Source organism: Dyella agri (assembly GCF_044904705.1).
GTDB lineage: Bacteria > Pseudomonadota > Gammaproteobacteria > Xanthomonadales > Rhodanobacteraceae > Rhodanobacter_A > Rhodanobacter_A agri.
This window is the reverse complement of sequence record NZ_JADIKL010000001.1, coordinates 395,221-507,949: the sequence shown is the minus strand read 5'-3', so window position 1 is coordinate 507,949 and position 112,729 is coordinate 395,221. Positions and strand designations below refer to the sequence as shown.

Here is a 112,729-nt window from a genome sequence, read left to right as displayed (position 1 = left end):
GGCCTTCAGCGCTTCGTTGAACCAGCGCGGACGCTTGCCGCGGCCGGACCAGGTCTGCTCGGCATTCGCCGGATTGCGGTACTTCGGAGCCACGGTGCCGCCGCTGCGGCGCTTGCCGCCGCGGGCGCCGCCGAAAATGTCGTCGAAGCTGTAACCCTCGGCCTTGATCAGCGCATGGACCTTTTCACGCAGCTTGGAAACCTTTTCCTTGCGCAATTCGGTCTGGCGCGACTGCGCCTTGTTGATCAGGTCGTTGAGTTGGTTGTGGTTGAGATTCTTGATATCGATGGCCATCGAAAGCTCCCGTTACGATGAGAATTTTGGTGAACCGGTTGAATGCATGGCGGCTGGCATTACCGGTGCGGCGGCCATTCTTGCGCAAATAATCCATATTTGCAAAGCAGATGGTTTCACAAAAAACCAATGTCGCGGGTGCCGGACATTCTATTTCGCCATTACGCGGGATAATCGAATTCGGCATGGCGTTCGCGGCATGAAAACAAACGGCCGCGCATGGCGGCCGTTTGTTGTGTTCATGACGGGTGGTTTTCAGTCGAGCAAACCGAACAGTTCGTCACGGGTCACCGCGCGGCTTTCCGCTTCGTGGCGGGCGCGGTATTCCAGCGTGCCGGCGGCGAGGCCGCGCTCGCTGACCACTACGCGATGCGGAATGCCGATCAGTTCCATGTCGGCGAACATGGCGCCGGGGCGCAGGCCGCGATCGTCCAGCACGGTTTCGATGCCGCGCGCCGAAAGCTCCTGATACAGCGACTCGGCGGCGGCGGCGATCTCGGGATTGCCCTTCGGGTTGATCACGCACACTGCCATGCGCCATGGCGCCATCGCCTCCGGCCACACAATGCCGGCCTCGTCGTGGCACTGCTCGATCGCCGCCGCCACGATGCGGCTGATGCCGATGCCGTAGCAGCCCATCAGCATGACCTTGGCCTTGCCCTGGTCGTCCAGCACGGTGGCGCCCAGTGCCTCCGCGTACTTGGCGCCAAGCTGGAATACGTGGCCCACCTCGATGCCGCGGGCCAGGCGCAAGGTGCCCTTGCCGTCGGGCGAGGGGTCGCCTTCGACCACCTGGCGGATGTCCTCGACGCGGGTGATGCGGGCGTCGCGTTCCCAGTTGGCGCCGGTGTAATGCGTGCCGTCGGCGTTGCCGCCACAGACGAAGTCGGCCAGCACGGCCGCACTGCGGTCCACGATCACCCGGATCGAACCGGGCAGGCCGGCTGGACCGATGAAGCCGGGGCGGGCGCCGATAGCGGCGAGGATTTCCTCTTCGCCGGCGAGCTCGAATTCATCGGGCAGTTCCGCCAGCTTGCCAGCCTTCACTTCGTTGAGTTCGTGGTCGCCGCGCAGGCACAGTGCCACCAGGCCGTCTTTGCCGCGTACCAGCAGGATTTTCACGCATTGCGAGGGCGCGACCTTGAGGAAGGCGCTGACTTCGGCGATGGTTTTCTGGCTGGGTGTGTCCACTCGCGTCAATTCGGCGGAGGGAGCGTGGCGCAACGTGGTCGGCGCCAGCGCTTCGGCCTTTTCGACGTTGGCGGCGTAATCGGAGCCGTCGGAAAACACGATGGCGTCTTCGCCCGAATCGGCCAATACCTGGAATTCGTGGCTTGCATTGCCGCCGATCGCGCCCGTATCGGCCTGCACCGCGCGGAATTTCAAACCAAGCCGGGTGAAGATGCGCGCATAGGCGTCATACATCGCCTGATAGGTTTCGGCGAGCGAATCCTGGTTGAGATGGAAGGAATAAGCATCCTTCATCAGGAATTCGCGCGCGCGCATCACGCCGAAACGGGGGCGGATCTCGTCGCGGAACTTGGTCTGGATCTGGTAGAAATTGACCGGCAGCTGCTTGTAACTGTTGAGCTCGTTGCGCGCGTAATCGGTGATCACTTCCTCGGCGGTGGGCGCGTAGCAGAATTCCTGTTCCTTGCGATCCTTGATCTTCAGCAGCTGCGGGCCGAATTTCGCCCAGCGGGCGGTCTCCTCCCACAGCTCTTTAGGCTGGATCGTGGGCATCAGCATTTCGATGGCGCCGGCGCGGTTCATTTCCTCGCGCACCACGTTTTCCACCTTGCGCAGCACGCGCAGACCCAGCGGCGACCAGGTGTAAAGGCCGGAAGCGAGCTTGCGGATCATGCCGGTGCGCAGCATCAGCTGGTGGCTGGCGATCTCGGCGTCGGCAGGTACTTCCTTGACGGTGGCCAGATGGAATTGGCTGAGGCGCATGCAGGCGGTTTCCGGCGTTGAAAGAGCCAGATTATAGCGGTGCGCCGTGCTGCGCTGCGGAACCCGCGATCGCGGGTCCGCAGCCTGGTGGTGGCTTATTGCCCGGCGCAGTACTGCCGATACTGCGCGTTGGCGGTTTCGATCTGTTGCTTGCGCTGGTCGTCGCTGAGCACGGCGGGTTTGCCGGCTTGCTGCATCACCACCGGGCCGCTGGCCTGCAGGGTGGCGAGGTTGGACTTCAGCGTGGCGCACAGCCTGGCGCGATTGGCCGGGGTGTCGGTCATCGGGGCCGGGGCAGCGCTGTTGGCCGGCGCGGAGGTATTGCTGGTAGCCGGCTGCGGTGCCGGCGTATCGGAGGATTCCACGCCGCCGGCCAGCTTCACCGTCTGGTAGCGGGTGCCTTCGGTGGGCGCGGATTGCGAGTAGTGCACCGTGCCCTTGGCGTCCGTCCATTTGTAGATTTGCTGGGCGGCGGCCAGCGGGGCGATCAGCAGCAGCGCCACGGCGATCAGCGAACGAGGCATGGAGTTCTCCAGACAAGCGCGGAAGATGTCCGGGCGAATCCCCCCCCCCCGGATGGTGCACTAGTAGACCGCCGGGGCCGTCCGGACTCAAGCGGGCGATGATCGAGAGCCTGATCGATGTCACAACATGGCCTGCGTCAGGCGCCCGCGTGCCGTCGATTTTCCCTGGTCCGGGTGCAAACCGTTCCCGGGGCGGGGCATGCGGCGACATCCAACAGGCTCTAAACTGCGCGCATCCTGTCACGGATTGATCCATGAGCGACTCCCTGCCCGTACGCCCGCCCCGGCACCGCGGCATCTACCTGCTGCCGAACCTGTTTACCACCGGGGCGATGTTCGCCGGCTTCTACGCGATCATCGCCAGCATCGGCGGCCGTTTCGGGGATGCGGCGGTGGCGGTGTTCATCGCCGCGCTACTGGACGGCATGGACGGCCGGGTGGCGCGCCTCACCGGCACGCAGAGCGAATTCGGCGTGCAGTACGACTCGTTGTCGGACCTGGTGAGCTTCGGCCTGGCGCCGGCGCTGGTGATGTATACGTGGTCGCTCTCCACGCTGCGCGACTTCGGCCCGCTGTGGGGCAAGCTGGGCTGGGCCGCGGCCTTCATCTACGCCGCCTGCGCCGCGCTGCGGCTGGCGCGCTTCAACACCCAGGTGGGGGTGGCCGACAAGCGCTACTTCCAGGGACTGGCCAGCCCGGCCGCGGCCGCGGTGTGCATGTCCTTCGTGTGGAGCATGGAAAAGTGGTCGGTTCCGGGGACCGACCTGTGCTTCGTCACGCCGTGGATCGCGGTGATCCCCGGCCTGCTGATGGTCAGCCGTTTCCGCTATTTCAGCTTCAAATCGCTGCCGCTGGGCGACCGCCAGCGCGTGCCCTTCGTGTGGGTCGTGGTGGCGCTGCTGCTGCTGCTGGTGCTCTCCCTCGATCCGCCGCGCGTGCTGCTGGCCGGTTTCACGATCTACCTGCTTTCCGGCCCGGCACTCACCTTGTGGGGGCTGGCCGGCCATCGCCGCCGGCCGCGGCGAGGAGAGCGGGCGTGAGCGCGCCGGCCGTCGCATCGGTGACTGCCGCGCACCGCGCGCGGGTGCTGCATGCGTTGGGCCTTACGCCGTGGCAGTGTCGGCAGGTGGCAACGGACAGCGTAGAGCTGCCGGTGGATGAACAACCCTCGCCAACGGCCACGCATGCCGATTGCGTGGTGCTGCTGCCGGTGGCCTGCGGCGCTCGCGAGCTGGACCTGCTGGGACGCGCCCTGACCAGCGGCGGCGCGCCGCTGGCACGTGCCGCACGCGTGCAGGTGCAAGCCGGCCAGGAGGAAATCGCGGTGCCGCAGGCGCGCGCCTACCTGGCCTGCGGCGAGGCGCAAGCGCATGCCCTGGGGCGCAGCCTGCCGATGCAGGTCACGGCGCAGGCGCAGATCGTGCTGGTGGACGAACCGGCTCGCCTGCTGGGCGACGCCGCCGCCAAGCGGCGGCTTTGGATCGCGCTGCGTACCTTGCGCCGCAGCCTGGCCGCGGCAGGGCGCTGAACTCATGGTCGCGGTCGCCCGTCCGGCCAGCCACATGCGCCTGATGCGCCTGGACGACCTCGACGACGTCGCGGCGGTGGAGCAGGATTCCTACGACTTTCCGTGGACGCGGGGCATCTTCGCCGACTGCCTGAAGGCGGGGCATCCGTGCTGGGTGCTGTGCATCGACGAGGAACTGGCCGGCTACGGCATCCTCTCGGTGGGCGCGGGCGAGGCGCACGTGCTCAACATCTGCATCGCCTCCGGATACCGCGGCCGCGGGCTGGGCAGGCACCTGCTGGGTCGCCTGCTGGACGTGTCGCGTTGGAGCGGCGCGCAGCGCGTGTTCCTGGAAGTGCGGCCCTCGAACCCGCTGGCGAAGGCCTTGTACGAGTCGATAGGTTTCCGCGAGATCGGCCGGCGCCCGCGCTATTACCCGGCGAAAGACGGGCGCGAGGACGCGATCGTGATGGGGCTCGATATGGCCGAAGGCCATATCGAGAAATAGGTAAAGGGGGGGGGCTTCTGCTGCAAGATTGGCCCCTCACCCCAGGCCTCTCCCCGATGGGGAGAGAGCGCGAAGCCGGTCAATCCTTCAGCTTTTCAGCCTGCTCGCGCATCGCCGTGAGCTGGGTATTCCACTCCACGATGCGCTGCCGTTCCTGCGCCACCACTTCGGCCGGCGCATTGGCGACGAAGTTCGCGTTGCCCAGCTTGCCTTCGCACTTCCTGATCTCGCCCTCGACACGGGCGATCTCCTTGGCAAGCCGCGCCTGCTCGGCGCCGAGGTCGATCAACCCGGCCAGCGGGATCAGTACGCGCAGCGAGCCCACCACGGCGGCCGCAGCGGCGGGCTCCGCGGCGCCCGGTTCGATCCATTGCGGCGCTTCGGTTCGCGCGAGGAAGGCGATCTGTGCGGCGAACTTCGCGGTGCGCGCGCGATCCGTGGCCTCGCCGCCGGCGAGCAGCAGGGGGATGGTCTTGCCCGGCGCGATGTTCATCTCCGAGCGGATCCTGCGGATGCCCGAGAGCACGGCCTTGAACCATTCGATCTCGGCAGTAGCCGCGTCGTCGGAGGCGAAGTCCGCCGCCTGCGGGTAGGGGCGTGCATACACGCTGGCATCGGCAAGGCCGAGGCGCGGCGCCACCTCTTGGTAGATCTCTTCGGTGATGAACGGGATCACCGGATGCAGCGCGCGCAGCACGGCTTCCAGCACCACCAGCAAGGTGTGGCGCGTGGACGCGGCAGCCTGCGCATCGTCGCCGTTCAGTGCCGGCTTGGAGAGTTCGAGGAACCAATCGCAGTACTCGTTCCACACGAACTCGTACAGCGCCTGCGCCAGGTGATCGAAGCGATACGAGACGAAGTGCTGTTCGACTTCGGTCAGCGTCTGCTTGAGGCGGGTGAGGATCCAGCGCTCGGCCTCGGTCGCCGGCGCACCGGCCGCCGCGGGAACCTGGCCCTCGGGCAGGTTCATCAGCACGAAGCGCGCCGCATTCCACAGCTTGTTGCAGAACGCCTTGTAGCCTTCGGCGCGCTTCAGGTCGAAGTTGATCGTGCGGCTATAGCTGGCCAGCGCGGCGAAGGTGAAGCGCAGCGCGTCGGTGCCGATGGCCTTGATGCCTTCGGGGTATTCCTTGCGGATGCGCTTTTCCACCTTCTCGCGCACTTGCGGAATCAGCAGGGACTTGGTGGATTTCGCCACCAGCGGTTCCAGCTCGATGCCGTCGATCAGGTCCAGCGGGTCCAGGGTGTTGCCCTTGGACTTGGACATCTTCTGGCCTTCGGCGTCGCGCACGATGGCGTTGATGTACACCTCGCGGAACGGCACCTGGCCGGTGAAGTACTTGGTCGCCATCACCATGCGGGCGACCCAGAAGAAGATGATGTCGAAGCCGGTGACCAGCACCGCGCTGGGCAGGAAGATCTTGTCGGCCTGCCAGTTGGCGACGACTTCGCCGCGCTCGTTCTTCACCGGGCCATCCAGCGGCCAGCCCAGGGTGGAGAACGGCCACAGCGCGGAGGAGAACCAGGTGTCGAGCACATCCTCGTCCTGCTTCAGAGCGCCGACCGGCGCGACGGCGGCATGCGCGCGCGCGTCCGCTTCGTCCTCGCCCACGAAGATGTTGCCCGCCTCGTCGTACCACGCCGGAATGCGATGCCCCCACCAGAGCTGGCGGCTGATGCACCAGTCCTGGATGTTGTCCAGCCACTGCGTGTAGGTGGTGGTCCAGTTCTCCGGCACGAACGTGATGTCGCCCGAACGCACGGCATCGAGCGCCGGTTCGGTGATCGCCTTGCGGCCACCTGGGCGGCCATCTTGCTGCACGTTCGAGGTGAGGTCGACGAACCACTGGTCGGTGAGCATCGGCTCGATCACCGCGTCCGAACGCTGGCTCACCGGCACCTGCAGCTTGTGTGCCTTGGTTTCGACCAGCAGGCCGGCGGCTTCGAGGTCGGCCAGTACGCGCTTGCGCGCGTCGTAGCGGTCCAGGCCGCGGTAAGCCTCCGGCGCGTTGTCGTTGACCTTGGCGTCCAGCGTGAAAATGGTGATCGGCGCCAGTTTGTGACGCTGGCCGATGGCGTAGTCGTTGAAGTCGTGCGCCGGGGTGATCTTCACGCAGCCGGTGCCGAACTCGCGGTCGACGTAGTCGTCGGCGATCACCGGGATCTCGCGGCCGGCCAGCGGCAGCTTCAGCGTCTTGCCTATCAGGTGGGCGTAGCGTTCGTCCTCCGGGTGCACCGCCACGGCGACGTCGCCGAGCATGGTCTCCGGACGGGTAGTGGCGACCACCAGCGATTCATCGCTGCCCGCGACCGGGTAGCGGATCGACCACATGTGGCCGTCGCGCTCGACGTTGTTCACTTCCAGGTCGGAGACGGCGGTGCCCAGCACCGGGTCCCAGTTCACCAGCCGGTTGCCGCGGTAGATCAGGCCGGCGCGGTACCACTCCACAAACACTTTGCGCACCGCGGCGGACAGGCCTTCGTCCATGGTGAAGCGTTCGCGCGACCAATCCGCGGCGGCGCCGATGCGGCGCATCTGGTTCGTGATGGTGGAGCCGGATTCCTCCTTCCACTGCCACACGCGCTCCACGAACGGCTCACGTCCCAGGTCGTGGCGCGTCTTGCCTTCGGCGGCGAGCTGGTTCTCCACGATCTTCTGGGTGGCGATGCCTGCATGGTCGGTACCCACCTGCCACAGCACGTTCATGCCGCGCATGCGCTGGTAGCGCACCAGCATGTCCATCACGGTCTGCTGGAAGGCGTGGCCCATGTGCAAGGTGCCGGTGACATTCGGCGGCGGCAGCAGGATGCAGTAGGGCTCACCCTGGCCCGACGGCTTGAACGCGCCGCTGGCTTCCCAGCGTGCGTACCACGTCGACTCGATCTGGGCGGGTTCGAAACTCTTTTCCATGGGGACTCGCGATGGCGCGCACCGGCCGGGTGCGGGATCTGGCGTCAAAGCCTTGAATTGTACGGGGGCGGGGCCGGCGGACAAAGCGCTGGGGCCGCCCGCGGCGTACCGCCGGGCCGGCCGCGGGTCTCACTGTTCGACGAGTTCGCCGCCCCAGCTGGCAGGGTCCGCATCGGCCACCGTCTGCGTGAACGTCCATAGATGGCCGCCGATATCCATGGCCGAATACTGGCGCTCGCCGTAGGGCCAACTGGCCGGCTCGCGGACGATGCGCGCCCCGGCGGCCACGGCCTGCGCATGGTGGGCGTCGGCATCGTCCACTCGCACCATCACGGATTGCCGCGGCGGCTGTTCGCCGCTTTCCGGGCCGGCGTCGCTGACCACCATCGCCCCGTCGCCGTAGACGAGCTGGATGCGGTGGTCGCCGATGCGCAGCCTGGGGCGGAACCCGAACGCCCGGCACAGCCAGTCGGCCGCCTCACGCACGTCGGCGTAGCCGAGCACGGGAATGACGGTGGCGTTCGGGATGGATCGATTGGTGCGCATGAACGGGGCTCCACGCAGCCGGCGGATCGGGTGCTCTCACCCTTGCCGGATCATCCCAGCTTGCGTGCGATGACGTAAGTGGCGATGGCGCAGGCGCTGGCGACGTTCATCGAAGAGTTTTCGCCGCACATCGGGATGTGCACGGTGGCGTCCGAGACATCCAGCAGCGGTTGGCAGACGCCGGCGCTCTCGTTGCCCAGGACCAGGCAGATGCGGTCGCCGGGCACGACGGGGAGTTCGGCGAGGTCGATGCTGGTCGAGCTGATTTCAAGGCTGACGATGCGGTAGCCGGCCTGCTTCAGCGCCGCCACGATCGGCAGCGGATCGTCGGCATGGACGGAGGGCACGCGCTGCTCGGTAGTGCGCGCGGCCTTGCGGGCTTTCGGATGCGCCGGGGTGCAGGAACGCCCGGTGAGGAAGAGCTTCTCCACACCGAGCGCGTCGGCGATACGGAACAGGCTGCCCACGTTCGCGGGCCGCTGGACGTTGTGCGCCAGCAGGCAGAGCGCGCGCTTCGCACCGGTGGGCCGGTACGCGCGGTGGTCGAGCTGCGTGTTTTGCATGCGTCGATCCGCGCGCAGCGATCAGGCGCGATGGCGGTTGATGGTGTCGCGCAATGCCTGCGCGGCCGCTCGTGCGGCCTGGGCAAAGTCCTCGCCGCTGCCGGCATAGAGGATGGCGCGCGAGGAGCTGATCATCAGGCCGGCGCCATCGGCGGCGAGGCCATGCTGCAGCACAGCTTCCACGTCGCCGCCCTGGGCGCCGATGCCGGGCACCAGCAGAGGCATATTGCCCACCACGTCGCGCACTTGGCCCAGCTCTTCGGGCCAAGTGGCGCCGGTGACCAGGGCGCAGTTGCCGTTGGCGTTCCAGTCGCGGGCGATGGTTTCGGCCACGCGTAGGTAGAGGGGGACGCCGCCGCAGTCCAGTGCCTGGAAGTCCGCGCCGCCGGGGTTGGAGGTGCGGCAGAGCAGGATCACGCCTTTGTCGGCACGCTCGAGGAAGGGCTGCGCCGAGTCGCGGCCGAGGTAGGGGTTCAGCGTTACCGCATCGGCGCGGTAGCGCTCGAAGGCCTCGCTGGCGTAGTGCTGCGCGGTACTGCCGATGTCGCCGCGCTTGGCGTCGAGGATCACCGGCACGCCGGGATGCCGGTCGTGGATATGCGCGATCAGGCGTTCGAGTGCATCTTCGGCGCGCAGCGCGGCGAAGTGGGCGATCTGGGGCTTGAAGGTGCAGACGAGGTCGGCGGTGGCGTCGACGATGTCGCGGCAGAACTCGAACACCGCGTCAGGGCGGCCCTTCAGGTGTGCCGGGAATTTCGCAGGTTCGGGATCGAGGCCGACGCAGACCAGCGATTGGTTGCGGTTCCATGCGTCTTGCAGGGATTGCATGAAGTGCATCGTAGGCTCCGTTCCAGGTTTCCCTTCTCCCGCTGGGAGAAGGTGCCCCGCAGGGGCGGATGAGGGTGCGGGCGGAGCGGGGCGATGAAGCTTTTCGGCTGAGTTGGTGGTGTGCTCCGGCCGGACCCTCACCCCAACCCCTCTCCCAGCGGGAGAGGGGCTTGAAGCATGCTTACGCCAGCTTCTTGTACTTCACGCGATGCGGCTTCGCGGCCTCGTCGCCGAGGCGGCGCTTCTTGTCGGCTTCGTACTCGTTGTAGTTGCCGGGGAAGAACTCCACGTGCGAGTCGCCTTCGAACGCGATGATGTGCGTGGCGATGCGGTCGAGGAACCAGCGGTCATGCGAGATCACGATCGCGCTGCCGGGGAATTCCAGCAGGGCGTCTTCCAGCGCGCGCAGGGTTTCCACGTCGAGGTCGTTGGACGGTTCGTCGAGCAGCAGCACGTTGCCGCCCTGCAGCAGGGTCTTGGCCATGTGCAGGCGGCCGCGTTCGCCGCCGGACAGGCTGCCGACGATCTTCTGCTGGTCGGTGCCCTTGAAGTTGAAGCGGCCGATGTAGGCGCGCGACTGGATCTCGAAGTTGCCGATGGTGAGGATGTCCGAACCGCCGGATACCTCCTGCCACACGTTGTTCTTCGGGTCGAGTGCGTCGCGCGACTGGTCGACGTAGGCCAGCTTGGTGGTGTGGCCCAGCTTCACCTCGCCCGAATCCGGCGTTTCCTTGCCCATGATCATCTTCATCAGGGTGGACTTGCCGGCGCCGTTGGGGCCGATCACGCCGATGATCGCGCCCGGCGGCACCTTGAACGACAGGTCCTCGATCAGCACGCGGTCGCCGAACGACTTGGTGACGTTCTTGAACTCGATCACTTCCTGGCCCAGGCGCTCGCCCGGCGGGATGAAGATCTCGTTGGTCTCGTTGCGACGCTGGTAGTCGACCGAGTTCAGCTCCTCGAAGCGGGCCAGGCGCGCCTTGCCCTTGGACTGGCGGCCCTTGGCGGCCGAACGCACCCACTCCAGTTCCTTCTCGATCGCCTTCTGGCGCGACTTCTCCTGGTTGGCTTCCTGCTTCAGGCGAGCGTCCTTCTGCTCCAGCCACTCGGTGTAGTTGCCCTTCCACGGGATGCCGCGGCCGCGGTCGAGTTCGAGAATCCACTCGGCGGCGTTGTCGAGGAAGTAGCGGTCATGGGTGACCGCCACCACGGTGCCGGGGTAGTCGTGCAGGAACTGCTCCAGCCAGTCGACGGACTCGGCGTCGAGATGGTTGGTCGGTTCGTCCAGCAGCAGCATGTCCGGCTTGGACAGCAGCAGGCGGCACAGCGCCACGCGGCGCTTCTCGCCGCCGGACAGCGGACCGACTTTGGCGTCCCACGCCGGCAGGCGCAACGCGTCGGCGGCCACTTCGAGCTGGCGCTCCAGTGCGTGGGCGTCGTTCGCGGCCAGGATGCCTTCCAGCTGTTCCTGCTCCTTGGCCAACGCGTCGAAATCGGCGCCTTCCTCGGCATAGGCGGCGTAGACCTCTTCCAGCCGCTTCTGTGCGTCGAGGATCACCGACACGCCTTCCTCGACCACTTCGCGCACGGTCTTTTCCGGGTTCAGGTCCGGCTCCTGCGCCAGGTAGCCGACCTTGGTGCCGGGCTGCGCACGCGCCTCGCCCTGGAAGTCGGTATCCACGCCGGCCATGATCTTCAGCACGGTGGACTTGCCCGCGCCATTGACGCCGAGCAGGCCGATCTTCGCGCCGGGGAAGAACGACAGCGAGATGTCCTTGATGATCTGGCGCTTCGGGGGAACGATCTTGCTCACCCCGTTCATGGTGTAGATGTATTGCATGCGCGCTCCTGAAGGCGATCCACAAGCCGCGACAGCGGCCCGGCACAGGTAAGGGAAACAAAGACCGCCAATTATCGCCGATAGGGCCTTTCCCCGCCATGGCGGGGCCCGCAAGCGCCAGATACCGCGCCCAGGCTGTGCGGTCTTGGAGGCAGGCGGGGCAGGGTATGGGCGGATCGATGGCGGGGCACGCGGCCGCGATCATGCGGCTGGACCGGCGGCTTGGGCGCTGGGCACGAACCCGTGGCCACGTGGCGGCGGGCGTGTACGAGTTCCTCTGCTTCGGGTTCAAGCAGGCCTCGGCCTGCCTGTTCGGCGGCCTGATGGTGGCGCTGCTGCTGGTCAGCTGGCGCTGGTATCCGCGGCACGCCTGGCTGGCACGCTACGACTTCCTGACCCTGGCGGCGCTGGCGATCCAGGGCATCCTGCTGGCTGCGAAGCTGGAGAGCCGCGAGGAAGCAAGGGTGATCCTGTTGTTCCACGCCGTGGGTACGGCGATGGAGCTGTTCAAGACGGCGGTGGGCTCATGGAGCTACCCGGAGCCGTCCCTGCTGCGTCTGGGCGGCGTGCCCTTGTTCACCGGCTTCATGTACGCGGCGATCGGAAGCTACATCGCCCGCGCCTGGCGCCTGTTCGACTTCCGCTTCACCCGGCACCCACCGTTCGGCGCCACGGTGGCGCTGGCGGCGGCGATCTACCTCAATTTCTTTGCCCACCACTACCTGCCGGACGCGCGGTCGCTGCTGTTCGCGGCGCTGGCATGGCTGTTCGGGCCGTGCTGGGTCCATTTCCGCATCCGCCGTGTGTACCGGCGCATGCCGCTGTTGCTGGGCTTCGTGCTGGTCGCGCTGTTCATCTGGCTGGCGGAGAACGCTGGCACCTTGAGCCAGGCATGGCTCTATCCCTCGCAGCGGCTGGGCTGGCACCTGGTGCCGTTCGGCAAGCTGGGCGCATGGCTGTTGCTGATGATCATCAGCTACGTGATGGTGTCGGCCCTGCACCGTCGCCTCGCGGTGGGCAGTGGCTGCAACCTCCCGGCAGCGTTACACTTTCGGGATTCATCCCCGCACACCCACTCGCAGAGGCCCGAATGTTCCCGAAGGACTGCACGATCGCCGGTTACGACCCCGAGCTGGCCCAGGCCATCGCCGACGAAGGCCGGCGCCAGGAAGACCACGTCGAGCTGATCGCGTCCGAGAACTATGCCAGCCCGCGGGTGATGGAGGCGCAGGGCTCCAAGCTCACCAACAAGTACGCCGAAGGCTATCCGGGCAAGCGTTATTACGGCGGCTGCGAATACGTGGACGTGGCCGAGAAGCTGGCGATCGACCGTGTGAAGCAGCTGTTCGGCGCCGACTACGCCAACGTGCAGCCGCACTCCGGCTCGCAGGCCAACCAGGCGGTGTACTTCGCGTTGCTGCAGCCGGGCGACACCATCCTCGGCATGTCGCTGGCGCATGGCGGCCACCTCACCCACGGCGCCAAGGTCAACCTGTCGGGCAAGATCCTCAACGCCGTGCAGTACGGCGTGGACGCCAACGGCATCGTCGACATGGACGAGGTCGAGCGCCTTGCGGTCGAGCACAAGCCGAAGATGATCGTGGCCGGTTTCAGCGCTTATTCGCAGGTGATGGATTGGGCGCGCTTCCGCGCCATCGCCGACAAGGTCGGTGCCTGGCTGTTCGTGGACATGGCGCACGTGGCCGGCCTGGTCGCCGCCGGCGTGTACCCCAGCCCGCTGCCGCATGCCCACGTGGTCACCTCCACCACCCACAAGACCTTGCGCGGCCCGCGCGGCGGCATCATCGTCGCCAGCAAGCAAGGCATGGGCGAGGCGGCCGAAGAGATCGAGAAGAAGCTGCAGTCCATCGTCTTCCCCGGCATCCAGGGCGGCCCGCTGATGCACGTGATCGCCGCCAAGGCGGTGGCCTTCAAGGAAGCGCTGGAGCCGGCCTTCAAGGCCTACCAGGCGCAGGTGGTGAAGAACGCCCAGGCGATGGCCAAGACCATCATCGCGCGCGGCTACAAGATCGTTTCCGGCGGCACCGAAAACCACCTGATGCTGATCGACATGATCGGCAAGGGCGTCACCGGCAAGGACGCGGAAGCCGCGCTGGGCAAAGCCCACATCACGGTCAACAAGAACGCCGTGCCGAACGATCCGCAGAAGCCCTTCGTCACCTCCGGCCTGCGCGTGGGCACGCCCGCCGTCACCACCCGCGGCTACCAGGAAAGCGACTGCGTGGACCTGGCCAACTGGATCTGCGATGTGCTCGATGCGCCGAACGACGAGGCGGTGATTGCCGCCGTGCGCGGCAAGGTCGAGGCGCAGTGCAAGAAGTTCCCGGTGTACGGCTGACCCGCTGAGGCATGCACTGCCCCTTCTGCCAGCACGAAGACACCCGCGTGATCGACTCGCGGCTCACCGAGGACGGCGCCACCGTGCGCCGTCGCCGCGAGTGTCCCGCCTGCGGCGAACGCTTCAACACTTTCGAGACGGCGGAGCTGAAGCTGCCGGCGATCGTGAAGAGCGGCGAGCGGCGCGAGGCTTTCGACGAGCGCAAGCTCAGGGTGAGTTTCGAGCGCGCACTGCAGAAGCGCCCGGTGGCCAGCGATGCGGTGGATGCGGCGGTACGCGAAATCATCAATGATCTGCGTCGCAGCGGCGAACGCGAAATGCCGTCGCGCCAGGTGGGCGAGCTGGTGATGCGCGAGCTGAAGAAGCTGGACCAGGTGGCCTATGTGCGCTTCGCCTCGGTCTACCGCAAGTTCGAGGACGTGCAGGCCTTCCTCGAGGAAATCGCGCGCCTGGAGCATGACTTGCCGGAGCTGGAGAAACTGCAGCTTTCGTTGCTCGCCGGCGAGGGCGTGGAGTCGCGCCGCGGCCGCAAGGGCTGAGCTCCTTGCTCCCTCTCTCCTCCGGGGAGAGGGTTGGAGTGAGGGGCCACTCTTGCCCCGGCATGTGTCCTGAGCGCGCACCGATGCGACACTGTCGCCGGTTCGGCACCTCATCCCAGTCCTCTCCACGGAGGGGAGAGGAAGACCAGCATGAGCTTCACCGTCACCGACCACCAACACATGGCGCACGCCTTGCGCCTCGCCGAGCGCGGCCTGTACACCACCCATCCGAACCCGCGCGTGGGTTGCGTGATCGCGCATGGTGACGAGGTCGTCGGCAGCGGCTGGCACCAGCGCGCGGGCGAGCCGCACGCCGAGGTGTTCGCGCTGCGCGAGGCCGGCGGAAGCGCCCGCGGCGCCACCGCCTATGTGACGCTGGAGCCTTGCGCCCATCACGGCCGCACGCCGCCGTGTGCCGATGCCTTGGTCGCCGCCGGCGTGGCACGGGTGGTGATCGCCGCGGAAGACCCGTTTCCGCAAGTGGCCGGACGCGGCATCGAAAAGCTGCGTGCCGCCGGCATCGCCGTGGATACCGGCCTGCTGCGCGACCAGGCGCGCGAACTGAACATCGGTTTCTTCAGCCGCATCGAGCGCGGCCGCCCATTCGTGCGCGTGAAGCTGGCGATGAGCCTGGACGGTCGCACTGCGCTGGCGAACGGCGAATCGAAGTGGATTACCAGCGAGCCCGCCCGCGCCGACGTGCAGCGCTGGCGCGCTCGCAGCAGCGCCATCCTTACCGGCAGCGGTACCGTGCTGGCCGACAACCCGCGCCTCACCGTGCGGCTACCGCAGGATGAAGCTTTTGCACCGCCGTTGCGGGTGGTGTTGGACCGCTGCCTGCGCACACCTGCGGGCAGCCACGTGCTGGACGGCTCCGCGCCCACCTTGTTGCTGCATGGTGCGGAGGCGATCGCGGACGGCGAATACTTCGACCATGTCGAACATGTGGCAGTGGCTGAGCGCGACGGCGCGCTCGACCTTCCTGCCGTGCTGGCGCTGCTGGCCAAACGCGATGTCAACGAACTGCATGTCGAAGCGGGTGCCCGGTTGGGTGGCGCCCTGCTGGCCGGTGGCTGGGCGGACGAACTGCTGCTGTACGTCGCGCCGGTGCTGCTCGGCGATCAGGCCCGCCCGCTGCTGGCGCTGCCGCCGCTGGCGTCCATGGCCGAGCGCTGGAAGCTCGCCGTGATTGAGCAGCGCCAGGTTGGCGCGGACTGGCGGCTGCGCTTGCGGCCGCAGCCGGCATAAGTGCCGGTTCGCGATCTCCGGCGTTGTTACCAGACTGAATGGCGCCCAACCTCGCGAACGGTGGAGACAACGCTGAAACATCCGTGGCGTTGGATGGCTGACGACTCCCCCGATCCGGTCGCCCACCGATGCTCTTGACCTGTGCCGATACCGTCCCGCGTGCCGCCCCGCCGTCGTTGGCGACCGGGTATCGGCCTGCGCTGGGTGGCGACCACTGGTCGGTGCGCGACTGGGTGTGGTTGGGGCTGTTGTCGCTGTTGGCGCTGGCTGCGCGCTGTATCCGTCTGGGCCATCAATCGTTCTGGCTGGACGAAGTGTTCACCTACCAGCGCATCCATCTGGACACCACGGCGCTGATCGCCGACAGCTTCGCCAACCGGCACATGCCCAATTATTTCCTGCTGCTGCGCTCGCTGGTGCCGGCGCAGCCGGACTTCGCCGCGCTGCGCCTGCCGTCGGCGCTGTTCGGCGTGCTTTCGGTGGGCGTGGTGTACGCGATCGGGCGGCGCGTGGGCGGGCGTTTCGCGGGTTGCGCGGCCGCGTTGCTTATGGCGCTGGCGCCGACCCAGGTGCAATACGGCCAGGAGGCGCGTTCCTATGCGCTGTTGCTGCTGTTGATCGCAGCCGCGCTGTGGGGCCTGGTGGGGCTGGCGCAGCGGCCGGCACGCGCCGCCCTGGGATGGCGCCATCCGGACGGCTTGTGGCCGGACTGGGCGGCTTGGCTCGTCGGGACCATTGGTGCGCTGGATCTGCTGGGCGACGCGCTGCCGTGGCTGCTGGTTTCCAATGTGGCGCTGTTCTGCATCTGGCGTCGCCTGCGCGCAACGCATCCGCCAGCCCTGGTGCGCGAATTCCAGCGTGGCTGGCTGCGCGCACAACTGCTGGTGCTGGTGTGTAGCCTGCCGTTCTACGTGGCGATATGCGTGGCCAGCAACGGACGCATGCTCGATGCCTTCAACTGGGTGCCGGGACTGAGCTGGCACGGGCTGTGGGTGGTGGCCGGCAGTACCTACCTGATGCGTCCTGCCGCCGTGGTGCAGTACAGCCTGATGCCGGCCGGGGTGGCCGTGCTGTCGCCTTGCGTGGCCGTGCTGTGCGGACTGGGGCTGTTCCGCCTGCGCGGGCGCCTGGACGGCCGCGTGCTGGTTCTGGGGTTCGCTGTGCTACCGCTGTTGTTGCTGGCGGTATCGGTGGTCAAGCCGATGCTGGTGCCGCGTTACCTGCTGTGGAGTGCGGTGCCGTTCTTCGTGCTGGCCGGCGCGGGTGCCGCCGCCTTGCCGCGTCGGTGGCGGCCGGCCGTGGCGGTGGTGTTGCCGTTGTTGTGCCTGTACAACCTGTGGCCGGTCTATCGCATCGAGACCAAGCCGCGCTGGGATCACACCGCCGCCATGCTGGCGACAGATACACGCCCCGGCGACACGATTTACACCGCCGATCCGAACGCACCGGCGATGCTGGAAACGCTGCGGCCGCGGGGGCTGCCGCCGCTGGGCAGCAAGGTCGTGCTGACCGACCGGCTCGACCTGGCGGTGGCGCGCTGGAAGCAGGGCAGCCGCGTATGGGCGGTGAACGGCCGCTCGGCCCTGGGGCAGCGCGAAAGCCTTGCGGGCTTCGAGGCGAAGCTGGCAGCGTTTGGCCACCCGCAGCAAACGATGATGCTGGGTCGCGAGATCGCCGTACTGGAATTTGCGCCGCCCTGAGCAGGCTCTGAGCGGCGCATCGTGCACTATCGGGAACGCTGCGTCGTGCCACCAGCCGCTGGCGCGGCGGCCATTGGTGCTAGACTCCTGCCGCCGGCCGTCGAGGCCGGCATCACATTCAACGTCTTCAGGGCGGGGCGGAATTCCCCACCGGCGGTAGGCCCCCAGGGGCGAGCCCGCGAGCGCTCGCGACGATCGTCGCGGGGTCAGCAGATCCGGTCGAATGCCGGGGCCGACGGTTACAGTCCGGATAAAAGAAGACGGTTTGGCGCGCTGCTCCGGCATCGCGCCGGCCTCATGCCTTGAGGCGTTCTCGCTTTTGCTGCGGAGAACGTTTCATGATCGTCATTCCGTCGTTCCGTCGTTCCACCTCCTTTCCGGAGGTGCGCTGACATGTTCACCGGCATCATCCAGTCCGTGGGCCGCATCGTGCGGCTCGAACCACGCGGCGGCGACCTGCGCCTGCACGTCGATACCGCCGATCTCGATCTTGCTGATGTGCAACTAGGCGACTCGATCGCCGTGTCCGGTGTGTGCCTCACGGCCGTAGCCCTGGAGGCGCGCGGATTCGCCGCCGACGTTTCCAACGAGACGCTTTCGCTCACCACGCTGGGCAAACTCAAGGCGGGCGATCCGGTGAACCTGGAGAAGGCCTTGCGCCTCGCCGACCGCTTGGGCGGGCATCTGGTCTCGGGCCATGTCGACGGCTTGGGCAAAGTGGTTTCGATAACGCCGGACGCGCGTTCGCAGCGCTGGACCTTCGAGGTGCCGTCGAACCTTGCGCGCTACATCGCCGCCAAGGGTTCGGTCTGCATCGACGGCACCAGCCTCACCGTCAACGAAGTGGCCGGCAACCGCTTCGGCGTAAACCTGATCCCGCACACCGTCGAGCGCACCACCTTCCACGCGAAGCGTGCGGGTGACGCGGTGAACATCGAGGTGGACGTGATCGCACGCTACGTGGAACGGCTGATCGGCAGCGGCGAGGCGCCGAAGCTGGACGAAGCGTTCCTCAAGCAGCACGGCTTCGCTTGAACACCTGAAGCCCCTCCCGCTGGGAGGGGACGGGCGTAGCGCAGTGTTTCGCTTCGCCCAAGCCCTCATCCGCCCCTTCGGGGCACCTTCTCCTGACGGGAGAAGGGAACCAATACACGGATACTCCCATGGCATTCAACACCATCCCCGAAATCCTCGACGACATCCGCGCCGGTCGCATGGTCGTGATCCTCGACGACGAGGATCGCGAGAACGAAGGCGACATCGTGATGGCCGCGCAGATGGTGCGGCCCGAAGACGTCAATTTCATGGTGCGCGAGGCGCGCGGCCTGCTGTGCCTCACGCTTACCGAGCAGCGCACGCGGCAGCTGGGCCTACGCCCGATGGTCAGCGACAACACCTCTCAGTACCACACCAACTTCACCGTCTCGATCGAGGCGGCCGAGGGCGTCACCACCGGCATCTCGGCACACGACCGCGCGCGCACCATCCAGGTGGCGGTGAAGAGCGATGCCAAACCGCTGGATCTCTCCCAACCGGGCCACATCTTCCCGCTTACCGCGCAGCCTGGGGGCGTGCTGACCCGCGCCGGCCATACCGAGGCTGGTTGTGACCTCGCCGCGTTGGCCGGGCTGGAGCCGGCGGCGGTGCTGATCGAGATCCTGCATGAGGACGGCTCGATGGCGCGCCGCCCGGAGCTGGAAGTGTTCGCGCAGAAGCACGGCCTGAAGATCGGCAGCATCGCGGACCTGATCCGCTACCGGCTGGAAACCGAGAAGACCGTCCAGCGCGTGCATGAGGAGGAAGTCGAGACCGAGTTCGGTGCGTTCCGGCTGGTGGCCTACCGCGATGCGATCCGCCGCGGCCTGCACTACGCCCTGGTGCGCGGCACGGTGGACGACGGCGCGCCGGTGCTCAGTCGCGTGCACGTGCGCAACACCTTGTCCGACGTGCTGCACCTGAAACGCGACGACCTCGGCCTTACTGTCACCAGTGCCCTGCGCCGCATCGCCGACGAAGGTCGCGGCGTGTTGCTGGTGCTCTCCGGCGAGGACACGCCCGAAGCGCTGCTGGCCCGGCTCAAGAGGCAGCCCGCGACGCTGGCGCCCGAAGACGCACAGCAACAAGAATGGCGCCAGCTCGGCCTCGGCGCGCAGATGCTGGCCGACCTCGGCGTGCACAAGCTGCGCGTGCTGGGTACACCGCGCAAGCTGGTGGGGCTGGCCGGTTTCGGCCTGGAAGTGGTGGCGCACGTGTAGGAGCGCGCCTCATGCGCGAAAGCTCTGGCTTCGATCAACCGCCAGAGCTTTCGCGCACAGGGTGCGGTTCTGCTGAATCGCCCGTATGTGCCATGCGCAGGCCATGTCTCGGACGCCCCATACCCGCATAATCCGGGCATCCAAGCAGCCCGACGACTTCCATGCCCGCCACCCGCGTCCGCCTGATCGCCCCTTCCGGTTACCCGCACGACCGCGTCGCCATGGCGCGCGGCGTGGCGCGTCTGCATGAAAGCGGTTGCGAGCTGGATGGCCTCGAGGTGCTGGATCGCACCGAGCTGCGCTATGCCGGCAGCGACAGCGAGCGTGCCGCCGATCTCAATGCGCTCGCCACGCTGGACGCGCTGCCCGATGTCGCGCTGGCGATCCGCGGCGGCTATGGCGCCACGCGCCTGCTCGAACATCTGCATTACGACGCGCTGCGCGAGCGGCTGGCCGGCACGGACACGGTGCTGGTGGGGCACAGCGACTTCACCGCGATCCAGATGGCGCTGCATGCGAAAAGCGGCCTGGTCACGTTCGGCGGCCCCATGCTCGGGCCCGATTTCGGGGCGGAGAACCCGAGCGCGCTGACGGTGCCGCATTTCTGGCGCACGGTGCGCGCGCCGCAGGGCTGCGCTGATTGGAGCAGCAGCGGCGAGCATGCGCTGGATCTCGAAGGTCCGTTGTGGGGCGGCAATCTCGCGATGTTGTGCAGCCTGCTTGGCACGCCGTATTTCCCGCGCATCGACGGCGGCATCCTGTTCGTGGAGGACGTGGGCGAACCGCCGTTCCGCATCGAGCGGCTGCTGTACCAGCTGCACCTGTCCGGTGTGCTGGGGCGGCAGCGTGCCTTGATCCTCGGCGACTTCACCGATTGCCGGCACAGCGTCTACGACAACGGTTACGGACTGGCTGAGGGCTTCGCGCAGATCCGCCGCGTGGCCGGTATCCCGGTGCTGGACGGCCTGCCATTCGGCCACGTGCCGGACAAGTTCACGCTGCCGTTCGGCGTGCCGGCGCGATTGCGTGTAGAGGGGGGCAGCGCGCGGCTGGATTTCTCGGCTTACCCCCACTTGCCGGGATAACCCGGCCAGCCGGCGGCTAACGGCTGGCAGCCAGCGCCAGATAACGCTGGTGCAGCGTCGCCACCGCGGCATCCAGTGCTGCTTCGTCGCCGCTGTTGTCGATCACGTCGTGGGCCAGCGCCAGCCGCTCCTCGCGCCGCGCCTGTTGCGCCAGCATGCGCCGGGCCAGCGCTTCGTCGATGCCGTCGCGGGCGACCAATCGGGCCAGCTGCTGCTCCACCGGGGCGTCGACCAGCAGCACGCGGTCGACCCAGCGATAGTGACCGATGTTCTCGGCAAGCAGCGGGATCGCCAGCAGGCAGTAGGGCGTGGTGTCGGCCAGCGCGCGTTCGTGCAGCCAGTGGCGCACGCGGGGGTGGATGATGCCTTCCAGCGCCTGCCGTGCGGCCGGATCGGCGAACACACGACGGCGCATCGCCGGACGGTCCAGCCGGCCTTCCGCATCCAGCGCCTCGATGCCGAAGGCGGCAACCACCGCGGCCAGGCCCTCGCTGCCCGGGGCGACCACTTCGCGCGCGGCCACGTCGGCGTCGTGCACGGGCACGCCCAGCGCGGCGAAGCGGCGCGTCACCGCGCTCTTGCCGGCGGCGATGCCGCCGGTAAGGGCGACGACGAGACTGCGCATGTTCATCAGGCCAGGCCGAAGGCGTGCCGATAGGCTTGCCACAAGCTGTCGCCGAATGCGAACCACGTCCAGCCGGCCATGGCGATGAACGGGCCGAATGGCATCGGCACGTCGCTATGGTGGCGTTTCATCGCAATCAGGCAACCGCCCACGATGGCTCCGACGAGGGAGGAGAGCAGGATGATCGGCAGCAGCGCCAGCGGCCCCATCCAGGCACCCAGCGCGGCCAGCAGCTTGAAGTCGCCATGGCCCATGCCCTCCTTGCCGGTGAGCAGCTTGAACACCCAGTACACGCTCCACAGGCTGAGGTAGCCGATCGCTGCGCCGAGGATGGCCGTGGGCGCGGCGACAAACAGGGGCTTCAGTGACAGCACCAGGCCCAGCCACAGCAGCGGGAGGGTGAGTTGGTCGGGAAGCAGCTGGGTACGGAAGTCGATGCCGGAAAGCGCGATCAGTACCCAGGTGAGCGCAAGGCCGGCCAGCGCGGGCCAGGTCGGGCCGAGCTTCCAGACCACGATGGCGGAAAGCACGCCGCTCAGCAGCTCGACCAGCGGATATTGGGCCGAGATCTTCACCTTGCAGTAGCGGCAGCGCCCCCGCAGCAACAACCAGCCGAACAGCGGGATGTTGTCCGCCGGCGACAACGGATGCTTGCAGTGGGGGCAGTGGGAAGGCTCGCGCACGATGCCAGGGGGCAGTGTCTCGCCATCGGCTTCCAGTTCCAGCACGTCGCGTGCTTCGCGCCGCCATTCGGCGGCCATGCGTTCCGGCAGGCGCAGGATCACCACGTTGAGGAAGCTGCCCACCAGCAGGCCGAGCACGGCGGCGAGGGCGACCCAGGCGGTCAGCGGCAAATCGGGCATGTGTGTCGGTCGGCAGCTGCGAGGCGCCCAAGCTTACGTGGTGGGCACCGCCGCGTCAGCCGACGGTGCCGGCGAGCTTGAAGATCGGCAGATACAGCGAGATCACCATGCCGCCCACGACCACGCCGAGGATCACCATGATCATCGGTTCGAGCAGGGTGGACAGGGTGTCGACCGCGTTCTCGACCTCCTCCTCATAGAACTCGGCGACCTTGAACAGCATGCTGTCCAGTGACCCGGATTCCTCGCCGATCGCGGTCATCTGCACCACCATGTTAGGGAACAGGTTGGTTTGGCGCATCGCCAGCTGCAGCTGGTGGCCTACTGAAACGTCGTCGCGAATCTGCTTAACGGCGTCGCCATAGACCACGCTGCCAGTGGCGCCGGATACCGAGTCCAACGCCTCCACCAGAGGTACACCGGCATGGAAGGTCACGCCAAGGGTACGGGCGAAGCGGGCGATGGCCGATTCGCGCATGATTTTGCCGAACACGGGCAGCTTCAATGTCACGCGGTCGAGGAAATGAGCGAACTTCACCGAGCGGCGCTTGCCGGCCACTAGGCTCACGATGCTGCCGACGATGATAAGGATCACCAGCCACCACCAAGTCTTCATGAATTCCGAGGCGCTGATCACGAACTGGGTAGGGGCGGGCAGGGCGGCGCCGGCGTCGTGGAAGGTCTGCGCAAATACCGGTACCACGAACAGCAGCATGACCATGCTGACCAGGAAAGCTACCGCCACCACCATGATCGGGTAGAACAGCGCCTTCTTGATCTTCTTTTTCAGTGCCTCGGTGCGTTCCTTATAGGTGGCTACGGTATCCAGTACCGTGTCCAGCACGCCGGAGGATTCGCCCGCGCGCACAAGATTGCGGTACAGCTCGTCAAACTGCACCGGGTAGCGACCCAGTGCCTCGTGCAGCGCCTGGCCACCCTCGAGGCCCTGCTTCACGTCCAGCAACATGTTCTTGAAGCGGATGTTCTTCTGGCCGTCGGCGATGATGTCGAACGACTGCACCATCGGCACGCCCGAGGTCATCATGGTGGCGATCTGACGGCTGAACACCGCCACGTCGCGTGGCTTGACCGTGCTACCGGCGGAGCCGAACAGCGGCTTGGCGCGCTCGCGCACCGTTTGCGGGTTCATGCCCTGGCGGCGCAGTTCGGCTTTCACCAGCGAAGCGTTCTTCGCCGGCATGTCGCCCTTCATGCGCTTGCCGCGCTTGTCCAGCGCCACCCACTCGTACACGGTGAGTTTGCTGACTTCAGTGCGTTCGGCGCCGAGCGAGCGCGCGTCCTTCTTTGCCGTTGCGGAAACCGTGGCCATGCGCTGTCCCCCTATGGTGCGTTCCGGCGGACCCTTCGGGCCGCGGAACCATTCTTGTAGCGTAGCTTAGGCCATTCCGGGGCCGTCAAACCGTGGTGACGGCCGCAGCTTCACTGCCGGGTCCGTCGCGCGGCGGGACCGATCCAATCAGTCCTTGGTCACCCGGTCGATCTCGGTAAGGCTGGTGAGGCCTTGCTTCACCTTGAGCAGGGCCGAAGCGCGCAGGTCGTTGATGCCGGCGGCCTTGGCCACCTCGGCGATCTGTAGCGCGTTACCGCCCTGCAGAATGATCCTCTGGATGTCCTCCAGCATCGGCATCACCTGGTAGATACCGACGCGGCCCTTGTAGCCCTCGTTGCACTCGTCGCAGCCCACCGCCTCGTAGAGTGTGAGTCCTGCATCGATGTCTTGCTGGGTGAAACCGGCGGCTAGCAGGAGCTGGGGTGGAAGGTTCTGCGGCTTCCTGCAGCTGTGCAGGCGGCGGGCCAGGCGCTGGGCGATGATCAGGGTGACCGAGGAGGTGATGTTGTAGGGCGCGATGCCCATGTTCATCAGGCGCGCCACGGTCTGTGCGGCGTCGTTGGTGTGCAGGGTGGACAGCACCATGTGGCCGGTCTGGGCAGCCTTGATCGCGATCTCGGCGGTTTCCAGGTCGCGGATCTCGCCCACCATGATCACGTCCGGATCCTGGCGCAGGAAGGAGCGCAGGGCACTGGCGAAGGTCATGCCGCGCTTCGCGTTCTGCTGTACCTGGTTGATGCCCTCGACGCGGATTTCGACCGGATCCTCCACGGTGGAAATGTTGCGCTCGGCCGTGTTCAGCATGTTGAGGCCGGTGTACAGCGACACCGTTTTGCCCGAACCGGTGGGGCCGGTGACCAGCACCATGCCGTACGGCTTGTGGATGGCATCCACGTAGAGCTTCTGCTGCTCCGGTTCGTAGCCCAGCTTCTCGATACCGATCTTTGCGGCTGAGCCGTCGAGGATACGCAGCACGATCTTTTCGCCGAACAACGTAGGCAGGGTGCTGACGCGGAAATCGATCGCGCGGCTCTTGCTGAGGTTCAACTTGATGCGCCCGTCCTGAGGCACGCGCTTCTCGGCGATGTCCAGCTGTGCCATCACCTTCAGGCGTGAAGCAATGCGGTTGGCCAGCTTCAGCGGCGGGCTGGCCACCGCGCGTAGCATGCCGTCCATGCGCAGGCGCACGCGAAAATGGCTCTCGAACGGTTCGAAGTGGATGTCCGAGGCGCCGCGCTTGATCGCGTCGACCAGGACCTTGTTGACGAACTTCACCACCGGGGCATCGTCGTTGGCGGTAGCGTCGATGCCGCCCGGCGCCTCGTCGATGTCGCCGCCCTCGGTGTCCAGGCCTTCCAGGTCGTCGCCGCCCATGTCGGGCATCACGTCGTGCATGCTGCTGAGCGCGGTGTCGATCACGCGATTCAGCTGACTGCGTTCGACCAGGATCGGTTCCACCATGCAGTTGGAGTGGAACTTGATCTCCTCCAGCGCATCCAGCTGCATGGGATCGGCGATGCCCACGAACAGACGCTTGCCACGCCGGAACAACGGCAGGGCGCGATGCTTGGTCAGCAAGGCCTCGCTGATCAGGTTGACCGGAAGCTGCGCGGGGCTCAGCGCAGTCACGTCCAGCACCGGCATGCCAAACTCCAGCGAGGACAGGCGCAGCAGGCGCAGTCCGTCCACCAGGTTCTGGTCCAGCAGCCACGAGGTCAGGGTGACGCGTTGCTGGCTGCTCTCCTGTACGGCGCGGCGCGCATCGGCCTCTGGCAACAGCCCTTCGGATACCAGCCGGCGTGCAAGTCCGGTCAGCCCAACGAGCGGTGTTTGCATTGCAGATGACATGAAATGGCGGTCCCCGAGCCTTTCTGGCGCCGAATCTACCCCAGTCTGCCCCGCAGGTCACCCATGCGGCGGGATCGGAACCGCAGTCCTGACGCCTGCTTCACGTTATGATTCGCTGCGATCCAGGGGAGCCGACCGTTGAGCCGCCTTAGCATCATCCTGCCAGCCAAGAACGAAGCCCCCGCCCTCGCCGACTTGCTGCCGCGCCTGCGCGCCGCCCACCCCGAGGCGGAGATCATCGTGGTGGACGACGGTTCGACCGACGACACACGCCAGGTTTGCGCCAAAACGGGTGTGACCTGCCTCAGTTCGCCTTACTCGATGGGCAATGGCGCGGCGATCAAACGCGGTGCCCGCGCCGCGACCGGCGACCTGCTGGTATTCATGGACGGCGATGGCCAGCACGATCCGGCCGATGTGGCGCGCCTGTTGGCCAAGCTGGACGAGGGCTACGACATGGTGGTCGGCGCCCGTGACTGGGAGAGCCAGGCCGGCGTGGGTCGTGGCCTGGCCAATACGCTGTACAACTGGTTGGCTACCCACATGACGGGCCATGCGGTGGCCGATCTCACCTCCGGGTTCCGTGCCGCGCGCGCGGACAAGTTCCGTGAGTTCCTCTATCTGCTGCCCAATGGGTTCAGCTACCCCACTACTAGCACCATGGCTTTCTTCCGCAGCGCCTTTCCGGTGGCGTACCTGCCGATCAAGGCCGCCGGTCGGGTGGGTAAAAGCCATATCAAGCCGGTGCGCGACGGTTTCCGGTTCCTGCTGATCATCTTCAAGATCGCGACCCTGTATGCGCCACTGAAACTGTTCGCACCCACCGCCGTCGCGTTCTTCGCGCTTGGCTGGGCGTATTGGGCCTATACCTTTTTCGAATTCCATCGCCTCAGCCTGGTCAGCGTGGCGCTGTGGAGCGCTTCCGTGATCATTTTCCTGATCGGCCTGATTTCGGAGCAGATCACGTCGTTGACCTATCGGCGCGATGCCTAGGCCGATCTGCGTGATGCGGTCATGAAAAAAATGCGCGTGCTCGCATTGACGACGTCGTATCCGCTGTATCCGGGCAGTTCTGCTGGCGTATTCGTCCAAAATCTGTACCGGCGCCTGTCGGTTGAATGCGCGATCGATGTGATCTGCCCCGGCGATTCGAAGCGCATGGAGGCGACATTCGACGACGACGCGGCGGCAGGCATTCGCGTGCATGCGGTGCGTTACGCGCCCAGGGCGTGGCGCGCCCTGGCCCAGGGGGCTGGCGGAGTCGTTACGGGCCTGCGGCGCGCGCCATGGCAGATAGCGCTGCTGCCCGGGTTGCTGCTCGGCTTGTTCTGGCGTTGCCTGTCGCGCGCGGGCGACGCGGACGTGATCCATGCCAACTGGGCCATCTGCGGAGCCATGGCGGGCATTGCCGGACGTTTGCGGAGGAGGCCGGTGATCACGACCTTGCGGGGCAGCGACGTGGCGCGCGCGACACGCTCGTGGCTGGATCGGGCGACTCTCGGCCTGGCGGTGCGCAACAGCCGTGTCGTGATCTGCGTTTCGGAGGCGATGGCCGAGCGGCTGCGCGCGCTATTCCCGCATCGCGCGGCCGACATCCATGCCTGCCTCAATGGCGCCGATGAGGCATTCTTCCAGATCGACAGGAAGGCATCCGACGGTACGGGCTTGCGAGTGCTGGCGGTGGGCAATCTGATCCATCTGAAAGGCTTCGATGTGCTGATCGAAGCTGTCGCCCGTGCACGCCATCGCGAACACATGCATGTATCTATCGTTGGCAGTGGGCCCGAACGGGAACCGCTGCTTGCCTTGGCGGCTTCCCGAGGCGTGTCTTCCTGTTTCACGTTTGTCGGGGCCGTGCCGGCAACCGACATGCCGAAATACGTTTCCGAAGCGGATGTGTTCGTCCTTTCCAGCCGATCGGAGGGGCGGCCCAATGTCGTCGTGGAAGCGCTGGCCGGCGGCTTGCCGGTGATTTCCACCGATCTGGAGGGCGTGCAGGGCATGGTCGGAAACGGCGATACCGGCTGGCTGGTCGCAGTCGACGATCCGGATGCACTGGCTGTTGCGCTGGATCAGGCAGCGGCCGATCGCGTAGAGCTTCGCCGCCGGGGCGACCGGGCGCGGGCATTTGCGCGTACCCGGATCGGAATGTGGACGGATACGGCGCGCTGCTACGAAGCGCTGTTCCAGACGGTATTGACGCCAGGCGGGAGGCCGCGTTCCTCATGTGCGGAATAGCCTTTCTTCGCGCTCCGGCGCTTTCGCCTGGAGAACGCCGCGAACGCATGGATGCGGCCTTGCAGCGGCTCAAGCTTCGCGGTCCCGACGAATCCGGTTGCTTTGCCGGCAGCGATTTCGTTGCGGGACACACGCGGCTCGCGATCATCGATCTCAAGGGCGGTCACCAGCCGATACGCGACCCCAGCGGGCGCTGGGTCCTGGTATTCAACGGCGAGATCTACAACTACCGGGAATTGCGCGCGCGGCTGGCGGGGCGATGGGATTTCCGGGATGACAGCGACACCGAAGTGCTGCTGGCCGGGCTGGTCACGGAAGGGGCCGGGTTTGTCGAACGTCTGGATGGCATGTGGGCGTTCGTGCTGCACGATGTCGCTTCCGGCGCTTTGCTGCTTTCAAGGGATCGCTTCGGCAAGAAGCCGCTGTATTACCGCCGCGAGCATGGACTGTTCGCCTGCGCCTCCGAATTGCCAGCACTGGCAGCGCTGGTCCCGGATGCGGCTCCCACGGAAGATGCCGCGGGCATCGCCGACTATTTCCGGTACGGCTACGCGCTGCCCGGTACGACTTGCCTGGCAGGTGTCAGGGAAGTGATGCCGGCACACACGCTGCGGCTGGGCGCAGACGGCTCCATGGCCCAGGAACGCTATTGGGCGCCATCGGTCGAGCCTTGGACCGGCAGCTTCGGCGAGGCTGCCGAGCAGGTTCGCGAGCTGCTGACGCAAGCCGTGCGCAGGCGTCAGCTGGCGTCCGACGTCGAAGTCGGAGCCTTTCTTTCCGGCGGCGTCGATTCGACGACCGTATGCGCGCTTGCGCAGGCATCGGGATTCGGCAGGTTGCGCACGTTTACGGCAGGGTTTGCCGAGCCGACCTTCGATGAGCGTGCGCCGGCGGCGCGGGCGGCAGCCGAGTTGGGCACGTTGCACACGGCCGAAGAGATCAGCCCGGATATCGCGGCGACGCTCGCAACAGAGCTTCCGCGCCGCATGGGGCAGCCGTTCGGCGACTCCTCTCTGGTTCCCAGCGCGCTGGTCGCCTCGGTGGCGGCCCAGCAGGTCAAGGTGGTGCTGACGGGCGATGGCAGCGACGAAATCTTCGGAGGCTACGCCAGGTACGCGGGACGCCTGCTACGCCAACGGTATCGTCGGCTGCCGGCGCCGCTGCGTTCGATCATCGAGCGCAGTGTACTGGCGACGCCCGAACCCTACGCGCACCACAGCGGCAGCCTCCTGAAGCGTGCGCACCTTTTCGTGCGGCTGGCGCGGGAAGACCGGGATGCCTACATCGGGCCGCCAGCCATCCGCAAAGAAACGCTCGCGCAACTGGTGCCCGGGCTTGGCGCGGGTAATTCGATGCCCGATCTGCCGTGGCCCGAGGACCCGGACGAGTTGAGGCACATGCTGATGATGGATTGCCTGGTCTATCTGCCCCAGGACATCCTGCAGAAAGTCGACCGCGCGACGATGATGTTCTCGCTCGAGGCCCGTAGTCCCTTTCTGGACAAGGCGCTGTTCGAGTTTGTGATTCGCCTGCCTCGGCAATGGCACTTTTCGGGACTGCGCGGAAAGCGCCTGCTGCGAGCGGCCATGGAAGGTCGTGTGCCGGATTTCATCTGGGACCGCCGCAAGCAGGGGTTCGCTTCGCCGGTCGGCCACTGGCTGCGCAACTGGTTGGGGGATGAGCTGCTGGCTCTGGTGGATGCAAACGACACCGGTGTCGTGGATGCTGCAGGGCTGCGTGCGTTGTTGAGTGAGCACCGCGCAGGGCGCGCCGATCATTCCCAGCCGCTTTGGTTGTCCTATTCCTATCTGCGCTGGCGCGCAGATGCCGCCGGATGACTGCGTGACTGCTCGCGCCGACCGCATATTGCTCGTCCTGCCGAGCCTCGAGCGGGGTGGCGGTGAGCGTGTGCTGTTGCAACTGGCCGGATTGTTTCAGGCTGCAGGGCGGGAAGTGCATGTGGTTGCACTGCTGGGAGGCGGCCCGCTAAGTGCGGCAGTTCCGGGCACCGTGGTGCTGCATGAGTTGATCGCTGCCGGCGAGGCGGCCAAAGGCCTTGCGCTGGCATGGAAAGCGCTCCCCAGGTTGGTATCGCTCATCCGCACGGTCAAGCCGCAGGCTGTGTTGAGCACGATGACGGGCACGAATCTGTTAGCGGTATTGGCATGCATGCGAGCGCGCATCTGTACACGTCTCGTCTTGCGCGAAGCGTCCAGCCTCGCCAACACGAAGAGTGTCCTGAAACGACAGGCGATGCGCTGGCTCTATGGACGCGCCGACGAACTGGTCGCGGTGTCGGCGGGCGTCGCGCAGGATTTGCGTGGCCTGGGTCTGGCGGGTGATCGCATCCATGTCGTACACAATCCGGTAGACCAGGAGCGGTTGCGCCATCTCGCCCACACCGGTCCCGAGTTGGAGGAAATGGCAGGCACTCCTTATGTAATCGCGCTCGGGCGATTGACCGAAGCCAAGGATTACCCCCTCCTGTTGCGCGCGTACGCGGCCAGCAAATTGCTTCACAGCCATCGCCTTGCCATCGTGGGGGAGGGCGAGCAACGCAACAGGCTGGAAAGTCTGGTTCGCGAACTCGGTCTTGCCGATCGCGTGTCACTTCCGGGGGCGTTGGACAATCCGTTTCGGGCGCTGGCAGATGCCGCCATGCTGGTGCTTTCGTCGCGTTGGGAAGGTTATCCGAACGTGCTGCTTGAAGCCCTGGCGTTGGGTGTGCCGGTGGTAGCGACAGACTGCGAGCATGGCCCACGCGAAATTCTCGACGGTGGCCGTTACGGCCGTCTGGTGCCTGTTGGCGATGCCGTGGCGTTGTCTCACGTGATGGACGCGACGGTGGAGCGGCCATCATCCGGGTTCGAAGCAGTCGTTGCCGCCCACCATCCTGGAGCTGTGGCGCCGAACTACTTGGCTTTGCTGGATGGCGTGAGCGTCAGCGGTCGCGACTAGCGCCGATCCCCGGCGCGGAGCTGCTCGGTTTGACAGTTGCGCGACGAGATACGCGGGTGATCTGCGAAGTGAGTCATGGGCGGCACTTCACGCGCGCACAGTCATGCGCGCGCTGTCGTGCTGGTCGACGTGTGCGTTATGACTCTCGCGGGAACGCCCACCGCAACGGTATTGCTCGGCACATCCCTGAGGACAACGGCGTTTGCGCCGATCCGTACGTTGTCTCCTATCGATATTCCGCCAAGCAGCTTTGCGCCTGTGCCGATGACGCAGTTATCGCCTACTTTGGGCTGTGCATTGCCTGACGGATCCTCGGTGTCCTTGTTTCCGAAAGTGACGGAGTTGAATACTTTGCAGTGCTCGCCGATAACCACTTCCGAGCCAATCACGATGTCTTGGCCGTGCATGACGTGGAAATACCGTCCGATTTTTGCCTTGCAGGAAATGTCACTCGCGTATACGACGCGGATGAGGTACTCGGTGATGGCGCCAATGACGTTGCCTGGTGCGCCGAGCCTGGATCGGCTCCAGCAGCCGAATCGGATCAGGACTGTCATGTGGAATGTGTGGGTGCACAGCGCAGCCCTGAAGGCGCGGAATCCGCTGGCGCGGTTTGTTATGGCCGACAGGTCGGAACGGATATAGTCAAACATTGCGCACCCGCAACGCGTGCATGAAACGAAGTCCGCGAAGGAAGCGTGGCAGGCCTGCAAAGCTGAACGTCTGGACGGATGTCATGAGGAACATCAGCCATGTCGGCCTGGCTTGGCGGAGGTCAGCCACAAGGTATGTCAACGCGGCTGCATTTGTGCGTGCACGGAGCTTGGGGTATTTGCGGGAAAACAGCAGAAAGCATTCGCGCAGAATATCCCTCGTGTTCCGGCCCTGCGAGGAAATTCCGATGCCTGTCCGATATACGCCGTAATATCCGCCGGTGGCGAATCGCGCGTATCCGTCTCGTATTTGTTCGACATTGGCGTAGTAGTCGACGACTGGAAATGACGGAATCGCATAGTCGCGAACCGACTTCCTGTACATCTTCGAGCTGTTCAGGCCCACGGAAATAAACTGCAGAATATCTCCGCGGTCGAGCCGCAGACGTGAAAGTTTGTCGTCAGGGAGGTGCGGCGGGCCGTTATGGAGCTTTTCGTCATTCGTCGAAATCTGCATGCGGTGCCAGACAATGTTGCATCCCGGATCGGCATCCAGGATTTGCGCCTGGCACTGCAGCTTGCCGGGCAGGCAATAGTCGTCGCCATCCACGTGCGCGATGTACTCGCCTGCCGCGCGGTCGTGAGTTTCTTTGTAATTTTCGCCTGCACCCAGGTTCTTTTCATGGAACAACGGCTTCACGATCCCTGCGTATCGTTCGGCAAATTCCGACACGATGGCGCGAGTGCCGTCGGTTGAGCAATCGTCGCCCACGATCACTTCGAAGTCGAAATCGGTGTCCTGGTCGACAATGCTTTGCAGGCACTGGCGTATATATTTTTCCTGGTTGTAGGTAACGACACAGACGGAAACCTTCGGCGTGCCGGACGGCTGGTTCTGGTGTTTAGGCGACATCACGTTTTGCCCGGCGCAGTGTGTCGAGTCGATGGAAGAAGGCCAGGCGGTCGGCAGGCCAGTAGGTCAGTGCCATGAATACGACGCCGGCTATAGCGAGTTCTATGGCTAGCCATGTGCGGTTCGGGCTCCATGCAACCAACCATGCGGCGACTGCAGCAACCAGCAGTGCAGGCGCGGAAGGGCGCGCAACGTCCCGCCATGTCCAGTCCCAATGCAAGCCGGGTGCGAAGCGGCGGTGCACCAGGGGCGTCCACAGCAGAAAGTAGATGATGTTGGAAGCCAGCCAGGCCCAGCCGGTGCCGATCATCCCGTAGTGGATGGCGGACCAGACAATGGACGGGATCAGCAGCACGGCGAAAAAGATATTGCCGACGAGATGAAGGCGCAGGTTGCTCTTGGCGTACTGCAGGTAGTAAGGGAATGCGCCTACGGTGAGGATGCCGTAGCCAAGGGCGTACAGGCGGAGCACGGATGCCACCTTGTCCACCAGCACGGTGTCGCCCGTCCATGCCCACAACACCTGGCGCGGAAAGAATGTCAGCACCAATGTGGCCGGAATCGCGGTGACGACGATCAGCTGCGTCGCCTGGCGGTAGATGGCGATCAGTTGCGTGTGATCGCCCCGGGCTTCCAGGTTCGTCATGCGCGGCATGATGGCGTTGCTGACGGGGCCGGAAACAATCATCAGTCCGCTGGCCACGAGGATGGCGGCGGTGAAGTAGCCATAGTCCGCCAACGGCAGCAGCTTGGAGAGCACGAGTTGATCGGACTGGGTGACGAACACCCACACAGTGGAGGTGAAGGCGATGGTGAGCGCGAAGCCGAGTACCGGCTTTAGCGGAGTCCAATCCCATGTCAGCTTTTGACTGTGTGTCACCTGGGGCAGCAAGCGGCCAGTCATCCACATCAACCCGACGGTTTCGAACACCGCCGTGCCCAACTGGAAGCCGAAGAACACCGTGGGCGCTGCACTCACATAGACCAGCACCGGCACTACAGCCACAAAGCGCAATGTCGCCACCAGCGATGTGAAGACGCTGAGCCACACCTGGCGTTCCGCCCCGGTCACCGCGCCGCGATACAGGCCCCCCATCCATCGCAGCGCGACGATGATGGCGATCATCTGCAGGCACAGGGCGACTTCACTGAGCGGCAGGGACCGGACTTTCAGCCAATGCCCACCTACCCAATGCGCGGAGAGGAACAACAGCCCGCCGCCAAACAGTGCCACGGCGAAGAAAATACCTTCCAGCGTGCGCACCAGCCGCCGATAGTCCAGTGCACTCAGGCCGCCGCCGTGAAAGCGTGCGGTCTGGTGCGCCATGGTCGGCGTGAGCCCCATATCCAGCACGTTGAACCAGCGCTGCAACATCGCGTAGAAGCCGACCAGGCCGTATGCCTCGGCGCCCATGTACTTGAGATACAGCGGTACGAGCACCACGCCCACGACGGCAATGTAGCCTTGGCTGAGGTAGTTCGCGGCGAGGTTATGCTTGAGTGACAAGGCGCGGTACCGCGGTTTGGCCAGCGTGCGCCGAGTTGCCCGCCAGGGTTACGCCCGGAGGGGCGTCCCCGGTGGCGACTGCGCCGGCGCTCATCCATCCCGAATGGATTGTCATGTGGCACCAGACGTATCGATCAAGAGCGCGACGATTCTTTGAACATCCGCGTCGGTCAAAGTCGGATATATCGGTAGACAAAGCACCTTGTCAGCTGCCGCCGCCGCAACCGGGAGATTGCTGCGTCCCGCCGAGGGCAGGCCACGATACATGGGGAAATCCGCGATCAACGGATAGAAGTAGCGGCGGGTAAAAATGCCGTGGGCTTTCAGTTTCTGGTAAAGCGCGTCGCGGCTCAGCGGGTAGTCCGGCTCGACCAGGATGGGGAAGTAGGCGTAATTGGCGACATGCTGACCGGCTTGCGGCAGGCAGTGGATACCTTTTACGCCATGGAGCGCCTCGCGGTAGTGGGCGTCGATGGCTGCGCGGCGATGCAGGATTTCCGGCATGTGCTTGAGCTGCAGCAGGCCGAAAGCCGCGTTCACTTCGCTCATCTTGGCGTTGATGCCTGGTGCGACCACGGTGGTTTCGTCCACGAAACCGAAGTTCTTGAGGTGGTCGATGTGCTGCTTGGTCTTGGCATCGTGGCAAACGATGGCGCCGCCCTCGAAGGTGTTGAATACCTTGGTGGCGTGGAAGCTGAGCACGGAAAGATCGCCGTGGCGAAGCACGCTGCCGCCATCGTCCTGCACGCCGAAGGCATGTGCGGCGTCATAGATCACGCGCAGGTTGTAATTGTCGGCGATCTTCTGGATCGCCTTCACATTGCAGGGATTGCCATAGCAATGCACCGGCATGATGGCCGTGGTGTTCGGCGTGATGGCGGCCTCGATCTTCTCCGGATCCAGATTGAGCGTGCTGGGTTCTACATCGACGAAGACAGGTTTGTTGCCGCGCCACAGCAACGAGTGAGCGGTGGCAACAAACGAATACGGCGTAGTAATTACCTCGCCGGAGACGCGCAGGGCCTGCAGGGCGGTGATAAGTGCCAATGTGCCGTTGGCGAACAGCGCTACGTGCTTGACGCCGAGATACTCGGACAGCGCCTCTTCCAGCTGTTGATGGAATGGTCCGCCGTTGGTGAGCGTGTGGCTTTGCCAGATACGCTCAAGATACGGGACGAATTCCTCCAGCGGGGGCAAGAAGGGCTGGGTGACGTAGATGGGATTGTCGGGCAAAAAGGTGCCTCCGCTGGATGCTTCAGATCGTTCTTGGCTGGCTTTGGCTATGGTAGTGATGTTTCCCGAGGCGGCAAACGCCCCCAGGTGGGAGAGGCGGATGCTTTTACAGCAACCAAGGCGCTGCGTTTCGGTTCGATACCACGCTGCCGGCAACACCTTGGCGCGGCCATTGCAGCCTCCCCCTGCCTGATGAACCCATAATTTGCTGCTCAGGGAAGTGCCTCATCTTTATGTCTGCCCTGCGCTCGATGGATTTTACAGCTTCACTTGGCTGGGTCGGTGGAGCGGGTCAGTACGCATGGCCAGTGGTACCACTGTGGCCTGGCGCTTCGGACATGCCCGGTAATGAGCGTAGTTCAGAAAGGTTCCGGTCCAATCGGCCACCGACATTCAAGCGATAGAGTGGCGGAAGCTCTTCGCGTGCCTTGTCGATGCTGCCGGCTGCCACCAACATGCGCACCAGGGTAATGCGATAGGCGGGCTCATTCGGGGCGTCTTTCACGGCGCCTTGGATCATGTGGAGGCCCAGGGCGTGGTTGCCCAGCACGTTCCATGCATAGTCGCTGTAGGTGGATTGCAACCGGGCACTGGGCCCGGGGTGGTCCAGCGCGGCCTCGAACGCCTGCACCATGCGATCGGTGGGCAGCGGGCAGGCGCCATCCCGGGCGCATTGCGCCAGTGCAGCCAATGAGCTTTCGTCCTGCACGCCGGGCTTCCGTGCCTTGAGCTTGGCGATCATGCTGTCCCACCACTGCGGCTTGAGCGGCCGGTCCATGCGCGAGTTCATGAAGATCAGCGCCTGCTGCGGCAGGATCGAGGATTCGGGGAAGCTCGCGGCCTTCTCCAGAGGCGCATAGGCCAGCTGCGTGTACGGCGAGGCTGGGTCGTAGTGCGAGTAGATGATGTAGGTGCGGCCAAGTTCGTATTGGGCGCGTGGCGAATCCGGCGCTCGCGCAGCCAGTTGCTGGGCCAGCCGCAGCGGGTCGCCCCAGGCATAGGCGGTAGCAGCGGTCAGTCCGATCCACCACAGCAGCAGGCAGGCAAGCAGCGTGCGCCGGGGCTGCAGCCAGTGGTATCGATGCGCAGAGGGTTGCACGGCCCAGGGTGGGATGGCTGCCAGCCAGGGAATCACGACCAGCAGCACGCCGAAACTGGCGAAGTAGTTGCGGTGCTCGTAGACCAGCTCCAGCGCGATGATGGTGCCAGTCATCAAATGGCAGCCAAGGTACAGGGCAATCCCCAGCGCCACCAGCGGCTGTCGGCGGCGCAGCCAGAACACCAGCGCGATCAGCGCGGCGATGCCGAGCAGGCCAGCCAGCGTTGTCCATGGCGACAGTATGCCGGTCGAGATGCGGAACTGGTCGTGGTAGAAGGACAGTGCGTGCGGCGTAGGCAGCAGCGTCCACACGATGTAATCGCAGATGATGCGCGCCTCGCTGAGCAGGCGCGTGCCCAGGGTGAAATCGCGCGTGGCCCAGCTGGCGGAACTCAGCACGTTGGGCAGCAGCCAGATCAATCCTATCAGCAGCGGCAATGCCAGTACCACCACGAACAAACCGGCAATCCGCCAGTCCTGCTTCGTGCCTAGGCGGGTTCCATGCGTGATGGATGCCTCGGTCGATGCGTCATCGTGCGCAGGGTGCTCTTCTGCGAGGAGTGATGCACGGCTGAAGCGGAACAGTATCCATTCGATCAGGAATGCATACAGCGGCAGCATCGCCGCCGTTTCCTTGGTCAGCAGGCCGACGATGGTGACCAAGATGAGGTTGGCGATACAGAGCACGAAGCCGCACCACCCACCTCCTTCGCGGGAACGCAGCATGTGCCGCCGTCCCGCCACATATCCGACGAGTCCCAGCAGCACGAACAGGTTGGCCATGCTCTCCTCGCGCTGCACCACGTACAGCACGGCGGTCAGGTTGATCGGCAGCAACATCCATCCTGCCGCGATCAGTGTGGCGACGATATCCGCCTGCCATCTCTCTCCATCTTTCGCCTGCGTCGAAGAGGATGAGGGCGTTGCCGCCAACAGCAACATCCTTGCGAGCAGGAATACCAGCACGCCGTTCAACAGGTGCACGACAAGGTTGAACAGTTTCCAGCCCCAGGGATTCAGTCCGCCTGCCAGGTAGTTCGCAGCAAAGCTCAGGGAGGCGAGCGGCCGCTTGAATTCGCTGGCTGGCGAGGACAGCGCGGCGCGCACCAGCGCCGGCACGCTGACTTCGTGCGGTTGCACGCCGGGGTTGTTGACGATGTTGGGGTAGTCGTCGAACAGCCAGTCGCCGAAGAGACCAGGCCAGTAGACGATCGTGGTTACGAGCAAGGCTATGACCAGCAGCCATGGGCCTGCCCGACGACAGAGGCGGAGTGACATCATTCGGCGCAGCCCATCGATCCTCGCAATCGGTGCAGGGTAGCAAGTGTCTAACGCGCTGCCGATGGGATGTGCGACTTCATCTCCTCGATCTGGCGGTCATAGAGGCCGGCCTTGTTGAGCTGTTCGGCCAGCGCAAGATGTCGGGTGGCCTCGTTCGGCTGCCCCACTGCCAGCGCTATCTTGGCCAGATTGAGCTGGAAATACGGGTTCCGTGGATCTTCCGCCGCCGCGGCCGCCGTAAGGCTGATGGCTGCCTGCTGGTCATGCGCCACATTGAACAGGTACGCGCCGTAGTTGTTGAGAATCATCGCGCGAACGGAATAGATGAAATGGGGGTTTGCCAACGCGGCCTGCACCAGCCTCGACATGTCAGATGGGGACAACGAGAGTTCTTGCTGGCTGGCATTGATCAGCATGTCCAGGAACGGGTTGGCCTGCACATAGTTCGGCGTCTGTCTCAGGCGATCCGCCAGGTCGGCGATGACGGATTCGGGAACCTCACCACGGCTGGCCAGGAGCAAGACGAGGCTGGCGGCAGGGTAGACCTGGTGCTTGTCGAGCGCCGCGGAGCGGGCGAAATATGGCAGGGCCAGTTGCTCGGCCTCTGCCCGGGTGCCCTTCATGGCACCATCGATGACGATTGCACGCCCTGCCTCGTACTGTGCGCGCGAAGAAGCTGGATGATGCCGCACTTCGACCAGCGCCTGGCTCAAGGCACTCCCGCCCCAGCTGGCCGCGCGGACTGCCGTCAAGCCGGCCATGCCTAGCAGCAGTGCCGCGCAACCCATGCCCAGTGTGCGCGCCGGCCACTGCCTCGGGACCCACGATGCTAGCAGGCATACGACGCCCAACAGCAAGCCAGCCATCGGCAGGTAGTTGCGATGCTCGAAGACAAGTTCGAGTGGCAGGATCGTCGATTCCATCGACTGGCCGATCAGGAACCAGGCCACGGCGAAGGCCAGGCCGGGGCTGCTCCTGCGCCATTTCCAGGCCACTGCGATCAAGGCGATCAGGAACACGATCGACAACAAGGTCGTCCACGGCGAGAACAAGCCAGTGGATGTCGCTATATCGTCGTGGAACAAACCCATCCATGCCGGAATGGGCACGAAAATCCAGAGCAGATAATCGCAAAGGATGCGGGCTTCGCTCAGGAGCCGCTGATACAGCGTGAAATCTCGAACGGCGTAGCTGTTTGGCAGCCAGTGTGGATGCTGTGCCAAGTAGGCCAGGAACAGTGCGATCGGCAACGCTACGCTCAGGCAGAAGAATGCTTTCAACCCCGTACTTTGATCGTGCCGCGGCGTGGCAAACCGGTAACACGTGGCTTCAATCACCAGGGCGTATGCAACGACCAGGACACCGTTTTCCTTGCTGAAGACGGCCAACAGGCCGAAACCGATCAGTCCGCCGAGAGCAAAACCCAGACCACGCCCATCGCGGAGCATGCGTTCGCGACCCGATGTGTAGGAGAACAGGCCGGCAAGGGTGAACAGTGCCGACAGCTCATTCATGCGCTGCACGACGTAGAGCACGCCACTCACGTTCAGTGGATGCAGCAGCCACAGGCCGGCGGCCAGCAGCGCGATGTTCCTGGCGGTGATGCCCGGGTGGCGCGAGCTGCTGCCCAGCAGGTGCACCGCCAGGCGACGGCCGATCGCGTAGACCAGCGCGACGTTCAACAGATGGATCAGCAGATTGACCAGCTTGAAAGCCAGTGGACTCATGCCGAACCAGGCCACATTCAGTCCAAACGACAGCATGCTGAGCGGGCGACGCAGCGCGGTGGTGTCCGATGACAAGGCGATTGCCAGCCAGTCTGACGAGGTGTGCCCGATCGCCAGCAGCGCCGAATTGTTGACGATGTTCGGGTAATCGTCGAACTGGAAGCCGCCAGTGAGGCCGGCGAGATAGGCCAGTACGCACAACAGCGCGAGTGCCGGCAGCATCCAGGCCGTCCGAGCGGGCAAGGTGGGCGAATCGTTCATGGCAAGGCTCGAGGCTGGTGGCTTGATGGTTACCAGCCTGCGCTGGCGACGGAAAAAAAGACGCCGCCCGGAGGCGGCGTCTCAGTCAAGCGATGTTACCGCTTAGCGGCAGGTGGCCGGCAGGTACTGCGCAGGGATGCTGGTGGGTGCGGTGTTGCATGTCCACAACAGCGGCAGGCCAGCCCCCTGGGCGGCCGGTGTCAGCCCGAATACCTTGCCTTGAACAGCGGTGGTGAGGCCCGGGTCGGCCGAGGCCGTGACGGAGATCACGCCGGTGCCTGCGCCGACGCTCAAGCTGGTTACGTACTTGCTCTGTTGGTTGAGGCAACCCGAACTGTTCATGCTGGGGGGGAAAGTGCCCTGGGACTGGTAATACTCGGCAACCGAGGTCTTGCACGCATCGGCGGCCACGACCAGTTCCGACACCTTGGAGCGGACGGTGTAGTTCTGGTAGGCCGGCAGCGCGATGGCCGCCAGGATGGCGATGATCGCGACCACGATCATCAGTTCGATCAGGGTGAAACCTTTCTGCAGGTTCTTCATGGTGGTTCCTCTGTTTGGCTAGCTAGCGTTGTGGCCCCCCGGGTTCCGGCCCCGATACCCCCTAGGCGGGATCGAACCCTCACGACTCATGGTCAGGAACAACCAGGAAGCTGGCGGTATCGAAGCACTGAGCGTGCCATGACTATCGCCGTCCCTATTGCCTCACGCCGGGGTACTTGTGTGCTGTGCATGCGGTCACGAAAGTCTATTTGGATGGCGTAGGTTGGCGTGGCCTGCGCAAATATGAGCGCAGGCGCTCATGGAATGCAGTGACGAGTTGCGTCAATAAGTGACTTGTCAGGGCAGTTTTGGCGTTTGATGACCAGTGGCCCAAGTTGCACTACCAAGCATTGAGGGCCAGAACCAGCACGGGTTTTTTCGTCCGCGGAGAAAGGATGACAGTGAAGTCCTGGCCGCCACGCTGCCTTTTCTGCAACGGCAACGCCAGCAAGGGGCCTTCGCCGATGGTGGCTTGAAGTTGTTGTAGTTGCCTGCGTTGTGCAGGCGTGGCCTTGGTAAGGTGGTCTGATGTCTTGGCGTGGGGAATGAACTTGCCGATCATCTGATCGTAAGGCACGTAGTATTTGGGGAGTCTGTCGATGTCCTTGCCGCCGGAGATCGCTTGCAGGGTCAGCGCCAGGGCGGCATCGCCCATTGGGGGCACGGCGCCCACCAGTGTGGGGCCGACCCATGAGCGGGTGCGAAAGGCAGGCTGATTGGCTTGGGCCAGGTCTGCGTCACTGATTTCGTCAGCGGCCACCAACACGAAGCGGTCCGTTTCCGCAACGATGAAGGCCGGGCGCGCGGCAGCCATGACGTGGATACCGTAGCCAAAGGCCACGGCTTGCATCGTGGCAATGATGGCAAGATCCAGCCGAAGCAGTTTCCTTGATTTGCGTGGGTCGGCCACGAGCAGAGTCAGCAGCGGGCCAATGCAGACATCCACGCCCATCAGCAATAGCATCAACGTGCTGGCGCCTGCGACCCTGAACCAGGGCGGTTGAAACCATAGGAAATACAAGGTGGCGCCAGCACCTACGGCAAGGGTGAGGCTGATAACGAGATGGATGGTTGCGGCTTTCCAGCGTGACATGGCGTGATCTGATTGGCGGGGCGGTGCGAAAGAAGGGCGGACGAAGCATAAACAGTATTTCTGTCATCGTGCATCGGGTCCGCGTGCGAAATGCGGATCGTCTTGCTTGCCTCGCCAACCCAGCCTGCTTACCCTCTTTGCCGCCCTTGAATCACCATACGGAGCAACCATGAGAAACGCCCTGACCATCGCGTTGCTGCTGGCACTGGCGACTTCGCCCGTACTCGCTGCGGACACCGACACCGTCGCGCCGGTGGATACCGCGATCACCCTGGACCACGCGCCGCATCCGTTCAACGTGCGCGACCTGGTGATGATGCAGCGTGTTTCCGATCCGCAGCTGTCGCCAGACGGGCGCCATGCGGCTTTCAGTGTGCGCAGCACCGACTACGCGGCGAACAAGGGTGTCAACGCGATCTACATACAGGATCTGGATGGCGGCGAGCCGCGTAGCGTGGTGAACATGGCCGCCAATACGCCGCGCTGGTCACCCGATGGGCGCAGCCTGTACTTCCTCGCGCCGGTGAACGGCGTCGTGCAGTTGTGGCGGCGTAGCGTGGGAGACCTGTTGGCGGCTGGCGGCCATCGTCCGCCCACCAGCCTCGCGCCGGTGCAGGTGAGCCATGGCGTGCTGGATGTGCAGGCGTACAAGCTGTCGCCGGACGGCAAGAGCGTGCTGCTTTCCTACGCGGTGTTCACCGACTGCGACACCCTGGCCTGCACCAAGCAGATGCAGGACAAGCGCGCGGCGGACAAGGCCACCGGCACGCTGTACAAGAAGTTGTTCGTGCGGCACTGGGATACCTGGTCCGATGGCACGCGCAACCAGCTCTACCTGGGCCGCTTCGATGAAAAGGGCCAGCTGCCCACCGAGTCAACGTTGCTGAGCCGCGGCATCGACGGCGACGTGCCCAGCAAGCCGTTCGGCGACGACAGCGAATTCGCGTTCTCGCCCGATGGCAAGACGGTGTACTTCGGCGTGCGCATCGCCGGCCGCAGCGAACCGTGGTCCACCAATTTCGATATTTACAAGGTGCCGGCCGACGGCTCCGCGGTGCCGGCGAACCTCACTGCCGAGAACAAGGCATGGGACGCTTACCCAGTGCCTTCGCCGGATGGCAAGACGCTGTACTACCTCGCAATGAAGGTGCCGGGTTTCGAGGCGGACCGCTTCGGCATCATGGCGCTGGACCTGGCCACCGGCGCGAAGCGCGAGATCGACCCGCAGTGGGATCGCTCGCCGGGCGGCATGGGCATTTCGGCCGACGGCAAGACGCTCTACGTCACCGCCGACGACAAGGGCCAGCATCCGCTGTTCGCGGTGGAGACGGCCAGCGGCAAGGTGCGGCAGCTGGTGGGCGACGGTGAAGTGGAGAGCTATTCGCTGGCCGGTTCGCGACTGCTGCTTGCACGCAACGACCTCAAGCGCCCCACCGATCTCTACACCACGAATGCCGACGGCAAGGACCTCAAGCAGGTCACCCACTACAACACCGCCTTGCTGAAGAATGCGCACGAGGGCGACTTCGAGTTCTTCACTTTCAAGGGCTGGAACAACGAGCCGGTGCAGGGCTATGTGGTGAAGCCGGCAGGTTACCAGCCCGGCAAGAAGTACCCGGTGGCCTTCATCATCCATGGCGGCCCGCAGGGCGCGATGACCAACGGCTGGAGCTACCGCTGGAACCCGCAGACCTACGCGGGACAGGGTTTCGCGGTGGTCACCATCAACTTCCATGGCTCCACGGGGTACGGCCAGAAGTTCACCGACTCCATCTCGGGCGACTGGGGCGGCAAGCCGCTGGAGGATCTGAAGCTCGGCTGGCAGGCCGCACTGGACAAATACAGCTTCCTCGACGGCAACCGCGCCTGCGCACTCGGCGCGAGTTACGGCGGCTACATGACCTACTGGATCGCCGGCGTGTGGAACCAGCCGTGGAAGTGCCTGATCGACCACGACGGCGTGTTCGACGCGCGCATGATGTACTACGCCACCGAGGAACTGTGGTTCGAAGAGCGCGAGAACGGCGGCCCGCAATACGAGGTGCCGGCCAACTACGAGAAGTTCAACCCGGTCGACCACGTCAAGGACTGGCGTGTGCCGATGCTGGTGGTGCACAGCGGCAACGATTTCCGCATCCCGATCACCCAGGGGCTGGGCGCGTTCACCGTGATGCAGCGCCGCGGCGTTCCCAGCGAGTTCCTCACTTTCCCCAATGAGAACCACTGGGTGCTCAAGCCGCACAACAGCGTGCTGTGGCATGACACCGTGAACGCGTGGCTGAAGCAGTGGACGGCGGAGCCGAAGGCGAAGCAATAAACCGGAGTACCCCAACCTTCCCTGTCGACGGGGAGGGTTGGGGCTACAACCACTTCGCCCGTTTCAGCGCGAGGTAGATGCCGCCCACCACGCAGATCACCACGCCGATGATCACCGGGTAGCTCCAGGCTTCGGCGAGCTCGGGCATGTGGGTGAAGTTCATGCCGTACCAGCTGGTGATGAGGGTGGGGGCCGCAAGCATTGCGGCCCAGCCGGCGAGTTTCTTCATCACCTCGTTCTGGCCGAAGGTGACCAGCGACAGGTTCACGCTGATCGCGGCGGTGAGCATCTCGCGCATCGCGCTGATCGCATCGTTCACGCGCGTCACGTGGTCGTGCACGTCGCGGAAGTAGGCACGCAGTTCGTCGGGGATCAGTTGCGGATGCAGCCGTACCAGCTGGCTGATCACATCCTGCAGCGGCGACACGGCGAGGCGCAGCGTCATCAGGTCGCGCTGCATGTCGTACAGCCGGCGCACGGTATCGCGGTTGAAGCTGGCGGCGAAGATGTCCTGCTCCAGCTCCTGCAACTCCTCGCGGAAGTCGCGCACGATCGGCATCAGGTTGTCGACGATGAAGTCCAGCACACTATACAAGCCGTAGCTCGGGCCCAGCGACAACAGGTCGGGCGTATGCTCGCAACTGCGTCGTGCAGGTGCGTAGGAGAGCGAGGCGCCATGGCGCACGGTGACCAGATAGCGCGCGCCGAGGAAGATGTGCGTTTCGCCGAACGCGATGTGGCCGCTTTCGAGCTGGGCGGTCTGCACCACGATGAACAGCGAGTTGCCGTAGGCCTCGATCTTGGTGCGCTGGTGTGCGCTCTGCGCATCTTCGATCGCGAGGTCATGCAGGTCGAACTCCTCCTGCAGTTTCAGCAGCAATGCGGCATCCGGCTCGTGCAGGCCGACCCACACAAAGGTGTCCGGCTCCTGCAGCACGTCGCTGATCGCGTCGATGCCCACGTCGCCGATGCGACTGCCGTCGCTGCGGTAGGCAACGCAGTTGACCACCATGCGGGTTTCGGCCGGGTCGGTTGTGGCTGGTGTAGGCATGTCTGCATGATGCCGTCGCGACAAGTATCAGGGCAATGCCGGGGTCGTGATTTGGTACCTTGGGGGGACTTGGCATTCACGGCTGCGGATAAGCCAGTAGCGTCCAGGCCCTGTACCATCGTCACATTCATGTTCGGTTGACAGGGGCGCGGCAGATGAGGGGGCACGAATATCGGCTGGGTTATCGGGCCGATCTCGAAGGTTTGCGCGCCGTGGCGATCCTGCTGGTCGTGGCGGTACACGCTGGGGTGCCATGGCTGCGCGGCGGCTTCGTGGGCGTGGATGTGTTCTTCGTACTGTCCGGGTTCCTGATCACCGGCCTGCTGGTGCAGGAGGTATCGAACACGGGGCGACTCCGGCTTGCGGAATTCTACGTACGGCGCTTGCGCCGCCTGCTGCCGGCGTTGTTGGTCATGCTTCTGGTGGTCGGGGCGCTTGCGGCGTTCTTGCTGGCTCCGGCGGAGCAGCAGCGACAATCGTCCGCGGCCGCGATGGCAGCGTTGTGGTTGAGCAACATCCATTTCGCCTTTGCCCGATTGAACTACTTCGCACCAGGCACCGAGACCAACCTGTTTCTGCACACATGGTCGCTGGGCGTGGAGGAACAGTTCTACCTGGTATGGCCTGCCTTGCTGGTATTGCTGCTTGGACGCAACGGCACGCGTGACCTCGCTCGCCTGAAAATCCACATGTGGGCAATAGTGGTGGCCAGCTTGGTGAGCTGCATACTGTTGACATACACGGCACCGCAGCTGGCGTTCTATATGATGCCGATGCGTGCCTGGCAGTTCGCTGCAGGTGCGCTGGTTTGGCTGTGCTACCAGATGCCGAGTGCTTCTGCAGGCGCGCCGTGGTGGGAGCGCCACCCCGCGGCACCGCGTGTGATGGGATGGCTGGGCCTGGCATTGATTGCAGTGGCCGGAGGGGGGGGCAGTGCCGACATTCCTTATCCAGGCGCCTATGGGGTGCTGCCGACGCTAGGGGCGGCCTGCATTATCACCGCAGGCTGTGTGACCGCGACGCCGGGCGGCGTGTCGCGCGTGCTGTCGTGGCGGCCGCTGCAGTGGCTTGGTGGAATTTCCTACTCGTGGTACCTGTGGCATTGGCCAATCCTGCTGCTGGGGCGGGCACTCACAGGATCGGACTCGCCGATCTGTCGCATGTGCTGCGTTCTGCTCTCGTTGCTTCTGGCCTGGATCTCCTGCCGGTTCATTGAGGTGCCGATCCGCAATTGGCGCGAATGGCTGTTGCGTCCGCGCATGGCGATCTTCGGTGCCTTGGCGCTCATGCTGCTGGCCAACGGCCTTTGCATGCGTTGGTACAACCAGACCAGCATGCCGATGCTGGAGCCGCTAGCGCAGAACTACGCGGCAGCGCATTACGATGCGCCGGCGATTTACGATATGGGATGTGACGACTGGTATCGCAGCGACCGGGTGCGCATCTGCGCATTCGGGTCGACCGATGCGACACATACGGCGGTGCTGATGGGTGATAGCCATGCCGCGCAGTGGTTCCCTGCGGCCGCCAAGGTGTTCGACCGGCCAGGTTGGCGTCTGTTGGTAGTTACCAAGTCGTCCTGCCCGATGGTAGATGAGCCGATCTTTGATCACAGTATCGGCAAGGCATACACAGTTTGTGCAACGTGGCGTGGGAATGCCTTGAAACAGGTGGCTGCGCTCAAGCCAGATGTGTTGCTGCTCGGCAGTGCAGGGTATGAATTCACCCAGACACAGTGGATCGATGGCACCGCCAGGGTGCTTGGCGTATTGAGTCCGGCTTCGGGCCACATCTACATTTTGCGCGATACGCCGCGGCTGCCCTTCGATGGGCCGAACTGCCTGGCGCAACAGGCGCACCGTGTGGTGCGGCTGGGGTTGCGACGAACCTGCGGCGCGGCAGAGGCGAATTTCGATGCGGAACGATTGTATCTCTGGCTGGGGCGTGCCGCAGCCCGGTTCGCTAACGTCAGTATGCTGGATATGAATCAGCAGGTTTGCCCGGCAGGGATGTGCTTGGCGCAACGGCAGGGAAGGGTAGTCTTTCGCGACTCGCAGCATTTGACTGGCAGTTTCGCCGCCACTCTGTGGCCAGTGCTGGCGCAGAAGCTTGGACTCGGCGTGGTCGGCAAGGATGATACGACCGACGTGTCATCGAGCCGATTTTCGGCCACGAAATGAAGTGCGCTTCTTCAACTGTGGGTCGTTTGCCGCAAACTCCACGCTAGAGCTAGCCACGCCGGTAGCGCGAACAGCAGCCAGGGCTGGTTCTGCTGCACGGTACCGGGCAGCAGGTGCAGCAGCACGGCGACGAGCGCGGCGGCGAGTTGCAGGATCAGCACCGTGTTGGCGAAGCGCGAGGGCGCGATGTCGCGGCGGGCGCGCCAGACGGCGCGCAGCAGCAGGAAGGCGAGTGGGCTAAACAGCAGTAGGTTCGCATTGGCCCAGGCGGAGTGGTGGCTGGTGAGTGTCCACAGCGTCAGCAGCAGCAGGCCGACCAGCCCCGCGACGATGAGATAGAGCGTGGCGAGCAGGGCATGGGCGAGTCGGGCGCGGCGTGTGGTTGCCACGAGCAGGACGGCGAAGGCGAGTCCCGACGCGCCCAGCGGCAGGCGCAGGTCCGGCGCCTGGGCCGGGGGCGCCGGCAGGCGGTTGGGTGAGAGCAGTTCTTCGTTCTGCACCAGTGACTGGGTGCCGCCGCGGCCGTCGGGTACGCGGATGCCGCGCAGCTTGGCCTGCAACTCGTAGGGCAGGAAGCTTTCGCTCCACGCGTTCATCGGCTGATCGGCGTAGGGGCCGAGGCCGAGGTCGAGCAGCAGCATCAGCCAGGGTTGCGCACTCATCAGGCGGTCGGTCTGCTGGCGGTAGCTCATGCCGCCGGCCTGCGCGGCGAGGCCTGCCTTGATGACGCCGCCGAGCGCCTTGTCCAGCGCGTCGCGTACGCGGGTGGTGCAGTTGTCGACGTAGTAGTCGTAGTTGTAGCCGGCGTTCTCGGGGCGCAGGTTCCAGAACAGGAAATCGCGCAGCGCGGCGGCCTGTTCGGGCGTGAACGCAAGGCGCTGGCGGGTGATCGAACGGCCCACCTGGATGTAGTAGCTCTCCTCGTCGACGGTGGGCTCGGCATCCATCAGGTAGTGCATGCGGCCGCGCGCGAAGTTGAGGAAGAAGTTCTTCTCGTTGAAATCGAACACGCCGTAATTGAAGTTCACCGCCTCGCCGCTGACGGTGTCGCGCAGTTCCAGCGCGTCGTGGCCGAAGCGTTCCCAGTAGACGTCGCCCGGCCCGTAGGTGACCAGCGAGACTTCCAGGTTCGCGCCGGGCGCGTTGACGACGCTGGCGCGGGCCGGGGCGACGGCCAGCAGAAGGAAGGCGAGCAGGGAAAGCAGCTTGGCGAGCGGGGGCATGGTGGTCCTAGTGCAGGAACGCACCCTGTGCGCGATTGCCTTTGGCTTCGATCAGGTGCCAGAGCATTCGCGCACGGGATGCGCTCCTACAGGGTCAGATCTCGCGGCGCGTCACACGGAATTGCTGCACGCGCCGGTCGTCGGCCTCGGTGACGTGGAACAGGAATTCGCCGGCGCTGGCTTCCTCGCCCGCCTCGGGCAAGTGGCCGAACTCGGCGGTGATCAGGCCGCCGATGGTGTCGAACTCCTCGTCGGAGAAGTTGCAGCCGATCACCTCGTTGAAGTCCTCGATCGGCGTGAGCGCGCTCACCAGCCACGAACCGTTGGCCTGGGCGTGGATCAGCGCGGGCTCTTCCTCGTCGTCGTGCTCGTCGTCGATCTCGCCGACGATCTGCTCCAGCACGTCCTCGATGGTGATCAGGCCGGCCACGCCGCCGTATTCGTCCACCACCATCGCCATGTGGTTGCGGCTGCGGCGGAATTCGGCCAGCAGCACGTTGAGGCGCATGGACTCGGGGATCAGCACCGCAGGGCGCAGGATCGCGTGGATGTCGAAGTCGGTGCCGTTGCCGAAGAACTTGAGCAGGTCCTTGGCCAGCAGCACGCCGAGGATGTCGTCCTTGTCCTCGCCGTGCACAGGGAAGCGCGAGTGGCCGGATTCGACCACGGCGGCGAGGATGTCCTGGAGCGGTGCGTCGGCGGCGATCATCACGATCTGCACGCGCGGCACCATCACGTCGTCCACGCTCAGTTCGGTGACCTTGAGCGCGCCTTCCAGCATGGGCAGGGTGTCGGCGCTAAGCAGGCCGTTGACCTGGGCGGTGCGCAACTCATCGATCAGTTCCGCGCGGTTGCGCGGCTCGCCGGAAAACAGATGGCCCAGTCGATCCCACCAGGTGCGATGGGCCGGGCCGCTGGTACTGCCGGGGTCGTCGTTCATTACTCGGTTTGCAACTGCCCGGGGGCGGGCGGGAACACGAGTCTAGCGGAAATGGTGTGACGATTCAGGGTGATGGCGCGCAGCTTGAACCCTCTCCCCCTTGGGGAGAGGGCAGGGGGAGGGGGCGGCTCTCGCCGTTATCTGCATGGATGGGATGGGGGTGGCTTCTGGGAAGGCCGGGTTTGCCGGTGGAGCCAGGGCGAGCGTGGGCCCTCACCCCAGTCCTCTTCCTCGCCCCTGCAAAGCAGGACCATCCATGGCCGTTCCCCGCTTCCCGGAGGGGGCAATCAGTCGCAATAGGGATCGGCGATGCCCAGCCCGGCGAGGATGCGCGTCTCCAGCGCCTCCATCGCCTCGGCCTCCGCCTCCACGATATGGTCGTAGCCGAGCAGATGCAGCGTGCCGTGCACGGTGAGGTGGGCCCAATGGTCGCGCGCGCGTTTGCCCTGCTCGACAGCCTCGCGTGCCACCACGGGGGCGCAGATCACCATGTCGCCGATCAACGGCAGCTTCAGGTCCGGGGGCAGTTCGGCCTCGAACGAAAGTACGTTCGTCGCGTAGTCCTTGCCGCGATAGTCGCGGTTGAGCGCGCGCCCCTCTTCGGCGTCGACGATGCGGATGGAAAGCTCGGTCGCCTTGCGCCGTTTCGCGCCGTGCAGCGCGGCCTCCACCCAGCGGCGGAAGCTGGCCGCCGAGGGAATGCCGGCGCGTGGCACCGCGTAGCCCAGGTGCACCGTCGCCATGCTCACTTCGTGTCCTCGTCCTTCTGCTCGAAGGCTTCGTAGGCGCGCACGATCTTCGCCACCAGCGGGTGGCGCACCACGTCGCGCGAGGTGAAGAAGGTGAAGCTGATGCCGTCCACGCCGCGCAGCACTTCCACCGCATGGCGCAGGCCGGAGCGCACGTTGCGCGGCAGGTCGACCTGGCTGACGTCGCCGGTGATCACCGCCACCGAGCCGAAGCCGATGCGGGTGAGGAACATCTTCATCTGCTCGACGGTGGTGTTCTGCGCTTCGTCGAGGATCACGTAGGAGTCGTTGAGTGTGCGGCCGCGCATGTATGCCAGCGGCGCGATCTCGATCACGTTGCGCTCGATCAGCTTGGCGACTTTCTCGAAGCCGAGCATCTCGTACAGCGCGTCGTACAGCGGGCGCAGGTAGGGGTCGACCTTCTGGGTGAGGTCGCCGGGCAGGAAGCCGAGCTTCTCGCCGGCTTCCACCGCCGGGCGCACCAGCAGCACGCGCTGCACGCGGTTCGCCTCCAGCGCTTCCACTGCGCTGGCCACGGCAAGATAGGTCTTGCCGGTACCGGCCGGACCCACGCCAAAGCTGATGTCGTGGCGCGAGATGGCGTGCAGGTAGCGCGCCTGGTTGGGGCCGCGGCCCTTGATCACGCCGCGCTTCACCTTGATGACGACGTCCTGCGCGCCTTCACCCGCGTCGTCCGCAAGTGCGTCCACGCCCGACTCGGCCAGGTGCAGATTGATCTTCGCGCCGTTGAGGGTTTCGTTCTCGGTGACGGTGTACAGCGTGCGCAGCACCTTCTCGGCGGCACGCGCGCCGGCTTCCTCGCCGATCACACGGAACAGATTGCCGCGGTGGTCGATCTCCACGCCCAGGCGCAGTTCGATCTGGCGCAGGTGCTCGTCGAACGGCCCGCACAGGCTGGCAAGCCGGGCGTTGTCTTCCGGATCGAGGGCGAAGTCGCGTTCGTTGAGGCCTGGGGTCATGGGTTTGATGAAGGACTTGAAGGGTGGATCCTTCTCCCTCCGGGAGAAGGTGCCGGCAGGCGGATGAGGGTGCGGGCGGAGCGTGTCATTGCAGCGTTGCGCAAGCCCCAGACCCTCTTCCCAACCCCTCTCCCAAAGGGAGAGGGGCTTTTGAATCAGGCGGCTTCCTCGGCCAGCGCGTGCACACGCCCGCGCAGCGAATTGCTCATTGCCTCGGTGATCAGCACGTCGACGAAGCGACCGATCATGCGCGCGTCGCCGGGGAAGTTCACGTAGCGCATATTCTCGGTGCGGCCAGCGAGTTCGTGCGGGTTCTTGGTGCTCGGCTTTTCCACCAGCACGCGCTGAACGGTGCCGATCATAGCCTCGTTGATCGTCTTCGCGTTGGCGTTGATCGCGGCCTGCAGGCGTTCCAGCCGCTGGTGTTTCACCGCCATCGGCGTGTCGTCGGCGAGACTCGCGGCCGGCGTGCCGGGGCGCGCGGAAAAGATGAAGCTGAAGCTCTGGTCGAAGCCGACGTCCTCGATCAGCTTCATGGTCTTCTCGAAATCCTCGTCGGTTTCGCCAGGGAAGCCCACGATGAAGTCCGAGCTGATGCAGATGTCCGGGCGCACCACGCGCAGCTTGCGGATCTTCTGCTTGAACTCCAGTGCGGTGTAGCCACGCTTCATCGCGGCGAGGATGCGGTCCGAGCCGGCCTGCACCGGCAGGTGCAGGAAGTTGGCGAGCTTCGGCACGCTGGCATAAGCCTCGACCAGCGAGTCGGAGAACTCCAGCGGATGCGAGGTGGTGAAGCGGATGCGGCCGATGCCGTCGATCTGCGCGATGGCGTGGATCAGCACGGCCAGGTCCGCGATGCCGCCATCGTGCATGGGGCCGCGGTAAGCGTTGACGTTCTGGCCGAGCAGATTCACTTCGCGCACGCCCTGTTCGGCGAGCTGCGCCACTTCCACCAGCACGTCGTCGAAGGGACGGCTGATCTCGGTGCCACGGGTGTAGGGCACCACGCAGTAGCTGCAGTACTTGGAGCAGCCTTCCATGATCGAGACGAAAGCGGTGGGGCCTTCAGCGCGTGGCTCGGGCAGCTTGTCGAACTTCTCGATCTCGGGGAAGGAGATGTCCACCTGGGGCCTGCCGCTCTCGCGGCGCGACTCGATCAGTTCGGGCAGGCGGTGCAGGGTCTGCGGGCCGAACACCAGGTCCACGAACGGGGCGCGCTTGATGATGGCTTCGCCTTCCTGCGAGGCCACGCAACCGCCCACGCCGATGAGGACTTGCCGGCCACCCTGTTTGTGCTCCTTCCAGCGGCCGAGCTGGCTGAACACCTTCTCCTGCGCCTTCTCGCGGATCGAGCAGGTGTTGACCAGGATCACGTCCGCCTCGGATTCGTCCTGGGTCAGCTCCAGGCCATGCGAGGCCTTGAGCACGTCGGCCATCTTGGCCGAGTCGTACTCATTCATCTGGCAGCCGTGGGTCTTGATGAAAAGTTTGCCGCTCATGGTGCTGGTTACCGTGGTTTCGCAGGGGCGCGGCGTGGATGGCGCCGAACCGTGCAGTTTACGCCGACCCGCCATGGGCTGCCAGCAAGCGGCGAGTCGGATCAAGCACTTGGAGCGCCCTCCCGACGTGCATACCGCACGGAACGGCGGATTCGCTCTTGGCGCGGAAGTCGCGCGGCGGCACACTGCGGCCATGTCCGATGCCGTACGCCACGGGGGGAGCGCCGGCCGGCCCGTTGCGGGCTCCCCGTCATCCAGCACGATCCCGCGTCGGATCGCGTTGGGCTGCGCCTTGCTAGCGGCAGCGCTGTGGCTGCCGAGGGCGCATGCGGGCAATCTGTATCGCTGCACCGGCGCCAACGGCGAGACGGTGTTCACCGGCAGTACCGCGGGCTATCACGACTGCCGCAAGCTGGGCAGCTACGGCGCGCCGGCGCGCCGCGCACCGGTGACCTCGTTGCATCATGTGCAAGGCGCGGTCGTGGGTACCCGGCCAAAGATGGATACCGCGGTGGCTTCGTTGGCTTCCGTGCAAGGCGGCGTGCTGAGCAGCGCGAAGCTGCAGCCGGCCGACCCGTTGCCGCTGGCCGCGGCGGTTCCTGCTGCTGCTGACGTGCCGGCTGCCTTGCGCGGGCGCTGGACGTACCAGCAATCGAACGGTGCCGCCGCGCCGTCCGACGTGCCGGCCGCCACGGCGCCGGGCGACCGCGTGCTGCGCGGGGCGGTATACCGGATCGTCCGCGCCGACGGGGGGGTGGAATACACCAATATTCCGCCCGCCGGCCGCGCCGCGCAGACGGTGAAGATGCTGTTCACCTACATCGCCACCTGCTTCGCCTGCAACCTGCACTCGACCGTCCACTGGGGCAGCGTGTCGCTCAACCTCACCGCCTACGCCGACGCGATCCGTGCGGCCAGCGTGGAGTACGGCGTGGACGAAGCTTTCCTGCGCGCGATCATCCACGCCGAGAGCGCCTACAACCCGCGCGCGCTGTCGCTCAAGGGCGCACAAGGGCTGATGCAGCTGATGCCAGGCACCGCTGGCGACATGGGCGTGCTGGACGCGTTCGACACCGGCCAGAACATTCGCGGCGGTGCGCGCTATCTCAGCCTGCTGCTGCATGTCTTCGGCGGCAACGAGCACCTGGCGGCCGCCGCCTACAATGCCGGCCCCGGTGCGGTGCAGCGCTACAACGGCATACCGCCGTATGCGGAAACCCAGGTCTACGTGCAACGCGTGGACACCCTGCGCAAGCGCTACGAGGCGGCCCTGCATCCGCCATTGGCGGCGGCGCGCCCGGGTTGAATCACTGGATGTTGCTGCTGGCGGCTTCCACGCTCATCGGCGGGCGCTCGGTCAGGGTGGCTTCGGTATGGAAGGGGCTGCCGTTGCGCAGGCCGGAAATCGCCACCTTGGCGCCCGGCTTGATCGTCGACTCGCGCCGGCGCAGGTCGGCCGGATCGCGGATGTCGTTGTCGCCGATGCGCAGCAGGATGTCGCGTGGCTGGATGCCGGCCAGCGCGGCGGGACTGCCGGGGTACACGTCGGAGACCTGGGCGCCGCGCGCGGCCGCGGGCAGGCCGCTGTTCGCGGCCACCGGCACGAAGGTGTAGTCCGCCCCCAGCCAGCCGCGCACCACGTGGCCGGTGGCGACGATCTGGTCGAGTACCCGCTTGGCGGTGCCCGCCGGGATAGCGAAGCCGATGCCCTCGGCATTGGCGGCTTTGCCGATCAGCGCTGTGTTGATGCCTACCAGCCTGCCCTCGGCGTTGACCAGCGCGCCGCCGGAATTGCCGAGGTTGATCGCCGCGTCGGTCTGGATGAAGTCCTCGGCGCTGGAGGTGTTCAACTGACGACCCACCGCGCTGACGATGCCCATCGTCACGGTCTGGTTGAGGCCCAGCGGGTTGCCGATCGCGAGCACCACGTCGCCGGGGCGCGGCTTCTGCTCGGCGAGCCGGATCACCGGCAGGTTGCCGGCGTCGATCTTCAGCACGGCCAGGTCGGTCTCCTCGTCGGTGCCGACCACGGTGGCCTTGGCCACACGGCCGTCGTACAGCAGCACCTGGATGTCGGTGGCGTGCGAGATCACGTGGTAGTTGGTGAGCACGTAGCCTTGCGCGCTGACGATGACGCCCGAGCCCAGGGTCTGCTCGCGCCGTGCGTAGGTGGTGAGGGTGCCGCCGAGCAGCTGCTGCAGGATGGGGTTGTCGTACATCTTGATCGCCCGCTCGTTGACGATCTTGTTGGCATAGATGTTCACCACCGAGGGCGCCGCGTCGGCGACCGCGTCGGCATAGGAGGCCGGTGCGGCCACGCTCGGCGTGCCTGCGGTCGGTGCGCCGGGCAGGCCCAGCCGCGCGCGCAGGCGCTCGCCGCTGCCGGGCCAGAACAGGCTGATCACGAACGCCGCCGCCAGGCCGATGACGACACAGCGGGCGAGGAAGGCGAGCGTGCCGGCGGCATGTTTCATGTGGTGGTGCAATCCGTGACGGGCGGGCGGACGGTAGGGTAGGCTGGCGACGGGGGAGCGTCGATACGCCGCGGCACTTTTATTGTACGGTGTATGGGCTGACGCTAGACTAACGCGATTTTTAGGGGTTCCAATCTATTGCTGGGGCGAAAGCCCTTCCTGACGCATCAAGTACCGGAGAGCCTGATGGCGAACGAAGTCGTCGATCATGGCCGCCGCCGGTTTCTCACGACGGCCACTGCGGTGGTTGGTGGTGTTGGAATCGTCTCGGTGGCTGTGCCCTTCATCAAGTCGTGGGAACCCAGCGCGCGAGCCAAGGCCGCTGGAGCACCGGTCACTCAGTCCCTCAAGAAGATAGAACCGGGCCAGCAACTGATCGTCGGCTGGCGCAGCCTGCCGGTATTCATCGTCAACCGCACGCCGACCCAGCTGGCGGCGCTGCCCAAGCAGGACCCGCGCCTCGTCGACCCGAAGTCCGACGGCGCCTCCGCCGCCCAGCAACCGAAGTACGCGCAGAACGACACGCGCTCGATCAAGCCCGAGTGGCTGGTGATGATCGGCATCTGTACCCATCTGGGCTGCGTGCCGAACTACGTCGGCGAGATCAAGCCCGAGCCGTTCGATCCGAACTGGCAGGGCGGCTACTACTGCCCCTGCCACCACTCGCGCTACGACATGGCGGGCCGCGTGTACCAGGGCGTGCCGGCGCCGAAGAACATGGAGATCCCGCCGTACCACTTCATCGACGACACGACCGTGCAGATCGGCGTGGATCCGCAGGGGGCCGCGTGATGGCGAACGTATTTTCGAGCATCGGCGACTGGGTCAACGAGCGCGCGCCGGGCCTCGCGCCCGTGTACCGCAAGCACATGACCGAGTACTACGCGCCGAAGAACTTCAACCTCTGGTACTACTTCGGCTCGCTGGCCCTGCTGGTTCTGGTCAACCAGATCGTCACCGGCATCTTCCTCACGATGAACTACAACCCGAGCGCGGCAGGCGCCTTCGACTCGGTGCAGTACATCATGCGCGACGTGGAGTGGGGCTGGCTGATCCGCTACATGCACTCCACCGGTGCCTCGCTGTTCTTCGTGGTGGTATTCCTGCACATGTTCCGCGGCATCATGTACGGCTCGTACAAGAAGCCGCGCGAACTGGTCTGGCTGCTCGGCATGCTGATCTTCCTGGTGCTGATGGCCGAGGCCTTCATGGGCTACGTGCTGCCGTGGGGCAACATGTCGTTCTGGGGCGCCAAGGTGATCGTGTCGCTGTTCGGCACCATCCCGGTGATCGGCGGCCACCTGGTCGAGTGGATCATGGGCGACTTCCTGCCCGCCGACGCCACGCTGAACCGCTTCTTCGCGCTGCACGTGATCGCACTGCCGATCGTGCTGTTGCTGCTGGTGGTGCTGCACCTGGCGGCGCTGCACGAAGTGGGCTCGAACAACCCCGACGGCGTCGACGTCAAGCACGGCCCGAAGGGTAACCGCTGGAGCGCGAGCGCTCCGGTCGACGGCATCCCGTTCCACCCGTACTACACGGTGAAGGACTTGGCCGGGGTGGGCTTCTTCCTGATCGTGGCGGCCTTCATCATCTTCTTCGCGCCGACCTTCGGCGGCTGGTTCCTCGAGCACGACAACTCGATCGCCGCAAACAACTTGGTCACCCCGGCGGAGATCAAGCCGGTGTGGTACTTCACCCCGTTCTACGCGATCGTGCGCATGATCCCGTCATTCGCGGGCACCGCCGTATGGGGCGTGCTGGCGATGTTCGGCGCGATCGCGGTGCTGTTCCTGCTGCCATGGTTCGACCGCGGCAAGGTCAAGTCGATCCGCTACCGCGGCACCGGTTACAAGGTGGGGCTGACGCTGTTCGTGATCGCGTTCTTCGGCCTGGGTTCGGTGGGTGCGGGCATCACCGCGGAAGTGATCCCGGCCTGGTTCGGCAACGTCGACCTCACCACCTGGGAGAACGCGTTCGGCCGCACGATGACGCTGATCTACTTCGGTTTCTTCGCGTTTCTGTGGGCCTACACACACTTCGGCTGGGAAAAGACCAAGCCGGTTCCGGATCGGGTGACGATGCATGACTAAGCCGACGCTCTTGATGAAACGGATCCTTCCTGCGGTCGCGCTGGTCCTGGGCCTGCTGGTCGCCGGCCAGCAGGCGGCGCGCGCCGAGGGCGAAGGGCAGCTGATGGCGTCGGGCTCCAACGTGGGCGACCAGGCCTCGCTGCAGCGCGGCGCGCGGCTGTTCTTCAACTACTGCGTGGGCTGCCACTCGCTGAAGTACATGCGCTACTCGCGCATCGCCGACGATCTCGGGCTGACCGAGCAGCAGGTGATGCAGAACCTCAACTTCACCGGCGCCAAGTTCGACGATCCCGTGATCTCGCACATGCCGGCGGAGGACGCGACGAAGTGGTTCGGCAAGGATCCGCCGGACCTGTCGCTGGAGGTGAGCGCGAAGACCTCCGACTGGGTCTACACCTACCTCAACACCTTCTACCTCGATCCGAAGAGCCCGATCGGCTGGAACAACACCACCTTGCCGAACGCAGCGATGCCGTTCCCGCTGTGGGAACTGCAGGGCCAGCAGACCGCGGTGATGAAGCCCGGTGGCGACGAGGTGGAGAAGCTGCAGCTGGGCAATCCCGGCAAGCTGACCCCGGCGCAGTACCAGCAGGCGACGCGTGACCTGGTGAACTTCCTGGAGTACGTTTCGGAACCGGCGGCCCTGCAGCGGCACCATTACGGCGTATGGGTGCTGCTGTTCCTGGCGCTGTTCACCCTGCTGGCCTACGTCCTCAAGAAGGAATACTGGAAAGACGTCCACTGACCCCGGGAGAAACACCCATCGGATGCGGCGGCCCACGGCTGCCGCATCCGTGCAACCGAAACAGGGAATTCCGCGCATGGTTCCAAGCGCCCGCTCGCGTACCGCACTCACCCTTTACACCACGGCCGACGACATCCAGTGCCATCGTGCCCGCCTGGTGCTGGCCGCCAAGGGCGTCAGCTACGACCGGGTGCTGGTGGATCCCGGCAAGCCGCCCGAGGACCTGCTCGACCTCAATCCCTACGGCAGCACGCCGACCCTGGTCGATCGCGACCTCACCCTGTACGACGCCAGCGTGGTGTGCGAATACCTCGACGAGCGCTACCCGCACCCGCCGCTGATGCCGATCGATCCACTGTCCCGCGCGCGGCTGCGCGTGGCCGCGGTGCGCATCGAAAAGGACTGGCTGACCGAGGTCGATACCATCCGCGCCGGCGGCCGCACCGCCGAGCCGGCACGCAAGCGCCTGCGCGCCCACCTGCTGGCCGCATTGCCGCTGTTCAAGGCCGCCAAGTTCTTCCTCAACCCCGAAATGAGCCTGGCCGACTGCCTGGTGGCGCCGGTGGTGTGGCGGCTGCCTTGGCTGGGTGTGGATCTGGGCCGCGAGGGCAAGCCGATCCTCGACTACGGCGAACGGCTCTTCCATAGCCAGGGTTTTGCGCGCAGCATGACCGAGCAAGAAAAGGCCATGCGTCCCTGATGAGCGAAGTAACCCACCCGATGACCTCCAATCGCCCGTACCTGCTGCGTGCGATCTACGACTGGATCAGCGACAACGGCCTGACCCCGTACCTCCTGATCGATGCCAGCGGCGAGGGCGTGCGCGTGCCGCCGCAGGTGATCAAGAACGGCCAGGTGGTGCTGAACATCGCGATGCGCGCGGTGGCGAACCTGGAGCTGGGCAACGACTGGATCGGTTTCTCTGCGCGCTTCTCCGGCGTCAGCCACGTGGTGCGCATCCCGATCGGTTCGGTGCTGGCGCTGTACGCGCAGGAGAACGGGCAGGGCATGATGTTCCCGACCGACGAGGAGGGGGGCGATACGCCGCCGCCCGCGCCGGCACCGGACGAGCCGCCGTCCGGCCCCAGCGGCGGCACCGGCGACGACAAGCCGAAGCGCGGTGCGCCGCACCTGCGTGTGATCAAGTAGGCGCCACGGGCTCTCAGTGCAGGCGGTCGCCGCCGGAATGCCGCGGCGGTCGCAGCGGGACGACGTTGCTGCCGGGCGCGGGTTCACCTGAGCGATCGGCGGTGGACTCGCTCGAACGGGGAAGTGCGGGGCGGGGTTCCAGGTCGACGATCTTGGCCGTCGCCGCGGGTTCGGGCGGGGTAAGCACTACCGTGGGCAGCCGCAGTTCGCTCATGGTGTTGCCCAGCATCCACAACGAGCCCTGCTCGCGGTCGGCACCGTCGATGCTCACCTCGAAACCGTAGCAGCGCTCCAGTCGGCGCCGGCCGTCCACGCGGCGCAGGCGCAGCGCGCGCAGGCCCACGGTTTCGTCCAGCAATTGCAGGCCGTAGCGCTCGCATTGCAGCCGCGCCTCGGTGGCCGCGCGTTCGCGCGCCACGCTCGATTTCAGCCACAGCCCGATCACGGCGATCAGCGCCAGCAGCACCAGCAGGTCGTTGACGTTGCCCATGTCCCGCAGTGTGTGGGCGGGCAGGGCGGCACGCAAGGCGGTACCTGCCCTGCGATTCGGATCAGTCCAGCCGCAGCCGCAGCGACAAGTCGACCGCGTGGACGTGCTTGGTCAAGGCGCCTACCGAGACGAAATCGACGCCGGTGCGGGCATACCCGCCGATGGTGTCCAGGTCGACGTTGCCGGATACCTCCAGCGGCACGCGCCCGGCAGTGAGCTGCACGGCCTCGCGCATCAGCGGCACGTCGAAGTTGTCGAGCATGATGCGATCCACGCCGGCGGCGAGCGCCTGTTGCAGCTCATCGAGGTTTTCCACCTCGACTTCGAGCAGCAGACTGGGGTGCAGGCGACGCGCCTCCATCACCGCGGGGGCGATGCCGCCGGCAGCGATGATGTGGTTCTCCTTGACCAGGATCGCGTCGTACAGGCCGATCCGGTGGTTGTGGCCGCCGCCGCAGCGCACCGCGTACTTCTGCGCCAGGCGCAGGCCGGGGATGGTCTTGCGGGTATCGAGCACGCGCGTGCCTGTGCCTGCCACTGCGGCCACATAGGCGGCGGTGGCCGTGGCGGTGCCGGACAGCAGCTGCAGGAAATTCAATGCCGAGCGTTCGGCGCTCACCAGCGAGCGGGCGTGGCCGGCCAGCCGGCAGATCACGGTGCCGGGGGCCACGCGTTCGCCATCGCGTACCTGCCAGTCGATGTGCACGGCCGGATCCATGCGCCGGAAGCAGGCATCGAACCACGGAGCCCCGGCGATCACCGCGTCGTCGCGGCAGGTGAGCGCAGCCGCAGCCGCGGCACCGGCCGGCAACAACTCGGCGGTGGCGTCGCCCTTGCCGAGATCCTCGGCAAAGGCGCGTTCTACATCGGCAGCAATCAGTTCGGGGGACGGCGGGTCGAACGGGAGCCTGGCATTCATTCGGTGTCGATATTCGGGTTCGGGGCGTCGGGTTGGCGCAGGCGGCTGACGATGGCGCTCATCGCGCGATCGAACAGTGCATTGGTGGCCAGTACCTGGGCATGGCCGCCGATCAGTAGCACAGCCAGTTCCTGCGGTGCGTAATCGGCCACCTTCAGGCCGCGCCGGTTGACGAACAGGTAGCGGCCGCTCATCGGGCTGATCCACGACAGCTTGGCCCGCACCATCGGTTCGTCGGGCAGCTGGAACTCCAGCCAGGTGCCGGGTTGCAGCGCCTCCACCTGCTGCCACTCGGGGCTGTCGGTAGCGACGGGCACGCTTTCTTCAGGCAGCTCGTCCGGTTCGGCAGGCTCGTCGGCGACGACGATGGGCTGGATGCTTTCCGGTATCGCGGAGGCGCTGCTGGGGGCAGGGGCGGCGGGCTCGCGCGCCGGTTCGCCCAGCTGCTGGCCGTACCAGTCGCGCAGCTGTGCCAGCAGGCGTTCGATGTCCTGCGGCTGGAACGCCACATTGGCCAGGCCGCGGCGCAGCGCGCGCTCGATGCCGGGCAGCAGATGGCGCAATTGCTGGCGCGCAGCGGCGTCCTGCGGTGTTCGCGCGCTGGCGATGAAATCGTCCACGAAGCGCAGCCCGTCGCGGAACTCGGACGAGTCCTCGCCCTGGCGCAGCAACACCAGGACCAGGTGGTTGGCCCAGGCCCGTGCCAGCACCTCGTGCACCAGCGGCGGCAGCTTGCGCCCGTCGATGCGCTCGACGATCTCGCGGGCGGCGCGGCGGCGCGCCTGCTCCAGTTTTTCGCGGCCGCGGGTGGATTCGGCCACGCGCTGTTCGGCCAGTTCAGAACGGCGCCGGTTGAGTTCGTGGAACTGCTGCAGATCCAGCAGCAGTCGTTCGAAGATGCCGATGTCGTCGTCGAACTCGTGCAGCAGCTGGTCGACGACGCTCTTGACCTTGTCGTGCAGCCGGCCGTCGCGGTCGGATTCCGGCGACCAGCCCTTGGCCTGCTCGGCCAGCGCGTCGAGCAGGCGGCGCGCCGGGTGCTGGCGGTGGGCGAACATCTTGCGGTCGAGGATCGCCGCCTTGAGGTAGGGGATCTGCAGCCGCGCCAGCATCACCTGCATTTCGGCCGGCAGGGTCTGGTCGTCGAGGATGAACTCGAACAGCATGCCGACCAGGTCGATGGTGTCTTCGTCGATGCTGGCGACGTGGCTGGGCCGTGCGCCGCGCAACGCGGCGAGCTGGGCAAGCAACTGCTCCTTGAGCTGGGCCACCATGTCGCGTTCGAGGCTGCCGACTTCGGCGGCCATGGCGTGCACCGGTGCGGCGCCGGCGGCCAGCTGGGTCTGCAGCAGGCTGAGCGCGCCCAGCAGCTCGTTGCTGGAAGGCGGCGGCCCACCGCCGGCCTGGACATGGGGCATGGCGGTGCCGCGCCGCGCGACGAACAAGCCGTGCAGAGTCTGCAGCAATTCGGCGGCCGCGGGGTCGACCAGCTCGTCCGCGCCGGTACCGGTCGCGCCGGCTTGCCCCGCCGGTGTGCTGCCGGGGGCGCCGCGCGGTGCGACCGGGCGTAGCTGCGGCAGTACGCCGGCGCGCGCCAGCTCGGCGTTGGCCTCGGCGTACAGTTCCTCCAGCGTGGATAGCACGTAGCGATCGAACAGCTTGTAGATGAGGAGCTTCACGCGCGTGTCCGCGCCCAGCTCCTTCAGCGCCTGGCGAAAGGCCTGCGACAGCGCCGCCGGGGCGACCGGATTGCTGGAATCTTCGATCTTGCGGCCGCCACAGATCACCGACAGGCGCTGGTTGATGGCGAACAGATCGCGCACCAGCCGGCTCTCGTGCTTGCTGCTCATGCTGGTGATCGCCAGCGATTCCTCCAGCTCGGAGTCGGCGACCAGCGACAGTTCGGCCATCGCCGGCGACGATGCCGACGGCGCGGCGCGGCTGGCCAAGTTGCCCAGTTCCCGGTTGACCGTGGTGAGGAAGTTGCGCTCGATCGCCGGGCGGCGCTTGCGCACCTCGCGCATGCCATCGAAGTAGTGCGTCTGGCTGGCGTTGTTCTCGGCCTTCTCGGCCAGGTCGAACAGTGCGTCGTCCACATGCTCGAACAGGTTGCCCAGGCATTGCTGCAACCGTTTGCCGGCGATGCCGCGCACGGCGTTGAGCAACTCGCCGACGCGCTCGCCCGAGGCGTCGAGGCGCGGCGCCAGGGGGACGATCTTGGGCGGTTCGAAAGCTTCGTTCATGGCCACACCGGGAGGTTGTCTTTGGCGCGGATGCGTCCTGCGGGCTGGTCGTCGATCCGATGACGAGGGTTCGGGGCGTGGGGACGGGAACTCAGGGGGCGCTCGGGAAATTGTTCAGCTGGAGGGTGCCGATGCCTTCTTCGGGCAGCATGACGGGGATGCCGTCGTCGACACGATAAACCAGCTTGCGGTCGGTGGTGATCAGGCCCTCATCGAGGCGCTCGCGCACGGGGCTGCCAGCCGTCGTCATCACACCGCCGGCCGCGATGGCGCCGTTCAGCGCGTCCAGTTCCGCGCGGCCCAACGGGCGCACCGGCGTCTTGCTAACTGGGCAGCACAGAATATCGAGCAGGCGCTTGTCCATGGGCGAAATCGTTGCGGGTCCGGAAAGCCCGTACAATAACCATTTTTGGACGGCCGGACCATGACAGCAACGACGGAAACGCCACGAGTTGGCGTGGTAATGGGGTCGCGTTCGGACTGGGAAACCATGGAGCATGCCTCCGGAGTGCTGACCGAGCTGGGCGTGGTGCACGAGGTGCAGGTGGTATCCGCGCACCGCACGCCAGACCTGCTGTTTCGCTACGCCGAACAGGCGGCCGGACGCGGCATCCAGGTGATCGTTGCTGGTGCCGGCGGGGCCGCCCACCTGCCGGGCATGCTGGCGGCCAAGACTCGGCTGCCGGTATTCGGCGTTCCAGTGCAGTCCAAGGCGTTGAACGGCATGGATTCCCTGCTTTCGATCGCGCAGATGCCGGCCGGCATACCGGTGGGCACGTTGGCGATCGGCCGTGCCGGCGCGGTGAACGCCGGCCTGCTTGCTGCGGCGGTTCTGGCGTTGCACGACCCCCGCCTGGCCCAGGCACTGGAGCAGTGGCGCGCAAAGCAGACCCAGGCCGTGCTCGACCAGCCGGACCCGCGCGCATGAGTGCATCGCGCCAACCGGTGCTCGGCATCCTGGGCGGGGGCCAGCTGGCGCGCATGCTGGCGCTGGCGGCCGCACCCCTGGGGGTCAACACCTTGGTGGTGGACAGTGCTGCGGATGCCTGTGCCGGCCAGGTGGCGCCGCTGGTCAAGGCCGACTGGACCGACTACGCCGCGCTGGAAGACTTCGCGCGCAAGGTCGACGTGGTCACCTTCGATTTCGAGAACGTGCCGGCGGAAACCGCGCAATGGCTGGCCGGGCGTGTGGCGGTGTTCCCGAACCCGCAGGCGCTGGCGGTGGCGCAGGACCGGCTTGCCGAGAAAACCCTGTTCCGCGAGTGCGGGCTGGACACGCCGGGGTTCATGGCGGTGGATACCCGCGCCGACCTCGATCGCGCCCTGGCCACGGTGGGCGCGCCGGCGATCCTCAAGACGCGCCGGCTTGGCTATGACGGCAAAGGCCAGTTCCGGCTCAAGTCGGTAGCCGATGCCGACGCGGCCTGGGCCGCGCTCGGGAACCAGGCGGCGAAGCACGGCTTGATCCTGGAGGCCTTCGTGCCATTCCAGCGCGAACTCTCGGTGCTCGCGGTGCGTGGCCGCGACGGCGATTTCCGCACCTGGCCGCTGACCCGCAACTGGCACGTGGACGGCGTGTTGTCGATGAGCCTGGCGCCGGCGCCCGACATAGCTGCGCTGCAGCCGCGTGCCACCGCGTTGGCGCGCACGCTGGCCGAGCGGCTGGACTACGTGGGCGTGTTCGCACTGGAACTGTTCGTGAAGGACGGCGAGCTGCTTGGCAACGAAATGGCGCCGCGCGTGCACAACTCCGGCCACTGGACCATCGAAGGCGCGCATACCAGCCAGTTCGAGAACCACGTGCGAGCCGTACTCGGCCTGCCGCTGGGCGACACCGGTGCACGCGGGCTGTCGGCGATGTTCAACTGGATCGGCGAACTGCCCGATGCGGCGCCCGTGCTGCGCGGTGTCGACGCGCATTGGCACGACTACGGCAAGTCGGCACGCGCCGGCCGCAAGGTAGGGCACACCACGGTCTGCGCGCCGGATGCGGTGCGACTGGCACAGAGGCTGGAGGCGCTGGGTTGTGAGTTGGGGCGCGAGGCGCAGGTGGCGCCTACGGTGGAGGCGTTGCGCGGGTGAGCTGTCCGGTGCATTGGACACGAGCTAGTTAGAAGTTAGAACGTGTGACATCGCTAACTGAAACAGGGGGAGAAAATGAAATGCCTACTTATGGCAACTATCATTCTTGCCGCTATGGCATCCATGTCAGCCTCCGCTCAAAATCAAAACTCCGCCATGAATGGGGCTTTCAAGCTCTACCAAGAAGTCGTCACAGGTAAAGTAGCTTGGTCTTCTCTAACAAAAGACCAGCAAGCAGAAGTGCAGCTTGTGCAAGCTATGTTGGCAAAGCCGCGATACACATCTCAAAAGTGCGAAGACCTGGCTGACAAGCAAGAAAAAGCTAAGCGCGCTGCCGACGACCTGAGGGAATGCCTCGCAAACTCTGATGGCAGCGATGATTGCGACTCGCAAATGCAGGACGCTAAAGACGCGCACGACGAATATGAGGACGCTCTTTCCGATACTGATGGCGATTGTCAGTAACTACAGGTGGAAAAGCGAAATACGAAAAAGCCGCGGTTTTCCGCGGCTTTTTCGTTTCTGGCGCTTGAAGGATCAAGGCAAGAGCGTTCGTGCCTGATGGTCAAAAAAGGGGCTCCTGCCCCTTTTTTGACTCGTCCGGTTCGCAGGGCGAACCGGACTCCGCTTCGCGTGCGCCCATGCATGGGCGCAGCGATGCAGGGCTTAGCCCTGCATCGCCTTGGCGACTTCGGCCAGATAGTCTTCCTGCACCTTCTCGATGCCTTCGCCCACGGCCAGGCGCACCACCGAGACCACGTCGGCGCCTTCCTTCTTCAGCGCGTCGCCCACGGTGACGTTGGTGTCCAGCACGTAAGGCTGGCCGACCAGGGTGACCTCGGAGACGATCTTGTTGATCTTGCCCGAGACGATCTTCTCCAGGATGTCGGCCGGCTTGTTCTTTTCCTTGTCCGACATCGCGGCCAGCGCGATTTCCTTTTCCTTGGCGATGAAGTCGGCGGGGACGTCCTCGGCCTTCACGTAGGGCGGGTTCATCGCCGCCACGTGCATGGCGATGCCCTTGGCCAGCTCGTCCGAGCCGCCCTTGAGCGCCACGATCACGCCGATCTTGCCGCCGTGCGAGTAGGTGGCCAGCGGGCCATCGTTCTCGACGCGCGCCGCGCGGCGCACTTCGATCTTTTCGCCGATGGTCGCGGTCTGCGCCTTGGCGGCTTCCTCGATGCTGGCGGCACCCGGGAAGGCGGCAGTCTTCACGGCGTCGATGTCGCCGGCGCTGGCCTTCAGGGCGGCCTCGGCGACAGCGTTGGTGAACTCGATGAAGTTCGGCGCCTTGGCGACGAAGTCGGTCTCGCTGTTGACCTCGACCAGCACGGCCTTGCCGTCAGCCTGGGCGGCAGCGATGCGGCCTTCGGCGGCGATGCGGTCGGCCTTCTTCTCGGCCTTGACCATGCCGGTCTTGCGCAGCCACTCCATCGCGGCGTCGATGTCGCCGTTGTTCTCGACCAGCGCCTTCTTGCATTCCATCATGCCGGCGCCGGAACGCTCGCGCAGTTCCTTGACCAGTTGGGCGGAGATATTGCTCATCGGTATTCCTCGCATGCTTGGAGGCATCGTGACGGCATGCGCCACGACGCCGGTATGGCTTGTCGATGCCGGCGGCGGTTACCCGCCGCCGACCGGCTTACTTGGCGTCGCGCGGGGCGCGGGCGCCGTCGCGGCCACCCTCGCGGCGCGGCGCGCCATTGCCCTTGCGGGGGGCGGCGTCGCGGCGCGGTGCGGACGGCTTGCGCTCGCTGCGCTCGGCCTTGGCGACCGGGTTGCCTTCCTCGTCCAGCTCGACGAACTCATCGGCGTCGCCCTGGGCGGCGGCCGGCGCGGCAGCCTTGCCTTCCAGGATCGAGTCGGCGGCAGCGCGGGCGTACAGCTGGATCGCGCGGATCGCGTCGTCGTTGCCCGGGATCGCGTAGTCCACCAGCTCCGGGTTGTAGTTGGTGTCGACCACCGCCACCACCGGGATGCCCAGCTTGCGGGCTTCCTGCACGGCGATGTCTTCGTGGCCGATGTCGATCACGAACAGCGCGTCGGGCAGGCGGTTCATGTTCTTGATGCCGCCCAGCGAGTTCTCCAGCTTCTCGCGCTCGCGGCGCAGAGCCAGCACTTCGTGCTTGACCAGCTTCTCGAAGCTGCCGTCGGTCTCAGCGGCTTCCAGCTCCTTCAGGCGACCCACCGACTGCTTCACGGTGCGGAAGTTGGTGAGCATGCCGCCCAGCCAGCGCGCGGTGACGAAGGGCATGCCGGCGCGGCTGGCCTCGTCGATCAGCGCCTCGCGGGCGGAGCGCTTGGTGCCCACGAACAGGATGGTGCCGCGCTTCTGCGCCAGACCCGACAGGAAGTTCATCGCGTCGGTGAACAGCGGCAGGGTCTTTTCGAGGTTGATGATGTGGATCTTGCCGCGGGCACCGAAGATGTACGGCGCCATCTTCGGATTCCAGTAACGGGTCTGGTGACCGAAATGCACGCCGGCTTCGAGCATTTCGCGCATGGTGACTTGAGCCATGGTGTAACTCCTTGCATTGGGCCTTTTTGGTGTGGCCCGGGGGGTTGGGACCTCCACGCATCCCCGGCTTCGACCGCAGGGCCTCCTTGTGTGGCGGAGACGGCTGCGGCACCCCGAAGGCGGTGCCGATGCGTGTGTGGCGTTGGTTTGGGCTTGTACCGCGGCGCGGTTACAATCCCGTTTCGCCTTGCGGTGCGCGCCTGTCGAACGAGTCGACGACGGTCTGCAAAACTGCGAGATTATAGCCGGTACGCCGGCGCGGCGGCAAGTTGCCTGCGGATGCTGTATTGATTGGCAGGGCTGGCGTCGCCATCTGAGCTTCCATTATGGCAATCACACTGAAATCCCCCCAGGACCTCGAAGGCATGCGCGTGGCCGGCCAGCTGGCCGCCGAGGTGCTGGCCATGCTCAAGGAACACGTCAAGCCCGGCGTCACCACCGAGGAGCTGGACCGGCTGGCCTGGGAGCACATCGTCAATGTGCAGAAGGCGATTCCGGCCAACGTGGGCTACCACGGCTTTCCGAAGACCTTGTGCACCTCGGTCAACCACGTGATCTGCCACGGCATCCCCAGCCCCGGCAAGGTGCTGAAGGACGGCGACATCGTCAACCTCGACGTCACCGTCATCAAGGACGGCTGGCACGGCGACACCAGCCGCATGTACTTCGTGGGCACCCCCTCGGTGCTGGCCAAGCGGCTGGTCGAGACCACCCACGAGGCGATGATGCGCGGCATCCGCGCAGTGCGCCCCGGCGCCACCCTGGGTGATGTGGGTCATGCGATCCAGCAACATGCCGAGGCGGCGGGTTTTTCCGTGGTGCGCGAGTACTGCGGTCACGGCATCGGCAAGGTCTACCACGACGAGCCGCAGGTGCTGCACTACGGCAAGCCCGGCACCGGTGTGGAGCTGAAGGAAGGCATGACCTTCACCGTCGAGCCGATGATCAATGCCGGCAAGCCGCACACCAAGCAACTGCCCGACGGCTGGACCGTGGTCACCAAGGACCACTCGCTCTCCGCACAGTGGGAGCACACCATCGCGGTGACCGCCGATGGCTTCGAGATCCTCACGCCCTGGCCGGATGCGTAGGACGCGCCCTGTGCGCGATGGGTTCCAGAGCGAAAGGCCATCGCACACAGAGTGTGTTTCTGCAGATAAGGTCGGGCGGCGTGGCAGACTGACAGCTCCTTCCCGCCGCACCGAATCCCGCTGATGAGCGTTGCGCTTCCTCCCCTGCCACGCCTGCCGCCGGCCGTGCCGCGTTCGGGCGTGTCGGCCGACGCGCGGCGCGCGCTGCGACAGCTGCTGGGCGACGTGGATCGCGCACTGGCCGCCGCGTTTCGCGATGGTGCGGACGTCAGCGCGCTGGCGCGCCGGCGCGGCGAGGCGGTGGCGCGCATCGTGGTGCACGTGTGGACGGCCTGCCTGGGCGACGTGAGCGGCGCGGCGCTGTTCGCGGTGGGTGGTTTCGGGCGCGGCCTGCTGTTCCCGCATTCCGATGTGGACCTGCTGGTGCTGGACGAACAGCCCGAGCCGGCGCGCCTGCGCGCGCTGGAGCAGTGCTTCGCCACGCTGTGGGACGTGGGCCTCAAGGTGGGGCACGCAGTGCGCGAGCCGGCGCAGTGCCGTGCGCTCGCCGCCGCGGACGCCAGCGTGTTCACCAGCCTGCTCGATGCGCGGCGACTGGCCGGCGATGCGACGCTGGAGACGGCGCTGCGCGCCATCGTGGAAGACCCGGCATTGTGGCCGCCGCGCGACTACCTCGCCGCGCGGCTGGCCGAGCGCGACGCACGCCATGCGCGCTACGACGACACCGCCAGCAATCTCGAACCCAACCTCAAGGACGGCCCCGGTGGCTTGCGCACGCTCGATTCGCTGCGCTGGCTGGGGCGCCGCCTGGCGCACGCCGGCGGCTTCGAGGCGATGCAGGACGCTGGTCTGCTCGATCCTGCCGAGCGTGCCAGCCTCTGCGAAGCCGAAGCCACGCTGCGCCGTTACCGTTGGGCGCTGCACCTGGAAGCAGGGCGGCCGGAGGAGCGCCTGCTGTTCGACTACCAGCGCGCGCTGGCCATGCGGCTGGGTTTCGAGGACGAGCACGAGAAGAATCTCGGCGTCGAGCAGTTCATGCAGGGCTATTACCGCGCGGCCAGCCAGGTCGAGCGGCTGGGCGTGCAGATCGCCGAACGCTTCGTCGAACTGCTGGAGCCGCCCGGCGAGGCGAAGCCGGTGGGCGAGGATTTCGTGCGTTACGGCACGCGACTGGCCGTGCGCGATCCCGAGTTGTTCGCGCGCCGCCCGGCGACGCTGGTGGAAATCTTCATCGCACGACTGGACGAGCCGGGCCTGATCGGCTTCACCGCCGACACCATGCGCCGCATCCACCAGGCCACCGCGCAGCACGACGGCAAGCTGGCCGGCGATCCCGAAGTGCTGGCTGCGTTCCTGCGCCTGCTGCGACGCGGCGCGCCGGCGGTGGACGCATTGTGGCGGATGAACCGGCACGGCCTGCTTGCCGCGATCCTGCCCGCGTTCGGTCAGGTGTTCGGGCGCATGCAGTACGACTTGTTCCATGTCTACACGGTCGACGAGCACACGCTGCGCGTGCTGCGCCAATTGGCGCGCTTCGCCGATCCCGCGGCACGCGCCGAGTTCCCTGTCGCCTGCGAACTCTGGCCCACGCTGGACCAGCCGGAGTTGATGCTGCTGGCCGGGCTGTTCCACGACATCGCCAAGGGCCGTGGCGGCGACCATTCGGTGCTGGGCGAAAACGACGCGCGCGCGTTCTGCGCCAAGCTGGGCTTGCCGGCGGCCGACGGGGAGCAAGTGGCCTGGCTGGTGCGCTGGCACCTCTTGATGAGCACCACCGCGCAGCGTCAGGACATCACCGATCCCGAGGTGGTGCAGCGTTTCGCCGATGTCGTGGGCGACCGCGAGCGGCTCGGCCGGCTCTACCTGCTCACCGTGGCCGACATCATCGGCACCAGTCCGAAATTGTGGAATGGCTGGAAGGATCGCCTGCTGGCCGATCTCTACGCAGCCACCCGCCATGCGCTGCACAGCGATACGCAGCCGGTACGCGATGCCGCGGCGCGCCTGGAGGCGTGCCGTGCGCAGGCGCTGGTCCTGCTGCAGGCGGAAGGCATCGATGCGGCAGTGGTCGAACGGGCGTGGCGCGCGTTTCCCGAGTCCAGTTTCCTGCGCCACCGCCCCGAGCAGATCGCCTGGCAGACCGCGGCCATCATCCGCGCGGACGGGGTGTGGCCGCTGGTCGCCGTGCATCCGCTCTCGGTGCGCGGCAGCACCGAGTTGTTCGTCTGTACGCCCGACCGAGACGGCTTGTTCGCCAGCGTCACCGCGATGCTGGACCGGCTGCACTTCTCGGTGGTGGAGGCGCGCATCCTCGGTTCCAACGCCGGCATGGCGATGGACACCTTCCTGCTGCTGGAGGCGGACGGCCAGCAGCCGGCCAGCGCGGCGCGCGCGGAGGAACTGCGCCAACGCATGCAGCGCGCGCTGGCGCAGGGCGGCCAGATCCTGCCGCCACGGCGCAACATGTCGCGCCAGCTCAAGCATTTCCAGATGCCGCCGCGGATCGACTTCCGGCAAGTCGACGGGCGCACCCGCATGGCGCTGGTGTGCAGCGACCGCCCCGGCTTGCTGGCAGCGGTAGCACAGGTGCTGGTGGCCTGTACGGTGCGCGTGCACGATGCGCGCATCGCCACGTTCGGCGAGCGCGTGGAGGATTTCTTCCAGCTCACCGACCGGCACGATGCGCCGCTGGACGAAGCGCAGCAGCAGCGGCTGTTGCAGGCGCTGCGGGCGCGGCTGGGGCAGGTTGCCTGACGATGCCAGCTCGCGCGGCGCGGCATCAGTCCTCGGCGTCGATCCCCCATAGCGCTTCCATGCTGACTTCGATGCCTTGCGCCGGCAGGTCCACTACCTCGGCAATGGCATGTGCTTCCACGTCGCCAGGTCGCCGGATCGGCGAGCGCAGGCGCAAGCCGTCGTGCGTGGTGAGTGACGCCACGACAGGCTGGTGGCCGGCAGGCCGGCGCTGGATCACTACCGCGAGCGAGCCGTTGCGCAGGCGCACCCCGGCGCCGGGCGGGTAGATGCCCAGCGTCTTGATGAACACCCTGGCCATGTTTTCGTCCAGCGCCGCGCCCTCGTTGAGGAACAGCCAGCGAAGCGCCTGCGTCGGCTGCAGCCGCGACCGGTAGCTGCGGCCGGAGATACGCGCGCAATAGATATCCGCCAAAGCCAGCAGGCGTGCCGGCCGACCGACCTCCTCGTTGCGCTTGCCAACGGGGTAGCCGCTGCCGTCGGCGCGCTCGTGATGGTCGCGCACAGCGTCCAGCCAGGTGGTGCAAGCGATACCGAGCTCGCGCAGGCGCGCCACGCCGTCCTCGCAATGTGCGCGCACCGCCGCGTGCTGTGCATCGGACAACGGGCCTTCGCAGGCGAGCAGTTCGTCGTGCAGGTCGGACATGCCGATGTTCATCGTCAGCGCGGCGGAAACGGTGGCCGCAAGCTCGGCGGCATCCAGCGCCAGCGCCGTGCCGGTGAGCTGGCAGGCGATCGCGACATTTACCGCGTGGCGGCAGCTGTGCTGGCCACCGGTGCAAAGCATGATGCTGGCCAATGCCAGGTCGGGGTTGACCCGGCAGGCTTCGCGCACGTGTTCGGCGATGCCCGCCAATGCCGTCGGGAAATCCGCCGGCGCCGGGTCGGTCAGCAAGGCCTGCAATTGCCGGCGCGCGCGCAGCAGCCGCGCCAGCGGCGATGGCGCCGGCACCGCCAGCAGGGGTGGCAGCGGGCCGCGGCATTCCTCTTCGGAGCCGTAGAACAGCCCGTGCTGCAACAGCATCTCCCGTTGCGCCGCGCTGCCGATCACCTGGCCGAGGCACAGCAGCAGGTTGCCCCGCGCGTCGTACGCGTTGAAGCGCATGGGCCGGCCGATGATCAGTTCGGTCGCATCGATCGGGCGCCGCGGCATCTCAGGCCTCCGCCGGTTCGGTGCTGGCCCAGGAGGCGAGCACAGGCAACGGCCCCGCTTCGGGCAAGCCATCCAGCGTCTCGCGGAGCGCATCGAGGGTATTGCCTGCCGGCGGCGATGCCATCGGCACCACGCCTGCCCAGGCATTGCGGCCGCGGCGCTTGGCCGCGTACAGGCACTCGTCGGCGATGTTCACCACTTGCTCCCAGTGGAGCTGGTCCGGTGCGCTGGCGAAGAACGGATAGCTGGCGAAACCGATCGAGCAGGTCAGCCGCAGGCGCTGGCCGTCGCCCGGATCGAAGCGATGGGCGGCCACCGCCGCGCGGATGCGCTCCGCGAACTGCGGCCCGGCCTCTGCCGGGGCGTGCCGGGCCAGGATCAGGAATTCCTCGCCGCCCCTGCGCACCGGCGTGTCGGACTCGCGGGTGACCGACAGCAGCACGTCGCGGAACTGCAGCAGCACGCGGTCGCCGGTGGCGTGGCCGTAGCTGTCGTTGATCTCCTTGAAGTGGTCGATGTCCACCATCAGGAACAGCAGCCGCGCGTGCGGCGGGTGGCCCGGGCTGTATGCCTGCGGATCGCGGTTGTGCCGGCGGGCGGCGGCCAGATCGTGCTCGATGTGGTCGTTGAGGTAACGGCGGTTCTTCAAGCCGGTGAGCGGGTCGGTGATGATCTGCTGGGCCAGCGCCTCGTTGGCCTGTTGCAGCGCCTGGTTGGCCCGCGCCAGTTCGGCGGTGCGCTGCGCCACCAGCGAGGTCAGCGCACTCATGCGCCGGCGCAGTGCTGCCGAGCGCCAGCGCATGAGCAGGCTCAGCGCCAGCGCGCCGGATGCGATCCACAACAGCCAGGCCCAGGCCGTGCGATACCACGGCGGCAGGATGCGGAAATCGAAGGTGGCCTCCTGGCTTTGCTGGCCGTACACGTTGCGGGCGCGCACGTGGAAGCGATAGCGGCCTTCCGGGAGGTTGGTGTAGTCGCGGTAGGCGTCGCCGCTCCATGGCGACCAGCCACGATCCAGGCCTTGCAGCCATACCTGATAGCGGTTGGCTTCGGCGTGGTCGTAGCTGGGCAGCGCGAACTCGAAGCGTATCGTGTTCTGTGCGTAGGGGATCTTCGGCGCGTCGGCCGTCGCGGGATGGTTGGCGAACAACATGGGGGCGTCCCGTCCGGACGCCATGCGCAGCAATGTGTGCAGGGTTGCGTCGGCTGGTACGGCTTGCATGGGGCGGTAGCGGAACACGCCCTTGTCGCCGCCGATCCATACGGTGCCATCGGCGTCGTCCAGAAACGCGGACATGTCGATACCGGCCAGCGGTTGCAGCGGCGTAGCCTGCCACCGCCAAGCCTTGCCGGTATAGGTGGCGTGGCCGGACTCCCGCGACCCGCCGGCGTCGGTGGCGGCGTACATCCACAGATCGCCGCGGCGATCCTGGTGCAACACGTCGACCTGCTGCGGGCCGTCAGGGAACAGCTCTGCGAGCGCCGGATCGAGCGAGAAGCGGGCGCTGCTGCGGTCGAAGCGGTAGATGCCGTGTGCGGTGATAAAGCGCAGCTGGCCGTCGACCGTGACCAGGTCATTCTGTTCCGCCGGCAATCCCGAGTCGGCGCCGAAGCGCTCGACCTTGACCGACTGCGGGTCGCGCGGGCCCTGCCAATCCAGCGGCAGGCCCAGGCGGATCGCGCCACCAACCCACAGGCTCAGCCACAGGCCGCCATCGGCGTCCTGCCGGATCGTGCGTACTTCCTGGCGGACGCCGGCGATGCGGCCCTCGTCGATCCATCGCTGGCCGACCCGGCGGAGCGTGCCGATACCGTCCTGGTAACCCACGAACACGCGCGTTGGGTTGCGTGCGGAGCGCTGCAGCGCGAGGGCAGAGGTCGAGCGTGCGTTCTGCCGGGTATCGAGCAGTTGCCGGAAGCTGCGGTCGGTGCCGGCGAACACGCCGTCGCTGCTGGCGACCAGCAACTGGTCGTCGACCTCGGCGAAGCCCCAGATCTGCCCCGGCACCCGCGGCACCGGTTCGAAATGGGCATTGGCGCCATCCACCAGCCGGTACAGGCCCTCGGCAGTGCCGGCGTAAAGCGTGCCGGCGTGGCGTTCCAGCGCCAGCACGCCGCCAGGCAGCCCGGCGCGCTCGCCGTAATGGGTCAGCGGCGAGCCGATGTCGATACGGGTGATGCCGTTGCCGGCGGCGATCCACAGGCCACCTTGGCGATCCTGGAGTTGCGCCAGCATCATGTTGGTGGTCAGGCCGCTGCTGCGTGTCAGCGTGCGCAGCAGATGGCCCTGGGCGTCGAGCAGGAACAGGCCGCCGCGCAGCGTGCCCGCGGCAAGCCGGCCATCCGCCAGCCAGGTCGCGTTGTACAGCTGGCCCTCCCGGATCGCCGCATCGGCCTCGGTGGCCCAGGGCCGGTACGTGTCGCCATGGCGGATGAACCAGCCCTGCGTGCGCGTGCCCGCCAACAGGTCGCCCGGCTGCGCGCCTGGCCCGCGCCAGGGCAGCAAGGCGTAAATCTTCTCGTCAGCGAAACGGTTGCCGCCGGGCGACAGCTCCAGCCGTTCGCCATCCAGCTGCATCAGACCCAGGCCGGTCTCGCGGATGTACAGCGTGCCGTCGACCAGGAAACTCAGATGGAAGGAAGTCCTGGGCTTCCATACGTCCATCGCACCATCGCGGTAGCGGAACAGCTGTGTCGTGGTGGCGAAGAACACGCCGTCGGCGCTGGGGTGGATCGACCACACGTCGGCGAAATCGCGCTCGCTAGACGGGATCTTGTCCAGCAGCGAGACGAAGGCCCATTGGCCGGAGGCGTCTGGTGCCAGATAGCCCAGGTTGCCCACCGTGCCCACATAGATGCGTCCGTCCGCGCCCAGCGCCAGCGAGCGCACCGCGGCGTGGTTGGGTACCGGGATGCGCTGCCAGCGCGCGCCATCGTAGGCCAGCACGGCGCCGTCGACGTTGCCCACGTAGATCACCCCTTGCCGGTCCTGCGCCAGCGACCAGTTCTGTGCGGCGGCGCCGTAGCTCCTGGGGTCGAAGTTGTGGATGAAGGGCAGGCCCGTCTCGCTCGGCACCGCTGGCGCGACGATGGCGGCAGCGGGGGTGCCCAACGCCAGGCCGGTCACCAGGCAGCACACGACGAGCGCCAGCATCCGGGCGAAGCGTCGGTAGCATTCCGTCTGCTTGTTTACGGCGAAGGCCCTCTCGTTCATCACACGCTCTTGGCGGCCGGGCTCCGGCGGCCAGTCGCGCATGGACTGGCAGGCAGGGACCTTGCCGTGACCGGTATCGACCGGGGGCGGCAAAACTTGAATGGGGCGGGCGCAGATGCCGCGATGGCCGCGTCAGGCCATGGCGCGCGGGGCGTCGATCGCTTGCGATACCGACCTGGTCAGGCGAGGCTGCTTTACCGGGGGTGGCACAATCTGTTTGAATGCCACCCATTCTCATTTATAAAGTGTTCGTATGTCATTGAGCCACCGCTTCCTCAAGGCTTGCCGCCAGGTGCATCTGTACCTGGGGGTGTTCACCGCGCCGGCCTTGCTGTTCTTCGCGATCACCGGCGGGCTGCAGACTTTCAGCTTCCACGAGACAACGCGCGGCAGCAGTTACGCGCCACCGAAATGGCTGGCAGTGGCGGCGCAGCTGCACAAGAAACAGACGATGGACATGCCGGCGCGCAAGCCGCGGCCGGCCGCCGATTCCGTGGCCGCGCGAACGGCGGAAGCCGCGCCGGTGCCGGCACCGCGCCCCGTCGGCGAGGCCGCCGCGCCGCGCGCAAGGAATCCGTTGCCGCTGAAGATCTTCACCGCGCTCGTCGCGCTGGCGCTGGCCTTGTCGACGCTTACCGGCCTGTACCTGGCCTGGCGGTACACGCGCCATGCCGGGCGCGTCGGCGCCGCCTTCATCGCCGGCATCGCCGTACCGATCCTGCTTGCGCTGATCTAGCCGGCGCGCGATGCCCGTCGGTGCCGTGCAAGAGCGGCATCGGGCGCGGTTTTGCGGTGCCGCGTGCGCCGGCGGTTTCCCCGTGCGGCCGGGGCAGGCACAATGGGGCGGTTTTTCATCGACGATTTGGACGTCCATTTGCCATGCAAAGCATCGAATCCCTGATTGACGACGCCTTCGAGCGCCGCAGCGAGTTGACCCAGGCCGAGATCGAAACCCATCTGCGTCCCGCGCTGGGCCAGGTGCTCGATCTGCTGGAATCCGGCGAGCGCCGCGTGGCCGAGCCGGACGGGCAGGGCGGTTGGAAGGTGAACCAGTGGCTGAAGAAGGCGGTGCTGCTGTATTTCCGCATCAACGGCAACCGCGTGGTCGACGGCGGCCCGGCGCTGGCCTTTGACAAGGTGCCGCTGCGCTTCGGTCACGGCAACGATGCGGAGCTGCAGGATCTCGGCGCGCGCGTGGTGCCCGGCGCGCTGGTGCGCCGCGGCGCGCACATCGCGAAGGATGCGGTGCTGATGCCGAGCTACGTGAACATCGGCGCCCACGTGGGGCCGGGCACGATGGTGGACACCTGGGCCACGGTCGGCTCCTGCGCGCAGATCGGCGCGGGCGTGCACCTTTCCGGCGGCGTCGGCATCGGCGGCGTGCTGGAACCGCTGCAGGCCAACCCCACCATCATCGAGGATCACTGCTTCATCGGTGCGCGTTCGGAAGTGGTCGAGGGCGTGGTGGTGGAGAAAGGCAGCGTGATTGGCATGGGCGTGTTCCTCGGCCAGTCCACGCGCATCTACAACCGCGCCACCGGCGAAATCAGCTACGGTCGTATCCCTGCCGGCAGCGTGGTGGTGGCCGGCAGCCTGCCGGCGAAGGACGGCTCGCACAGCCTGTATGCCGCGATCATCGTGAAGCAGGTGGACGAGAAGACGCGCTCGAAGACCTCGATCAACGAGCTGCTGAGGAGCGGCGAATGAGCGCCACGGTCTACGGCCTGCCCACGTGCGACACCTGCCGCAAGGCACGCAACTGGCTGGACCGTTTCGCGGTGCCGTACACGTTCGTGGACTACCGCGCCAACCCGGTGCCGGCGGCCACGCTGAAGACCTGGGCCCAGCAGCTAGGCGGCTGGGAAGCGCTGGTCAACAAGTCCTCCACCACCTGGCGCAACCTGCTGCCGCAGCGCAAGAGCCCGGGCAGCGATCCCGAGTGGACCCTGCTGCTGAAGGAATATCCGGCGCTGATCCGCCGCCCGGTGGTGCTGCAGGAAGACGGCAGCGTCAGCGTGGGTTTCAGCGATAACGGCTTCAAGAAGCTGTTCGGTCGCTGACGGATGCTCGTGCGCCTGTGCAAGATCGCGGTGCTGGCGGCGATCGCGCTGTGGATTGCGCTGGTCGCCTTCGGCAACCTCAGTGACTACGGCAGCAACTGGCCGTTCGTGCAGCATGTGCTGGCGATGGACACGATCTTCCCCAGCGCGCACATCGGTTACCGCGCCATCCATTCGCCGCTGCTACAGCATGCGGCCTATGCGCTGATCATTGCGGTCGAGACGCTGGCCGCCGTGCTGTGCTGGCTGGGCACGTGGCGGCTGTGGCGCGCCCGGCGGTGCACGGCAGCGGCATTCCAGCGCGCCAAGCGCGTCGCCGTGCTGGGACTGACCGCCGGCGTGCTGCTGTGGCTGGGTGGTTTCGTGGCGATCGGCGGCGAGTGGTTCGGCATGTGGATGTCCAGCCAGTGGAACGGCATCGCCAGTGCGTTCCGCTTCGCCATCGTGCTGCTGGCGATGTTGCTGTGGCTGGGCCAGCGCGACGACGAACTGGAAGGCTGACGCCATGAGCGACCACCGTATCCGCCACTACCGCATCAACCTGCGCATCGAGCGCGACAACGCCGCGCTGTACGCGCGGTTGGCCGAGCTGGCGGCCGACCCGCGACTGGCGCGCGTGTACCGGCGCATCGCCGACGGCGAACAGGTCAACGCAGCGTTCTGGGAATCGCGCCTGCGCGAGTCCGGCGCTGCCGTGCCGTCGCCGCGCATCGGCTTGCGCATACGCGTACTGGGCTGGTTCGCGCAGGCCTTCGGCACCGAATTCGTGATGCCCACCGTGGTGCGGCTGGAACATGCCGATCACGATGCGACGCCGGTGGACCGCAGCGGCCATCGCGATCACTTCGTACCGCCACACCTGCGCACTGCGCGCGGCCACAACCATCGTGCGCAGAGCGGCAATACGTTGCGTGCCGCGGTGCTGGGCGCCAACGACGGCCTGGTCTCCAACCTCAGCCTGGTGATGGGCATGGCCGGCGCCGCCGCCAGCGACCGCGCCGTGCTGCTGGCCGGCCTGGCCGGGCTGGTCGCCGGCGCCTGCTCGATGGCGCTGGGCGAGTGGCTGAGCGTGAACAGCTCGCGCGAGTTCTACCAGGCGCAGATCACCGAGCGCGCCGAACGGCTCGCAGTGGCACCCGAAGATGGCGTGAGCCACATCGCCGGCATCTATCGCGATAAAGGACTGGGCCACGCCGAGGCAGAACACCTGGCCGAGCATCTCGCCGAGACGCCGCGCGCCGCGCTGGATACCGTGGTGCGCGAGGATCTCGGCGTCGACCCGGAGGAACTGGGCGGCTCGGCGTGGGGCGCGGCGCTGTCCTCGTTCTGCCTGTTCGCGTTCGGCGCGGCGTTTCCGGTGGCGCCGTACCTGTTCCTGCACGGCCATGCCGCGCTGCTCGGTAGCGCCGCCGCCGCCACTGCGGGGCTGGCGGTGATCGGCACCGGCACATCGCTGTTCACCGGGCGCGGCATGCTGTTCTCGATCGCGCGTCAGTTCGCGATCACCGTGGCCGCGGCGGCAATCACCTACGGCGTGGGCCACCTGCTGGGAACGGTGCTCGCCGGCTGAGCGCGGGATGCGCCGAATAGATCGGGGCATGCCTTGCGCACTGCTATGCTGCGGCATCCCCGTTCGCCATCTGCGCCACCATGTCCGATGTGCTCGACCTTGCCTGTGAATTGATCCGCCGCCGTTCGGTGACGCCGGACGACGCCGGTTGCCAGGTGCTGCTGGCCGAACGGCTGCAGCAGGCGGGTTTCCGCATCGCACACCTGCGCCACGGCGAGGTGGACAACCTCTGGGCCGTGCACGGCGATCATGCTTCGGCAGAACCGGGCCCGACCCTGGCCTTCCTCGGCCATACCGACGTGGTGCCGACGGGGCCGGAAGCGTCGTGGCAGAGTCCGCCGTTCGAACCGGTCATTCGCGATGGATGTCTATACGGCCGCGGCGCCGCCGACATGAAGGGTGCGGTGGCGGCGATGGCAGTCGCGCTGGAGCGCTTTGTTTCGGCGCACCCGCGGCATAGCGGCCGTGTGGCGCTGCTGCTCACCAGCGACGAGGAAGGCCCAACCAACCTCGACGGCGTGCGCAAGGTGGCCGAAGGTTTTCGCGCCCGCGGCGAGCGCATCGACTGGTGCGTGGTGGGCGAGCCGTCGGCGAAGGCGGTGCTGGGCGACCTGATCCGCGTGGGGCGTCGCGGTTCGCTCTCCGGCACCTTGACCGTGCGTGGCGTGCAAGGGCACGTGGCGTACCCGGAAAAAGCGTTGAATCCGATCCATGCTTTCGCGCCGGCACTGGCCGAGCTGGCGGCCGAACGCTGGGACGAGGGCAACACGGATTTTCCGCCCACCTCGTTCCAGGTTTCCAATCTCAATGCGGGTACCGGCGCCAACAACGTGATCCCCGGCGAGCTCGTCGCGCTGATCAATTTCCGCTACTGCACCGCCAGCCGCGCGGAAGACCTGCGCGCGCGCACCGAAGCGATCCTGCGCCGGCACGGGCTGGATTTCGCGCTTGAGTGGAATCTCTCGGGCGAACCCTTCCTCACCCCGCCGGGCGGCAGGCTGCGCGACGTGGTGGTGGGCGTGTGCCGCGAGCTGTGCGGCACGCAGCCCGAGCAAAGCACCGGCGGCGGCACCTCGGACGGCCGCTTCATCGCACCGCTGGGCGCCGAGGTGGTGGAGCTGGGGCCGGTCAACGCGAGCATCCACAAGGTGGACGAATGCGTGGACGTGGCCCAGCTAGAGCATTTGCCCGACCTGTATCAGGCGATCTGCGAGTGGCTGTTGCCGGACTGAGTACGGCGATATCTTCATCGAGTGTTAGCAACGGAGGCGAAGCATGCGTATCGAATTCCACGGCGCGGCGGGCGGTGAAGTCACCGGCTCCTGCCATCTGGTCGAGGTGGCCGGCAAGCGCATCCTGCTCGACTGCGGCATGGTGCAAGGCGGCCGCGAGGCGGATGCGCGCAACGCCGAGCCATTTGCGTTCGATCCGGCTTCGATCGACGCGCTGGTCATCAGCCACGCGCATATCGACCACATCGGCCGCGTGCCGCTGCTGGTCAAGCGCGGCTTCAAGGGGCCGGTCTACGCGCAGGCGGCCACCTGCGACCTGTTCCCGATCATGCTGCTCGACGCTGCCTCGCTGTCCGAGCACAACGCCGAGCGCGAGAATCGCGAGCATGCGCCGGGCCAGCCGGACGTCGCGCCGCTCTACACCGCCGCCGACGTCACCGCGGCGCAGCAACAGCTGCACCCGCTGGCCTATGAGGTGGACACGGAAATCCTGCCCGGCGTGACCGTGCGCCTGCACGAGGCCGGGCACATCCTCGGCTCGGCGATGATCGAGTTGCGCGCGGACGGTCGCTCGATGCTGTTCACCGGCGACGTCGGCATGCGTGGCACGCCCATCCTGCGCGACCCGGCATCGCCGCCACGCACCGACCTGATCCTGATGGAATCCACCTACGGCGACCGCAACCACAAGGATCGCGCCGCCACCGTGGCCGAGCTGGGGCAGATCCTCGCCGCGGCACAGGCAGACGGCGGCAACGTGGTGATTCCCGCGTTCGCGGTGGGACGCAGCCAGGAGCTGCTGTACTGGTTTGCCGAACACTTCGAGGACTGGAACCTCGCGAAGTGGACGATCTTCCTCGACAGCCCGATGGCAGCCAAGGTGACGGCGGTCTACGACCGCCACGAGGAGTTGTTCGACGCCGAGGCGGCCGCGGTGTGGCGCGGGCGCATCAAGCCGTTCAAGCTGCCGAACCTGCGCGTCAGCGAAAGCGTGGACGACAGCAAGGCGATCAACCGCATCCACGGCGGCGCCATCATCATCGCCGGTTCCGGCATGGCCAATGGCGGACGGGTGCGCCACCACCTTGAGAACAACCTCGCCTACGCGCGCAATCACGTGATCTTCGTCGGCTATCAGGCCGCCGGCACGCTGGGGCGTCTGCTGGTGAACGGCGTGAAGCAGGTGCGCATGTTCGGTGGAGAGATTTCGGTGCACGCACACATCCACACCGTGGGCGGCCTGTCCGCGCACGCCGACCAGCAGAGTCTGCTGGATTGGTACGGCACCAGTCCCAACCATCCGCCGGTGGCGCTGGCGCATGGCGAGAACCCGGCGCGCGAGGCCCTGGCGGCGTCGCTGAAGCAGCGCTTCGGCGTCGCGGTCACGTTGTCGCAGCCGGGCATGCAGCTCGACGTCTGAGACATCTAGCGCCTCAGCCAGTGCGCTGGCACCGCGCGTAGTCCGCTGGCGCGCGGCCTACCAGGCGGCGGAAGTCGCGGATGAAATGGGCCTGGTCGTAGTAACCGAGCGCCAGCGCCAGTCCGGCCCAGTCCAGTGTGTGGCCTGCCTGCAGTTGTGCTACCGCCTCGTGCAGGCGGTAGCGCTGGATCACCCATTTCGGGCTGGCGCCCACGTAGTCGCGGAACAGGCGCTGCAGTGCGCGCAGCCCGATGCCTGCGTGCTCGGCCAGTTGTTCCGCGCGCAGCAGTTCGCGATCACTCGCCGCCCGCGCCACCAGCAGACGCGCCTGCGCCGCCAGCGGATCGGGCGGAGGCAGCTGCGCCAGCAGCAGCGGCTCGACCAGCGCCGCCATCGCGGCGATGTCCGCGCATGCCGGCAAACCAGGCACGATGGCGTCGATGCCATTGCCGAACACGTCGCGTGCTGGTAGCGAGCGGTTTGCCAGCGCACCCACCGGTCCACGCAGGAAGCCGTGGAAGCCGCCGGCCGCGAATTTCACGCCGAACACGGTTTCGCGACCTTCCAGCATGCGGCGGTAGCGGCCATCGTGCACGCCCCATACGCGCGCTTCGCCGTGCTCGGCCACCAGGTGTACGTTCGGATGCGGCAGCGTTTCCTGCAACTGCGGCGGATGGCCACGCAAATCCCAGCGTACGCACCAGTAATGCTCGACGCAGGCGGCCAGCGCTGGCGCAGGCGTCTGCCGCGCGTGCTCGAACGCGCCGTCGCCCAGCTGCGTATGCAGCACACCGCGTGGTGCATCGGTGGTGGTTGGCGCGGGGCGTCGTGTTTTTCCAATCATCGGGACGTCGGTGGTGTTGGAATACGCAGGAGGCGATCATCGCAGAGGCGGTGCCGTCGCACGATCGTGCCCATCCGCCAGGAGAATGAACCATGCATGCCAGCGGTACGTTTACGGTAAAACTGGAGCCGCAGCCGCCGGCGCTCGCGGACAGCGGGCTGGGCCGCATGAGCATCGACAAGCAATTCGGCGGCGACCTCGAGGCGCACAGCCTCGGCGAGATGCTGGCGTACCGCAGCGCCGTGGATGGTTCGGCTGGCTACGTGGCGATGGAGCGGGTGGTCGGCACGCTGCACGGCCGGCGCGGCGCATTCGTGCTGCAGCACTCGGGCACCATGGATCGCGGCGCGTCCACGCTGGTCGTAGGCGTGGTGCCGGATTCGGGCAGCGGCGAACTGGCCGGCCTGGCCGGCACGCTGACGATCCACATCGACGCACAGGGCGGGCATTCGTACACGTTCGACTACCGCATCGCCTGAGTCGGGCAGCTCAGTGCATCGGCGCCAGCGTCAGCGTGTGCTGCGCGGGGCCGGGCAGCAGCGGCGTGGGGCGGCCGTTCACCCAGTCGCCGTGGCCGGCACCGTAATAGGGCGACAGCGGGTTGTCGCTCTGGCCGCCGGGCATTTCCAGCACGCCTTGCGCCTCGTGGCCGGGCGACACGTCGAAGCGCTCGGAGGCGCCGAAGCCGGGCCGCGCCACGCGCGGCATGTTGTCATCGCCGGACAGCTCGTCGTCCGGCATGTCCAGGAAGTGCGCCACGAAGCCGGGCAGGGCGTGGGACAGCGGGTGGGCTATCCCGGCATGGTTGACCTCGCCCCAGCGGCGTGCAGCGAGTCCACCCGGCTCCTTGCCCAGCGTATCGGCCACCTGGCGCGCGGCGTCGAGCAGCAGGGCATGCCAGTTCGCGTATTTCGGATCGAGCAGGTTCATCGGCTGCTGCTGTATCACCATCCACACCGCGGCCTCGGGATTGCCGAGATCGGGCCAGGCGAAGTCGGGGAATTTCGCATTGACGCGCGCGGCGAACGGCGTAAGCACTGCGTCGTGCACCTGGCGGCGGAAGGCACGCACCAGCCGGTAATCCACGCTGTCCGGATCGGCGCGGTTGCGCCAGCTGGCGGTGAGCTCGCGCAACTGTCGCAGTGCGGGTTCCTTGCTGTCGGCCAAGGTGTCTTGCAGCAGGCGCTGCCAGCGGCTGAGGAACGCAGCGCGGTCGTCGAGCTGGATGTCGAGCAGGTTGCCGGGCGTGAAGCCCGTATGGGCAAACAAGTCGTCGCGGATCTGCTGCGCCCGCGCACCGAGGTCGTGGCCGCCACCGCCGAGCAAGGCCAGGGCAGCGCCACCCACGGTGCGATTGTTCGCCGTCCACAGCCGGCCGTCGGCAGGATCGAGCACGCGTGGATACTGTGACGGCGCCACCCAGCCGGCCCAGCCACTGCCGGGTTGCGACCAGTCGGCGGGGAGCAGTGGATCCTGGCTGTTGCGCAGCGGGATGCCGTTGCCGGCGATGGTCCAGCCGATGTGGCCGGCACGGTCGGCCACCAGGATGTTTTGCGGCGGCATGCCGAAGGTGGGGGCCTGCTCGAGCGCGGCCGCGGCGCTGGCGATGTGTTCCAGCTGCATCAGGCCGAGGTTGTAGGCGCGCGGCTGCTGGGCGATCCAGGCCAGTGCCAGCGGCGTGCCGTCGGTGTCTTTCGCCAGGACCGGGCCCCAGCGCGTGTCTTCCACCTGCAAGCTGTGCGGGGCTGCGCCCTTTACGCGGATGATCTCCTCGTGCATCTGCAGCTTGGCCCAGCCTTCAGGCACCTTGTAGAGCGAGGGATCGTGCGGATCGAGCTGCACGCGCACCCAGTCCATCCAGTCGCCGTAGCTGTTGGTGAAACCCCAGGCGATCTGGCCGTTGGAGCCCACCACCACGGCTGGTGTGCCAGGCAGGCTCACCCCGGCCACGTCGCGTTCGCCGTGCGGGGCGCCAGGGTCGGGGTAGCGCAAGCGGGTACGGAACCAGATGTCGGGCACGCGCAGCGCCAGGTGCATGTCGTCCGCCAGCATCGCTGCACCCGTGCCGGTGAGCGCGCCGGCCACCGCGAAATTGTTGCTGCCGGGCCGGTGCGTGTCGCGGCTGGGTGCCAGCACGGCAGCGAGGCTGGCGACGGGTTTCGCCGCGGGCAGCGTGCGCAGGTCGAAGGTGCCGGCATCGGGCGGCACCGGCTGCGGCGACAGCGGCCCCTGCAACGGCGCCTCCCAGGTCGGATCCGGCGCGAGCAGGAAATCCACCAGCGGGCCGGGCAGGGTCGCGTGCATCTCGGCGATGCGCAGCTCGCGCATGTTGCGGCCGTCGTGGTTGAGGTCGAGGTACATCGCGGCAAGCACCAGCAGCGTGTCCTCCGAACGCCAGGGCCTGGGCTTCGAGCGCAGCAACAGGTATTCCCAGGGTTGCACGCGCAGTGCGTCGAGACCGGCGTTGACGCCGTCCCGATAGCGATCGAGCTGCTGCCGCTGGGCCGGTGGCAATTGCGCATAGGCCGCTTCGGCTACGGCGCGCAAGCGGTGCTGGCGATGGTTGAGATCGGTAGGGAGTGCCGCCGGGCCGACCAGTTCGGCCAATTCGCCCGCGGAGACGCGGCGCGTCAGATCCATCTCGAAATAGCGCTCCTGCGCATGTACGTAGCCCAGCGCGAAGTCGAGGTCGTCGCGGCTGCGGCCGGTCAGCGTGGCCGTACCCAGCATGTCGCGCTGGATTTCGACCGGTGCCTGCACGCCGCGCGTCGACACCTGACCGTCCAGCCGGGCGCGGCTGCCGGCGAGCAGGTACCAGCCTGTGCCCGACGCTGCCAGCAGCAGGATGGCCACGCTGGCCAACATGACGTGCCACCAGCGGAGGCGGCGCGGCTTCATGGCGGCACGAATACCGCGAAGATGCCCGCGTACGGCCTGACCAGGAAGGCCGGCGAGCCGGCATAGCCTTCGCCGTTGACGAAGATCTGCGAGATGCTGCCGTCCAGGTACAGCGCGTCGCGGCAGCCCAGCCCGTCGCGGAACAGCCGCGCGAAGCTGTGGAAGTTCACCGGCACCTCGCTCACCGCGAACACCACCTGGGTGGGTGTCTTCGCGCAGACGCCGCTGCGCCATTTCAGGCTGCCGGAATCGTCCACGAACTGCGGGTTGAGCTGGCCGTCGATGACCAGCATCGGGCCGGACTGGGTGGCCCAGCGCACGGGTTTGCCGTCGGCCTTGAAGGCAGCGCTGGTGCGCACCGCGGCGCGCCCGTCGGGATAGATCGCGAACACGCCGTTCGGCAGCAGCGAGAAGTTGCCCGAGGCGGGATTGCCGTGCGCCATGTTCAGCGGCACCAGGGTCTTGCCGTTCTCCACGTACAAGCCGAGCGGCGCGTTCTGGCGGTCGTAGATGCCGGCATTGGTGGCGAACAGCAGGCGCTGGCCGTGTGCCTCGCCCCATTGCTGCAGGGTTTCGATGTCGCCGTAGGCATCGCCGCTGGCCGGGTCGCGCCAGTGCAGGGTGAGCGGTTCGTGCTTCAGGTCCAGCGTCACCACGCGGTAGTTCTGGCCGTCGAAGCCCAGCTCGCGGCTGCTCGGCGCGCGCGCCGACGCGCCGCAACCGGCCATGCCGGCCAGCAGCATCAACGCAGGCAGCCAGCGCCAGCGACGGGTACGGGCCATTGAGGAGGGGCAGGGCATCGAGCGCATCCGCCGATGGTCGCCGCCCGGTGCCGGTCGGCGCAAGTCCGGCACCGGGGTGGGCGGGCTGTCCGGTGCAAAGCCGCTAGAATGGCCGCTTTCCCCGGCCGTTTCGCCATGCCTTACACCCCCATCGTCGCCACGCTCGGCTACGTGCTCTCGCCCGACCGCGCACGCGTGCTGATGATCCACCGCAATGCACGGCCCGACGACCAACACCTGGGCAAGTACAACGGCCTGGGCGGCAAGATGGAGCCGGGCGAAGACATCGCCGCCTGCATGCGCCGCGAGATCCGCGAGGAGGCCGGCATCGAATGCTTGTCGATGCAGCTGCGCGGCACCTTGAACTGGCCCGGCTTCGGCAAGCAGGGCGAGGACTGGCTGGGCTTCATCTTCCTGATCGACCAGTTCCGCGGCGAGCCGCATGGCGGCAACCACGAAGGCACGCTGGAATGGGTGGAGCGCGAGCGGCTGATGGAGCTGCCGATGTGGGAAGGCGACCGCCATTTCCTGCCGCTGGTGTTCGACGCCGACGCGCGCCCGTTCCACGGCGTGATGCCCTACAAGGATGGGCGCATGCAATCGTGGTCGTGCACCCGCTTGTGAAGCCGGTGGGGTAAGCCTGCGTCGCAACGCAGGGCGCTGCATGGCGTCAGGCGACGTCGGCGATCCAGGTCCCGGTGCCGAACTTGTCGCGCACCAAGGCCTGTGCCTGGGCCAGTTCCTCTTCGCGCAGGGGACCATCAGCGAGGCCGTGCAGGCGGCGGAACGTGGCGAGCATGCGCTCGACGATGGCCGCGCGCGGCAGGCCGGTCTGACTGCGCAGCGGGTCCACGCGCTTGGCGGCGCTGGCGGTGCCCTTGTCAGAGAGTTTCTCGCGGCCGATGCGCAGCACGTCGAGCATCTTCGCCGCATCGATGTCGTAGGCCATGGTGACGTGATGCAACAGCGCACCGCCGCGGCGGGTTTGCGCGGCGCCGCCGATCTTGCCCGCGGCGGAGGCGATGTCGTTGAGCGGCTGGTACCAGGCCTCGATGCCCAGTTCGCGCAGCGCCTCCAGTACCCATGAATCCATCAATGCATAGGATTCCTGGAAGCTCAGGCCTTCGACCATCGACAGCGGCGCGTAGATCGAATAGGTGATGGTGTTGCCCGGTTCGATGAACATCGCGCCGCCGCCGGAGATGCGCCGCACCACATCGATGCCGTGGCGCCGCGCAGCATCGCCGTCCACTTCGTTGCGCAGCGACTGGAAGCGGCCAATGACCACCGCAGGCGCAGCCCATTCCCACAGCCGCAGCGTGGGCGGGCGGCGACCCTCGGCGACTTCCGCCAGCAGCGCCTCGTCCAGCGCCATGTGCAGCAGCGGCGCCTGCGGCACGGCATGGACCAGCTGCCAGTCGTGGTCGCGCCAGTTGCTGCGGCTCATGTCGGTTCCCCTTCCTGCAGTGCACGGCGCAACGCTACGACGATCGCCTCGCTGGAGATGCCATACATCGTGGTGCCTGCTGGCAGGGCGGCATCGATGCCGGCGACGAGCATGGCGTCGCCGGTGTCGGCCGGCCGGCCTTCCAGCGCAGCATTGATGGCCGGCAGTGCCGCGTCCGGTTCCAGGAAGAAATCGCCGCTCAGCTGTACGCCGGCAAGCCGGCCGTCGCGCAGCGCGAGGTCGACCACCACCAGTTTGCCGCCAGGCATCTTGTATTCGCCGTGCATCGCTTCACCATCTCAGACCATTCGGAACCGGGTACGTGTGGCCGTCAAAGTGTAGTGTCCAGCTTTTGCGCTTCGGCGGCGATGGCTTGCCCGGGCAGCCCGAACCGGCGGCCGGTTCCAGGTTCGACACCGCTTCGTCGACGATCAGGTCGGCATGGTCATGCGTGCGCGTGGTGCCGATGCGCATGCTGCGCTCGGTCTGTGTGCCAAGGTCGGTACAGGCCGCCCCCCGATTCGAGCTTTGAACCGACATCACGATCGGCCCGGCCAGCGGCGACAGGTGGTCGTCGGCAAGGAACAGCCGCAGTGTTTGCACGTCCGCGTCGGTCGCCCCGGTGTGCGAGTAGTTGGCGAGCAGACCGATGGCACGATGGCCGGGTTCGACCGGGTCATCGTGGGTCGTGTCCAGGTCGATGCCGCTGAACGAAAACGCATCGGCGTTGAAGGCGTTGTTTTCGTGATAGCGCTCAAGAACCCTTGCAGTACGGGTATCCATCACCAGCAGCTCGAGCGCGAAAGATTGCCCATCCGCATCGGCCGTCGACCCGGCATCGGCCTCGGGCAGTGCAAGTGCGACAAGCGTGCGTGCCGGATCGTTCGTCCATGGCTTGGCTATGGCGTACTTCGGCGCTGCGGCGATACCCGCACGATTGGCCAAGCGCAACGCCAGGTCGGATGGCCCCTCGTGGACGGGTTGCTTCGTGGGCTCACGCGGATTGGCGACATAGATGTGCTGGATGGCTTTCGACCGGTAGTAGACGGTGAATTCGTCGCCCCAGACCGCCGGTGCGCAGTCCTCGGTTACCTTCTGTGCGCTGTCGATCCGGTAACCCTGCATTTGCGGTGCGGCCGCGATGGCGCGCAGCAAGTCGTCTGGCGAATACGGCGGCAAGGCAGGCGTTTCGGCATCCATCTGTTCGCGCACCCAGTCGGGCAAGGTGTATGTGGATCCGTCGCCTACGAGTTCCCACGCCCATCCATTGCCGTGTTTCCACGCGGGAAGCCAATCGTGGACACAACGCACCATGCTCACGGTGCGGGCTTCGACACGGAAATCCTCTTGTCGCATGCCACGCCGGGCTTGCACGACCACGCGGTTGGCAGCTTCGCTGAAGTCGGAATAGAACACATCGCCGGCGTGGGGCGCGATCTCCGAGGTCCAGTCCGCGGGGCTTGGGTCGTTCCCATCCACCGCGTCGACGCGCAATGTCTTGAACGGTTGCCGCGACCATTCGCGCGCGATGGTGTCGGCGCAGGCGTTGAATCTTCGGAACACCCCGTCGGTGGCAGGCGCGCCTTTGTCGGACCAGGTGGTGTCCTGCGACCAGCCGCTCCAAAATACCAGTGACGACAACGGGCCAGGTCATGGAATGCGTCTGCCGCCAGTGTGAAGCGGTCATCGGCTTGCACGTAGAGACCGTAGCTCCAGCTCATCCAGTACCGCACATAGGATGGTTCGGGTTTGCCGCACACCGCGCCTTCGGGCAAGGTCGCGTGGAATCGGAGCAGGCTGCCATTTGCCTTGTCCTCGGATGCGCGGCGGATGGGGTAGAGCGGGAGAGTCACCAGTGTCGGCACCAGCACGCCGTGATCGACTGCCATATCGGCCCGGCTGACGCGATAGACGTTGTTTCCTTCGGAGACCAGCGCGCCTTTCAGCCGCTTGGCGACCAAGGCGGCGAGCTGGTCCAAGGCCTGCTTCTCCGGTACCGCAAGTTTCGCGGGCGTATCCGGGGCCAGTGCGTCAATGTCGCCGATGCCGGTATCGAGCGGCAGCTTGCTGGTATCGACATTCGGCCAGCGCAGTATCTGGTGATGTTGGTTTCCTCCTGGAACGCTGCGGCAGCGGAGCCTGGCGGCGACCACGACACACAAGTCGTCGAAGTAGTTTTCAGCGAGCGCGCCGACCCCGCCCGGAATGATGACCGTGGGCTTCGGGACGATGCCCGGGAGGTGCTGGCCGCCATACTGTCCGGCGAAGCTGGACTTGTTGCCCCAGCACAGCAACGCACCGTTCCGGATGGCGCAGGCATGATTGTCGCCGATGGCGACCGCGCTTACCCCCGAGTCGAGCACGCGTACGGGTTGGCTGACGAAGTCTCCTTTCTGGCCGTTGCCGATTTCACCGTCGGCGTTGTCGCCCCAACACCACAATGCGCCGCTGACGAGGGCGCAGGCGCGATGGGAGCGAACGGCGACCGACGTTGCGCCGGCATGAAGCATTTCCTTCGGAGGCGCCTTGTTGGTGTTGTCCCAGCACATCAATGCACCGCGCACGATCGCGCAATCCTGCAAGCTGCTCACATCGACGGCTGTGACGCCAGCGTGGAAGATTTCCGCATCGGGCTTCCTGGCGCCGAAGCCCCAGCAACGCAGCGCACCCGCGACGATGGCGCAGGTTTGGTCGACCCCGCCGCGCGACATGGCAACGGATGTCACGTTGTTCGGCAGGATCTGCGCCGGCTTGTCGACGTGTGCACCCAGTCCAGCCTTGACCTGGCCGACACCATTGTTGCCCCAGCACCACAATGCGCCGCGCACGATGGCGCAGGTGTCGTCGAATCCGGCAGCCACCTGGGTGACGCCGTCGGGAAAAATCAATGCCGGCGCCACGACATCGGCGCCTGCCTGACCGCTGCCGACCTGGCCGTCTTTGTTCCCGCCCCAGCAGTACAGCGCCGATTCCTGCGTGATGGCGCAAGCGTGCCCGCCGCCGAGCGCGATCTGGCTGACGGCGCCGCGTTTCGCTTCCTGAGAGAATGCGAGCGAAGGAATGAGCGCCAGAACTACGAGAAGGAAAGCGAGGTGCAGCGCTCGAATCGTCACCGTGGTGGCTTCCTGGTTGCCGGATGCTGAAACGTTCGCCGTCGAAGATGGCGTGAATCGGCGCGCGCCGTACCAAAGGCCTGTCACCGTCGGGCGTAGGACGGGCACGCTGGCGCTGCCCTGGCGGCGCATGTTCGCACAGGCACGCGGAAATTCGGATCGCCTTGGCTTCGGGCAAGGCCGCGGTCGGCGGAATTCAGCCGTTCCTTCCGGTCAATCGGTGTCGGTCAGCGCGATGGTACCCAGCAGCTGCCGCCGCGCAGACCTACCACCCACGCCCGTGGAAGTTGCCCTGGCCCACGCCGACCGAAAAGCTGACGCCGCCGGTGGGGTGGTCGCAGTCGCCGAGGTTCTTGGTGATGTTCACCGTGCCGGTCTGGTAGTTGCCGCTCATGTGGTTGCCGCCCACGACGCCCATGCCCACGCTGCCGTGCATCTGGGCCTGGTTGTAGGTGGAATCGTCGCAGTGCTGGGCGCTGGCGGTGTGCTCGTCCGCGGCGTTGGTGGTGCCGCTGGTGTCGCCGTAATACATGCCCGGCGTAGTGCTGGTGGCAGGCTTGGACGCGCTTGAGCTATGGGCGGGAAGGTCGGAGGGCGGCAGATCGTTCTGCGGCGGCAGCTTGAGGTTGAGCGGCTGGCTGGCAGTCTGGGCCAAGGCCGCGGTGGCCAGCAGGCTGGTGGAGAGTGCGATGACTAGCCGTTTCATGGGGCGATGCTCCGGGGGATGGCGTGTACAACGCGCGACGCTGTGTCACGGAGGACACGCCATGGTCTTGGACGGCCGGTCGCGGCCGGAAGTTCCGGTCCGCTCCGTCAGCCCGTGGTCTCGATCCGCTCGACCCGGCGCAGGCCGCGCGGCAGCAAGCCGCCGCGGGTAGCGCGGTTGCCGCCGTACTCGACCAGATCCGCCCATTTCAGGGTGAGTTTGCGCGCCCCGGCGTACATGGTGACTTCGCCCTTGCCTTCGGCGACCACGGCGATGCCGGCCACGCGCTCGCCTTCCACGAGTTGCTTCTTCGGTACGTCGATCAGTTTGTTGCCCTTGCCCTTGTCCAGTTCCGGCAATTCGGCCACCGAGAACATCAGTAGGTGGCCTTCGCTGGTCACCACCACGATGCGATCGCGGGCGGGATCGGCGCTGGCCTGCGGCGCCAGCACCTTCGCGCCGTCGCTGAGGCTGATGATCTGCTTGCCGGCCTTGTTGCGGCCGGTGAGCGCCTCGAAACGGGTGACGAAGCCGTAGCCAAAATCGGTGGCGAGGATCAGGCGGGTGTCGTTGTCGCCGGCGACCAGTGCGTCGAAGCTGGCGCCGGCCGGCGGCGTGAAGCGGCCGGTGAGCGGCTCGCCGTTGCCACGCGCGGAAGGCAGTGTGTGTGCGGGTGTGGAATAGCTGCGGCCGGTGGCGTCGATCACCGCCACCTGCTGGGTGGTGCGTGCCTTGGCCACCGCGAGCAGGCCGTCGCCCTCGCGATAGCTCAGGCCCTCGGCGTCGATGTCGTGGCCCTTGGCGGCGCGGATCCAGCCCTTTTGGCTCAACACCACGGTGACCGGCTCGCTGGCCACCAGCGCGCTTTCGTCCAGCGCCTGCGCCGCTTCGCGCTCGACCAGCGGCGAACGGCGCGCGTCGCCGTATTTCTCGGCGTCGGCGCGCAGTTCGTCCTTGATCAGGCCCTTGAGCTTGGCCGGCGATTTCAGCAGCACGTTGATGCGCGCGCGTTCCTCTTCGAGCTGGTCGCGCTCGGCGTTGATTTTCATTTCCTCAAGACGGGCCAGCTGGCGCAGGCGGGTTTCGAGGATGTAGTCGGTCTGCTCTTCGCTGAGGCCGAAGCGTGCCATCAGCACGGCTTTCGGCTCTTCCTCGGTGCGGATGATGCGGATCACCTCGTCCAGGTTGAGGTAGGCGATGCGCAGGCCTTCCAGCAGGTGCAGGCGACGCTCGACCTTGGCGAGGCGGTGGTTGAGCCGGCGGGTGACCGTACTGGTGCGGAACGCCAGCCATTCGGTGAGGATTTTCTTCAGATCCTTCACCTGCGGGCGGCCATCCAGCCCGATCATGTTGAGGTTGACGCGGAAACTCTTTTCCAGGTCGGTGGTGGCGAACAGGTGCGGCATCAGCTCGTCGGCGTCGACGCGGCTGGAGCGCGGCACCAGCACGAGGCGGATCGGGTTCTCGTGGTCGGATTCATCGCGCAAGTCCTCGATCATCGGCAGCTTCTTCGCGCGCATCTGCGCTGCGATCTGCTCGAGGATCTTCGAGGGGCTGACCTGGTGCGGCAGCGCGGTGATGACGATGTTGCCTTCCTCGCGCACATACACCGCGCGGGCGCGCACCGAGCCGATGCCGTTCTGGTACATCGCCAGCAGCTCGTTGCGCGGAGTGATGATTTCCGCTTCGGTCGGGTAATCCGGGCCGCGCACGTGTTCGCACAGCTCGGCCACCGTGGCCTCGGGCTCGTCCAGCAAGCGGATGCAGGCCGCCACCAGTTCGCGCAGGTTGTGCGGCGGGATGTCGGTGGCCATGCCCACCGCAATGCCCATCGAGCCGTTGAGCAGTACGTGCGGCACGCGCGCGGGTAGCCACGAGGGCTCCTCCAGCGTGCCGTCGAAGTTCGGCACCCAGTCCACCGTGCCCTGGCCCAGCTCACCCAGCAGCGCCTCGGCGATCGGGCTGAGCTTGCTCTCGGTGTAGCGCATCGCCGCAAAGCTCTTGGGATCGTCCGGCGAGCCGAAGTTGCCCTGGCCGTCGACCAGCGGGTAGCGATAGGAGAACGGCTGCGCCATCAGCACCATCGCCTCGTAGCACGAGGTGTCGCCGTGCGGATGGAACTTGCCGATCACGTCGCCGATGGTGCGGGCGGACTTCTTCGGCTTGGCCGTGGCGGCGAGGCCCAGTTCGCTCATCGCGTAGACGATGCGTCGCTGCACCGGCTTGAGGCCGTCGCCCACGAAAGGCAGGGCGCGGTCCAGCACCACGTACATCGAGTAGTCGAGGTAGGCGCGCTCGGCGTATTCCTTGAGCGGGATCTGTTCGTAGTTGGCTTGCAGGTTCATGCAGATGTGTCGGCAGGCGCGCGGTTCGCGCGGATAACCGGCCGATGGTGCCAGATTGGGAGGGTGGGGGACAGCTTGACGGGGGCTTTTGCTCTTGTGTTTTCGCTAATTCCAAAGCGGTTTCGGGCGCCGGCAAGCGCCCGAAACGGCCTTTGATCTCCGTCAGAACATCGAGATCTCAACCTCAACGCGGCACTCGGTAACCCCCCGGCACGCCACCCGGACTCAGGGTGAGTTGCCAGAGCTGGTCGCGGCGGCTGCGGAACACCGCGGCGGAGGCGCCGAGGTAGTAGTGCCACATGCGGCGGAAGCGTTCGTCGTAGTTTTTCGACAGCTCCGGCCAGGCGGCGTCGAAGTTGGCGCGCCAGGCCATCAAGGTGCGGTCGTAGTCAGGGCCGAAGTTGTGCCAGTCCTCGACCACGAACAGGTTCTCCAGCGCGCTGGCGACCTGGCTCATTGCGGGGATCATCGAATTGGGGAAGATGTACTTCTCGATCCACGGGTCGGGCTGCGCGGGCGTGCCGTTGCTGCCGATGCAGTGGAGTACGGACAGGCCGCCCGGCTTCAGGCAGCGCCGCACAGTTTCGAAGTAGGCGCGATAGTTCTTGCCGCCGACGTGCTCGAACATGCCGATGGAATACACCGCGTCGAACGGCTCGTCGACCTCGCGGTAGTCCTGCAGGCGTATCTCGATCGGCAGGCCTTTGCACAGTTCGCGGGCGAACGCGGCCTGCTGCTCGGACACGGTAATGCCCACGCCGCTGACCCCGTAGTTTTCCGCGGCGTACTTCAGCGCTTCGCCCCAGCCGCAGCCGATGTCGAGCACGCGCTGGCCTGGCTCGAGCCGCAGCTTGCGGCAGATCAGGTCGAGCTTCGCCGCCTGCGCGTCGTCGAGGTTCCCGGCCTCGGCCCAGTAGCCGCAGGAGTACACCAGCCGCTTGCCCAGCATGGCCTGGAACAAGTCGTTGCCGAGGTCGTAATGCGCCTTGCCGATTTCGAAGGCGTGTTCGCCGCGCTGCAGGTTGACGAAACGTGCCTTGAAATGGGCGATCAAGGTGTCCAGCGTCCTGAGCTGCGCGTCCACGTGCGAACCCAGCAGCTGGGTGAAAAAGCCGATCAGGTCGTCGACATCCCACCAACCGTCCATATAGGCCTCGCCGAGGCCCAGCGAGCCGTGCGCGAACACGCGCGCGTAGATGCGTTCGTCGTGTACGCGGATGTCGGTGGGCGCGTCGCCGTCGATGCGTATGCCGGCGAGTTCCAGCAACTCGGCGGCGCGCTGCTTGAGTGAATCCTGGCTCATCGGTTCCCCTCGTTGCCCAGTAGGCCAAATCGCGCCGGTACCAGCGCGTAGACCAGCGACACATCGGCGTCGCGCACCTGTTGCAGCAGTGCCTCGGCCTCGCTCTCGCGCAGCAGGAACTCCACCACCACCGGCAGGTCGTCGGCCAGTTCGAAGAAGGCCTCCTCGTGCAGCACGCCGTGGCGGCCGAAGCCGGCGATGGCGCGGAACACCGAGCAGCCGCCGAGCTTCTGTCGTTTCGCCAGCTCCAGCAGCCATTCGGAGACCAGCAAGCCGTCGTGACGCGCGTGCATGTGCACATAAAAGCGCAGCTGCACACCGTCGATCGGGGTTTGCGGAGTCATTGCCGTCTCCTTCGAGTCAGTGCGCGCCCGCGGAACGGCGCAGGATGCTTCGGACAAGGAAGATGCCAAGCCATGTGAGGATCAGGGTGCCGAAGAGATGGGCCGCCACGTGCAGACCAAACCACAGGTATTGTCCACGCAGGATCAAGGTGTTGGCTTCGGCCGAAAACGTCGAGAAAGTGGTCAGGCCGCCCAGGAAGCCGGTAGCGGCGAACAGGCGCGCCGCGGGCGGCAAGGTCTGGAAGCGCTCGAATACGCCCATCAGGCAGCCCATGAGCAGGCCGCCGATGAGGTTGGCGGCGAGGGTGCCTGGCGGCAGGTCGGGGAAAAGATGGTTGAGCAGCACGGCCAGAATCCATCGCAGCCAGCAACCCAGCAGCCCGCCCAGCCCCACGGCGAGGAATCCGGAGAGATTCACGGCGCTATCCCCCGTCGGGCGCTTCGGTGATTCGACGTGTCCGGCATGGACATGTCAGTGCAACACGCTGCGCACAAGGACGATGCCGAGCATGGTCAGGGCAAGCGTACCGGCGAGGTGAGCCATCACGTGGATGAAGGTCCACAAGGTCTGCCGGCGCAGCAGCAGCGTGCTGGCTTCGGCGGAAAAAGTGGAGAAGGTAGTCAGGCCGCCGAGGAAGCCGGTGGTCGCGAACAATTGCACGGCCTGCGGCATGGCCGGGAAATGGCTGAACACGGCCATCACCAGGCCCATGGCGATGCCGCCGGCCAGGTTGGCCGCCAGCGTGCCCAGCGGCAGCGTCGGGAATACCGGGTTCAGCAGTACGCCGAGTATCCAGCGCAGCCAGCAGCCCAGCATGCCGCCGAGGCCCACGGCAACGAATCCAGCAAAGCTCACGTCGGGCATCTCCTGTCAATATGGCGAAGGTTCGCAGCGACAGGCACGCCTGCGCCGCCGGAATCCGGTGGTGCAGGCATCATCAGCTTCGGTGCGTTCGCACTGGAGCGGTTCGTCCCGGGACAGGAACGGGAGGCATGCCATCTCCCTCATGGATCGGCATGCTAGCCGATGCGGCGGGGCCTTGGTCAAGCCACGCCGGGCGGGGCGTCGATCACGTCGTCGCGCAGGGCCTGCGCCAGCGTCGGTGAGCGGTAGTCGGTCGCGAACCGGCTGTGTTGCCACACGGAATCGTCCACGGTTTCGTTGACGCCGTCGCCGATCTCCCGGTCGAACGACCGCTTGAACAGCTTGTAGACGCCGCCCATGAATTCGCCGTAGGAGTCGCGCGGCACGCCCGAGGCGGCATCGGGCGCCGGCGCGCACAGCTCGCTGAAGGCCAGCCCCGCCGCCGTCGCCTTTCGCTGCAGCCACGCCAGCGGCGGGTCCGGCAACGGGTCGGGCGTGCGGCTGGCGCCGTCGTGGTCGTTGCCGCCGCCCACGTCGGCGTGCGCGCCCACGAACCAGCGCTGCTCGACCTCGACCTGCTCGGGCTTTTTCGCGGTGAGCGATTCGCCGGGGGCGAGCATGGCGGGGTTGCGCGTCCACTTGGCGGGCACGAAGTCGGCGCGGTGTTCGTCCAGCGCCAGCGCCTGGTAGGCATGCTTGACGATGTAGCTGAGATCGGTGTCGTGGAACTGGTAGTGCGTGCGGGCAAATGGGAACCAGGCGGCGGTGCCGGGAATGCCCAGTGCGCCGACGGTGTCCCAGACGCCGACGAAATGGATGTCCGTCTCCAGCGAGCGCGCGGCGCGCCAGGTCACCGCGGCGTCGTCGCCGGGCTTGATCGCGGTGTCGCGATAGAACGCGTAAGCGATCGCCACGGCATCGTCGGCGATGCCGCCGTGGTCATCGCGGCGCAGCAGACCGCATTTGCGGATCAGGCCGCCGAGGCTGCGCGCGGTGTAGGCGCCGCGGCTGAAGCCGAACAGCCAGATCTCGTCGCCGGGCTGCCATTGCGCGCACAGCCAGCGGTAGCCGTCTTTCACGTTGCCGGACAGGCCGTAGCCGAACGCACCGCCGAGCAGGTGGGCCATGCCCGGTGCAACGCCGACGCCGGGAATGTATTCGATGAGTTGCTCGATGCCGGCTGCGTCGCGTGCTGCGATCAACCGGCGCAGGCGTTCCACGTTGGTGTTCGACTCGGGCTTGTTCCAGGTGCCGTCGAACAGCACGACCAATCTGCGCTTGCTCATGTCGTCCTCCATGGCGGCACGTGGCCGCGTCCGTTGGAACCTCGACTCCCCCTATCGTCCATGCCCGGCAAGCAGGCATGGACGATATGCCGCGTCACAGCACCGGCGAGTCGTCGTGCAGCATGGCCTTGCGCACGATCGCGATCGGCGCGAAGCCTTGCTGCATGAAGGCGTCGTGGAAGTGTTCGAGGTTGAAGTTCTTGCCCTGCTTCGCCTGCAGGTCGGTGCGCAGCTTCTGGATCTCCAGCTTGCCCAGCGTGTAGTACAGGTAGGTGGGGTCGGAGCTGCCGCGTTTGGTTTCCACCTCGCCCACGGCGTGCGACTGGTAACCCTCCTTGACGAAGAAATCCTCAGCCTGCGCCATCGTCATCTGGCCGGTATGCAGCCTGATGCCGACGACGAAGCGCGCGTTGCGAAGCAAGGCGTCCTGCAACTGGCCCAGCCGCAGCAGCAGTTGCTGGCGACGGTCGTGCGGGTAGAGGAACTGCGCCAGTCCCTGGTCCAGCATCATCTGTTCGCAGTAGTGCGCCCAGCCTTCCACGTTGGTGTTCGCGCCCAGCAACTTGCGCACGCGATCGTCCAGGTGGTGCATCCACAGGAACTGGATGTAGTGGCCCGGGTAGGCCTCGTGCGTGGCCACGCTGTTGATGACGGGGTAGTTGAACTGCGCCATGAATTCGTCGGTGCGCTGCTTGTCCCACGACGGGTCGGGCAGGGTGACGTTGAAGTACGCCTCCTTCGCCACCGTCTCGTAAGGCCCGGGCGTATCCATCGAGGCGAAGGTGGTGGCGCGCATGAACGGCGGCGTTTCCTCCACGATGGGCCGCACGTCGGACGGCACCGTGATGACGTGATGCTGCTTGATGAAATCGACCAGCTTGTCGAGGCTGCCGCGGAACACATCGAGCAGCTTGTCGGGCGCGGGATGGTCGGCGGCCAGCTCGGCCAGCACCTGCTGCGGCGTCTTGGCGGGGTCGAGCTCATGCGCGACCTTGGCGAACTGCTGCTGGTTCGCACGCATGTTCGCCATGTCGATCGCGACCAGCTGGTCCAGTGGCAAGGTGACCATCTCGTCGTACTTCAGCTTGTCGCGGAAGGCCTGCGCGCCAATGCGGAAGTCGCCGTGCGAGCGCGGCAGCAGGTCGGTCTTCAGCCAGGCCTGGTAATCCTGCAGCGCCTTGATCACCGCGCCGTTGCTGTCGGCGAACTGCTTTTTGAGATCCGCGTCGCTGACGTCGGCGAAGGCCGAAGGCACGTCGTGCTGGAAGAAGCTCACCAGGCCGGGCAGCTGTTCCAGTGCGATCTGGGTGTAGATCGCAGGCGGGTTGTCGAGGTTCTTGCGGGCGTCGGCCAGTACTGCAGGCATCTGCTTTTCGCGGGCGATCAGCGCGCGCAGCCGCGTTTCCGGCGATGCGAACTTGCGCTCCATCAGGGTGAACGCGCTGCTGGTGATGCCGCTGGAATAATTGTCGGGGTTCTTCTGCCACGGCCGGATCGTTTCCAGCGTGAGCAAGCTGCTGCGGATGTTGTTGAGCACCAGTTCGCGGTCGCCCTGCACGAACTGGCTGAGCATTTTCGGGTCGACGGCCGCAACCCGCGCCTCCCACTGCTTCAGCGCCTTGATGTTGGCGTCGACGCCGGCGCGCGAGTAGTCCTCCAGCTTGCCATCCCAGGCATGCAGGCCATCGGCGGTGGCGGTGCTCGGGTTGGCAGGGAAGTAGTAATCGTCGAAGTAGTGATCGGCCAGCCGCATGAAGGTCTGGTCGGCCGGCGAGGTCGCGGTGGCCGCCGCCATGGGCGCAGCTTGTGCGGCGAAGGCGGCGTTGCCCAGCGGCAGGGCGAGGGCAATGGCGCAGGCGATCCGGGTGAGCGGCTTCATCGAGAATTTTCCCATGGCGTGATGGGCCGCATCCGCACGTGGCGGCACGGCGAGGCACGAAGCCTAGCGCAGCACGGCGCCTGCGCGCAGTGCCACAGGGCACGAAGCCGATACCCGGATCAGAGGTGCTTGGCGAGCTCGCGCGCCACCGCCTCGGGCGCGAGGCCGTAGGCGTGGATCACGTGGTTGCCCGGGCCGTAGGGGCCCCATTCGTCGGCGCGGGTGGTGGTGAAGATGCCCAGCGTGGGCACGCGCGAGGCGCAGGCCAGGTGCATGATGCCGCAGTCGAGGCTGAGGTAGCCGTCGAGGCTGGCGAGCACGCCGCCGAGCTGGCGCAGGTCGGTGGAGAAATAGCTGGGATAGCGCGAGTCGAGCATGGAGCGGCCGTTCATCGGCACGATTTCCACCAGCCGGCAATCCGGACGCAGCTGTTCCAGCGTCGCCAGCAACGGGTTCCACCAATCCGTGCCGAGCAGCTTGGGGCCGGTGGCATTGGCGAACACGCCGATGGTCTTGCGCTGCGCGGCCGCGGCCGGTGCCGTCGCCAGCACGCGATCCAGCACGCGCCGTCCGCGGGCGCGCTCGGCGTCGTCCAGGAGGATATCGGGCACGGGATAGTCGGCCTCGGCGGTGGCGCCCAGCGCCTGGCGCAGCAGGTAGACCGGGCGCTGGCCTTTGCTCTGCACGTGCTCGGGCACCTCGACCGCGTGGGTCACGCTGCCGCTCTTCTTCGGTCCGCTGAAGCCCAGCGTCCAGGTGGCGCGCGCTTTCAGCAGCAGCAGGCGGCCGGTCTGCGATTGCGGGTCGACGTCGATCGCCAGGTCGTAGTGCGCCTTGCGCATGCCGCGCAGTCCGCGCAGCCACTGGCGCGGATGGCCGAAGCCGTGCGCAGGCAACTGGAACACCTGGCTGACGCGGTCATAGTGACCGTACAGCTCGCCGCCGGCCTGGCTGCGCGTGACGATATCGATCTCGGCGCCGGGCCAGGTAGCTTGCAGTTCCTGGATCAGCGGCGTCAGCAGCAGCGCGTTGCCCAGCGTGTGGCTGATGTGGCAGACCAGGATGCGGTAGATGCCCTGGCGCGGCAGCGGTTTGCCGCTGGGTTGCGCGGGCGCGCCGAACAGCATGCGCATCAGGCCGCGGGCTACGCGGCGGCGCAGGTGGTCGAGATCGAAGGGTTCGTGCGGGGGTCGCGCCACGGCGGGCCTGTGGAGTGGGTGGTCGGGAATGTCAGCCGGTCGCACGCATCGTAGCGTCGACAGCGGCGGGAAGTTTGCCGTCGGGCGCGAGCAGGCCGCGTGCGACCAGCCAGCATCGTGCGTTGCCGGCGTCCTGCTCGAACCAGGCACGGGTGGAGCCGAGCCGGAAGCTGTAGCCCCAGGCGTCCATGTCGGCCATCAGCCGCAGGCGGCCCACGCCGGGCAGGGCATCGGCCAGCACGATCTGCAGGTAGCAGGTGGCGTCCTCTTCCTCGATCGAGTCGGTGGCGTCGGTATGCACGGCGGCGCGCCGCTCCGGCGGCAGCACGACCAGGTGGCAGGCCTCGTGCAGCAGCGAGTGCACCGGCGTGTCGCCGCGCGCATAGACCGCATGGCCGATGATGCCGGCCTCCTCGTCGCCCCAGTAGCTGCCTGGAATGGGCACGCCGTCGGCCACGCGTTGCAGCGCGAGGCCGTAGCGGGCGAGCAGGGCGGCCGGCGCGGCTTCGCCGATGTCGGCGAGGCGCAGCACGCCGGGTTCGGTTCGGGCGTCGGTCATGGTGGAGCGTCGCCCGCCGCGGCGGGCGACGATGGAGGTCAGGTGGCCGGCGTGGTCGCGGCCTTGCCCTCGGGCAGCGCCACCGAGAGCTCCAGCACTTCGTGCCCGCTGTCGCGCTCGACGTTGATGTTGATCGCCTCGAGGTCGACGTGGACGTATTTCTTGATGACTTCGAGCAACTCGTTGCGCAGCAGCGGCAGGTAGTCCGGCGCGCCGCGGGTGGAGCGCTCCTGCGCCACGATGATGCGCAGGCGTTCCTTGGCCAGGCCGGCGGTGGGCTCGGGCTTGCGCTTCAGGAAGTCGAGAATGCCCATCGGGTCAGCCTCCGAATACGCGTTGCAGGAAACCTTTCTTCGGCGCGTCGAGGAAACGCAGGACGCGCTCCTCGCCGAGGATGCGGGCCACGGTGTCGCTGTAGGCCTGGCCGGCGTGCGAATTCGGATCGAGGATCACCGGCACGCCCGAGTTCGAGGCGGCCAGCACCTGTTCCGATTCCGGGATCACGCCCACCACGTTGATACCGAGGATGTCCTCGACGTCCTTGACGCTGAGCATGTCGCCGCTCGCCACGCGCACCGGGCTGTAGCGGGTCAGCAACAAGTGCTGCTTGATCGCGCTGTCGCCGCGCTCGGCGCGCCGGGTCTTGCTGGCGAGCAGGCCGAGGATGCGGTCGGAGTCGCGCACCGAGGACACTTCCGGGTTCACCACCACCACCGCGTGGTCGGCGAAGTACATCGCCAGGTGCGCGCCCTTCTCGATACCGGCGGGCGAGTCGCAGACGATGTAGTCGAAGCCGTCCTCGGACAGGCCGTCGAGCACCTTCTCCACGCCTTCCTGGGTCAGCGCGTCCTTGTCGCGGGTCTGGCTGGCGGCCAGCACGTAGAGATTCTCGTGACGCTTGTCCTTGATCAGCGCCTGCTTCAGCGTGGCCTCGCCGTGCACGACGTTGACGAAGTCGTACACCACGCGGCGCTCGCAACCCATGATGAGGTCGAGGTTGCGCAGGCCGACATCGAAGTCGATCACCGCGACCTTCTTGCCGGCGATCGCCAGGCCGGTGGCGAGCGAGGCGCTGGTCGTGGTCTTGCCGACGCCGCCCTTGCCCGAGGTGACAACAATGATTTCAGCAGTCAAGGAACCATCTCCCGGGAATGTTCTTGTCGTTGTGGTTGTTGCAGAAGTGGCTGGTCACAGCTTGGCCAGCAGCAGTTTTTCCCCTTCCAGCCAGCATCGCACGGATTGGCCTTCGAGGTCTTTCGGTATCTGTTCGAACACGCGGTAGTGGCCGGCAATGGCCACCAGCTCGGCGCGGAAGTCGTGCACGAAGATGCGCGCGTCGGCATCGCCCTGGGCGCCGGCCATGGCGCGGCCGCGCAGACCGCCATAAACGTGGATGTCGCCGTCGGCGATCACCTCGGCGCCGTTGGCAACGGTACCGGTGACCACGAGATCGCGGTCGCGTGCGTAGATCTGCTGGCCGGAACGCACGGTGCCGTCGTGGTGCAACGAGCCTTGCGTCCGTTCCTGCGCAGCGGGTTCGGCCGCGGGCGCCTCGCGTACCGGCGCCGCGGCGACCGGCTCGGGGGCGGCCGCCGGCGTGGCCGCGGCGTGGCCGCCGGCCGGTTCGTAGGCGGCGCGGAACTTGGCGATCAGCGGCAGGCCCATGCGCCTGGCCAGCGCCTCGGTCTCGCTGGTGCCGTAGGCCAGGCCGACCGGCAGCATGCCGGCGCTGCGCACGGCTTCCAGCAGCGCGTCGACGGCGCCGTCGTCGGGCAGCTTCAGCAGGTGGCTGAGATCCAGCACCACGGCGGCGCGGGCGAACAGCTGCGGTGCGGAACGCACCCGGCGCTCCAGTTCCTCGCAGAGTGCGGCGGCGTCCACGCGCTTGATGCGCACGTTGGCGATGCCGACCTGGCCGAAGCGCAGGTCACAGGCATCGGTGGTATCCAGGGCAGCGGTCATGCGTGGCGCTCTCCGGCATGCCGGCGTGGTTGATTGGTCGGCAGCAGGCGATGACGTTCAGCCAGCCAGGGCACGTCGGGCAGGCCGCCGTGCTCCAGCCAGGTGTCGCGCACATAGGCGTAGCTGGGCAGGTCCTTGGCGAGCAGGCTCACCTGGCGCTCCTGCGAAGCCATGCGCTGCTGGCCCACTTCCTGGAAGCCGTAGGTGCCGTGGAACAGCACGACAACGTCGTCGCGCGGCTCCAGGAACACCTCGCAGGCGAGCAGCGGCACGCGCACTTCGGCGTAGCTGGTGACGTCGCAGTAGAAGATGCGGCCGAGGCCGTGGCGGCGGTAGGCATTGGCGATCACGATGCGGTCGATGTACACGAACGCGGGGTAGTGTTCGCTGAACCAGCGGTAGTTGGGGCTGTGGTAGTCGCCGCCTTCGCGCAGCGCGATCAGGAAGCCGGCGAGGTGGCCGTCGATCTCGGCCACGCGGAAGTAGTCCGCGCGCTCGAAGAAGTAGCGCAGTTGCGCGGCATCGAGGGCGAGGATGGATTGACCGGCGGCGTTGTTGAGGGCCAGCACGGCGTCCAGGTCGTGCTCGGTGACGTCGCGGATGGCGAGGGCCATTCGTTGCTCCGCAGGGATGGGACGGGCCGCGGCCGGCAGGGCCGCGCAGCAATGGCACATTATGCCATGCGACGCACCTCGACACACCTCGCGCCGCCGCATGTAAAGGCTTCGTAAAACAGCGGCATGTCTTTCGGCAGGGATGACTTCCCGCGCATTGCACGGGGCCGGCGCGTGCCCAATGATGTGCGGTATGCCTCAGGTCAATTTCAGCCATATCCGGCTGCTGCGTTACGCCGGATTGTTCACCTATCTATGCGTGGGCGCGCCGTTGCTCACGCACTGGGCGACCGATCGCCTGGTCCTGCTGCATCGCCCGAATTTCGCGCTGCTGCTGTGGTCGCTGTGTTACCTGGTGTTCGGCGTGCTGTACTGGGCGGTGACCTACGATCTCGGCTCGCGGCGCCATCTCGGGCTGCGCCTGCTCGGCCTGATGCTGATGACGCTCGCCTCGCTGGCGATCGGCTGGTACAGCCACAGCGGCCTCACCGCGATGTTCCTGACCGTGATGGCGATGGTACTGCCGTGGCTGCTGCCGTTCTGGCTGGGCGTGATCTGCATCGTGGTGCAGAACGTCTGCCTGGTGGCGGTGTTCACGCGCTTTCCCGAATACCCCACGCTGATGCTGGCTTTCCTGCAGACCATCATCTATCTGGGCATCTGCGCGCTGGCATTCATCGCCTCGGTGGTAGCCAGCCGGCAGACCGAGGAGCGCGAGGCGTTGCGCCGGCTCAACTCCGAGCTGCGCGCCACCCGCGCGTTGCTGGCCGAGTCCAGCCGGCTGGCCGAGCGCATGCGCATCGCGCGCGAGCTGCACGACCTGATCGGCCACCACCTCACTGCGTTGAGCCTGAACCTGGAAGTGGCCAGCCACGTCTGCAACGAGGATGCCGGCGCACACGTGCGCAAGGCCCAGGCCACCGCCAAGCATCTGCTGGCCGACGTGCGCGAGGCGGTGAGCGAGCTGCGCCAGGACGACGCCATCGATCTCACCCAGGCCCTGCGCAGCCTTACCGAGGGGGTGCCCGGGCTCAAGGTGCACGTGAGCATGCCGCCGCGCTTCAGCGTGGAGGACCCGCGCCGCGCCCAGGTGCTGCTGCGCTGCGCCCAGGAGATCATCACCAATACCGCGCGGCACGCCGGCGCGCGCAACCTGTGGCTGACCTTTGCCTATGCCGGGCCCAGCCTGCTGGGCCTGCATGCGCGCGACGACGGCCGCGGTGCCGCCCAGCCGGAGGCGGGCAACGGTCTGTCCGGCATGCGCGAGCGCTTGGCCGAGTTCGGCGGCAGCATGGTGCTGGATACCGCCCCGGGCGAAGGTTTCGCGCTCACCGTGCGCCTGCCGCTGGGCGAGCAGCCCGAGCTGGCGCATGCGCCTTCGCGCGTCGAGCCGCCCGCCCTGAGTGTGCCCTGATGCACGTTCCGGGTTCGCGTTACGCGGTTTTCACATGCCAGAATGCGTCGGTTCGGACGCCGCATTGTTCCCTTTGTCGTTCGCCGGCGTGCCGGAACGACGACTGCTTCGAGGATCCGCGATGATTTCCGTCTGTCTTGTCGACGACCAGAACCTGGTGCGCCAGGGGGTGCGTTCGCTGCTCGACCTGGCCCAGGACATCCGTGTGGTGGCCGAGTGCGCCGATGGCGCGCAGGCGGTGCAGGAGATCCCGCGGGTCAAGCCCGACGTGGTGCTGCTGGACCTGCGCATGCCCAACATGAGTGGGCTGGAGGTGCTGCAGGCGCTTGGCGCGCGCAACGAGCTGCCGCCCACGATCATCCTCACCACCTTCGACGACGACCAGCTGGTGCTGCAAGGCCTGAAGGCCGGCGCGCGCGGCTACCTGCTCAAGGACGTGTCGCTGGAGCAGCTGGTGGAGGCGGTGCGTACGGTGGCCGCCGGCGGCTCGCTGGTGGCGCCGATGGTCACCCAGCGCCTGCTGGCCGGCGTCGGCCGCATGCAGAACCAGTTCACCAGCCTGGAGCAGCCGGACCCGCTGACCGAGCGCGAGACCGAGATCCTGCGTCTGCTTTCCGGTGGCTACTCCAACAAGGAGATCGCCAACTCGCTGAAGGTGGCCGAGGGCACGGTGAAGAACCACGTTTCCAACATCCTCTCCAAGCTGGGGGTGCGCGACCGCACCCGGGCCGTGCTGAAGGCGCTGGAGCTGGGGATCGTCTGAGGGCTCCCGGAGGCGCCTCCATGCGCCGGCGGATGCTGCGGCGCAATGCCGGCCTTGGGGCGACAAGCCAGTCGCAACAAGGCCTTGCGGCCGTCCATACGGCTTGCCGGAACCCGATGGCGTTCCGGCGCATGAGCAAGTAACATCCAGTTCTTCGGCGTTTGCCGACCCCCGGTCATCTCCCCGCGATCGAGCCCTGCAATGGTTCGCGCGACGGCTGGGGCAATACCTGCGTACCGCGTAACAGATCGCTCGGAGACCCCTGGAATGATGCGTGCTCGTGTTCTTGAATTTCTCATGGCGCTGGTCATCGTCGCCGCGATCGGCGTGCTGGCCGCGGTGATCATGCCCGGCACTGGCCACATCGAGCGCTCGATGGTCATCGGCAAGGACATGCGCCAGGTTTACGACGTGCTGGACAACTTCCACCGCCTGCCCGAGTTCTCGGTGCTGAACTCGTACGACGCGCACATCAAGTACAACTACTCCGGCAAGGCCTTCGGCCCCGGCGCCGAAGTGAGCTGGACCAGCAGCGATGTCCGGGCGGGCAATGGCTCGCTGACCGTCGACAGCGCCACCCCGGATTTCAACAAGGTCGACGGCACTGCCAAGACCGCACAGATCGTGTGGGATCTGGAGAACGGCTGGAAGGGCTACGACAAGACCTTCACCTTCGCGCTGGAGCGCCAGGGCAGCCGCAACCAGCTGACCAACGTCACCTGGTCGTATGACGTGAAGTACGGCTGGAACCTGGTGAACCGCTTCGCCAACCTGTACATCCACGGCGATCCCGATTCGTTCATCGAGTTCGGCCTGAACAACTTGCAGAACGTGCTGGCCTCGGTGCCGAACGTCGACTACAAGGACTTGATCCCGTACATCCGCCAGACCGATCCGACCCCGGTGCTGCTGGTGCCCGTCACGATCCAGCTCAAGGACGGCAATGACGCCTACACCGGCTCTGTCAGCAAGGCGATTTCGCAGATTCAGGCCACAGCGAAGAAGCTGGGAGTGAATGTCACCGGTCCGCGCATCGTATTCACCACCAACTACGGCGATACCACCTATACCTACGACGTGGCGATGCCGATCGACTCCAGCGCGCTGAATGTCAACGGCCAGACCCAGCAGCTCACCGCACCGACGCCGCCCGCGCTGGACAACAACGCGCCGGCCGATGCCGGCACCGCTGCTGCCCCTGCTGCCGCGGAGGCGCTGAAGCCGGGTGATCACGACAAGTTCGGTCGCCTTGTGGTCGACGGTGACGTGCGCGCCACCCTGGCCTTCGGCGGTCCCGCGCTGGAAGGCGTATGGAACGGCACGTTCGTGGGCGTACGATCGACCCGCGATGAGCTGAAGGCCTACGCGCTGACCCACGGCTACAAGTTCGACGACGTGGTGAACCGCAGCTACGACATCATGGCCAAGCCGGAGATGAAGGACGCGCAGGGCAACATCACCAGCTACGCCGAATTCGATGTGTACCTGCCGACCACCAATACGCCGGACCAGACCCCGGAGCAGGCTGCCGGCATCAAGCAGCCGACGCTTGACGTGGCAGGCCCGGCTGCCGCCGGCAGTGCACCGGCGCCTGCAAGCACCGCTGCAGCGCCCGCTGGCAAGCACTGAGCGCGCGCTTGCCGCTTCAACGAAAGGCCCTTCTCCGGAAGGGCCTTTTTGTTTGTCTGCGGCATTGTGCCGGCGCGGCTGAACCTTCCTGCTCCCTTGCGGTACATTGCAGATGATTTCGCAACGCGCCCGTCCATGATCGAGACCGAACGACTCACCCGCCGCTACGGCCAGCTCACCGCGGTGGACGCGCTGAGCATCCGCGCCGATCCCGGCCAGGTGCTGGGCCTGCTCGGCCCCAACGGCGCGGGCAAGTCCACCGCGATGCGCATGATCGCGGGGTTCCTGGCGCCCAGCAGCGGCACGGCGCGGGTCTGCGGCCACGACGTGCAGCGCGATCCGCTGGCCGCGCGCCGCGCGCTGGGCTACCTGCCCGAGGGGGCACCCAGCTACGGCGAGATGACGGTGCGCGAATTCCTGGTGTTCATCGCGCGCATGCGCAAGCTCACCGCGGAAGTGGGGCGGCGGCGTTTCGACGAGGTGGTGGGTCGGCTGCAGCTGGAGGATGTACTGGAGACGGGCATCGACACGCTCTCTAAAGGCCTGCGCCGACGCGTCGGACTGGCCCAGGCGATCCTGCACGATCCGCCGGTGCTGATGCTGGACGAGCCCACCGACGGCCTCGACCCCAACCAGAAACACACGGTGCGCCAGCTGATCGACGCGATGGCGCGCGAGCGCACCATCCTGATCTCCACGCATCTGCTGGAGGAAGTGCATGCCTTGTGCAACCGCGTGGTGATCATCGCGCGGGGCCGGCTGCTGGCCGACGCCACGCCCGCCGAGCTGGAGGCGCGTTCGCGCTACCACGGCGCCGTGTCGTTCAGCGCGCCCGGCAGCGGCGTCTCGCAGGAGATGTTGGGGCGCTTGCCGCAGGTGGCGTCGATCGAGGTCGATCCGCTGGACGGTCGCATCACCGTGTTCCCGAAGCCGGGTACACGCATCCTGGAGCCGGTGGAGCAGTTGCTGCGTGAGCAGGGGCTGGAAGTCTCCGAGATCCAGCTCGAACGCGGGCGGCTGGACGAGGTGTTCCGCCAGATCACCACCGCGCAGGACGCGACGGGGGCGAGCGCATGAGCCCGGTCAACGCAGTGATGCGGCGCGAGCTGCGCAGCTTTTTCGTGACGCCGATGGCCTATGTGTTCCTGGTCATCTTCCTGGTGCTGGCGGGCATCCTCACGTTCTACACCGGCGATTTCTACGAGCGCGGCCAAGCCGACCTGCAGCCGTTCTTCGTGGTGCATCCGTGGCTGTATCTGATCCTGGTGCCTGCGATCACCATGCGCATGTGGGCGGAAGAAGCCAAGGGCGGCACGCTGGAGCTGTTGCTGACCCTGCCGGTGACGCTGTGGCAGGCGATGCTGGGCAAGTTCCTGGCAGCCTGGCTGTTCATCGGGCTGGCGTTGGCGTTGACCTTCCCGATCTGGCTCACCGTGAACTACCTCGGCGCGCCCGATAACGGAGTGATCCTGGCGGGCTACCTGGGCAGCTGGCTGATGGCCGGCAGCTTCGTGGCGATCGGTGCCTGCCTCTCCGCGCTCACCCGCAGCCAGGTGGTGGCCTTCGTGCTCACTGCGGTGGTCTGCGTGCTGCTGATCCTGGCCGGGCAGCCACAGGTGCTGGACTTCTTCTCCGGCGCGTTGCCGCGCAAGCTGATCAATGCGTTGGCCTACCTGAGCATGCTGCGCCATTTCGAAGCGGTCGCGCGCGGCGTGCTGGACCTGCGCGACCTGGCCTACTTCGCGCTGAGCATCGTGGGCTGGCTGCTCGCCGGCGTGCTGCTGCTCGAACTGAAGCGGGTGCGCTGATGGCGCTGCGCCTACGCCTACCGGACGTGTTCACCAAGCCGCTGCGCCTGGGGCGCCGCGTCGCGCTGTACGGTGCGCTGGCGCTGGTGGCGCTGGTGTTCGTGTCGTTGATCGTATCGAGCGGGCACTGGCTGCGCGCGCGGCGCGTCGACCTCACCGCCGACCAGCTGTACACGCTCTCGCCGGGCACCTTGCAGATCGTCGATCAGCTGCAGCGGCCGCTGCGACTCACGCTTTACTTCTCCGAGCACGCGACCCGTGATCTGCCCAAGCTGCGCAGCTACGAGCAGCGCGTGCGCGACATGCTGCAGGAGATCGCGGCCCGCTCGCACGGGCGCGTGCAGTTGCAGGTGGTCGACCCGGTGCCGTACTCCGACGACGAGGCCAGCGCCGAGGGCGCCGGCCTCACCCCGGCCAGCGGCGGTAGCAACGGCGAGCGGGTGTTCTTCGGCCTCGCCGGCGGCGTGCTGCCGGGTGGCGCCGACGCCGAAGCGGCCGAGGGGGCGGCGCCCGAGCGCACGCTGGCGATCCCGTTCTTCGATCCCGCGCGCGATCCGTTCCTCGAATACGACATCGCCAAGCTGTTGTACGAGCTCAACCAGACCAGCAAGCCGCACATCGGGGTGATCAGCACCTTGCCGGTGGAGGGCAACCCGGTGCTGGGCCAGCAGCCGTGGGTGGTGATGCAGCAACTGGCCCAGTTGTTCGACGTGAAGGCGATCGATCCGGGCCAGCTCAAACAGGTCGGCGCGGACATCCGCGTGCTGTTGCTGATCCATCCCAAGCGCCTGTCGGCGGATGCGTTGTATGCGATCGATCAGTACGTGCTGCGTGGCGGCCGCCTGGTGGTGTTCGTCGATCCGGATGCCGAGCTGGACGACACGCCCGCCGATCCCGCCACCGGTGCGTTGCCCGACCGCAGTTCCGACCTGCCGCGGTTGTTCGCGGCCTGGGGTGTGCGCTACGACGCGCACCAGGTGGTGCTGGATCGCTCGCATGCGCTGACCATCGAACTGGGCGGCAACAACATCGGCCATCCGGCGATGCTGTGGCTGGACAATCAGTCGCTCAACCACGACGACGTGGCGACCGCCAGCCTGCAGCGCATCGACCTCTCCACCGCCGGCCACTTCGACCTCGCTGCGAATGCGAGTGCGCGGCTGATTCCGCTACTGCAGAGTGGCCCCGATGCCGAAGCGGTGCCGGTGCAGCGGGTGCTGCAGGCCAGCGACAACCCGTCGCTGCTGCTGCAGGACTACCAGCCAAGCAATACCCGCTACGTGTTCGCCGCGCGCCTGCGCGGCAGCTTCTCCAGTGCCTTCCCGGAGCGCGCGAAGCAACCCGGCCATCTGGCGCAGTCCGCGCCCGGCGACGAGGTGGTACTGGTCGCCGATACCGACTTGCTCAGCGATCGACTGTGGGTGGAGCCGCAGACCATCCTCGGCCAGATCATGATGCGGCCGTTCGCGAACAACGGCGATTTCGTGGGCAACCTGGTGGACAACCTCAGCGGCTCCTCGGCGCTGTTGTCGATCCGCGGCCGCTCCACGTCGCAGCGACCGTTCACTCGCGTGGAGGCCTTGCGCAACGTCGCCGACCAGAAGTTCCTGCAGAAGGAGCAGGAGCTGGAGCGCGAACTGGCCGAGACCCGGCAGCGGCTGGAGGAGCTGCAGCCCGGCAAGGGCGGCAGCCATGCCGGCAGCATCGGCACCGAGCAACGGCACGAAATCGAGCAGTTCCGTCAGCGCCAGCTGGCGATCAACAAAGAACTGCGCGATGTGCAGCACCAGCTCAACGCCGAGATCGATGCGCTGGGCCTGCGTCTGAAGATGATCAACATCGTGCTGGTACCCGCGCTGGTGGCGCTGCTGGGCCTGCTGTACGGCTGGCGCCGCATCCGTCGTACCCGGCGGCGGCTGTGAGTACGGCCGCGGCGCGGGCGGCAATCCGCCGCAACGGCCATGCTGCCGCGGGCGCTATGCTGGGCTGATGGCGACGCTGCTGAAATGGATCGTGCCGTGGGAGTTCTCGTGGGTGTTCCTCGCGGGCTTCCTGCTGACCTGCGTGCTGTATTGGCGCGGCAGTCGGCGCCTGCGCGTGAGTCGCGGCCGCCGGCTGACCTTCTGGATCGGCATGGCGATCATCTGGCTCACGCTGCAGACCTACCTGGATTTCTACGCCGAGCACGAGTTCTTCGTGCATCGCCTGCAGCAGTTGCTGCTGCACCATCTCACGCCGCTGCTGATCTGCGCCGCGTACCCCGTCAGCGCGCTGCGCGCCGGCTTGCCCCGTCGCTGGCGGCTGCGCTGGTTGAAGCCGCTGCGTTGCTCGTGGCCGTGGCGCATGCTGAGCGGTGTGTTGTTCCAGCCGCTGGTGGCATCGATCCTGTTCGTGTTCTTCGTGCTGATCTGGCTGGTACCGTCGATGCAGACGCTGGCGATGCTGGACTGGCGTGTCTACCGTTTCATGAACTGGACGATGCTGCTGAGCGGCTTCGTCTACTGGTCGCTGATCCTCGACCACCGGCCGCACCCGCCGGGACGCATGGGCGCCGGCATCCGCGTGCTGTCGCCCGGCATCACGATGGCGCCGCAGATCCTGGCCGGCGCCATCGTCACATTCTCGCGCAGCGATCTTTACCCGATCTTCGAGATCTGCGGCCGCGCGTTCACCTTCAACGTGCTCACCGGACAGATGATCGGTGGCGTGATCACCTGGGTGCCGGCGGCGCTGCTGGAATCCATAGGCGGCCTGATGGCGCTGCGCCAATGGTTGCGGCTGTCGCGCAGCGGGCGCTTGCCGCGCAAGACATGGCAGACGGCACGCCGAACTGCACTGGATTGAATTGAATAGTGCGGCCAAGGATGGCCGCCCGTTTGATCTTCGCGATCAGGGACGATCGCAAAAGTATCGAATAGTGCGGCCAAGGATGACCGCCCGTTTGATTTTCGCGATCAGGGATGATCGCAAAAAGTAAAGTATTGAACAGCCTGGCCTAGGACAGCCACTCGTTCCGCTTCACTTCCCGTCGTCCAGCGCGTTCGCCGGCCGTGCCGTGAAGTCCACTGGCAGCGTGCCGCCATCGCCGAATTTCAGCACCACGCGCACCGTGTCGCCGGGCTGCACCGGATGCTTGGCGTCCATCAGCATCAGGTGGTAGCCGCCGGGCTGCAACGCCTGCGTGCCATGGGCGGGGATGGTCAGCGCATCGACCATCGCCATGCGGTTCATGCCACCCGCGCCCGAGCTTTCGTGCAGCATCGCTTCGCCATAGGCGGGGCTGCTGGCACCGGTCAGCGAGACCGGCTGGTCGCCGTCGTTGTGCAGCACGACGTAGGCGCCGGCCGGCAGATTGCCAGGCAGAACGCGGATCCATGCGTGGCTGGCGGTGACGTGCGGGGCAGTGGCGGCATGCGCCAGGCCGGTGCCGAGCAGTCCGGCGAGCAGCACGGGCAGGAGGATGCGGTTCACGCGGCAGCTCCGTGGGTCAGCAGCAGATCGAGGTCATGCACCAGGTCGTCCTGCGGTGTGCCGGGCGTGGAGAGCACGCGGGCGTGGCCGTCGCCGTCGAACACGTAGATCGCCGAGCTGTGGGTGACCTCGTAGTTGCCATCCTGGCTCGCCGGTTCGCGGGTGAAAGCCGAGCGATAGCGTTTGCTCAGCGCCTCGATCGCGCGCGGGTTGCCGGTGAGACCCACCGCGCGCTTGTCGAACGCATTGACATAGGCATGCAGCACCGCCGGCGTGTCACGTGCGGGATCGACGCTGACGAACAGGATGCGTACGTCATCGGCTTGCTTGCCCAGCTTCTGCAACGCGACGTGCAGTTGGGCCAGGGTCAGCGGGCAGACGTCGGGGCAATGCGTATAGCCGAAATACAGCAGCAGCACCTTGCCGCGGTAATCGGCGGCGCTCACCGGTTTGCCGTTGTCGTCGGTGAGCTGGAACTGCAGGTCCGGCATGTGCC

102 protein-coding genes and 2 riboswitches (2 of these 104 running past the window's edge) are annotated in these 112,729 nt (G+C 66.5%); of the genes, 44 read left to right on the top strand and 58 right to left on the bottom strand.

Annotated features, from left to right (window positions below):
- The 3 genes from ISP14_RS02250 to ISP14_RS02240 all read right to left on the bottom strand — a co-directional run.
- Positions 1-294 carry the 5' portion of an H-NS histone family protein gene (locus tag ISP14_RS02250; RefSeq protein ID WP_404535905.1) on the bottom strand. It extends 30 nt beyond the left edge of the window, so the window shows 294 of its 324 coding nt (coding positions 1-294); its start codon is at positions 292-294; its stop codon lies off the left edge, out of view.
- 255 nt (positions 295-549) lie between these two features.
- Positions 550-2,247: a proline--tRNA ligase gene (locus tag ISP14_RS02245; RefSeq protein ID WP_404535903.1), complete on the bottom strand. Its 1,698-nt coding sequence runs from the start codon at positions 2,245-2,247 to the stop codon at positions 550-552.
- Between the two features lie 95 nt (positions 2,248-2,342).
- Positions 2,343-2,771, bottom strand: coding sequence for a DUF4124 domain-containing protein (locus ISP14_RS02240; RefSeq protein ID WP_404535901.1), 429 nt, complete (start codon positions 2,769-2,771; stop codon positions 2,343-2,345).
- Between the two features lie 254 nt (positions 2,772-3,025).
- Here ISP14_RS02240 and ISP14_RS02235 point away from each other — a divergent pair, with 254 nt between their 5' ends.
- From ISP14_RS02235 to rimI, 3 genes are read left to right on the top strand one after another with little or no spacing between them, the layout of a single operon-like run.
- Complete coding sequence (locus ISP14_RS02235; RefSeq protein WP_404535898.1) at positions 3,026-3,811, top strand: CDP-alcohol phosphatidyltransferase family protein; 786 nt, start codon at positions 3,026-3,028, stop codon at positions 3,809-3,811.
- Positions 3,808-4,299 carry a hypothetical protein gene (locus tag ISP14_RS02230; protein WP_404535896.1) on the top strand — a complete coding sequence of 164 codons (492 nt, stop codon included), beginning with the start codon at positions 3,808-3,810 and terminating at the stop codon, positions 4,297-4,299. The genes ISP14_RS02235 and ISP14_RS02230 overlap by 4 nt, the downstream gene beginning before the upstream one ends.
- Positions 4,300-4,303: 4 nt before the next feature.
- Positions 4,304-4,786 carry a ribosomal protein S18-alanine N-acetyltransferase gene (gene rimI, locus ISP14_RS02225; protein WP_404535893.1) on the top strand — a complete coding sequence of 161 codons (483 nt, stop codon included), beginning with the start codon at positions 4,304-4,306 and terminating at the stop codon, positions 4,784-4,786.
- 79 nt (positions 4,787-4,865) lie between these two features.
- Here the strand turns inward: rimI and ISP14_RS02220 are convergent, their stop codons facing one another.
- The 5 genes from ISP14_RS02220 to ettA form a co-directional block, all read right to left on the bottom strand.
- Entirely contained in the window at positions 4,866-7,697 is a 2,832-nt protein-coding gene (locus tag ISP14_RS02220; protein WP_404535891.1) for a valine--tRNA ligase, read from the bottom strand.
- Between the two features lie 129 nt (positions 7,698-7,826).
- Positions 7,827-8,243, bottom strand: coding sequence for a VOC family protein (locus ISP14_RS02215; RefSeq protein ID WP_404535888.1), 417 nt, complete (start codon positions 8,241-8,243; stop codon positions 7,827-7,829).
- Between the two features lie 50 nt (positions 8,244-8,293).
- Positions 8,294-8,806 (bottom strand): TrmH family RNA methyltransferase, encoded by a 513-nt coding sequence (locus tag ISP14_RS02210; protein ID WP_404535885.1) that lies wholly within the window; start codon positions 8,804-8,806, stop codon positions 8,294-8,296.
- Between the two features lie 21 nt (positions 8,807-8,827).
- The gene (gene pyrF, locus ISP14_RS02205; protein ID WP_404535882.1) at positions 8,828-9,643 is read right to left on the bottom strand and encodes an orotidine-5'-phosphate decarboxylase; all 816 of its coding nucleotides are present in this window, start codon (positions 9,641-9,643) and stop codon (positions 8,828-8,830) included.
- 172 nt (positions 9,644-9,815) lie between these two features.
- Complete coding sequence (gene ettA, locus ISP14_RS02200; RefSeq protein WP_404535878.1) at positions 9,816-11,477, bottom strand: energy-dependent translational throttle protein EttA; 1,662 nt, start codon at positions 11,475-11,477, stop codon at positions 9,816-9,818.
- A 167-nt stretch (positions 11,478-11,644) separates the two neighbouring features.
- Here ettA and ISP14_RS02195 point away from each other — a divergent pair, with 167 nt between their 5' ends.
- The 8 genes from ISP14_RS02195 to ldcA all read left to right on the top strand — a co-directional run bounded on the left by ISP14_RS02195 (position 11,645) and on the right by ldcA (position 20,663).
- Positions 11,645-12,664, top strand: coding sequence for a DUF817 domain-containing protein (locus ISP14_RS02195; RefSeq protein ID WP_404535875.1), 1,020 nt, complete (start codon positions 11,645-11,647; stop codon positions 12,662-12,664).
- Complete coding sequence (gene glyA / locus ISP14_RS02190) at positions 12,568-13,836, top strand: serine hydroxymethyltransferase (RefSeq protein ID WP_404535872.1); 1,269 nt, start codon at positions 12,568-12,570, stop codon at positions 13,834-13,836. Before ISP14_RS02195 ends, glyA begins: the two co-directional genes overlap by 97 nt.
- Before the next feature lie 11 nt (positions 13,837-13,847).
- The gene (gene nrdR / locus ISP14_RS02185) at positions 13,848-14,375 is read left to right on the top strand and encodes a transcriptional regulator NrdR (protein WP_404535869.1); all 528 of its coding nucleotides are present in this window, start codon (positions 13,848-13,850) and stop codon (positions 14,373-14,375) included.
- 150 nt (positions 14,376-14,525) lie between these two features.
- Positions 14,526-15,623, top strand: coding sequence for a bifunctional diaminohydroxyphosphoribosylaminopyrimidine deaminase/5-amino-6-(5-phosphoribosylamino)uracil reductase RibD (gene ribD, locus ISP14_RS02180; RefSeq protein ID WP_404535866.1), 1,098 nt, complete (start codon positions 14,526-14,528; stop codon positions 15,621-15,623).
- Positions 15,624-15,751: 128 nt separating this feature from the next.
- A complete protein-coding gene (locus ISP14_RS02175) occupies positions 15,752-17,323 on the top strand; it encodes a glycosyltransferase family 39 protein (RefSeq protein WP_404535864.1) in 1,572 nt (523 codons plus the stop codon).
- A 119-nt stretch (positions 17,324-17,442) separates the two neighbouring features.
- Positions 17,443-17,589: riboswitch (FMN riboswitch) on the top strand.
- 127 nt (positions 17,590-17,716) lie between these two features.
- Positions 17,717-18,358, top strand: coding sequence for a riboflavin synthase (locus ISP14_RS02170; RefSeq protein WP_404535862.1), 642 nt, complete (start codon positions 17,717-17,719; stop codon positions 18,356-18,358).
- 128 nt (positions 18,359-18,486) lie between these two features.
- Complete coding sequence (gene ribB, locus ISP14_RS02165; protein WP_404535860.1) at positions 18,487-19,578, top strand: 3,4-dihydroxy-2-butanone-4-phosphate synthase; 1,092 nt, start codon at positions 18,487-18,489, stop codon at positions 19,576-19,578.
- Between the two features lie 161 nt (positions 19,579-19,739).
- The gene (gene ldcA / locus ISP14_RS02160) at positions 19,740-20,663 is read left to right on the top strand and encodes a muramoyltetrapeptide carboxypeptidase (protein ID WP_404535858.1); all 924 of its coding nucleotides are present in this window, start codon (positions 19,740-19,742) and stop codon (positions 20,661-20,663) included.
- Between the two features lie 16 nt (positions 20,664-20,679).
- On the opposite strand, the gene coaE is transcribed toward ldcA, so the two are convergent.
- The 4 genes from coaE to pilB form a co-directional block, all read right to left on the bottom strand.
- Entirely contained in the window at positions 20,680-21,294 is a 615-nt protein-coding gene (gene coaE, locus ISP14_RS02155) for a dephospho-CoA kinase (protein WP_404535856.1), read from the bottom strand.
- A complete protein-coding gene (locus ISP14_RS02150) occupies positions 21,294-22,151 on the bottom strand; it encodes a prepilin peptidase (RefSeq protein ID WP_404535853.1) in 858 nt (285 codons plus the stop codon). Before ISP14_RS02150 ends, coaE begins: the two co-directional genes overlap by 1 nt.
- Before the next feature lie 55 nt (positions 22,152-22,206).
- Positions 22,207-23,481 (bottom strand): type II secretion system F family protein, encoded by a 1,275-nt coding sequence (locus ISP14_RS02145; RefSeq protein ID WP_404535850.1) that lies wholly within the window; start codon positions 23,479-23,481, stop codon positions 22,207-22,209.
- 147 nt (positions 23,482-23,628) lie between these two features.
- Positions 23,629-25,338 carry a type IV-A pilus assembly ATPase PilB gene (gene pilB / locus ISP14_RS02140; RefSeq protein WP_404535848.1) on the bottom strand — a complete coding sequence of 570 codons (1,710 nt, stop codon included), beginning with the start codon at positions 25,336-25,338 and terminating at the stop codon, positions 23,629-23,631.
- A gap of 150 nt (positions 25,339-25,488) precedes the next feature.
- Here pilB and ISP14_RS02135 point away from each other — a divergent pair, with 150 nt between their 5' ends.
- Genes ISP14_RS02135 through ISP14_RS02120 form a run of 4 tightly spaced genes read left to right on the top strand, consistent with a single transcriptional unit; the run spans position 25,489 to position 30,546 of the window.
- Positions 25,489-26,343: a glycosyltransferase family 2 protein gene (locus ISP14_RS02135; RefSeq protein ID WP_404535846.1), complete on the top strand. Its 855-nt coding sequence runs from the start codon at positions 25,489-25,491 to the stop codon at positions 26,341-26,343.
- A gap of 21 nt (positions 26,344-26,364) precedes the next feature.
- On the top strand, positions 26,365-27,588 hold the full coding sequence (locus ISP14_RS02130; RefSeq protein ID WP_404535844.1) for a glycosyltransferase: 1,224 nt from the start codon (positions 26,365-26,367) through the stop codon (positions 27,586-27,588).
- A 47-nt stretch (positions 27,589-27,635) separates the two neighbouring features.
- Entirely contained in the window at positions 27,636-29,426 is a 1,791-nt protein-coding gene (asnB, locus tag ISP14_RS02125) for an asparagine synthase (glutamine-hydrolyzing) (RefSeq protein WP_404535842.1), read from the top strand.
- A 4-nt stretch (positions 29,427-29,430) separates the two neighbouring features.
- The gene (locus ISP14_RS02120; protein ID WP_404535840.1) at positions 29,431-30,546 is read left to right on the top strand and encodes a glycosyltransferase; all 1,116 of its coding nucleotides are present in this window, start codon (positions 29,431-29,433) and stop codon (positions 30,544-30,546) included.
- A gap of 101 nt (positions 30,547-30,647) precedes the next feature.
- Here ISP14_RS02120 and ISP14_RS02115 read toward each other — a convergent pair whose 3' ends face one another.
- From ISP14_RS02115 to ISP14_RS02080, 8 genes are all read right to left on the bottom strand, one after another.
- The gene (locus ISP14_RS02115; protein WP_404535837.1) at positions 30,648-31,199 is read right to left on the bottom strand and encodes a serine O-acetyltransferase; all 552 of its coding nucleotides are present in this window, start codon (positions 31,197-31,199) and stop codon (positions 30,648-30,650) included.
- Positions 31,192-32,112 (bottom strand): glycosyltransferase family 2 protein, encoded by a 921-nt coding sequence (locus ISP14_RS02110; RefSeq protein ID WP_404535834.1) that lies wholly within the window; start codon positions 32,110-32,112, stop codon positions 31,192-31,194. The genes ISP14_RS02115 and ISP14_RS02110 overlap by 8 nt, the downstream gene beginning before the upstream one ends.
- Complete coding sequence (locus ISP14_RS02105; protein WP_404535832.1) at positions 32,102-33,562, bottom strand: lipid II flippase MurJ; 1,461 nt, start codon at positions 33,560-33,562, stop codon at positions 32,102-32,104. The genes ISP14_RS02110 and ISP14_RS02105 overlap by 11 nt, the downstream gene beginning before the upstream one ends.
- A 168-nt stretch (positions 33,563-33,730) precedes the next feature.
- Positions 33,731-34,852: a DegT/DnrJ/EryC1/StrS family aminotransferase gene (locus ISP14_RS02100; protein ID WP_404535830.1), complete on the bottom strand. Its 1,122-nt coding sequence runs from the start codon at positions 34,850-34,852 to the stop codon at positions 33,731-33,733.
- Between the two features lie 292 nt (positions 34,853-35,144).
- The gene (locus ISP14_RS02095; RefSeq protein ID WP_404535828.1) at positions 35,145-37,178 is read right to left on the bottom strand and encodes a tetratricopeptide repeat protein; all 2,034 of its coding nucleotides are present in this window, start codon (positions 37,176-37,178) and stop codon (positions 35,145-35,147) included.
- 101 nt (positions 37,179-37,279) lie between these two features.
- On the bottom strand, positions 37,280-39,220 hold the full coding sequence (locus ISP14_RS02090) for a hypothetical protein (RefSeq protein ID WP_404535826.1): 1,941 nt from the start codon (positions 39,218-39,220) through the stop codon (positions 37,280-37,282).
- Between the two features lie 102 nt (positions 39,221-39,322).
- Complete coding sequence (locus tag ISP14_RS02085) at positions 39,323-39,763, bottom strand: pilin (RefSeq protein ID WP_404535823.1); 441 nt, start codon at positions 39,761-39,763, stop codon at positions 39,323-39,325.
- 340 nt (positions 39,764-40,103) lie between these two features.
- Positions 40,104-40,856: a hypothetical protein gene (locus ISP14_RS02080; protein ID WP_404535820.1), complete on the bottom strand. Its 753-nt coding sequence runs from the start codon at positions 40,854-40,856 to the stop codon at positions 40,104-40,106.
- Positions 40,857-41,025: 169 nt separating this feature from the next.
- Between ISP14_RS02080 and ISP14_RS02075 the strand changes: the two genes are divergently transcribed.
- Complete coding sequence (locus ISP14_RS02075) at positions 41,026-43,173, top strand: prolyl oligopeptidase family serine peptidase (RefSeq protein WP_404535817.1); 2,148 nt, start codon at positions 41,026-41,028, stop codon at positions 43,171-43,173.
- A gap of 43 nt (positions 43,174-43,216) precedes the next feature.
- Here the strand turns inward: ISP14_RS02075 and ISP14_RS02070 are convergent, their stop codons facing one another.
- Positions 43,217-44,224, bottom strand: coding sequence for a magnesium and cobalt transport protein CorA (locus ISP14_RS02070; protein ID WP_404535815.1), 1,008 nt, complete (start codon positions 44,222-44,224; stop codon positions 43,217-43,219).
- A 155-nt stretch (positions 44,225-44,379) separates the two neighbouring features.
- Here ISP14_RS02070 and ISP14_RS02065 point away from each other — a divergent pair, with 155 nt between their 5' ends.
- Positions 44,380-46,404: an acyltransferase family protein gene (locus ISP14_RS02065; RefSeq protein ID WP_404535812.1), complete on the top strand. Its 2,025-nt coding sequence runs from the start codon at positions 44,380-44,382 to the stop codon at positions 46,402-46,404.
- An 11-nt stretch (positions 46,405-46,415) separates the two neighbouring features.
- On the opposite strand, the gene ISP14_RS02060 is transcribed toward ISP14_RS02065, so the two are convergent.
- The 5 genes from ISP14_RS02060 to miaB form a co-directional block, all read right to left on the bottom strand.
- Positions 46,416-47,627 carry a lipoprotein N-acyltransferase Lnb domain-containing protein gene (locus tag ISP14_RS02060; protein ID WP_404535810.1) on the bottom strand — a complete coding sequence of 404 codons (1,212 nt, stop codon included), beginning with the start codon at positions 47,625-47,627 and terminating at the stop codon, positions 46,416-46,418.
- Positions 47,628-47,721: 94 nt separating this feature from the next.
- The gene (locus ISP14_RS02055) at positions 47,722-48,567 is read right to left on the bottom strand and encodes an HlyC/CorC family transporter (RefSeq protein WP_404535808.1); all 846 of its coding nucleotides are present in this window, start codon (positions 48,565-48,567) and stop codon (positions 47,722-47,724) included.
- A gap of 287 nt (positions 48,568-48,854) precedes the next feature.
- The gene (gene ybeY, locus ISP14_RS02050; protein ID WP_404535806.1) at positions 48,855-49,310 is read right to left on the bottom strand and encodes an rRNA maturation RNase YbeY; all 456 of its coding nucleotides are present in this window, start codon (positions 49,308-49,310) and stop codon (positions 48,855-48,857) included.
- Positions 49,311-49,312: 2 nt separating this feature from the next.
- The gene (locus tag ISP14_RS02045) at positions 49,313-50,296 is read right to left on the bottom strand and encodes a PhoH family protein (protein ID WP_404535804.1); all 984 of its coding nucleotides are present in this window, start codon (positions 50,294-50,296) and stop codon (positions 49,313-49,315) included.
- 155 nt (positions 50,297-50,451) lie between these two features.
- On the bottom strand, positions 50,452-51,795 hold the full coding sequence (miaB, locus tag ISP14_RS02040; RefSeq protein WP_404535801.1) for a tRNA (N6-isopentenyl adenosine(37)-C2)-methylthiotransferase MiaB: 1,344 nt from the start codon (positions 51,793-51,795) through the stop codon (positions 50,452-50,454).
- A gap of 292 nt (positions 51,796-52,087) precedes the next feature.
- Here miaB and ISP14_RS02035 point away from each other — a divergent pair, with 292 nt between their 5' ends.
- Positions 52,088-53,101, top strand: coding sequence for a lytic transglycosylase domain-containing protein (locus ISP14_RS02035; protein WP_404535799.1), 1,014 nt, complete (start codon positions 52,088-52,090; stop codon positions 53,099-53,101).
- 1 nt (position 53,102) lies between these two features.
- On the opposite strand, the gene ISP14_RS02030 is transcribed toward ISP14_RS02035, so the two are convergent.
- Positions 53,103-54,269 (bottom strand): S1C family serine protease, encoded by a 1,167-nt coding sequence (locus ISP14_RS02030; protein ID WP_404535796.1) that lies wholly within the window; start codon positions 54,267-54,269, stop codon positions 53,103-53,105.
- A 186-nt stretch (positions 54,270-54,455) separates the two neighbouring features.
- Here ISP14_RS02030 and petA point away from each other — a divergent pair, with 186 nt between their 5' ends.
- The 5 genes from petA to ISP14_RS02005 all read left to right on the top strand — a co-directional run bounded on the left by petA (position 54,456) and on the right by ISP14_RS02005 (position 58,256).
- Positions 54,456-55,061 carry a ubiquinol-cytochrome c reductase iron-sulfur subunit gene (petA, locus tag ISP14_RS02025; RefSeq protein WP_404535794.1) on the top strand — a complete coding sequence of 202 codons (606 nt, stop codon included), beginning with the start codon at positions 54,456-54,458 and terminating at the stop codon, positions 55,059-55,061.
- A complete protein-coding gene (locus ISP14_RS02020) occupies positions 55,061-56,362 on the top strand; it encodes a cytochrome b (protein ID WP_404535792.1) in 1,302 nt (433 codons plus the stop codon). The genes petA and ISP14_RS02020 overlap by 1 nt, the downstream gene beginning before the upstream one ends.
- 13 nt (positions 56,363-56,375) lie before the next feature.
- Positions 56,376-57,107, top strand: coding sequence for a cytochrome c1 (locus tag ISP14_RS02015; RefSeq protein WP_404535790.1), 732 nt, complete (start codon positions 56,376-56,378; stop codon positions 57,105-57,107).
- A 76-nt stretch (positions 57,108-57,183) separates the two neighbouring features.
- Positions 57,184-57,807 (top strand): glutathione S-transferase N-terminal domain-containing protein, encoded by a 624-nt coding sequence (locus ISP14_RS02010; protein ID WP_404535787.1) that lies wholly within the window; start codon positions 57,184-57,186, stop codon positions 57,805-57,807.
- Positions 57,807-58,256, top strand: coding sequence for a ClpXP protease specificity-enhancing factor (locus tag ISP14_RS02005; RefSeq protein WP_404535785.1), 450 nt, complete (start codon positions 57,807-57,809; stop codon positions 58,254-58,256). Before ISP14_RS02010 ends, ISP14_RS02005 begins: the two co-directional genes overlap by 1 nt.
- A gap of 13 nt (positions 58,257-58,269) precedes the next feature.
- On the opposite strand, the gene ISP14_RS02000 is transcribed toward ISP14_RS02005, so the two are convergent.
- From ISP14_RS02000 to ISP14_RS01985, 4 genes are all read right to left on the bottom strand, one after another.
- Positions 58,270-58,782, bottom strand: a complete 513-nt coding sequence (locus ISP14_RS02000) for a DUF3301 domain-containing protein (RefSeq protein ID WP_404535783.1) — start codon at positions 58,780-58,782, stop codon at positions 58,270-58,272.
- 25 nt (positions 58,783-58,807) lie between these two features.
- Complete coding sequence (gene nadC, locus ISP14_RS01995) at positions 58,808-59,665, bottom strand: carboxylating nicotinate-nucleotide diphosphorylase (protein ID WP_404535780.1); 858 nt, start codon at positions 59,663-59,665, stop codon at positions 58,808-58,810.
- Positions 59,662-61,908, bottom strand: coding sequence for a DUF1631 domain-containing protein (locus ISP14_RS01990; protein WP_404535777.1), 2,247 nt, complete (start codon positions 61,906-61,908; stop codon positions 59,662-59,664). The genes nadC and ISP14_RS01990 overlap by 4 nt, the downstream gene beginning before the upstream one ends.
- A gap of 91 nt (positions 61,909-61,999) precedes the next feature.
- The gene (locus tag ISP14_RS01985; RefSeq protein ID WP_404535775.1) at positions 62,000-62,272 is read right to left on the bottom strand and encodes a Trm112 family protein; all 273 of its coding nucleotides are present in this window, start codon (positions 62,270-62,272) and stop codon (positions 62,000-62,002) included.
- 60 nt (positions 62,273-62,332) lie between these two features.
- Here ISP14_RS01985 and purE point away from each other — a divergent pair, with 60 nt between their 5' ends.
- The 3 genes from purE to ISP14_RS01970 all read left to right on the top strand — a co-directional run bounded on the left by purE (position 62,333) and on the right by ISP14_RS01970 (position 64,455).
- A complete protein-coding gene (gene purE, locus ISP14_RS01980) occupies positions 62,333-62,836 on the top strand; it encodes a 5-(carboxyamino)imidazole ribonucleotide mutase (protein ID WP_404535772.1) in 504 nt (167 codons plus the stop codon).
- Complete coding sequence (locus ISP14_RS01975; RefSeq protein WP_404535770.1) at positions 62,833-63,990, top strand: 5-(carboxyamino)imidazole ribonucleotide synthase; 1,158 nt, start codon at positions 62,833-62,835, stop codon at positions 63,988-63,990. Before purE ends, ISP14_RS01975 begins: the two co-directional genes overlap by 4 nt.
- Before the next feature lie 90 nt (positions 63,991-64,080).
- On the top strand, positions 64,081-64,455 hold the full coding sequence (locus ISP14_RS01970; RefSeq protein WP_404535768.1) for a hypothetical protein: 375 nt from the start codon (positions 64,081-64,083) through the stop codon (positions 64,453-64,455).
- 201 nt (positions 64,456-64,656) lie between these two features.
- Here ISP14_RS01970 and tsf read toward each other — a convergent pair whose 3' ends face one another.
- Together tsf and rpsB are read right to left on the bottom strand one after the other, a co-directional pair.
- The gene (tsf, locus tag ISP14_RS01965; RefSeq protein WP_404535766.1) at positions 64,657-65,535 is read right to left on the bottom strand and encodes a translation elongation factor Ts; all 879 of its coding nucleotides are present in this window, start codon (positions 65,533-65,535) and stop codon (positions 64,657-64,659) included.
- Positions 65,536-65,632: 97 nt separating this feature from the next.
- A complete protein-coding gene (rpsB, locus tag ISP14_RS01960) occupies positions 65,633-66,508 on the bottom strand; it encodes a 30S ribosomal protein S2 (protein WP_404535763.1) in 876 nt (291 codons plus the stop codon).
- A 326-nt stretch (positions 66,509-66,834) separates the two neighbouring features.
- Between rpsB and map the strand changes: the two genes are divergently transcribed.
- The gene (gene map, locus ISP14_RS01955; RefSeq protein WP_404535761.1) at positions 66,835-67,599 is read left to right on the top strand and encodes a type I methionyl aminopeptidase; all 765 of its coding nucleotides are present in this window, start codon (positions 66,835-66,837) and stop codon (positions 67,597-67,599) included.
- A 123-nt stretch (positions 67,600-67,722) separates the two neighbouring features.
- Positions 67,723-70,353 carry a [protein-PII] uridylyltransferase gene (gene glnD / locus ISP14_RS01950; protein ID WP_404535759.1) on the top strand — a complete coding sequence of 877 codons (2,631 nt, stop codon included), beginning with the start codon at positions 67,723-67,725 and terminating at the stop codon, positions 70,351-70,353.
- A gap of 25 nt (positions 70,354-70,378) precedes the next feature.
- Here the strand turns inward: glnD and ISP14_RS01945 are convergent, their stop codons facing one another.
- Together ISP14_RS01945 and ISP14_RS01940 are read right to left on the bottom strand one after the other, a co-directional pair.
- Positions 70,379-71,506 (bottom strand): HD-GYP domain-containing protein, encoded by a 1,128-nt coding sequence (locus tag ISP14_RS01945; protein ID WP_404535757.1) that lies wholly within the window; start codon positions 71,504-71,506, stop codon positions 70,379-70,381.
- Position 71,507: 1 nt separating this feature from the next.
- Complete coding sequence (locus ISP14_RS01940) at positions 71,508-74,720, bottom strand: ligand-binding sensor domain-containing diguanylate cyclase (RefSeq protein WP_404535755.1); 3,213 nt, start codon at positions 74,718-74,720, stop codon at positions 71,508-71,510.
- Between the two features lie 253 nt (positions 74,721-74,973).
- Between ISP14_RS01940 and ISP14_RS01935 the strand changes: the two genes are divergently transcribed.
- The 7 genes from ISP14_RS01935 to ISP14_RS01905 all read left to right on the top strand — a co-directional run bounded on the left by ISP14_RS01935 (position 74,974) and on the right by ISP14_RS01905 (position 81,002).
- Complete coding sequence (locus ISP14_RS01935) at positions 74,974-75,456, top strand: PepSY domain-containing protein (protein WP_404535753.1); 483 nt, start codon at positions 74,974-74,976, stop codon at positions 75,454-75,456.
- Positions 75,457-75,599: 143 nt separating this feature from the next.
- Positions 75,600-76,427 (top strand): 2,3,4,5-tetrahydropyridine-2,6-dicarboxylate N-succinyltransferase, encoded by an 828-nt coding sequence (gene dapD / locus ISP14_RS01930; protein ID WP_404535750.1) that lies wholly within the window; start codon positions 75,600-75,602, stop codon positions 76,425-76,427.
- The gene (locus tag ISP14_RS01925) at positions 76,424-76,780 is read left to right on the top strand and encodes a Spx/MgsR family RNA polymerase-binding regulatory protein (RefSeq protein WP_404535748.1); all 357 of its coding nucleotides are present in this window, start codon (positions 76,424-76,426) and stop codon (positions 76,778-76,780) included. Before dapD ends, ISP14_RS01925 begins: the two co-directional genes overlap by 4 nt.
- A 3-nt stretch (positions 76,781-76,783) precedes the next feature.
- Positions 76,784-77,281 carry a DUF2165 family protein gene (locus ISP14_RS01920; RefSeq protein ID WP_404535745.1) on the top strand — a complete coding sequence of 166 codons (498 nt, stop codon included), beginning with the start codon at positions 76,784-76,786 and terminating at the stop codon, positions 77,279-77,281.
- Between the two features lie 4 nt (positions 77,282-77,285).
- Entirely contained in the window at positions 77,286-78,350 is a 1,065-nt protein-coding gene (locus ISP14_RS01915; RefSeq protein WP_404535744.1) for a VIT1/CCC1 transporter family protein, read from the top strand.
- 80 nt (positions 78,351-78,430) lie between these two features.
- Positions 78,431-79,582, top strand: a complete 1,152-nt coding sequence (dapE, locus tag ISP14_RS01910; RefSeq protein WP_404535742.1) for a succinyl-diaminopimelate desuccinylase — start codon at positions 78,431-78,433, stop codon at positions 79,580-79,582.
- A gap of 43 nt (positions 79,583-79,625) precedes the next feature.
- The gene (locus ISP14_RS01905; RefSeq protein WP_404535740.1) at positions 79,626-81,002 is read left to right on the top strand and encodes an MBL fold metallo-hydrolase; all 1,377 of its coding nucleotides are present in this window, start codon (positions 79,626-79,628) and stop codon (positions 81,000-81,002) included.
- 13 nt (positions 81,003-81,015) lie between these two features.
- Here ISP14_RS01905 and ISP14_RS01900 read toward each other — a convergent pair whose 3' ends face one another.
- Positions 81,016-81,846, bottom strand: coding sequence for an AraC family transcriptional regulator (locus ISP14_RS01900; protein ID WP_404535737.1), 831 nt, complete (start codon positions 81,844-81,846; stop codon positions 81,016-81,018).
- 92 nt (positions 81,847-81,938) lie between these two features.
- On the opposite strand from ISP14_RS01900, the gene ISP14_RS01895 reads away from it, so the two are divergent.
- Positions 81,939-82,325 carry a DUF3224 domain-containing protein gene (locus ISP14_RS01895; protein ID WP_404535735.1) on the top strand — a complete coding sequence of 129 codons (387 nt, stop codon included), beginning with the start codon at positions 81,939-81,941 and terminating at the stop codon, positions 82,323-82,325.
- A gap of 10 nt (positions 82,326-82,335) precedes the next feature.
- Here ISP14_RS01895 and ISP14_RS01890 read toward each other — a convergent pair whose 3' ends face one another.
- Both ISP14_RS01890 and ISP14_RS01885 read right to left on the bottom strand, forming a co-directional pair.
- Positions 82,336-84,744, bottom strand: a complete 2,409-nt coding sequence (locus ISP14_RS01890; protein WP_404535733.1) for a penicillin acylase family protein — start codon at positions 84,742-84,744, stop codon at positions 82,336-82,338.
- Positions 84,741-85,544 carry a phosphodiester glycosidase family protein gene (locus ISP14_RS01885; protein WP_404535729.1) on the bottom strand — a complete coding sequence of 268 codons (804 nt, stop codon included), beginning with the start codon at positions 85,542-85,544 and terminating at the stop codon, positions 84,741-84,743. Before ISP14_RS01885 ends, ISP14_RS01890 begins: the two co-directional genes overlap by 4 nt.
- Positions 85,545-85,661: 117 nt before the next feature.
- Between ISP14_RS01885 and ISP14_RS01880 the strand changes: the two genes are divergently transcribed.
- Complete coding sequence (locus ISP14_RS01880; protein WP_404535726.1) at positions 85,662-86,150, top strand: NUDIX hydrolase; 489 nt, start codon at positions 85,662-85,664, stop codon at positions 86,148-86,150.
- Between the two features lie 46 nt (positions 86,151-86,196).
- Here the strand turns inward: ISP14_RS01880 and ISP14_RS01875 are convergent, their stop codons facing one another.
- The 18 genes from ISP14_RS01875 to ISP14_RS01790 all read right to left on the bottom strand — a co-directional run bounded on the left by ISP14_RS01875 (position 86,197) and on the right by ISP14_RS01790 (position 103,148).
- Positions 86,197-86,973, bottom strand: coding sequence for a lipoate--protein ligase family protein (locus ISP14_RS01875; RefSeq protein WP_404535724.1), 777 nt, complete (start codon positions 86,971-86,973; stop codon positions 86,197-86,199).
- Positions 86,970-87,260 carry a biotin--protein ligase gene (locus ISP14_RS01870; protein WP_404535722.1) on the bottom strand — a complete coding sequence of 97 codons (291 nt, stop codon included), beginning with the start codon at positions 87,258-87,260 and terminating at the stop codon, positions 86,970-86,972. Before ISP14_RS01870 ends, ISP14_RS01875 begins: the two co-directional genes overlap by 4 nt.
- Before the next feature lie 4 nt (positions 87,261-87,264).
- Positions 87,265-88,197: a PA3715 family protein gene (locus ISP14_RS01865; protein WP_404535720.1), complete on the bottom strand. Its 933-nt coding sequence runs from the start codon at positions 88,195-88,197 to the stop codon at positions 87,265-87,267.
- A gap of 92 nt (positions 88,198-88,289) precedes the next feature.
- On the bottom strand, positions 88,290-90,218 hold the full coding sequence (locus ISP14_RS01860) for an RCC1 domain-containing protein (RefSeq protein WP_404535717.1): 1,929 nt from the start codon (positions 90,216-90,218) through the stop codon (positions 88,290-88,292).
- Between the two features lie 133 nt (positions 90,219-90,351).
- Positions 90,352-90,792 carry a hypothetical protein gene (locus ISP14_RS01855; protein ID WP_404535714.1) on the bottom strand — a complete coding sequence of 147 codons (441 nt, stop codon included), beginning with the start codon at positions 90,790-90,792 and terminating at the stop codon, positions 90,352-90,354.
- A gap of 107 nt (positions 90,793-90,899) precedes the next feature.
- Positions 90,900-93,137, bottom strand: coding sequence for a DNA topoisomerase IV subunit A (gene parC, locus ISP14_RS01850; RefSeq protein WP_404535711.1), 2,238 nt, complete (start codon positions 93,135-93,137; stop codon positions 90,900-90,902).
- Between the two features lie 184 nt (positions 93,138-93,321).
- Entirely contained in the window at positions 93,322-94,440 is a 1,119-nt protein-coding gene (cfa, locus tag ISP14_RS01845) for a cyclopropane fatty acyl phospholipid synthase (RefSeq protein WP_404535708.1), read from the bottom strand.
- On the bottom strand, positions 94,437-94,784 hold the full coding sequence (locus tag ISP14_RS01840) for a DUF190 domain-containing protein (RefSeq protein WP_404535705.1): 348 nt from the start codon (positions 94,782-94,784) through the stop codon (positions 94,437-94,439). Before ISP14_RS01840 ends, cfa begins: the two co-directional genes overlap by 4 nt.
- A gap of 16 nt (positions 94,785-94,800) precedes the next feature.
- Complete coding sequence (crcB, locus tag ISP14_RS01835; protein WP_404535702.1) at positions 94,801-95,202, bottom strand: fluoride efflux transporter CrcB; 402 nt, start codon at positions 95,200-95,202, stop codon at positions 94,801-94,803.
- Between the two features lie 54 nt (positions 95,203-95,256).
- Positions 95,257-95,649, bottom strand: coding sequence for a fluoride efflux transporter CrcB (gene crcB, locus ISP14_RS01830; protein ID WP_404535699.1), 393 nt, complete (start codon positions 95,647-95,649; stop codon positions 95,257-95,259).
- Between the two features lie 57 nt (positions 95,650-95,706).
- Positions 95,707-95,797, bottom strand: a riboswitch (Fluoride riboswitch).
- A 31-nt stretch (positions 95,798-95,828) separates the two neighbouring features.
- Positions 95,829-96,935, bottom strand: a complete 1,107-nt coding sequence (locus ISP14_RS01825) for a DUF2235 domain-containing protein (RefSeq protein WP_404535696.1) — start codon at positions 96,933-96,935, stop codon at positions 95,829-95,831.
- 94 nt (positions 96,936-97,029) lie between these two features.
- Positions 97,030-98,814 (bottom strand): DUF885 domain-containing protein, encoded by a 1,785-nt coding sequence (locus ISP14_RS01820; protein WP_404535693.1) that lies wholly within the window; start codon positions 98,812-98,814, stop codon positions 97,030-97,032.
- Between the two features lie 119 nt (positions 98,815-98,933).
- Positions 98,934-100,013 carry a glycosyltransferase family 9 protein gene (locus ISP14_RS01815; RefSeq protein WP_404535690.1) on the bottom strand — a complete coding sequence of 360 codons (1,080 nt, stop codon included), beginning with the start codon at positions 100,011-100,013 and terminating at the stop codon, positions 98,934-98,936.
- 31 nt (positions 100,014-100,044) lie between these two features.
- The gene (locus ISP14_RS01810; protein ID WP_404535687.1) at positions 100,045-100,572 is read right to left on the bottom strand and encodes a hypothetical protein; all 528 of its coding nucleotides are present in this window, start codon (positions 100,570-100,572) and stop codon (positions 100,045-100,047) included.
- Between the two features lie 38 nt (positions 100,573-100,610).
- Positions 100,611-100,886, bottom strand: a complete 276-nt coding sequence (gene minE / locus ISP14_RS01805; protein WP_404535684.1) for a cell division topological specificity factor MinE — start codon at positions 100,884-100,886, stop codon at positions 100,611-100,613.
- A gap of 4 nt (positions 100,887-100,890) precedes the next feature.
- A complete protein-coding gene (minD, locus tag ISP14_RS01800) occupies positions 100,891-101,706 on the bottom strand; it encodes a septum site-determining protein MinD (RefSeq protein ID WP_404535681.1) in 816 nt (271 codons plus the stop codon).
- Between the two features lie 54 nt (positions 101,707-101,760).
- A complete protein-coding gene (gene minC, locus ISP14_RS01795) occupies positions 101,761-102,534 on the bottom strand; it encodes a septum site-determining protein MinC (RefSeq protein WP_404535678.1) in 774 nt (257 codons plus the stop codon).
- Complete coding sequence (locus ISP14_RS01790) at positions 102,531-103,148, bottom strand: GNAT family N-acetyltransferase (RefSeq protein ID WP_404535675.1); 618 nt, start codon at positions 103,146-103,148, stop codon at positions 102,531-102,533. The genes minC and ISP14_RS01790 overlap by 4 nt, the downstream gene beginning before the upstream one ends.
- Before the next feature lie 184 nt (positions 103,149-103,332).
- Here ISP14_RS01790 and ISP14_RS01785 point away from each other — a divergent pair, with 184 nt between their 5' ends.
- From ISP14_RS01785 to ISP14_RS01755, 7 genes are all read left to right on the top strand, one after another.
- The gene (locus tag ISP14_RS01785; protein WP_404536098.1) at positions 103,333-104,562 is read left to right on the top strand and encodes a sensor histidine kinase; all 1,230 of its coding nucleotides are present in this window, start codon (positions 103,333-103,335) and stop codon (positions 104,560-104,562) included.
- Between the two features lie 121 nt (positions 104,563-104,683).
- The gene (locus ISP14_RS01780) at positions 104,684-105,325 is read left to right on the top strand and encodes a response regulator (RefSeq protein WP_367844488.1); all 642 of its coding nucleotides are present in this window, start codon (positions 104,684-104,686) and stop codon (positions 105,323-105,325) included.
- Between the two features lie 297 nt (positions 105,326-105,622).
- Positions 105,623-106,954, top strand: a complete 1,332-nt coding sequence (locus tag ISP14_RS01775; RefSeq protein ID WP_404535671.1) for an SRPBCC family protein — start codon at positions 105,623-105,625, stop codon at positions 106,952-106,954.
- Between the two features lie 135 nt (positions 106,955-107,089).
- Positions 107,090-108,031, top strand: a complete 942-nt coding sequence (locus ISP14_RS01770; protein WP_404535668.1) for an ABC transporter ATP-binding protein — start codon at positions 107,090-107,092, stop codon at positions 108,029-108,031.
- Complete coding sequence (locus ISP14_RS01765) at positions 108,028-108,762, top strand: ABC transporter permease subunit (RefSeq protein WP_404535665.1); 735 nt, start codon at positions 108,028-108,030, stop codon at positions 108,760-108,762. Before ISP14_RS01770 ends, ISP14_RS01765 begins: the two co-directional genes overlap by 4 nt.
- On the top strand, positions 108,762-110,684 hold the full coding sequence (locus ISP14_RS01760; RefSeq protein ID WP_404535662.1) for a GldG family protein: 1,923 nt from the start codon (positions 108,762-108,764) through the stop codon (positions 110,682-110,684). The genes ISP14_RS01765 and ISP14_RS01760 overlap by 1 nt, the downstream gene beginning before the upstream one ends.
- A gap of 64 nt (positions 110,685-110,748) precedes the next feature.
- Positions 110,749-111,606, top strand: coding sequence for a cytochrome c oxidase assembly protein (locus tag ISP14_RS01755; RefSeq protein ID WP_404536096.1), 858 nt, complete (start codon positions 110,749-110,751; stop codon positions 111,604-111,606).
- A gap of 174 nt (positions 111,607-111,780) precedes the next feature.
- Here the strand turns inward: ISP14_RS01755 and ISP14_RS01750 are convergent, their stop codons facing one another.
- Entirely contained in the window at positions 111,781-112,233 is a 453-nt protein-coding gene (locus ISP14_RS01750; RefSeq protein ID WP_404535659.1) for a copper chaperone PCu(A)C, read from the bottom strand.
- Positions 112,230-112,729: the 3' portion of an SCO family protein gene (locus tag ISP14_RS01745; protein ID WP_404535656.1), read on the bottom strand. It continues 118 nt past the right edge of the window; 500 of the gene's 618 nt are visible here — the last part of the coding sequence; the start codon falls outside the window, past its right edge; it ends in the stop codon at positions 112,230-112,232. Before ISP14_RS01745 ends, ISP14_RS01750 begins: the two co-directional genes overlap by 4 nt.

Excerpts from the sequence above, each read along its gene's own strand:
- ISP14_RS02245 (WP_404535903.1), bottom strand. The coding sequence starts at position 2,247 with ATGCGCCTCAGCCAATTCCATCTGGCCACCGTCAAGGAAGTACCTGCC.
- ISP14_RS02240 (WP_404535901.1), bottom strand. The coding sequence starts at position 2,771 with ATGCCTCGTTCGCTGATCGCCGTGGCGCTGCTGCTGATCGCCCCGCTG.
- ISP14_RS02235 (WP_404535898.1), top strand. The coding sequence starts at position 3,026 with ATGAGCGACTCCCTGCCCGTACGCCCGCCCCGGCACCGCGGCATCTAC.
- rimI (WP_404535893.1), top strand. The coding sequence starts at position 4,304 with ATGGTCGCGGTCGCCCGTCCGGCCAGCCACATGCGCCTGATGCGCCTG.
- ISP14_RS02220 (WP_404535891.1), bottom strand. The coding sequence starts at position 7,697 with ATGGAAAAGAGTTTCGAACCCGCCCAGATCGAGTCGACGTGGTACGCA.
- ISP14_RS02215 (WP_404535888.1), bottom strand. The coding sequence starts at position 8,243 with ATGCGCACCAATCGATCCATCCCGAACGCCACCGTCATTCCCGTGCTC.
- ISP14_RS02210 (WP_404535885.1), bottom strand. The coding sequence starts at position 8,806 with ATGCAAAACACGCAGCTCGACCACCGCGCGTACCGGCCCACCGGTGCG.
- pyrF (WP_404535882.1), bottom strand. The coding sequence starts at position 9,643 with ATGCACTTCATGCAATCCCTGCAAGACGCATGGAACCGCAACCAATCG.
- ettA (WP_404535878.1), bottom strand. The coding sequence starts at position 11,477 with ATGCAATACATCTACACCATGAACGGGGTGAGCAAGATCGTTCCCCCG.
- ISP14_RS02195 (WP_404535875.1), top strand. The coding sequence starts at position 11,645 with ATGGGCGGATCGATGGCGGGGCACGCGGCCGCGATCATGCGGCTGGAC.
- glyA (WP_404535872.1), top strand. The coding sequence starts at position 12,568 with ATGTTCCCGAAGGACTGCACGATCGCCGGTTACGACCCCGAGCTGGCC.
- nrdR (WP_404535869.1), top strand. The coding sequence starts at position 13,848 with ATGCACTGCCCCTTCTGCCAGCACGAAGACACCCGCGTGATCGACTCG.
- ribD (WP_404535866.1), top strand. The coding sequence starts at position 14,526 with ATGAGCTTCACCGTCACCGACCACCAACACATGGCGCACGCCTTGCGC.
- ISP14_RS02175 (WP_404535864.1), top strand. The coding sequence starts at position 15,752 with ATGCTCTTGACCTGTGCCGATACCGTCCCGCGTGCCGCCCCGCCGTCG.
- ISP14_RS02170 (WP_404535862.1), top strand. The coding sequence starts at position 17,717 with ATGTTCACCGGCATCATCCAGTCCGTGGGCCGCATCGTGCGGCTCGAA.
- ribB (WP_404535860.1), top strand. The coding sequence starts at position 18,487 with ATGGCATTCAACACCATCCCCGAAATCCTCGACGACATCCGCGCCGGT.
- ldcA (WP_404535858.1), top strand. The coding sequence starts at position 19,740 with ATGCCCGCCACCCGCGTCCGCCTGATCGCCCCTTCCGGTTACCCGCAC.
- coaE (WP_404535856.1), bottom strand. The coding sequence starts at position 21,294 with ATGAACATGCGCAGTCTCGTCGTCGCCCTTACCGGCGGCATCGCCGCC.
- ISP14_RS02150 (WP_404535853.1), bottom strand. The coding sequence starts at position 22,151 with ATGCCCGATTTGCCGCTGACCGCCTGGGTCGCCCTCGCCGCCGTGCTC.
- ISP14_RS02145 (WP_404535850.1), bottom strand. The coding sequence starts at position 23,481 with ATGGCCACGGTTTCCGCAACGGCAAAGAAGGACGCGCGCTCGCTCGGC.
- pilB (WP_404535848.1), bottom strand. The coding sequence starts at position 25,338 with ATGCAAACACCGCTCGTTGGGCTGACCGGACTTGCACGCCGGCTGGTA.
- ISP14_RS02130 (WP_404535844.1), top strand. The coding sequence starts at position 26,365 with ATGAAAAAAATGCGCGTGCTCGCATTGACGACGTCGTATCCGCTGTAT.
- asnB (WP_404535842.1), top strand. The coding sequence starts at position 27,636 with ATGGATGCGGCCTTGCAGCGGCTCAAGCTTCGCGGTCCCGACGAATCC.
- ISP14_RS02115 (WP_404535837.1), bottom strand. The coding sequence starts at position 31,199 with ATGTTTGACTATATCCGTTCCGACCTGTCGGCCATAACAAACCGCGCC.
- ISP14_RS02110 (WP_404535834.1), bottom strand. The coding sequence starts at position 32,112 with ATGTCGCCTAAACACCAGAACCAGCCGTCCGGCACGCCGAAGGTTTCC.
- ISP14_RS02090 (WP_404535826.1), bottom strand. The coding sequence starts at position 39,220 with ATGAACGATTCGCCCACCTTGCCCGCTCGGACGGCCTGGATGCTGCCG.
- ISP14_RS02085 (WP_404535823.1), bottom strand. The coding sequence starts at position 39,763 with ATGAAGAACCTGCAGAAAGGTTTCACCCTGATCGAACTGATGATCGTG.
- ISP14_RS02080 (WP_404535820.1), bottom strand. The coding sequence starts at position 40,856 with ATGTCACGCTGGAAAGCCGCAACCATCCATCTCGTTATCAGCCTCACC.
- ISP14_RS02075 (WP_404535817.1), top strand. The coding sequence starts at position 41,026 with ATGAGAAACGCCCTGACCATCGCGTTGCTGCTGGCACTGGCGACTTCG.
- ISP14_RS02070 (WP_404535815.1), bottom strand. The coding sequence starts at position 44,224 with ATGCCTACACCAGCCACAACCGACCCGGCCGAAACCCGCATGGTGGTC.
- ISP14_RS02065 (WP_404535812.1), top strand. The coding sequence starts at position 44,380 with ATGAGGGGGCACGAATATCGGCTGGGTTATCGGGCCGATCTCGAAGGT.
- ISP14_RS02060 (WP_404535810.1), bottom strand. The coding sequence starts at position 47,627 with ATGCCCCCGCTCGCCAAGCTGCTTTCCCTGCTCGCCTTCCTTCTGCTG.
- ISP14_RS02055 (WP_404535808.1), bottom strand. The coding sequence starts at position 48,567 with ATGAACGACGACCCCGGCAGTACCAGCGGCCCGGCCCATCGCACCTGG.
- ybeY (WP_404535806.1), bottom strand. The coding sequence starts at position 49,310 with ATGGCGACGGTGCACCTGGGCTACGCGGTGCCACGCGCCGGCATTCCC.
- ISP14_RS02045 (WP_404535804.1), bottom strand. The coding sequence starts at position 50,296 with ATGACCCCAGGCCTCAACGAACGCGACTTCGCCCTCGATCCGGAAGAC.
- miaB (WP_404535801.1), bottom strand. The coding sequence starts at position 51,795 with ATGAGCGGCAAACTTTTCATCAAGACCCACGGCTGCCAGATGAATGAG.
- ISP14_RS02030 (WP_404535796.1), bottom strand. The coding sequence starts at position 54,269 with ATGAAACATGCCGCCGGCACGCTCGCCTTCCTCGCCCGCTGTGTCGTC.
- petA (WP_404535794.1), top strand. The coding sequence starts at position 54,456 with ATGGCGAACGAAGTCGTCGATCATGGCCGCCGCCGGTTTCTCACGACG.
- ISP14_RS02020 (WP_404535792.1), top strand. The coding sequence starts at position 55,061 with ATGGCGAACGTATTTTCGAGCATCGGCGACTGGGTCAACGAGCGCGCG.
- ISP14_RS02015 (WP_404535790.1), top strand. The coding sequence starts at position 56,376 with ATGAAACGGATCCTTCCTGCGGTCGCGCTGGTCCTGGGCCTGCTGGTC.
- ISP14_RS02010 (WP_404535787.1), top strand. The coding sequence starts at position 57,184 with ATGGTTCCAAGCGCCCGCTCGCGTACCGCACTCACCCTTTACACCACG.
- ISP14_RS02005 (WP_404535785.1), top strand. The coding sequence starts at position 57,807 with ATGAGCGAAGTAACCCACCCGATGACCTCCAATCGCCCGTACCTGCTG.
- nadC (WP_404535780.1), bottom strand. The coding sequence starts at position 59,665 with ATGAATGCCAGGCTCCCGTTCGACCCGCCGTCCCCCGAACTGATTGCT.
- ISP14_RS01990 (WP_404535777.1), bottom strand. The coding sequence starts at position 61,908 with ATGAACGAAGCTTTCGAACCGCCCAAGATCGTCCCCCTGGCGCCGCGC.
- ISP14_RS01985 (WP_404535775.1), bottom strand. The coding sequence starts at position 62,272 with ATGGACAAGCGCCTGCTCGATATTCTGTGCTGCCCAGTTAGCAAGACG.
- purE (WP_404535772.1), top strand. The coding sequence starts at position 62,333 with ATGACAGCAACGACGGAAACGCCACGAGTTGGCGTGGTAATGGGGTCG.
- ISP14_RS01975 (WP_404535770.1), top strand. The coding sequence starts at position 62,833 with ATGAGTGCATCGCGCCAACCGGTGCTCGGCATCCTGGGCGGGGGCCAG.
- ISP14_RS01970 (WP_404535768.1), top strand. The coding sequence starts at position 64,081 with ATGGCAACTATCATTCTTGCCGCTATGGCATCCATGTCAGCCTCCGCT.
- tsf (WP_404535766.1), bottom strand. The coding sequence starts at position 65,535 with ATGAGCAATATCTCCGCCCAACTGGTCAAGGAACTGCGCGAGCGTTCC.
- rpsB (WP_404535763.1), bottom strand. The coding sequence starts at position 66,508 with ATGGCTCAAGTCACCATGCGCGAAATGCTCGAAGCCGGCGTGCATTTC.
- map (WP_404535761.1), top strand. The coding sequence starts at position 66,835 with ATGGCAATCACACTGAAATCCCCCCAGGACCTCGAAGGCATGCGCGTG.
- glnD (WP_404535759.1), top strand. The coding sequence starts at position 67,723 with ATGAGCGTTGCGCTTCCTCCCCTGCCACGCCTGCCGCCGGCCGTGCCG.
- ISP14_RS01945 (WP_404535757.1), bottom strand. The coding sequence starts at position 71,506 with ATGCCGCGGCGCCCGATCGATGCGACCGAACTGATCATCGGCCGGCCC.
- ISP14_RS01940 (WP_404535755.1), bottom strand. The coding sequence starts at position 74,720 with ATGAACGAGAGGGCCTTCGCCGTAAACAAGCAGACGGAATGCTACCGA.
- ISP14_RS01935 (WP_404535753.1), top strand. The coding sequence starts at position 74,974 with ATGTCATTGAGCCACCGCTTCCTCAAGGCTTGCCGCCAGGTGCATCTG.
- dapD (WP_404535750.1), top strand. The coding sequence starts at position 75,600 with ATGCAAAGCATCGAATCCCTGATTGACGACGCCTTCGAGCGCCGCAGC.
- ISP14_RS01925 (WP_404535748.1), top strand. The coding sequence starts at position 76,424 with ATGAGCGCCACGGTCTACGGCCTGCCCACGTGCGACACCTGCCGCAAG.
- ISP14_RS01920 (WP_404535745.1), top strand. The coding sequence starts at position 76,784 with ATGCTCGTGCGCCTGTGCAAGATCGCGGTGCTGGCGGCGATCGCGCTG.
- ISP14_RS01915 (WP_404535744.1), top strand. The coding sequence starts at position 77,286 with ATGAGCGACCACCGTATCCGCCACTACCGCATCAACCTGCGCATCGAG.
- dapE (WP_404535742.1), top strand. The coding sequence starts at position 78,431 with ATGTCCGATGTGCTCGACCTTGCCTGTGAATTGATCCGCCGCCGTTCG.
- ISP14_RS01905 (WP_404535740.1), top strand. The coding sequence starts at position 79,626 with ATGCGTATCGAATTCCACGGCGCGGCGGGCGGTGAAGTCACCGGCTCC.
- ISP14_RS01900 (WP_404535737.1), bottom strand. The coding sequence starts at position 81,846 with ATGATTGGAAAAACACGACGCCCCGCGCCAACCACCACCGATGCACCA.
- ISP14_RS01895 (WP_404535735.1), top strand. The coding sequence starts at position 81,939 with ATGCATGCCAGCGGTACGTTTACGGTAAAACTGGAGCCGCAGCCGCCG.
- ISP14_RS01890 (WP_404535733.1), bottom strand. The coding sequence starts at position 84,744 with ATGAAGCCGCGCCGCCTCCGCTGGTGGCACGTCATGTTGGCCAGCGTG.
- ISP14_RS01885 (WP_404535729.1), bottom strand. The coding sequence starts at position 85,544 with ATGCCCTGCCCCTCCTCAATGGCCCGTACCCGTCGCTGGCGCTGGCTG.
- ISP14_RS01880 (WP_404535726.1), top strand. The coding sequence starts at position 85,662 with ATGCCTTACACCCCCATCGTCGCCACGCTCGGCTACGTGCTCTCGCCC.
- ISP14_RS01875 (WP_404535724.1), bottom strand. The coding sequence starts at position 86,973 with ATGAGCCGCAGCAACTGGCGCGACCACGACTGGCAGCTGGTCCATGCC.
- ISP14_RS01870 (WP_404535722.1), bottom strand. The coding sequence starts at position 87,260 with ATGCACGGCGAATACAAGATGCCTGGCGGCAAACTGGTGGTGGTCGAC.
- ISP14_RS01860 (WP_404535717.1), bottom strand. The coding sequence starts at position 90,218 with ATGCGCCGCCAGGGCAGCGCCAGCGTGCCCGTCCTACGCCCGACGGTG.
- ISP14_RS01855 (WP_404535714.1), bottom strand. The coding sequence starts at position 90,792 with ATGAAACGGCTAGTCATCGCACTCTCCACCAGCCTGCTGGCCACCGCG.
- parC (WP_404535711.1), bottom strand. The coding sequence starts at position 93,137 with ATGAACCTGCAAGCCAACTACGAACAGATCCCGCTCAAGGAATACGCC.
- cfa (WP_404535708.1), bottom strand. The coding sequence starts at position 94,440 with ATGAGCCAGGATTCACTCAAGCAGCGCGCCGCCGAGTTGCTGGAACTC.
- ISP14_RS01840 (WP_404535705.1), bottom strand. The coding sequence starts at position 94,784 with ATGACTCCGCAAACCCCGATCGACGGTGTGCAGCTGCGCTTTTATGTG.
- crcB (WP_404535699.1), bottom strand. The coding sequence starts at position 95,649 with ATGCCCGACGTGAGCTTTGCTGGATTCGTTGCCGTGGGCCTCGGCGGC.
- ISP14_RS01825 (WP_404535696.1), bottom strand. The coding sequence starts at position 96,935 with ATGAGCAAGCGCAGATTGGTCGTGCTGTTCGACGGCACCTGGAACAAG.
- ISP14_RS01820 (WP_404535693.1), bottom strand. The coding sequence starts at position 98,814 with ATGAAGCCGCTCACCCGGATCGCCTGCGCCATTGCCCTCGCCCTGCCG.
- ISP14_RS01810 (WP_404535687.1), bottom strand. The coding sequence starts at position 100,572 with ATGACCGACGCCCGAACCGAACCCGGCGTGCTGCGCCTCGCCGACATC.
- minE (WP_404535684.1), bottom strand. The coding sequence starts at position 100,886 with ATGGGCATTCTCGACTTCCTGAAGCGCAAGCCCGAGCCCACCGCCGGC.
- minC (WP_404535678.1), bottom strand. The coding sequence starts at position 102,534 with ATGACCGCTGCCCTGGATACCACCGATGCCTGTGACCTGCGCTTCGGC.
- ISP14_RS01790 (WP_404535675.1), bottom strand. The coding sequence starts at position 103,148 with ATGGCCCTCGCCATCCGCGACGTCACCGAGCACGACCTGGACGCCGTG.
- ISP14_RS01785 (WP_404536098.1), top strand. The coding sequence starts at position 103,333 with ATGTGCGGTATGCCTCAGGTCAATTTCAGCCATATCCGGCTGCTGCGT.
- ISP14_RS01780 (WP_367844488.1), top strand. The coding sequence starts at position 104,684 with ATGATTTCCGTCTGTCTTGTCGACGACCAGAACCTGGTGCGCCAGGGG.
- ISP14_RS01775 (WP_404535671.1), top strand. The coding sequence starts at position 105,623 with ATGGCGCTGGTCATCGTCGCCGCGATCGGCGTGCTGGCCGCGGTGATC.
- ISP14_RS01770 (WP_404535668.1), top strand. The coding sequence starts at position 107,090 with ATGATCGAGACCGAACGACTCACCCGCCGCTACGGCCAGCTCACCGCG.
- ISP14_RS01765 (WP_404535665.1), top strand. The coding sequence starts at position 108,028 with ATGAGCCCGGTCAACGCAGTGATGCGGCGCGAGCTGCGCAGCTTTTTC.
- ISP14_RS01760 (WP_404535662.1), top strand. The coding sequence starts at position 108,762 with ATGGCGCTGCGCCTACGCCTACCGGACGTGTTCACCAAGCCGCTGCGC.